The organism is Kitasatospora sp. GAS1066B (assembly GCF_041262605.1).
In the GTDB taxonomy this organism is placed as follows: Bacteria; Actinomycetota; Actinomycetes; order Streptomycetales; family Streptomycetaceae; genus Kitasatospora.
This window is the reverse complement of the sequence record NZ_JBGCCO010000029.1, coordinates 1-114849: the sequence shown is the minus strand read 5'-3', so window position 1 is coordinate 114849 and position 114849 is coordinate 1. Positions and strand designations below refer to the sequence as shown.

106 protein-coding genes and 1 riboswitch (1 of these 107 only partly in view) are annotated in these 114849 nt (G+C 71.5%); of the genes, 79 read left to right on the top strand and 27 right to left on the bottom strand.

Annotated elements, in window-relative coordinates:
• On the bottom strand, window positions 1-1402 hold the 5' portion of the coding sequence (locus ABH937_RS28705) for a hypothetical protein (RefSeq protein WP_370219977.1). 245 nt of this gene lie to the left of the window's left edge; only the first 1402 of its 1647 coding nucleotides appear in the window; the start codon lies at window positions 1400-1402; the stop codon falls past the left edge of the window.
• Between the two features lie 154 nt (window positions 1403-1556).
• On the opposite strand from ABH937_RS28705, the gene ABH937_RS28700 reads away from it, so the two are divergent.
• The 16 genes from ABH937_RS28700 to ABH937_RS28625 all read left to right on the top strand — a co-directional run bounded on the left by ABH937_RS28700 (window position 1557) and on the right by ABH937_RS28625 (window position 17657).
• On the top strand, window positions 1557-1976 hold the full coding sequence (locus tag ABH937_RS28700; RefSeq protein WP_370219976.1) for a thiol-disulfide oxidoreductase DCC family protein: 420 nt from the start codon (window positions 1557-1559) through the stop codon (window positions 1974-1976).
• 174 nt (window positions 1977-2150) lie between these two features.
• A complete protein-coding gene (gene pgsA, locus ABH937_RS28695) occupies window positions 2151-2819 on the top strand; it encodes a phosphatidylinositol phosphate synthase (protein WP_370219975.1) in 669 nt (222 codons plus the stop codon).
• 9 nt (window positions 2820-2828) lie between these two features.
• The gene (locus tag ABH937_RS28690; protein WP_370219974.1) at window positions 2829-3794 is read left to right on the top strand and encodes a phosphatidylinositol mannoside acyltransferase; all 966 of its coding nucleotides are present in this window, start codon (window positions 2829-2831) and stop codon (window positions 3792-3794) included.
• On the top strand, window positions 3791-4963 hold the full coding sequence (locus ABH937_RS28685) for a glycosyltransferase family 4 protein (protein ID WP_280694765.1): 1173 nt from the start codon (window positions 3791-3793) through the stop codon (window positions 4961-4963). Before ABH937_RS28690 ends, ABH937_RS28685 begins: the two co-directional genes overlap by 4 nt.
• 11 nt (window positions 4964-4974) lie before the next feature.
• A complete protein-coding gene (locus tag ABH937_RS28680; RefSeq protein ID WP_370219973.1) occupies window positions 4975-5520 on the top strand; it encodes a hypothetical protein in 546 nt (181 codons plus the stop codon).
• A 196-nt stretch (window positions 5521-5716) separates the two neighbouring features.
• Complete coding sequence (gene pdxS, locus ABH937_RS28675) at window positions 5717-6631, top strand: pyridoxal 5'-phosphate synthase lyase subunit PdxS (protein ID WP_280694767.1); 915 nt, start codon at window positions 5717-5719, stop codon at window positions 6629-6631.
• Between the two features lie 105 nt (window positions 6632-6736).
• Window positions 6737-7366 (top strand): pyridoxal 5'-phosphate synthase glutaminase subunit PdxT, encoded by a 630-nt coding sequence (gene pdxT / locus ABH937_RS28670; protein WP_280694768.1) that lies wholly within the window; start codon window positions 6737-6739, stop codon window positions 7364-7366.
• Window positions 7367-7445: 79 nt separating this feature from the next.
• A complete protein-coding gene (locus ABH937_RS28665) occupies window positions 7446-8210 on the top strand; it encodes a YebC/PmpR family DNA-binding transcriptional regulator (RefSeq protein ID WP_280694769.1) in 765 nt (254 codons plus the stop codon).
• A 140-nt stretch (window positions 8211-8350) separates the two neighbouring features.
• Complete coding sequence (gene ruvC / locus ABH937_RS28660; RefSeq protein ID WP_280694770.1) at window positions 8351-8893, top strand: crossover junction endodeoxyribonuclease RuvC; 543 nt, start codon at window positions 8351-8353, stop codon at window positions 8891-8893.
• A complete protein-coding gene (ruvA, locus tag ABH937_RS28655) occupies window positions 8890-9501 on the top strand; it encodes a Holliday junction branch migration protein RuvA (protein WP_280694771.1) in 612 nt (203 codons plus the stop codon). Before ruvC ends, ruvA begins: the two co-directional genes overlap by 4 nt.
• 87 nt (window positions 9502-9588) lie before the next feature.
• Complete coding sequence (ruvB, locus tag ABH937_RS28650) at window positions 9589-10797, top strand: Holliday junction branch migration DNA helicase RuvB (RefSeq protein ID WP_370219972.1); 1209 nt, start codon at window positions 9589-9591, stop codon at window positions 10795-10797.
• Window positions 10798-10955: 158 nt separating this feature from the next.
• Window positions 10956-11369, top strand: a complete 414-nt coding sequence (gene yajC / locus ABH937_RS28645) for a preprotein translocase subunit YajC (RefSeq protein ID WP_370219971.1) — start codon at window positions 10956-10958, stop codon at window positions 11367-11369.
• Between the two features lie 115 nt (window positions 11370-11484).
• Window positions 11485-13332, top strand: coding sequence for a protein translocase subunit SecD (gene secD, locus ABH937_RS28640; RefSeq protein WP_370219970.1), 1848 nt, complete (start codon window positions 11485-11487; stop codon window positions 13330-13332).
• Between the two features lie 4 nt (window positions 13333-13336).
• Complete coding sequence (secF, locus tag ABH937_RS28635; RefSeq protein ID WP_370219969.1) at window positions 13337-14467, top strand: protein translocase subunit SecF; 1131 nt, start codon at window positions 13337-13339, stop codon at window positions 14465-14467.
• Window positions 14464-15033, top strand: a complete 570-nt coding sequence (locus ABH937_RS28630) for an adenine phosphoribosyltransferase (RefSeq protein ID WP_370146902.1) — start codon at window positions 14464-14466, stop codon at window positions 15031-15033. Before secF ends, ABH937_RS28630 begins: the two co-directional genes overlap by 4 nt.
• 152 nt (window positions 15034-15185) lie before the next feature.
• Window positions 15186-17657, top strand: coding sequence for a bifunctional (p)ppGpp synthetase/guanosine-3',5'-bis(diphosphate) 3'-pyrophosphohydrolase (locus ABH937_RS28625; RefSeq protein ID WP_280694776.1), 2472 nt, complete (start codon window positions 15186-15188; stop codon window positions 17655-17657).
• A gap of 84 nt (window positions 17658-17741) precedes the next feature.
• On the opposite strand, the gene ABH937_RS28620 is transcribed toward ABH937_RS28625, so the two are convergent.
• Together ABH937_RS28620 and ABH937_RS28615 are read right to left on the bottom strand one after the other, a co-directional pair.
• On the bottom strand, window positions 17742-18971 hold the full coding sequence (locus tag ABH937_RS28620) for a DUF349 domain-containing protein (protein ID WP_280694777.1): 1230 nt from the start codon (window positions 18969-18971) through the stop codon (window positions 17742-17744).
• Between the two features lie 242 nt (window positions 18972-19213).
• A complete protein-coding gene (locus ABH937_RS28615) occupies window positions 19214-20017 on the bottom strand; it encodes a peptidylprolyl isomerase (RefSeq protein ID WP_280694778.1) in 804 nt (267 codons plus the stop codon).
• A 214-nt stretch (window positions 20018-20231) separates the two neighbouring features.
• Here ABH937_RS28615 and ABH937_RS28610 point away from each other — a divergent pair, with 214 nt between their 5' ends.
• The 13 genes from ABH937_RS28610 (at window position 20232) to ABH937_RS28550 (ending at window position 35923) form a co-directional block, all read left to right on the top strand.
• Entirely contained in the window at window positions 20232-20939 is a 708-nt protein-coding gene (locus ABH937_RS28610) for an MBL fold metallo-hydrolase (protein WP_280694779.1), read from the top strand.
• Between the two features lie 11 nt (window positions 20940-20950).
• Window positions 20951-22213, top strand: a complete 1263-nt coding sequence (hisS, locus tag ABH937_RS28605; RefSeq protein ID WP_280694780.1) for a histidine--tRNA ligase — start codon at window positions 20951-20953, stop codon at window positions 22211-22213.
• The gene (aspS, locus tag ABH937_RS28600; RefSeq protein WP_280694781.1) at window positions 22210-24000 is read left to right on the top strand and encodes an aspartate--tRNA ligase; all 1791 of its coding nucleotides are present in this window, start codon (window positions 22210-22212) and stop codon (window positions 23998-24000) included. The genes hisS and aspS overlap by 4 nt, the downstream gene beginning before the upstream one ends.
• Window positions 24001-24157: 157 nt before the next feature.
• Window positions 24158-25000 (top strand): polyphosphate kinase 2, encoded by an 843-nt coding sequence (gene ppk2, locus ABH937_RS28595; RefSeq protein ID WP_280694782.1) that lies wholly within the window; start codon window positions 24158-24160, stop codon window positions 24998-25000.
• Between the two features lie 67 nt (window positions 25001-25067).
• Window positions 25068-26417: a replication-associated recombination protein A gene (locus tag ABH937_RS28590; protein ID WP_280694783.1), complete on the top strand. Its 1350-nt coding sequence runs from the start codon at window positions 25068-25070 to the stop codon at window positions 26415-26417.
• A gap of 291 nt (window positions 26418-26708) precedes the next feature.
• Entirely contained in the window at window positions 26709-27323 is a 615-nt protein-coding gene (gene rpsD / locus ABH937_RS28585; protein WP_280694784.1) for a 30S ribosomal protein S4, read from the top strand.
• 180 nt (window positions 27324-27503) lie between these two features.
• Window positions 27504-27980 (top strand): DUF948 domain-containing protein, encoded by a 477-nt coding sequence (locus ABH937_RS28580; RefSeq protein ID WP_280694785.1) that lies wholly within the window; start codon window positions 27504-27506, stop codon window positions 27978-27980.
• Between the two features lie 6 nt (window positions 27981-27986).
• Window positions 27987-28388, top strand: coding sequence for a DUF6167 family protein (locus tag ABH937_RS28575; RefSeq protein ID WP_280694786.1), 402 nt, complete (start codon window positions 27987-27989; stop codon window positions 28386-28388).
• A gap of 15 nt (window positions 28389-28403) precedes the next feature.
• Window positions 28404-31073: an alanine--tRNA ligase gene (alaS, locus tag ABH937_RS28570; protein WP_370146900.1), complete on the top strand. Its 2670-nt coding sequence runs from the start codon at window positions 28404-28406 to the stop codon at window positions 31071-31073.
• On the top strand, window positions 31073-31579 hold the full coding sequence (gene ruvX / locus ABH937_RS28565; protein WP_280694563.1) for a Holliday junction resolvase RuvX: 507 nt from the start codon (window positions 31073-31075) through the stop codon (window positions 31577-31579). Before alaS ends, ruvX begins: the two co-directional genes overlap by 1 nt.
• A 93-nt stretch (window positions 31580-31672) precedes the next feature.
• A complete protein-coding gene (gene mltG, locus ABH937_RS28560) occupies window positions 31673-32938 on the top strand; it encodes an endolytic transglycosylase MltG (protein WP_280694564.1) in 1266 nt (421 codons plus the stop codon).
• Window positions 32939-33111: 173 nt separating this feature from the next.
• Entirely contained in the window at window positions 33112-35019 is a 1908-nt protein-coding gene (mltG, locus tag ABH937_RS28555; protein ID WP_370219968.1) for an endolytic transglycosylase MltG, read from the top strand.
• Window positions 35020-35083: 64 nt separating this feature from the next.
• On the top strand, window positions 35084-35923 hold the full coding sequence (locus ABH937_RS28550; protein WP_280694566.1) for a shikimate dehydrogenase: 840 nt from the start codon (window positions 35084-35086) through the stop codon (window positions 35921-35923).
• A 49-nt stretch (window positions 35924-35972) separates the two neighbouring features.
• Here ABH937_RS28550 and ABH937_RS28545 read toward each other — a convergent pair whose 3' ends face one another.
• Window positions 35973-36224, bottom strand: coding sequence for a hypothetical protein (locus ABH937_RS28545; RefSeq protein WP_280694567.1), 252 nt, complete (start codon window positions 36222-36224; stop codon window positions 35973-35975).
• A gap of 19 nt (window positions 36225-36243) precedes the next feature.
• Window positions 36244-36308, bottom strand: a riboswitch (guanidine-III (ykkC-III) riboswitch).
• 218 nt (window positions 36309-36526) lie between these two features.
• On the opposite strand from ABH937_RS28545, the gene aroC reads away from it, so the two are divergent.
• The 6 genes from aroC (at window position 36527) to ABH937_RS28515 (ending at window position 41505) form a co-directional block, all read left to right on the top strand.
• A complete protein-coding gene (gene aroC, locus ABH937_RS28540) occupies window positions 36527-37711 on the top strand; it encodes a chorismate synthase (RefSeq protein ID WP_280694568.1) in 1185 nt (394 codons plus the stop codon).
• Entirely contained in the window at window positions 37708-38241 is a 534-nt protein-coding gene (locus tag ABH937_RS28535) for a shikimate kinase (RefSeq protein WP_280694569.1), read from the top strand. Before aroC ends, ABH937_RS28535 begins: the two co-directional genes overlap by 4 nt.
• Window positions 38238-39329 (top strand): 3-dehydroquinate synthase, encoded by a 1092-nt coding sequence (gene aroB, locus ABH937_RS28530; protein WP_280694570.1) that lies wholly within the window; start codon window positions 38238-38240, stop codon window positions 39327-39329. Before ABH937_RS28535 ends, aroB begins: the two co-directional genes overlap by 4 nt.
• A complete protein-coding gene (gene aroQ, locus ABH937_RS28525; RefSeq protein WP_370219967.1) occupies window positions 39326-39766 on the top strand; it encodes a type II 3-dehydroquinate dehydratase in 441 nt (146 codons plus the stop codon). The genes aroB and aroQ overlap by 4 nt, the downstream gene beginning before the upstream one ends.
• Window positions 39767-39874: 108 nt before the next feature.
• Window positions 39875-40648 carry an AAA family ATPase gene (locus ABH937_RS28520; RefSeq protein ID WP_280694609.1) on the top strand — a complete coding sequence of 258 codons (774 nt, stop codon included), beginning with the start codon at window positions 39875-39877 and terminating at the stop codon, window positions 40646-40648.
• Between the two features lie 50 nt (window positions 40649-40698).
• Complete coding sequence (locus ABH937_RS28515) at window positions 40699-41505, top strand: Fpg/Nei family DNA glycosylase (protein ID WP_370219966.1); 807 nt, start codon at window positions 40699-40701, stop codon at window positions 41503-41505.
• 7 nt (window positions 41506-41512) lie between these two features.
• Here the strand turns inward: ABH937_RS28515 and ABH937_RS28510 are convergent, their stop codons facing one another.
• Window positions 41513-42802, bottom strand: coding sequence for an MFS transporter (locus tag ABH937_RS28510; RefSeq protein ID WP_370219965.1), 1290 nt, complete (start codon window positions 42800-42802; stop codon window positions 41513-41515).
• 132 nt (window positions 42803-42934) lie between these two features.
• Entirely contained in the window at window positions 42935-44338 is a 1404-nt protein-coding gene (locus tag ABH937_RS28505) for a lipase maturation factor family protein (RefSeq protein WP_280694573.1), read from the bottom strand.
• A 128-nt stretch (window positions 44339-44466) separates the two neighbouring features.
• Between ABH937_RS28505 and ABH937_RS28500 the strand changes: the two genes are divergently transcribed.
• The 4 genes from ABH937_RS28500 to ABH937_RS28485 all read left to right on the top strand — a co-directional run bounded on the left by ABH937_RS28500 (window position 44467) and on the right by ABH937_RS28485 (window position 47630).
• Entirely contained in the window at window positions 44467-45573 is a 1107-nt protein-coding gene (locus tag ABH937_RS28500) for an aminopeptidase P family protein (protein WP_280694574.1), read from the top strand.
• A 71-nt stretch (window positions 45574-45644) separates the two neighbouring features.
• Entirely contained in the window at window positions 45645-46211 is a 567-nt protein-coding gene (gene efp, locus ABH937_RS28495) for an elongation factor P (RefSeq protein WP_280694575.1), read from the top strand.
• Between the two features lie 2 nt (window positions 46212-46213).
• On the top strand, window positions 46214-46657 hold the full coding sequence (gene nusB, locus ABH937_RS28490) for a transcription antitermination factor NusB (RefSeq protein WP_280694576.1): 444 nt from the start codon (window positions 46214-46216) through the stop codon (window positions 46655-46657).
• Between the two features lie 103 nt (window positions 46658-46760).
• Window positions 46761-47630, top strand: coding sequence for a thioesterase family protein (locus tag ABH937_RS28485; protein ID WP_370219964.1), 870 nt, complete (start codon window positions 46761-46763; stop codon window positions 47628-47630).
• 104 nt (window positions 47631-47734) lie between these two features.
• Here the strand turns inward: ABH937_RS28485 and ABH937_RS28480 are convergent, their stop codons facing one another.
• Entirely contained in the window at window positions 47735-48238 is a 504-nt protein-coding gene (locus tag ABH937_RS28480) for a transcriptional regulator (protein WP_035840801.1), read from the bottom strand.
• Between the two features lie 328 nt (window positions 48239-48566).
• On the opposite strand from ABH937_RS28480, the gene pyrR reads away from it, so the two are divergent.
• The 16 genes from pyrR (at window position 48567) to ABH937_RS28400 (ending at window position 66944) form a co-directional block, all read left to right on the top strand.
• A complete protein-coding gene (gene pyrR, locus ABH937_RS28475) occupies window positions 48567-49175 on the top strand; it encodes a bifunctional pyr operon transcriptional regulator/uracil phosphoribosyltransferase PyrR (RefSeq protein WP_280694578.1) in 609 nt (202 codons plus the stop codon).
• 7 nt (window positions 49176-49182) lie between these two features.
• Window positions 49183-50184 carry an aspartate carbamoyltransferase catalytic subunit gene (locus ABH937_RS28470; protein ID WP_370219963.1) on the top strand — a complete coding sequence of 334 codons (1002 nt, stop codon included), beginning with the start codon at window positions 49183-49185 and terminating at the stop codon, window positions 50182-50184.
• Window positions 50181-51485 carry a dihydroorotase gene (locus ABH937_RS28465; RefSeq protein WP_280694580.1) on the top strand — a complete coding sequence of 435 codons (1305 nt, stop codon included), beginning with the start codon at window positions 50181-50183 and terminating at the stop codon, window positions 51483-51485. Before ABH937_RS28470 ends, ABH937_RS28465 begins: the two co-directional genes overlap by 4 nt.
• Before the next feature lie 20 nt (window positions 51486-51505).
• The gene (locus ABH937_RS28460) at window positions 51506-52045 is read left to right on the top strand and encodes a hypothetical protein (protein WP_280694611.1); all 540 of its coding nucleotides are present in this window, start codon (window positions 51506-51508) and stop codon (window positions 52043-52045) included.
• On the top strand, window positions 52042-53205 hold the full coding sequence (gene carA, locus ABH937_RS28455) for a glutamine-hydrolyzing carbamoyl-phosphate synthase small subunit (protein ID WP_280694581.1): 1164 nt from the start codon (window positions 52042-52044) through the stop codon (window positions 53203-53205). Before ABH937_RS28460 ends, carA begins: the two co-directional genes overlap by 4 nt.
• Before the next feature lie 3 nt (window positions 53206-53208).
• A complete protein-coding gene (carB, locus tag ABH937_RS28450) occupies window positions 53209-56517 on the top strand; it encodes a carbamoyl-phosphate synthase large subunit (RefSeq protein ID WP_280694582.1) in 3309 nt (1102 codons plus the stop codon).
• A gap of 68 nt (window positions 56518-56585) precedes the next feature.
• On the top strand, window positions 56586-57680 hold the full coding sequence (locus ABH937_RS28445) for a quinone-dependent dihydroorotate dehydrogenase (protein WP_280694583.1): 1095 nt from the start codon (window positions 56586-56588) through the stop codon (window positions 57678-57680).
• Window positions 57681-57811: 131 nt separating this feature from the next.
• Window positions 57812-58678, top strand: a complete 867-nt coding sequence (locus tag ABH937_RS28440) for a dihydroorotate dehydrogenase electron transfer subunit (protein ID WP_280694584.1) — start codon at window positions 57812-57814, stop codon at window positions 58676-58678.
• The gene (locus ABH937_RS28435; RefSeq protein WP_280694585.1) at window positions 58678-59637 is read left to right on the top strand and encodes a dihydroorotate dehydrogenase; all 960 of its coding nucleotides are present in this window, start codon (window positions 58678-58680) and stop codon (window positions 59635-59637) included. Before ABH937_RS28440 ends, ABH937_RS28435 begins: the two co-directional genes overlap by 1 nt.
• 9 nt (window positions 59638-59646) lie before the next feature.
• Complete coding sequence (pyrF, locus tag ABH937_RS28430) at window positions 59647-60483, top strand: orotidine-5'-phosphate decarboxylase (RefSeq protein WP_280694586.1); 837 nt, start codon at window positions 59647-59649, stop codon at window positions 60481-60483.
• Window positions 60484-60750: 267 nt separating this feature from the next.
• Window positions 60751-61077: an integration host factor, actinobacterial type gene (mihF, locus tag ABH937_RS28425; protein ID WP_280694587.1), complete on the top strand. Its 327-nt coding sequence runs from the start codon at window positions 60751-60753 to the stop codon at window positions 61075-61077.
• Window positions 61078-61161: 84 nt separating this feature from the next.
• A complete protein-coding gene (gene gmk / locus ABH937_RS28420) occupies window positions 61162-61719 on the top strand; it encodes a guanylate kinase (RefSeq protein ID WP_280694588.1) in 558 nt (185 codons plus the stop codon).
• Between the two features lie 33 nt (window positions 61720-61752).
• Window positions 61753-62019, top strand: a complete 267-nt coding sequence (gene rpoZ, locus ABH937_RS28415; RefSeq protein ID WP_035795751.1) for a DNA-directed RNA polymerase subunit omega — start codon at window positions 61753-61755, stop codon at window positions 62017-62019.
• Window positions 62020-62125: 106 nt separating this feature from the next.
• A complete protein-coding gene (coaBC, locus tag ABH937_RS28410) occupies window positions 62126-63358 on the top strand; it encodes a bifunctional phosphopantothenoylcysteine decarboxylase/phosphopantothenate--cysteine ligase CoaBC (RefSeq protein WP_370219962.1) in 1233 nt (410 codons plus the stop codon).
• Between the two features lie 138 nt (window positions 63359-63496).
• Window positions 63497-64690, top strand: coding sequence for a methionine adenosyltransferase (gene metK, locus ABH937_RS28405; RefSeq protein ID WP_280694590.1), 1194 nt, complete (start codon window positions 63497-63499; stop codon window positions 64688-64690).
• 169 nt (window positions 64691-64859) lie between these two features.
• Complete coding sequence (locus tag ABH937_RS28400) at window positions 64860-66944, top strand: primosomal protein N' (RefSeq protein ID WP_370219961.1); 2085 nt, start codon at window positions 64860-64862, stop codon at window positions 66942-66944.
• Window positions 66945-67073: 129 nt separating this feature from the next.
• On the opposite strand, the gene ABH937_RS28395 is transcribed toward ABH937_RS28400, so the two are convergent.
• Window positions 67074-67631, bottom strand: a complete 558-nt coding sequence (locus tag ABH937_RS28395; protein ID WP_280694592.1) for a hypothetical protein — start codon at window positions 67629-67631, stop codon at window positions 67074-67076.
• A gap of 290 nt (window positions 67632-67921) precedes the next feature.
• Between ABH937_RS28395 and def the strand changes: the two genes are divergently transcribed.
• The 4 genes from def to ABH937_RS28375 all read left to right on the top strand — a co-directional run bounded on the left by def (window position 67922) and on the right by ABH937_RS28375 (window position 71498).
• Window positions 67922-68467, top strand: a complete 546-nt coding sequence (gene def, locus ABH937_RS28390; protein ID WP_370219960.1) for a peptide deformylase — start codon at window positions 67922-67924, stop codon at window positions 68465-68467.
• 68 nt (window positions 68468-68535) lie between these two features.
• Window positions 68536-69474 carry a methionyl-tRNA formyltransferase gene (gene fmt, locus ABH937_RS28385; protein ID WP_370219959.1) on the top strand — a complete coding sequence of 313 codons (939 nt, stop codon included), beginning with the start codon at window positions 68536-68538 and terminating at the stop codon, window positions 69472-69474.
• An 80-nt stretch (window positions 69475-69554) separates the two neighbouring features.
• Complete coding sequence (locus tag ABH937_RS28380; protein WP_280694595.1) at window positions 69555-71003, top strand: RsmB/NOP family class I SAM-dependent RNA methyltransferase; 1449 nt, start codon at window positions 69555-69557, stop codon at window positions 71001-71003.
• 66 nt (window positions 71004-71069) lie between these two features.
• Window positions 71070-71498, top strand: a complete 429-nt coding sequence (locus tag ABH937_RS28375; protein ID WP_370219958.1) for a GNAT family N-acetyltransferase — start codon at window positions 71070-71072, stop codon at window positions 71496-71498.
• A 182-nt stretch (window positions 71499-71680) separates the two neighbouring features.
• On the opposite strand, the gene ABH937_RS28370 is transcribed toward ABH937_RS28375, so the two are convergent.
• Window positions 71681-71881, bottom strand: a complete 201-nt coding sequence (locus ABH937_RS28370; protein ID WP_370219957.1) for a DUF1272 domain-containing protein — start codon at window positions 71879-71881, stop codon at window positions 71681-71683.
• A 247-nt stretch (window positions 71882-72128) separates the two neighbouring features.
• Between ABH937_RS28370 and ABH937_RS28365 the strand changes: the two genes are divergently transcribed.
• Window positions 72129-73346 carry a cytochrome P450 gene (locus ABH937_RS28365; RefSeq protein ID WP_280694598.1) on the top strand — a complete coding sequence of 406 codons (1218 nt, stop codon included), beginning with the start codon at window positions 72129-72131 and terminating at the stop codon, window positions 73344-73346.
• A gap of 134 nt (window positions 73347-73480) precedes the next feature.
• Here the strand turns inward: ABH937_RS28365 and ABH937_RS28360 are convergent, their stop codons facing one another.
• A complete protein-coding gene (locus ABH937_RS28360; protein WP_280694599.1) occupies window positions 73481-74221 on the bottom strand; it encodes a TetR/AcrR family transcriptional regulator in 741 nt (246 codons plus the stop codon).
• Between the two features lie 158 nt (window positions 74222-74379).
• On the opposite strand from ABH937_RS28360, the gene ABH937_RS28355 reads away from it, so the two are divergent.
• The 3 genes from ABH937_RS28355 to ABH937_RS28345 all read left to right on the top strand — a co-directional run bounded on the left by ABH937_RS28355 (window position 74380) and on the right by ABH937_RS28345 (window position 77313).
• Window positions 74380-75405, top strand: a complete 1026-nt coding sequence (locus tag ABH937_RS28355; protein ID WP_370219956.1) for an ATP-binding cassette domain-containing protein — start codon at window positions 74380-74382, stop codon at window positions 75403-75405.
• Complete coding sequence (locus tag ABH937_RS28350) at window positions 75405-76244, top strand: ABC transporter permease (protein WP_370219955.1); 840 nt, start codon at window positions 75405-75407, stop codon at window positions 76242-76244. Before ABH937_RS28355 ends, ABH937_RS28350 begins: the two co-directional genes overlap by 1 nt.
• A 97-nt stretch (window positions 76245-76341) precedes the next feature.
• Window positions 76342-77313: an aldo/keto reductase gene (locus ABH937_RS28345; RefSeq protein ID WP_280694602.1), complete on the top strand. Its 972-nt coding sequence runs from the start codon at window positions 76342-76344 to the stop codon at window positions 77311-77313.
• A 21-nt stretch (window positions 77314-77334) separates the two neighbouring features.
• Here the strand turns inward: ABH937_RS28345 and ABH937_RS28340 are convergent, their stop codons facing one another.
• On the bottom strand, window positions 77335-78183 hold the full coding sequence (locus ABH937_RS28340; RefSeq protein WP_370219954.1) for an SDR family NAD(P)-dependent oxidoreductase: 849 nt from the start codon (window positions 78181-78183) through the stop codon (window positions 77335-77337).
• A gap of 150 nt (window positions 78184-78333) precedes the next feature.
• On the opposite strand from ABH937_RS28340, the gene ABH937_RS28335 reads away from it, so the two are divergent.
• From ABH937_RS28335 to ABH937_RS28320, 4 genes are all read left to right on the top strand, one after another.
• Entirely contained in the window at window positions 78334-79155 is an 822-nt protein-coding gene (locus ABH937_RS28335; protein ID WP_370219953.1) for a methyltransferase domain-containing protein, read from the top strand.
• 76 nt (window positions 79156-79231) lie between these two features.
• Window positions 79232-79915 carry a ribulose-phosphate 3-epimerase gene (rpe, locus tag ABH937_RS28330; protein ID WP_280694605.1) on the top strand — a complete coding sequence of 228 codons (684 nt, stop codon included), beginning with the start codon at window positions 79232-79234 and terminating at the stop codon, window positions 79913-79915.
• Window positions 79903-80679 carry an RDD family protein gene (locus ABH937_RS28325; RefSeq protein ID WP_370219952.1) on the top strand — a complete coding sequence of 259 codons (777 nt, stop codon included), beginning with the start codon at window positions 79903-79905 and terminating at the stop codon, window positions 80677-80679. Before rpe ends, ABH937_RS28325 begins: the two co-directional genes overlap by 13 nt.
• 76 nt (window positions 80680-80755) lie before the next feature.
• A complete protein-coding gene (locus ABH937_RS28320; RefSeq protein ID WP_370219951.1) occupies window positions 80756-81715 on the top strand; it encodes a pirin family protein in 960 nt (319 codons plus the stop codon).
• Window positions 81716-82135: 420 nt separating this feature from the next.
• On the opposite strand, the gene ABH937_RS28315 is transcribed toward ABH937_RS28320, so the two are convergent.
• A complete protein-coding gene (locus tag ABH937_RS28315; RefSeq protein WP_280694608.1) occupies window positions 82136-82507 on the bottom strand; it encodes a hypothetical protein in 372 nt (123 codons plus the stop codon).
• 748 nt (window positions 82508-83255) lie between these two features.
• Here ABH937_RS28315 and ABH937_RS28310 point away from each other — a divergent pair.
• Entirely contained in the window at window positions 83256-83531 is a 276-nt protein-coding gene (locus ABH937_RS28310) for a hypothetical protein (protein WP_370219950.1), read from the top strand.
• A gap of 44 nt (window positions 83532-83575) precedes the next feature.
• Here the strand turns inward: ABH937_RS28310 and ABH937_RS28305 are convergent, their stop codons facing one another.
• The 3 genes from ABH937_RS28305 to ABH937_RS28295 all read right to left on the bottom strand — a co-directional run bounded on the left by ABH937_RS28305 (window position 83576) and on the right by ABH937_RS28295 (window position 87097).
• Window positions 83576-84247 (bottom strand): response regulator, encoded by a 672-nt coding sequence (locus ABH937_RS28305; RefSeq protein WP_370219949.1) that lies wholly within the window; start codon window positions 84245-84247, stop codon window positions 83576-83578.
• Window positions 84248-84249: 2 nt separating this feature from the next.
• Window positions 84250-85467, bottom strand: coding sequence for a sensor histidine kinase (locus tag ABH937_RS28300; RefSeq protein ID WP_370219948.1), 1218 nt, complete (start codon window positions 85465-85467; stop codon window positions 84250-84252).
• Window positions 85468-85678: 211 nt separating this feature from the next.
• Entirely contained in the window at window positions 85679-87097 is a 1419-nt protein-coding gene (locus ABH937_RS28295; RefSeq protein ID WP_370219947.1) for an NAD(P)/FAD-dependent oxidoreductase, read from the bottom strand.
• 463 nt (window positions 87098-87560) lie between these two features.
• On the opposite strand from ABH937_RS28295, the gene ABH937_RS28290 reads away from it, so the two are divergent.
• On the top strand, window positions 87561-88208 hold the full coding sequence (locus tag ABH937_RS28290; RefSeq protein ID WP_280694552.1) for a hypothetical protein: 648 nt from the start codon (window positions 87561-87563) through the stop codon (window positions 88206-88208).
• 24 nt (window positions 88209-88232) lie between these two features.
• Here ABH937_RS28290 and uppS read toward each other — a convergent pair whose 3' ends face one another.
• The gene (gene uppS / locus ABH937_RS28285; protein ID WP_280694551.1) at window positions 88233-89849 is read right to left on the bottom strand and encodes a polyprenyl diphosphate synthase; all 1617 of its coding nucleotides are present in this window, start codon (window positions 89847-89849) and stop codon (window positions 88233-88235) included.
• Window positions 89850-90250: 401 nt separating this feature from the next.
• Here uppS and ABH937_RS28280 point away from each other — a divergent pair, with 401 nt between their 5' ends.
• The 3 genes from ABH937_RS28280 to ABH937_RS28270 are packed head-to-tail and all read left to right on the top strand — an operon-like array spanning window position 90251 to window position 92781.
• Complete coding sequence (locus tag ABH937_RS28280; RefSeq protein ID WP_370219946.1) at window positions 90251-90538, top strand: hypothetical protein; 288 nt, start codon at window positions 90251-90253, stop codon at window positions 90536-90538.
• Window positions 90531-91583, top strand: coding sequence for a polyprenyl synthetase family protein (locus ABH937_RS28275; protein WP_280694549.1), 1053 nt, complete (start codon window positions 90531-90533; stop codon window positions 91581-91583). Before ABH937_RS28280 ends, ABH937_RS28275 begins: the two co-directional genes overlap by 8 nt.
• A gap of 28 nt (window positions 91584-91611) precedes the next feature.
• Complete coding sequence (locus tag ABH937_RS28270) at window positions 91612-92781, top strand: oxygenase MpaB family protein (RefSeq protein WP_370219945.1); 1170 nt, start codon at window positions 91612-91614, stop codon at window positions 92779-92781.
• 78 nt (window positions 92782-92859) lie between these two features.
• Here the strand turns inward: ABH937_RS28270 and ABH937_RS28265 are convergent, their stop codons facing one another.
• From ABH937_RS28265 to ABH937_RS28255, 3 genes are all read right to left on the bottom strand, one after another.
• Window positions 92860-94254, bottom strand: a complete 1395-nt coding sequence (locus ABH937_RS28265; RefSeq protein ID WP_280694547.1) for a glycosyltransferase family 2 protein — start codon at window positions 94252-94254, stop codon at window positions 92860-92862.
• Window positions 94255-94475: 221 nt separating this feature from the next.
• Window positions 94476-95492 (bottom strand): glycoside hydrolase family 26 protein, encoded by a 1017-nt coding sequence (locus tag ABH937_RS28260; RefSeq protein WP_370219944.1) that lies wholly within the window; start codon window positions 95490-95492, stop codon window positions 94476-94478.
• A 62-nt stretch (window positions 95493-95554) separates the two neighbouring features.
• Window positions 95555-97237: an alpha-amylase family glycosyl hydrolase gene (locus tag ABH937_RS28255; protein ID WP_370219981.1), complete on the bottom strand. Its 1683-nt coding sequence runs from the start codon at window positions 97235-97237 to the stop codon at window positions 95555-95557.
• Window positions 97238-97759: 522 nt separating this feature from the next.
• Between ABH937_RS28255 and ABH937_RS28250 the strand changes: the two genes are divergently transcribed.
• Window positions 97760-99178: a glycosyl hydrolase family 28-related protein gene (locus ABH937_RS28250; RefSeq protein ID WP_370219943.1), complete on the top strand. Its 1419-nt coding sequence runs from the start codon at window positions 97760-97762 to the stop codon at window positions 99176-99178.
• Between the two features lie 39 nt (window positions 99179-99217).
• Here the strand turns inward: ABH937_RS28250 and ABH937_RS28245 are convergent, their stop codons facing one another.
• Entirely contained in the window at window positions 99218-101644 is a 2427-nt protein-coding gene (locus ABH937_RS28245) for a SpoIIE family protein phosphatase (protein WP_370219942.1), read from the bottom strand.
• Window positions 101645-102030: 386 nt separating this feature from the next.
• Between ABH937_RS28245 and ABH937_RS28240 the strand changes: the two genes are divergently transcribed.
• From ABH937_RS28240 to ABH937_RS28230, 3 genes are all read left to right on the top strand, one after another.
• Window positions 102031-102195 (top strand): hypothetical protein, encoded by a 165-nt coding sequence (locus tag ABH937_RS28240; protein WP_370219941.1) that lies wholly within the window; start codon window positions 102031-102033, stop codon window positions 102193-102195.
• A 91-nt stretch (window positions 102196-102286) separates the two neighbouring features.
• Complete coding sequence (locus tag ABH937_RS28235; protein WP_370219940.1) at window positions 102287-103498, top strand: JmjC domain-containing protein; 1212 nt, start codon at window positions 102287-102289, stop codon at window positions 103496-103498.
• On the top strand, window positions 103432-104364 hold the full coding sequence (locus ABH937_RS28230; RefSeq protein ID WP_370219939.1) for an aldo/keto reductase: 933 nt from the start codon (window positions 103432-103434) through the stop codon (window positions 104362-104364). Before ABH937_RS28235 ends, ABH937_RS28230 begins: the two co-directional genes overlap by 67 nt.
• Here ABH937_RS28230 and ABH937_RS28225 read toward each other — a convergent pair.
• Window positions 104276-105133: a hypothetical protein gene (locus ABH937_RS28225; RefSeq protein ID WP_370219938.1), complete on the bottom strand. Its 858-nt coding sequence runs from the start codon at window positions 105131-105133 to the stop codon at window positions 104276-104278. The genes ABH937_RS28230 and ABH937_RS28225 overlap by 89 nt on opposite strands.
• A 197-nt stretch (window positions 105134-105330) precedes the next feature.
• Here ABH937_RS28225 and ABH937_RS28220 point away from each other — a divergent pair, with 197 nt between their 5' ends.
• On the top strand, window positions 105331-105903 hold the full coding sequence (locus ABH937_RS28220; protein WP_370219937.1) for an HD domain-containing protein: 573 nt from the start codon (window positions 105331-105333) through the stop codon (window positions 105901-105903).
• Here ABH937_RS28220 and ABH937_RS28215 read toward each other — a convergent pair.
• Window positions 105891-106364 (bottom strand): NUDIX hydrolase, encoded by a 474-nt coding sequence (locus ABH937_RS28215; RefSeq protein WP_370219936.1) that lies wholly within the window; start codon window positions 106362-106364, stop codon window positions 105891-105893. The genes ABH937_RS28220 and ABH937_RS28215 overlap by 13 nt on opposite strands.
• Entirely contained in the window at window positions 106348-107121 is a 774-nt protein-coding gene (locus tag ABH937_RS28210; RefSeq protein ID WP_370219935.1) for an XRE family transcriptional regulator, read from the bottom strand. Before ABH937_RS28210 ends, ABH937_RS28215 begins: the two co-directional genes overlap by 17 nt.
• 95 nt (window positions 107122-107216) lie before the next feature.
• Here ABH937_RS28210 and ABH937_RS28205 point away from each other — a divergent pair, with 95 nt between their 5' ends.
• The gene (locus ABH937_RS28205; protein WP_370219934.1) at window positions 107217-107915 is read left to right on the top strand and encodes an HAD family hydrolase; all 699 of its coding nucleotides are present in this window, start codon (window positions 107217-107219) and stop codon (window positions 107913-107915) included.
• Between the two features lie 120 nt (window positions 107916-108035).
• On the opposite strand, the gene ABH937_RS28200 is transcribed toward ABH937_RS28205, so the two are convergent.
• From ABH937_RS28200 to ABH937_RS28185, 4 genes are all read right to left on the bottom strand, one after another.
• Window positions 108036-109211 carry a cytochrome P450 gene (locus tag ABH937_RS28200; RefSeq protein WP_370219980.1) on the bottom strand — a complete coding sequence of 392 codons (1176 nt, stop codon included), beginning with the start codon at window positions 109209-109211 and terminating at the stop codon, window positions 108036-108038.
• A 140-nt stretch (window positions 109212-109351) separates the two neighbouring features.
• The gene (locus ABH937_RS28195; protein WP_370219933.1) at window positions 109352-110863 is read right to left on the bottom strand and encodes a nickel transporter; all 1512 of its coding nucleotides are present in this window, start codon (window positions 110861-110863) and stop codon (window positions 109352-109354) included.
• A gap of 84 nt (window positions 110864-110947) precedes the next feature.
• Window positions 110948-112345, bottom strand: a complete 1398-nt coding sequence (locus ABH937_RS28190) for a tetratricopeptide repeat protein (protein WP_370219932.1) — start codon at window positions 112343-112345, stop codon at window positions 110948-110950.
• Window positions 112342-113805, bottom strand: a complete 1464-nt coding sequence (locus ABH937_RS28185; RefSeq protein ID WP_370219931.1) for a DUF4331 domain-containing protein — start codon at window positions 113803-113805, stop codon at window positions 112342-112344. The genes ABH937_RS28190 and ABH937_RS28185 overlap by 4 nt, the downstream gene beginning before the upstream one ends.
• Window positions 113806-114083: 278 nt before the next feature.
• On the opposite strand from ABH937_RS28185, the gene ABH937_RS28180 reads away from it, so the two are divergent.
• The gene (locus ABH937_RS28180) at window positions 114084-114758 is read left to right on the top strand and encodes a hypothetical protein (RefSeq protein ID WP_280694541.1); all 675 of its coding nucleotides are present in this window, start codon (window positions 114084-114086) and stop codon (window positions 114756-114758) included.
• The last annotated feature ends 91 nt before the right edge of the window (window positions 114759-114849 follow it).

Genomic DNA, 114849 nt, shown 5'->3' with positions numbered 1-114849 from the left:
TCGTGCCGCCGAGCCAGGCGAGCAGGCCGGGCGCCCGCCAGAACGGTGCCCGCAGGGCCTGGCGGACCACCTCGTCGTTGTCGATCAGCGGCAGGGTGACGGTCCGCTCCTCCCAGAACTTGCCGGTCTTGGCCTCGGTGCGCTCCTTGGCCTTGGGCTTGTCGTGGAAGAGGCCGGGGACCGGGCCGAGGGTGTGGCCGTTGACCGAGACCCGCAGGGTGTTGCTGAGCACGGTGACGGTGACCAGCACGCTGACGATCAGCCGGCCCTTGTTGAGGACGAACTGGGTGCCCAGGTAGTGGCGGGGGCCGTCGAGGCCGAAGCCCTGGCGGTTGGCGACGCTGACCACGGCGTGGTCGCGCATCCGCGGGCCGTCCATGTCGGGCCCGCCGGGGCGGCCGATCTCGTCCGCGCCGGCGCCGACCTCCATGATCACCCACTGCTCGACCGAGGAGTGCGGCACTGCGCCGTTGCCGACGCCGCTGCGCCCGAGGCCGTTGAGCCGGTCGGTGATCTTCTTGACCAGGTCCCAGGTGTGGAAGGAGCGGAACTCCTCATGGCCCTCGGCGGGCTTGAGGTCCTCGACCATCTCCCAGGAGCCCCAGCGCTTGCCGAGGCCGAGTATCCCGTTGGCGCCGGCGTAGTGCAGGACGTTGGTGTCCTGCTCCAGCGAGAGCTGGGTGAGCTGGGTCTTGAGCTGGGCGGCGCGCTCGTCCTGGTCGTTGCGCGGGACGGCCTGCGGGACGACGGCGACGGCACCGCCGTCGATGACGTCGGTCCAGCGCTCCCGCATGTCCCGCACGAAGACCAGGCAGATCCGCTTGGCGATGAACCAGCCGAGCACGGGCATCAGCATGACCACCCGGCAGTAGACGCCGAGCGGGCCGCCGACCGGGGGGCGCAGCGCGAGCAGCGCGGCCAGGCCGAGCAGCAGGACCAGCACCAGCGGTCCGTACAGGCCCTCCCGCCGCGAGCTCGCCGAGCTCAGCCACAAGCGCAGCCGGAAGGCGGCGAGCCAGAGCAGCGTGCCGGGCAGGAAGAGGACGCCGGTGAGCACGGTGACCAGCATCAGCCGGCGGTCGCGGGTGTCCCGCAGCGCCTCGGCGGCCAGGCAGTGCTCGACCACCATCCGGGGCTCGGTGCCGAACGAGGGCACGATGGGTTTGCGTCCGGCGCCCAGGGTCCGGGCGATCACGGCCTTGCTGAAGGCCTCGCCGACGTTGGGGGCCATCAGCTTGAAGCGGCCCTTCTTGCCGGTGACGCCCTCCTGCACGGCGGCGACGAAGTCGTCCAGATTGCCGTCCCGGTAGGCGAGCGACGAGAGTGCCTGGGTGACCGCGGTCTGCGGCCCGGCGTCGGTCCGGGGTATCTGCGCCCCGGGGGTCATGTCGAGCTTGCTCATGGCTGCGGCCTCCCCTCCTCCCCTGTCAGCGGCAGGGTATCGCGCCACCGGCCGGTCAGGTTGATGATCGCCTGAATCACCGTCATCAGGACGGTGTGGGGCGAGTCTTCCCCCGATACCGCCGGTTCGATCCGGATGGTGCAGGATCGATGCCATGGTGACTGAGGAAGCCCTCGTCCAGGCCCCTGATCCGGTGCTGGTCTTCGACGGTGACTGCGCGTTCTGCTCCTCGTGCGTGCGGATCGCCGAGCGGTATCTGCGGCAGACGCTGGCCTCGGGGGGTTGGACGGCCGAGCCGCTGCAGTTCGCCGATCTCGCGGCGTTGGGTGTCACCCGGGAGCGGGCGGAGCGTGAGGTGCTCTGGGTCACGCCGACGGGGGAGGTGTACGGCGGTGCGCAGGCGGTGGCGAAGCTGCTGCTGCGGTCGGGGAACGTCTGGGCGTACCTCGGTGCGGTGCTGCGGTTGGCGCCGGTGCGGCCGGTGGCGGCGGCGGTGTACCGGCTGGTGGCCCGCTACCGGCACCGGATGCCGGGCGGCACGGCGGCCTGCGCACTGCCGGGCCGACCGTCGTAGCGCGGGTAGCACGGCCCGCCCACGCCGATCGGGTGTGGGGCGGCCGAGCGGGCCTGGCGGCCTGGATACCATGGGTCACGCCGGGTGGGCTGATCCGTCCGGCCGCCCGGTGCTGCCGCAGCTGATGGCCGCCGGTGTACTCCCTGCAGTGAGATCGGAGCGGTCGGGAAGGCCATGCTCAACAAATACGCGCGTGCCTTCTTCACACGTGTCCTGACGCCGTTCGCCGCGCTGCTGCTGCGCTGGGGGGTCAGCCCGGACGCGGTGACCCTGGTCGGCACGGCCGGCTCGGTGGCCGGTGCGCTGGTCTTCTTCCCGCGCGGGCAGTTCTTCTGGGGAACGATCACGATCACCCTGTTCATCTTCTCGGACCTGGTGGACGGGAACATGGCCCGGCAGGCGGGCACCTCCAACAAGTGGGGGGCGTTCCTGGACTCCACGCTGGACCGGGTGGCGGACGCGGCGATCTTCGGCGGTCTGGCGCTCTGGTACGCGGGCAAGGGTGACAACGACCTGCTCTGCGCGGTGTCGGTGCTCTGCCTGGCGAGCGGCCAGGTGGTGTCGTACACCAAGGCCCGGGCGGAGAGCCTGGGGCTGCCCTGTGACGTGTCGGGGCTGGTGGAGCGGGCCGAGCGGCTGGTGATCACGCTGGTGGCGGCCGGGCTGTCGGGTCTGCACACCTTCGGGGTGCCGTACATCGAGTGGCTGCTGCCGGTGGCGCTCTGGCTGGTCGGTGCGGGCAGCGTGGTCACGGTGCTGCAGCGGATGCTGACGGTGCGCCGGGAGGCCTTCGAGGCGGCGGCGCTCGCCGCACAGGGAACCACAACCGCACGGGAGAGTTGAGGCAGCCGGATGCGCGAGAAGCTGGTCGAGTCCGGGTACGCCGCGGGCTGGGCGGTTCTGAAGCTGCTGCCGGAGCCGGTGGTGGGGGTGCTCGGTGACCGGATCGCGGATGCGGTCTGGCGGCGGCAGGGGCGCGGGGTGCACCAGCTGGAGAAGAACCTGGCCCGGGTGCGGCCGCAGGCCTCGCCGGCCGAGCTGCGCGAGCTGTCGCGCGCCGGGATGCGCTCCTACCTGCGCTACTGGATGGAGTCGTTCCGGCTGCCGGTGTGGAACGACCGCAAGATCGCCGACCGGATGCAGGTGGACGGCATCGAGCACCTGGTGGCGGCGATGGAGTCCGGGCGGGGCGCGATCATAACGCTGCCGCACATGGGGAACTGGGACCTGGCCGGTGCCTGGGTGGTGCGGCACCTGGGCTTCAACTTCACCACGGTCGCCGAGCGGCTGAAGCCGGAGTCGCTCTTCGACCGCTTCGTGGCCTACCGCGAGGGCCTGGGGATGGAGGTGCTGGCTCTGACCGGCAGCGACATCTCGGTGATCGGCACACTGGCCCGGCGGCTTCGCGAGGGCAAGCTGATCTGCCTGGTCGGGGACCGGGACCTGTCGGCGGCCGGGCTGCCGGTGGACTTCTTCGGCGAGACCACCCGGATGCCGGCCGGCCCGGCGGCGCTGGCCCAGCGGACCGGGGCGGCGCTGCTGCCCGTGACGCTCTGGTACGACGGACCGGTGCAGCGGGCTCGGATCCACCCGCCGGTCGAGGCGCCGGCCGAGCTGGGCCGGCAGGCGGCCAAGTCGGCGATGACGCAGGCGATGGCGGACATCTGGGCGGCGGGGATCGCGCGGCATCCGCAGGACTGGCACATGCTGCAGCGCTTCTGGCTGGCCGACCTGCCGTCAACTCCTCAGCCACAGGCTGCTGCTGACGAGACGTCAGCCGAACCGTCGCCCCGTGCCCAGCAGGGGGAGCCGCGATGAAGATCGGCATCGTCTGCCCGTACGACTGGGACGTCCCCGGGGGCGTGCAGTTCCACATCCGGGACCTGGCCGAGCACCTGATCGGTCTTGGGCACAAGGTCTCGGTGCTGGCGCCGGCCGACGACGAGTCGGCACTGCCCGGGTACGTGGTCTCGGCGGGCCGGGCGGTGGCCGTCCCCTACAACGGGTCGGTGGCCCGGCTGAGTTTCGGGATCATCTCGGCGACCCGGGTGCGGCGCTGGCTGCGGGACGGCGAGTTCGACATCCTGCACGTGCACGAGCCGGCCTCGCCGAGCCTGTCGATGCTGGCGGCCTGGGCGGCGACCGGGCCGATGGTGGCCACCTTCCACACCTCCAACCCGCGTTCGCGGGCGATGATCGCGGCCTCGCCGATCCTGCAGCCGGCGCTGGAGAAGATCAGCGCCCGGATCGCGGTGAGCGAGTACGCGCGGCGCACCCTGGTGGAGCACCTGGGCGGGGACGCCGTGGTGATCCCGAACGGGGTGGACGTCTCGTTCTTCGCCCGGGCCGAGCCCGACCCGCGCTGGACCGGCGGCACGATCGGCTTCATCGGCCGGATCAACGAGCCGCGCAAGGGCCTGCCGTCGCTGCTGGCCGCGCTGCCGGCGATCATCGCGGCGCGCCCCGAGGTGCGGCTGCTGGTGGCCGGCAAGGGTGACGAGGAGGAGGCCGTCGCGGGGCTGGCGCCCGAGGTGCGGGCCCACGTGGAGTTCCTCGGCATGGTCAGCGACGAGGAGAAGGCGCGGCTGCTGCGCAGCGTCGACCTGTACGTGGCGCCCAACACCGGGGGCGAGAGCTTCGGGATCATCCTGGTGGAGGCGATGTCGGCGGCGGCTCCGGTACTGGCCAGCGACCTGGACGCGTTCGCCCAGGTGCTGGACGGCGGGCAGGCGGGGGAGCTGTTCGCGGTGGCGGACCCGGCGGCGCTGGCCGAGGCGGCGGTGCGGCTGCTGGGCGACCCGGTGCGGTTGGCCGAGCTGCGCACGGCGGCGGCCGCGCATGTCCGGCGGTTCGACTGGGAGACGGTCGGCGCGGACATCCTGGCGGTCTACGAGACGGTCGCCGACGGGACGGGCGGCGCGCCCAAGGTGCGCGAGGACGACCGGACCAGCTGGCGCGAGCGGCTCGGGCTGTCGCAGGGCCGGTAGCGTAGCGCCTCGTGACTACCTGGATCTGGGCCGCGATCGCCGTGGTGCTCGTCGCGGTCTACCTGAGCTGGACCGCGGGCCGACTCGACCGGCTGCACGCGCGGATCGACGCCGCGCGGGCGGCGTTGGACGCGCAGTTGCTTCGACGCGCCTCGGTGGCGCAGGAGTTGGCCACCTCCTCGCTGCTCGACCCGGCCACCTCGCTCGTGCTGTACGAGGCTTCGCACGCCGCGCGGCAGGCCGACGAGGAGCACCGGGAGGTGGCGGAGAGCGACTTGAGCCAGGCGCTGCGGGCGGTCTTCGCCGAGCCCGAGCAGGTGGCGGAGTTGCGCGCGGCGCCCGGTGGCGAGGAGGCGCTGCGCGACCTGACCTCGGCGGTGCGCCGGGTGCCGATGGCCCGTCGGTTCCACAACGACGCGGTGCGGGCGGCGCGCGCGGTGCGGACGCATCGACTGGTGCGCTACTTCCGGCTGGCCGGGCGGGCGCCGTTCCCGCTGGCCTTCGAGATGGACGACGAGCCGCCGGCGGCGCTGCTCCCGCAGGGCTCGCCGGCCTAGCTGCTGCCCTGGATAGGCTCGGGAGGGGCTCGGGACGGGCTCGGGGCGGTACCGTACCTGGTCGCGCAGGGTGGGACCTACGGCCTGTTTGGCGTATGGATCGGGCACGTCTGGACCGGGTGGCGCATCGATCACTTACCCGAACGGCCTACCATGGGGCGATAGCACACCGATTCGTCTTCGAGTGAGGTCTCACGTGTCCACCAGCACTCCCGCTTCCGCCGACCAGCCGCAGATCGGTACCGCCCGGGTCAAGCGCGGCATGGCCGAGCAGCTCAAGGGCGGTGTGATCATGGACGTGGTCAACGCCGAGCAGGCCAAGATCGCCGAGGACGCGGGTGCCGTCGCGGTCATGGCGCTCGAGCGGGTCCCCGCCGACATCCGCAAGGACGGCGGCGTGGCTCGGATGTCCGACCCGGACATGATCGACGGCATCATCAACGCCGTCTCCATCCCGGTCATGGCGAAGTCCCGGATCGGCCACTTCGTCGAGGCCCAGGTGCTGCAGGCGCTCGGCGTCGACTACATCGACGAGTCCGAGGTGCTCACCCCGGCCGACGAGGTCAACCACTCGGACAAGTGGGCCTTCACCACCCCCTTCGTCTGCGGTGCCACCAACCTCGGTGAGGCGCTGCGCCGGATCGCCGAGGGTGCGGCGATGATCCGCTCCAAGGGCGAGGCCGGCACCGGCAACGTGGTCGAGGCCGTGCGCCACATGCGCCAGATCAACTCCGACATCCGCCGCCTGACCACCCTCGACGAGAACGAGCTGTACGTCGCGGCCAAGAACCTCCAGGCCCCGTACGAGCTGGTCAAGGAGGTCGCGCAGCTGGGCAAGCTCCCGGTCGTGCTGTTCTCCGCCGGTGGCGTGGCCACCCCGGCCGACGCCGCGCTGATGATGCAGCTGGGCGCCGAGGGCGTCTTCGTCGGCTCGGGCATCTTCAAGTCCGGCGACCCGGCCAAGCGCGCCGCCGCCGTGGTCAAGGCCACCACCTTCTTCGACGACCCGAAGGTGATCGCGGACGTCTCGCGCGGCCTGGGCGAGGCCATGGTCGGCATCAACTGCGACACCCTGCCGGAGAGCGAGCGCTACGCGAACCGCGGCTGGTAGCCACTCCCGTCCGTCCGGTCCGCCGCGCCGAAGCTGGTGCGGCGGACCGTCGCACATCCCCCCGCGAACCCTGCGAAGAACGAAGCGCGAAGAAGGTAGTCCACCGTGTCCAGCAGCACCCCCGTGATCGGCGTCCTGGCCCTGCAGGGCGATGTCCGCGAGCACCTGATCGCGCTCGCCGAGGCGGACGCCCTGGCCCGCCCGGTCCGTCGGCCCGAGGAGCTGGCCGCCGTCGACGCCCTGGTCATACCGGGCGGCGAGTCCACCACCATGTCCAACCTGGCGCTGGCCTTCGGCCTGATGGAGCCGCTGCGCGCCCGGGTGGCCGCCGGGATGCCGGTCTACGGCTCGTGCGCGGGCATGATCATGCTGGCCGAGAAGATCCTGGACGGCCGGGACGACCAGCAGAGCGTCGGCGGCATCGACATGACGGTGCGGCGCAACGCCTTCGGCCGGCAGAACGAGTCCTTCGAGTCCGCGATCGACTTCACGGGCTTCGAGGGCGAGCCGGTGCATGGTGTCTTCATCCGCGCGCCGTGGGTCGAGTCGGTGGGCGCCCAGGTCGAGGTGCTGGCCGAGCTGCCGGCCGCCGACGGTGCCGACAGCCGGATCGTGGCGGTGCGCCAGGGTAATCTGCTGGCCACCTCCTTCCACCCGGAGCTGACGGGTGATCACCGGGTGCACGCGCTCTTCGTGCGGATGGTCGAGCAGGCCCGGGAAACGGCGGGCGCCTGACCGGTGCCAGGTGCGCCGTCCCGACACCGGTAGGATCTCCCCTGTTTCATTTCCCTTTGGCGACGTAAAGGAGCTGGTGATGTCCGGCCACTCTAAGTGGGCTACCACCAAGCACAAGAAGGCCGTGATCGACGCCAAGCGCGGCAAGCTCTTCGCCAAGATGATCAAGAACATCGAGGTGGCGGCGAAGACCGGCGGTCCCGACCCGGCCGGCAACCCGACGCTCTACGACGCCATCCAGAAGGCCAAGAAGAGCTCGGTCCCGATCGACAACATCAACCGCGCGGTCAAGCGCGGTGGCGGCCTGGAGGCCGGCGGGGCCGACTACTCGACGATCATGTACGAGGGCTACGGCCCCAACGGTGTCGCGGTGCTGATCGAGTGCCTCACCGACAACCGCAACCGCGCCGCCTCCGACGTGCGGGTGGCGATGACCCGCAACGGCGGCTCGATGGCCGACCCGGGCTCGGTGTCGTACCTGTTCAACCGCAAGGGCGTGGTGATCGTCCCGAAGAGCGACGGCGTGGACGAGGACAAGGTCCTCGAGGTCGTGCTCGAGGCCGGCGTCGACGTCGAGGAGGTCAACGACCTCGGCGACACCCTCGAGGTGGTCTCCGAGGCGACCGACATGGTCGCGGTGCGCACCGCGCTGGTGGACGGCGGGCTCGACTACGACTCGGCCGACGCCAACTTCGTGCCCAGCATGCAGGTCGAGCTGGACGTGGACGGCGCCCGCAAGATCCTCAAGCTGATCGACGCGCTGGAGGACAGCGACGACGTGCAGAACGTCTTCGCCAACTTCGACATCTCCGACGAGGTGGGTGCGCAGCTCGACGCCGAGTGAGGTGACGTGCTCTCCGGCCCGGTGGTCCGCCTGGACCGCCGGGCCGGTGTCGTCTGAGGGGTTGTCGGGGGGTTGTCGCAGGTGCCCGCTAGGGTCTGTCTCTGGGGTCTGAGCAGGCGGGACTGACGGAGGGTGGGAGCGTGCGGGTACTGGGCGTGGACCCGGGGCTGACCAGGTGCGGCGTCGGCGTGGTCGACGGTGCGCCGGGCCGGCCGCTGCGGATGATCGGCGTCGGGGTGGTGCGCACCCCCGCCGAGGAGGAGGTCCCGCGCCGGCTGCTGGCCATCGAGGACGGCCTGGAGCAGTGGCTGGACGCCCACCGCCCCGACATCGTCGCCATCGAGCGGGTCTTCGCGCAGCACAACGTGCGCACCGTGATGGGGACGGCGCAGGCCAGCGCGGTCGCCATGCTCTGCGCCAGCCGGCGCGGCCTGCCGGTGGTGCTGCACACGCCCAGTGAGGTCAAGGCCGCCGTCACGGGCTCGGGCCGGGCCGACAAGGCGCAGGTCACGGCGATGGTGACCCGGCTGCTGCGGCTGGACGCACCCCCGAAGCCGGCCGATGCCGCGGACGCGTTGGCGCTGGCGATCTGCCACATCTGGCGCGGCACGGCCACCGACAAGATCGCGGCCGCGCTGGCCCGCACCACCACGACCACCCGACCCAAGGAGTACCGCCCGTGATCGCCTTCGTCCAGGGTCCCGTGGCGGCCCTCGCTCCCGGCACCGCCGTGGTCGAGGTCGGCGGGGTCGGTATGGCGGTGCAGTGCACGCCCAACACGCTGGCCGCGCTGCGCCTCGGCGAGCCGGCCAGGCTGGCCACCTCGCTGGTGGTGCGGGAGGACTCGCTCACCCTGTACGGCTTCGCGGACGACGACGAGCGGGCCACCTTCGAGGTGCTGCAGGCCGCCCCCGGGGTGGGCCCGCGGGTGGCGCAGGCGATGCTCGCCGTGCACAGCCCCGACGCGCTGCGCCTCGCGGTGGCCAACGGGGACGAGCGGGCGCTGATCCAGGTGCCCGGGATCGGCAAGGCCAAGGCGGCCAAGTTGCTGCTGGAGTACAAGAACAAGCTGGGCGCCCCGAGCGGTGCCGTGCCCGCCCAGAAGCCGCTCGCCGCCGGTCCTGCGCCGTGGAGCGAGCAGCTGCACGCCGCGCTGGTCGGCCTGGGCTACGCTCCGCGCGAGGCCGAGGAGGCGGTGGTCGCGGTGACACCGGAGGCCGAGGCGCAGCGGAGCACCGACGTCGGCGCGCTGCTGAAGGCGGCGCTGCGCACCCTGAGCCGCGCGCGGTAGTTCACGCCGCAGCCATGTGACACGTAGTCAATCAAGCACCGCGTCAATGAAGCACTGCATCAACTTGTCGACTTGGAGCCAGCCCTGATGAGCCCGTACGACTCCGACCCCGCCGACCGCCTGGTGGCGGCGGCCGCCGACGAGGCGGACCAGGCGGTCGAGGCGGCGCTGCGCCCCAAGCTGCTGGACGAGTTCATCGGCCAGGAGCGGGTGCGCGAACAGCTCTCGCTGGTGCTGCGCGCGGCCCGCAAGCGCGGTGCCGCCCCCGACCACGTGCTGCTGAGCGGACCGCCCGGGCTCGGCAAGACCACGCTGTCGATGATCATCGCGGCCGAGCTGAACGCCCCGCTCCGGATCACCTCGGGCCCGGCCATCCAGCACGCCGGCGACCTGGCGGCGATCCTCTCCTCGCTGACCGAGGGCGAGGTGCTCTTCCTCGACGAGATCCACCGGATGTCCCGGCCCGCCGAGGAGATGCTCTACATGGCGATGGAGGACTTCCGGGTCGACGTGATCGTCGGCAAGGGCCCGGGCGCCACCGCGATCCCGCTGGAGCTGCCGCCGTTCACCCTGGTCGGCGCCACCACCCGGGCCGGCCTGCTGCCGCCGCCGCTGCGCGACCGGTTCGGTTTCACCGGCCACATGGAGTTCTACGCCGCCGCCGAGCTGCAGCGGGTGGTGCACCGCTCGGCCGCGCTGCTCGACGTGGAGATCGACCCGGTCGGTGCCGCCGAGATCGCCGGCCGCTCCCGGGGCACCCCGCGGATCGCCAACCGGCTGCTGCGCCGGGTGCGGGACTACGCCCAGGTCGAGCACGACGGCCGGATCACCCAGGCGATCGCCGCCAAGGCGCTGGCGGTCTACGAGGTGGACGCGCGTGGTCTGGACCGGTTGGACCGGGCGGTGCTGGACGCGCTGCTGCGGCTCTTCGGCGGCGGGCCGGTGGGCCTGTCCACGCTGGCCGTCGCGGTGGGGGAGGAGGCCGAGACGGTGGAGGAGGTGGCCGAGCCCTTCCTGGTCCGCGAGGGGCTGCTGGCCCGCACCCCGCGCGGCCGGATCGCCACCGCCGCGGCCTGGCAGCACCTCGGACTGACCCCGCCGCCCCAGGTCGGCGGGCGCGGCGGGCTGCCCGGGCAGCAGCAGTTCTTCGCGGCCGGATCAGCAGCCGGATCGGCGGCCGAGTCAGCGCCCGGATCAGCGCTCGAGTCAGCGGCCGGATCGGCACCCGAATCAGCGACCGGATCGACGGCCGCGTTGACGCCCGCATTGACGCCGGAAGAACCCGTCCAGGACTGACCGTGTCAGAGACTCGCCACCTTTGGCGGCGGGATGCGATGCTTGGCGTTGTCCGATCAGAGCGGGTCTCCTAGACTTCGCCGGACCGCCCCGTCTCGCCTGGCGGGCCGACCATCGCCTGTGGCTGTCCATCGGGTAGCCCGTAAGGACCTTTTGCTGTGAATCTCCTCATTCTTCTCCTCCCGATCGCTGCGATCTTCCTCATGTTCCGATCGCAGAAGAAGCGGCAGCAGCAGGCGCAGACCATGCAGTCGGCGCTGGAGCCGGGCGCTGCGGTGCGCACCATCGGGGGCATGTACGCCCAGGTGATCGCGATCAACGAGAGCTCCGTGGAGCTGGAGATCGCCCCTGGTGTGGTGACCCACTTCTCGAAGAGTGCGATCGCCGCGGTCATCGAGCCGCAGGAGTACGACGAGATCATCAACGGCCGTCCCGAGGAGGACGAGTCCGTGGAGCTCACCGACGAGCACGTCGAGGACGAGCTCCTCGCCGACGAGCACGTCGAGGACGAGGCCGTGCGGGAGGACGTCAGCCTGGAGAAGGCCGACAGCGACACGCCCGCGGCCAAGTAGCACGACGACGGTCCGCACCACCACTTCACGGTTGTCCGCAGCTCAGCGCCGCCTCCTGCCCCCACGCGGGTCGGCGCGCTGAGCCGGCGGCATGGGACAGGGAGAAACGAGCAAGGTGGCAACACCCAAGTCGCGTCCGCGCGACGGTTATCCGGGGCGGGCTCTGGCCCTCATCCTGGTGGTCACCGTCGGACTGGTCGCCCTCATGTTCGGGACAGGCCACAAGACGCCTCGCCTCGGTATCGATCTCGCGGGTGGGACCAGCATCACGCTGACGGCCACCTCGAAGGACAAGGCCGCGGTCAACTCGTCGAACATGAACATCGCGGTCGGGATCATCCAGAAGCGCGTCAACGCCTTCGGTGTCTCCGAGGCCGAGGTTCAGACCCAGGGCAACGACAACATCATCGTTGACATCCCGAAGGGGACGAACAGCCAGCAGGCGGCGCAGCAGGTCGGTACCACGGCCCAGCTGTACTTCCGGCCGGTGCTGGCGACCGCGCCCAGTGGTGTGACCCTGCCGCCCGCCACCAGCAGCCCGAGCGCCGCCGCCAGCGGCAGCGCCAGTGGCAGCCCGAGCGCGAGTGCCAGTGCCAGTGCCGGCGGCTCGGCCAGTGCCGCCGCCGGTTCGCCGAGCGCCGGCGCCAGCTCGTCCAAGGCCGGCCGCGCGCTCTCCGAGGGCCTGCTGGCCGACGCGAGCGGTTCGCCGAGCGCCGGTTCCAGCGCCGCCCCCTCGGGCTCCGCGTCGGCCCCGGCCGGCGGCAGCGCCGCCCCAAGCTCCGCCGCCTCCGCGCTCCCGCCGGTTCCGACCGCCCCGGCGGACGCCTCCAGCCAGCTCACCCAGGGCACCGTCCCGGCTGACCTGACCGCCAAGTTCGCCGCGCTGGACTGCTCCAACTCCACCCAGCGGATCGACTACCAGACCACGCCGGCCGCCGACACGGTCGCCTGCTCCTACAACAAGGAGCAGAACGCCTGGTACAAGTTCGCGCTCGGCCCGGTCGCGGTCAACGGCGCGGACGTCTCCAAGGCCCAGGCCGGCTACGACGCGCAGAACGCGGCCGGCTGGGAGGTCCAGCTGGGCTTCAACGACCGCGGTTCCAAGGCCTTCGCCACCACCACCGGCCAGCTGGCCACGCTGCCCGCCCCGACCAACCAGTTCGCCATCGTGCTGGACGGCCAGGTGGTCTCCCACCCGTACGTGCAGCAGTCGATCACCGGCGGTACCGCGGTGATCTCCGGCAGCTTCACCCAGAGCGACGCCAGCAACCTGTCCAACGTGCTGAGCTTCGGCGCGCTGCCGCTGAGCTTCACCCAGAGCGACATCACCACCGTCACCCCGCAGCTGGGCGGTGACCAGCTGCACGCCGGTCTGCTGGCCGGCGCGATCGGCCTGGCGCTGGTCGTCTTCTACTCGCTGCTGTACTACCGGGGCCTGGGTCTGGTCTCGATCGCCGGCCTGGTGGTCTCCGCGATCCTGACCTACACGATCATGTGCCTGCTGGGCGCCGGGATCGGCTTCGCGCTGAACCTGCCGGCTGTCTGCGGTGCGATCGTGGCGATCGGTATCACCGCGGACTCCTTCATCGTGTACTTCGAACGCATCCGCGACGAGGTGCGCGAGGGCGCCCCGCTGCGCTCGGCCGTCCAGCGTGCCTGGCCGCGAGCCCGCCGCACCATCCTGGTCTCCGACTTCGTGTCGTTCCTCTGTGCCGTGGTGCTGTACGTCTGCTCGGTCGGCAAGGTCCAGGGCTTCGCGTTCACGCTGGGTCTGACCACGCTGCTCGACATCGTGGTGATCTTCCTCTTCACCAAGCCGATGATCACCCTGCTGGCCCGGCGGAAGTTCTTCGCCAACGGCCACCCGTGGTCCGGTCTCGACCCGAAGCGTCTGGGCGCCCGCCCGCCGATCCGGAGCACCCGGCGTCGTCCCGCCACCTCCGCCGCCGTGAAGGAGGCCTGACGCCATGTCACGCTTCAGCAACCTGGGACACCGTCTCTACCAGGGCGAGATCAGCTTCGACTTCGTCGGTCGGCGCAAGATCTGGTACAGCATCTCGGCGGCGATCGCCGCGGCGGCGCTGATCGGCCTGACCGTGATCGGTCTGCACCTGAGCATCGACTTCAAGGGCGGCTCGGTCTACACGGTCAAGAAGCCCGGGCTGACCATCAGCCAGGCGCAGACCTCGATCGACAAGATCGTCGGGGACTCGACCCCGCAGGTGCAGGCCACCGGTGACGGCCAGATCCGGGTCCAGGTCAGCTCCAACGACAAGATCCAGTCCACCGAGGTGGTCCAGAAGCTCTCCACCGACCTCGGCATCGACCAGAGCGCGATCAACGCGCAGGTGGTCGGCCCGAGTTGGGGGCAGCAGATCTCGCAGAAGGCCCTGACCGGTCTGATCGTCTTCATGATCCTGGTCACCGCCTACCTGGCGATCGCCTTCGAGTGGCGGATGGCGGTGGCGGCCCTGGTCGCCCTGATCCACGACCTGCTGATCACCATCGGGGTCTACGCCCTGGTCGGCTTCGAGGTCTCGCCGGGTACCGTGATCGGCTTCCTGACCATCCTCGGTTACTCGCTCTACGACACGGTCGTCGTCTTCGACACCGTGAAGGAGAACACCAAGGGGATCGAGAAGCAGAACAAGCTCACCTACAGCGAGGCGGCCAACGCGGGCCTCAACCAGACCCTGGTCCGCTCGGTCAACACCACCGTGGTGGCCCTGCTGCCGGTGGCGGCGCTGCTCTTCATCGGCGGCGGCCTGCTCGGCGCCGGCACCCTGAACGACATCTCGCTCGCGCTCTTCGTCGGCCTGTCGGCCGGTGCGTACTCCTCGATCTGCGTCGCCACCCCGCTGCTCGCGCAGCTCAAGGAGCAGAGCCCGGAGATGCGGGCGCTGGCCAAGCGGGTCGCCCAGCGCAAGGCCGCGGACGCCAAGGCGGCGGCGGCCAAGGCGGCGGCCGGTGTGACCGACGAGGTGGACGACGAGATGTCGGGCACGGTCGAGGACAGCATCGCGGCCGGTATGGTCGGTCAGCGTAATCAGCCGGTCGGCCGGGCCCGTGGCAAGGGCCGCCCGTCCGGCAAGCGATGATCGAAGGACGCCCTGTGACCCCCGCCGACACCGCCCTGACCGAGCTGCTCACCAGCCGGATCAAGGACGTTCCCGACTACCCGAAGCCCGGGGTGCTGTTCAAGGACATCGCCCCGCTGCTGGCCGACGCCGAGGCGTTCGGCGCGCTCACCAAGGCGCTGGCCGAGCGGGCGAAGGAGCTGGGCGCGACCAAGGTGGTGGGGCTGGAGGCCCGCGGCTTCGTGCTGGCGGCCCCGGCGGCCTTCGCCGCCGGGCTCGGCTTCGTGCCGATCCGCAAGAAGGGCAAGCTGCCCGGCGAGGTCTTCCAGCAGTCCTACGACCTGGAGTACGGCTCCGCCACCCTGGAGGTGCAGTGCGACGCCTTCGCCCCTGGTGAGCGGGTGCTGGTGGTCGACGACGTGCTGGCCACCGGCGGCACCATCGCCGCCTCGCTGGACCTGGTCAGGCGCACCGGGGCCGAGCTGGTCGGCGTGGTCGTGCTGATGGAGCTGAGCAGCCTGCCCGGGCGGGCGCGGCTCGCCGAGCACCTCGGCGCGGCGCCGCTGGAGACCCTGGTCCTGGTCTGACCCAGCCGGCACCTGGGAGAGCAGGTCCGAAACGAGAGCGGTGACCGCGGTCGCGGTCACCGCTCTCGGCATGTCAGCCACCGGGCGGCGGAACACCGGCGCGTCACGCTCGGTACCATGAAGATTCATCCGGTGCGTACCGAGGAGTGTCTTTGCCAGACGAGGTAGTCCCTACGGCCGCCGCATCCAGCAGCCAGTCGGGCGGCGACGAGCCGGCCGGCCATCAAGCCGTGCCCGCGGGGGCCACCCCGGCGCGTCCCGTGCCGCCCGCCTCCGGGCTGGCCCGCGCGGTGGCGCCCGCGCTGCGCCAGGCCTCCTCCTCCGGCGGCATGCGCGCCCGCCTCGCCCGGTTCGGCGGCCAGCGGTCCACGGTGCTCAACCCCGTGCTGGAGCCGCTCTTCCGCACCATCAGGGCCGGCGACCCCAAGGCCGACCCGGCGCTGCTGCGCGACATCGAGCGCGCCTACGCGGTGGCCGAGCGCTGGCACCGCGGCCAGAAGCGCAAGAGCGGTGACCCGTACATCACCCACCCGCTGGCGGTCGCCACCATCCTCGCCGAGCTCGGCATGGACGCCCCGACCCTGATGGCCGGGCTGCTGCACGACACCGTGGAGGACACCGACTACGGCCTGGAGACGCTGCGCCAGGACTTCGGCGACTCGGTCGCGCTGCTGGTCGACGGCGTCACCAAGCTGGACAAGGTCAAGTTCGGCGAGGCCGCGCAAGCCGAAACGGTTCGCAAGATGGTCGTCGCGATGGCCAAGGACCCCCGGGTCCTGGTGATCAAGCTCGCCGACCGCCTGCACAACATGCGCACCATGCGGTACCTCAAGCGGGAGAAGCAGGAGAAGAAGGCCCGCGAGACGCTGGAGATCTACGCCCCGCTGGCGCACCGGCTGGGCATGAACACCATCAAGTGGGAGCTGGAGGACCTGGCCTTCGCCATCCTCTACCCCAAGATGTACGACGAGATCGTCCGGCTGGTCGCCGAGCGCGCGCCCAAGCGGGACGAGTACCTGGCCACCGTGATCGACCAGGTCCAGGGCGACCTGCGCGGGGCCCGGATCTCGGCCTCGGTGACCGGACGGCCGAAGCACTACTACTCGGTCTACCAGAAGATGATCGTCCGAGGCCGCGACTTCGCGGAGATCTACGACCTGGTGGGCATCCGGGTCCTGGTCGACACCGTCCGCGACTGCTACGCGGCGCTCGGCACCATCCACGCGCGGTGGAACCCGGTCCCCGGCCGGTTCAAGGACTACATCGCGATGCCCAAGTTCAACATGTACCAGTCGCTGCACACCACGGTGATCGGTCCCGGCGGCAAGCCGGTCGAGCTGCAGATCCGCACCTTCGACATGCACCGGCGCGCCGAGTACGGCATCGCCGCGCACTGGAAGTACAAGCAGCGCGCGGTGGCCGGCGCCTCCAAGGTGCGCACCGACACGCCGTCCCAGGCCCGCAAGGAGGACAAGGCCGGCGCGGTCAACGAGATGGCCTGGCTGCGCCAGCTGCTCGACTGGCAGAAGGAGACCGAGGACCCGAGCGAGTTCCTCGAGTCGCTGCGCTTCGACCTCTCCAACAACGAGGTCTTCGTCTTCACGCCCAAGGGCGACGTGATAGCGCTGCCCGCGGGCGCCACCCCGGTGGACTTCGCCTTCGCCGTGCACACCGAGGTCGGCTTCCGCTGCATCGGGGCCCGGGTCAACGGGCGCCTGGTGCCGCTGGAGTCGACCCTGGAGAACGGCGACACGGTCGAGGTCTTCACCTCCAAGGCCGAGGGCGCCGGACCGTCCCGGGACTGGCTCGGCTTCGTCAAGTCGCCCCGCGCGCGCAACAAGATCAAGGCCTGGTTCTCCAAGGAGCGCCGTGAGGAGGCGATCGAGCAGGGCAAGGAGGCCATCGCCCGCGCGATGCGCAAGCAGGGCCTGCCGATCCAGCGGATCCTCACCGGCGACTCGCTGGTGACGCTGGCGCACGAGATGCGCTACCCGGACATCTCCTCGCTCTACGCCGCGATCGGCGAGGGCCACGTCTCGGCGCAGTCCATCGTGCAGAAGCTGGTCCAGGCGCTCGGCGGCGAGGAGGGCGCCACCGAGGAGTTCGCCGAGACCGCCACGGTGCCGACCCACGACAACCGGGCCGCGCGCCGCCGCCGGGCCAAGGGCGACCCCGGGGTGATCGTCAAGGGCGTGGACGACGTCTGGGTCAAGCTCTCGCGCTGCTGCACCCCGGTGCCGGGCGACCCGATCGTCGGCTTCATCACCCGTGGCAACGGCGTCTCGGTGCACCGGGCGGACTGCGTCAACGTCGACTCGTTGACCCAGCAGCCCGAGCGGATGATCGAGGTCGAGTGGGCGCCGACCCAGTCCTCGGTCTTCCTGGTGGCCATCCAGGTCGAGGCGTTGGACCGCTCGCGGCTGCTCTCGGACGTCACCCGGGTGCTCTCCGACCAGCACGTCAACATCCTGTCGGCGGCCGTGCAGACCTCGCGCGACCGGGTGGCGATGAGCCGCTTCACCTTCGAGATGGGCGACCCGAAGCACCTGGGTCACGTGCTCAAGGCGGTGCGCGGGGTGGAGGGCGTCTACGACGTCTACCGGGTCACCTCGGCCCGCAAGTAACGCCCAGGGTCAGTCCGGCAATCCCGCGGGCACATGCGAGGGGGCCCACCGCCGAGCGGTGGGCCCCCTTGACGCCGTGCGGCGTCAGCCGCTGAACTCCTCCAGGCTCTTGAGCGCCTGGTCCAGCAGCGCCTGACGGCCCGCCAGTTCGGCCTCCAGCTTCCTGGTCTTGGACTCGTTGCCGGCCGCGCGGGCCTTCTCCAGGTCGGCCTTCAGCTTGTCGACCGCGCCCTGCAGCAGGCCGGTCATGCCGGCCGCGCGGGCCTTGGCCTCCGGGTTGGAGCGCTGCCACTCGGCCTCCTCGGCCTCGCGGACGGCCCGCTCCACGGTGTTCAGCCGACCGTCCAGCTTCGGCTTGGCGTCGCGCGGCACGTGGCCGATCGCCTCCCAGCGCTCGCTGACGTCGCGCAGCGCGGCCTTGGCGGTCTTGAGGTCGCCGATCGGCAGGATCGCCTCGGCCTCGAGCAGCAGCGCCTCCTTGAGCTTCTGGTTCTCGCTCTGCTCGGCGTCCCGCTCGGTGAAGACCGCCGAACGGGCCTGGAAGAACACGTCCTGGGCGCCGCGGAACCGCGCCCACAGCTCGTCCTCGGCGTCCCGCTGCGCCCGGCCCGCGGCCTTCCACTGCGCCATCAGGTCGCGGTAACGGGCCGCGGTGTCGCCCCACTCGGTGGAGCTGGAGAGCGCCTCGGCCTCGGCGACCAGCCGCTCCTTGACCGCCCGGGCGTGGTCGCGCTCGGCGTCCAGCTGGGCGAAGTGCGCCTTGCGGTGCTTGGAGAAGACCGACCGGGCGTGCGAGAACCGGTGCCACAGCTCGTCGTCGCTCTTGCGGTCCAGCCGGGGCAGGCCCTTCCAGGTGTCCACCAGCGCGCGCAGCCGGTCCCCGGCCTCCCGCCACTGGGTGGACTCGGCGAGCTGCTCGGCCTCGGCGACCAGCGCCTCCTTGGCGGTGCGGGTCTCGTCGGCCGCCTTGGCCCGGGCGGCCTTGCGCTCCACCTGGCGCGACTCGATGTCACCGGCCAGGGAGTCCAACCGCTGGGCGAGCGCGGCGAGGTCGCCGACCGCGTGCGCCTCGGTCACCTGGGCGCGCAGGTGGTCCAGCGCGGTCTGGGCCTCCTTGGCGGCCAGGTCCGTCTTGCGCACCCGGTGCTCCAGCAGGCCGATCTCGGCGGCCAGGCCCTGGTACTTGCGCTCGAAGTAGGCGAGAGCCTCCTCGGGGGAGCCCGCCTGCCAGGAGCCGACGACGCGTTCGCCCTCGGCGGTCCTGACGTAGACGGTCCCCTGCTCGTCGACACGGCCCCACGGGTCGCTGCTCACAGCGCCTCCTCCACATGACGGTTCGCCCACGCCTCGGTGGTACGGATCCGTCGTCCACAGTTGAATGTGCGGCGGACCGATGGTCCGCCGTCCCCGCCCGCCCGATCGGTTCGGCTGCCGAGGGTGACGGCGAGCGGGTCAGGGCACCCTATACAACAGCAACATAGGCGACCAGGCCCGGTGCTGTCCGCATCCGGGCCGGGCCAATTCGCGCGGCGGGGCCGGGGCACCCGCCGGATGCCTCAGCCCTTGGTAGCGGTCACCGAGTTGAGCACCACGTCGGCGTTCGGCGCACCGTCCCCGGTACCGCCCTGGACCCCGCCGGCGGCGATGTTGTTCAGCACGTCCAGGCCGCCGGTGATCTTGCCGAACGGGGTGTAGCTGGGCGGCAGCTGGGTGTCCTTGTAGACCAGGAAGAACTGGCTGCCGTTGGTGTTCGCGCCGGAGTTGGCCATCGCCACGGTGCCGGCGGGGTAGGTCGCGCCGGTCAGGTTCTCGTCGGTGAACGAGTAGCCGGGGGTGCCGCTGCCGGTGCCGGTCGGGTCGCCGCACTGCAGCACGTAGATGCTGGAGGTGGTCAGCCGGTGGCACTTGGTGTGGTCGAAGTAGTTCTGACCCGCCAGGAAGACGAAGGAGTTGACCGTGTGCGGGGCCTTCGACGGGTCCAGCTGGAGGGTCACCGCGCCGCAGCTGGTGTTCATCGTGACGTTGTACTTGGCGGTGGCGTCGACGGCCATGGCCGGCTCGGTCTTCCACTGCTTGCCGTTCGGCTGGCCGGGCGACGGCGCGGTGCAGCCCTTGACGGCCACCGGGTTGGGCGTCGCGGCCTGGTTCGGCGCGGCGTTCGCCGTGTCGGTCTTCTTGCTGTCGGACTTGAAGGCGCCACCGGCCCAGGCACCGCCGCCCGCCAGGACCACCACCGCCAGCGCGGCGCCGAGCACGGCGTTGCGGCGCTTGGCCTTGGACGCGGCCTCGGCGCGGGCCGTCTGCTGCCGCTCGTACTTCTCGCGGGCGAGCTGCCGCCGCCGCTGTTCGCTGCTGACCACCGGCCGGGTCTCCTCAATCGCACTGTCGTGGACATGTGTCCGGCGGATCATCGCATCCACCGGCCGCCAAGTGTAGGGACCTCGTCGGTAAGTACGCGGTGAACCGGCCCGCCACCGCGGTATCGGGTTCGCTACGGCGGGCGTACCGCCGGTAGGCTGCACCCCAGACTTTCCGTGTTCAAGAGCGCTCGCCGACCAGCTGAGAAGGACTGCCGTGTTCATCGCCGGATTTCCCGCCGGAGCCTGGGGCACCAACTGCTACCTGGTCGCCCCGGCCGCCGGTGAGGAGTGCGTGATCGTCGACCCGGGGATGGACGCCACCGAGGGGGTCGAGGCGATGATCCGCGAGCACCGGCTGAAGCCGGTCGCGGTGGTGCTCACCCACGGCCACATCGACCACGTGGCCTCGGTGATGCCGATCTGCGGCGCCAAGGGCGTGCCGGCCTGGATCCACCCCGACGACCGGTTCATGCTGACCGACCCGGAGAAGGCGCTCGGCCGCTCGCTCGGCCAGCAGATCATGGGCGAGCTGACCATCGGCGAGCCGGACGACCTGCGCGAGTTGACCGACGGCTCGGTGCTGGAGCTGGCCGGGCTGAAGCTCACCGTCGACCACGCGCCCGGCCATACCAAGGGGTCGGTGACGTTCCGGACGCCCGCCGATGAAGAGATCCCGCCGGTGCTCTTCTCGGGCGACCTGCTCTTCGCCGGCTCCATCGGGCGCACGGACCTGCCCGGCGGCGACCACGGCGCGATCATGCGCTCGCTGGCCCGGGTCTGCCTGCCCCTCGACGACGCCACCGTGGTCCTGTCCGGCCACGGCACCCAGACCACCATCGGCCGCGAGCGCGCCACCAACCCCTACCTCAGGCAAGCGGGCGGGGCGGCTGACGCTCCCGCAGCCGTGCGACGAGGAATGTGACGGAAGACCAGTTGAGCACCTTCACCGCCCCCAAGGGCACCTACGACCTGCTGCCGCCCAGCTCCGCGACCTTCCTGGCGGTCCGTCAGGCACTGGCCGCCCCGCTGCGCCGGGCCGGCTACGGCTACATCGAGACGCCCGTCTTCGAGGACGTCAAGCTCTTCTCCCGCGGTGTCGGCGAGTCCACCGACATCGTCACCAAGGAGATGTTCACCCTCACCCAGCGCGGTAAGGAAGAGCTCGCACTGCGCCCCGAGGGCACCGCCTCGGTGGTCCGCGCGGTGCTGGAGGCCAACCTGCACAAGGCCGGCAACCTGCCGGTCAAGGTCTGGTACTCGGGCAACTTCTACCGCTACGAGCGTCCGCAGAAGGGCCGGTACCGCCAGTTCTCGCAGGTCGGCGCCGAGGCGCTGGGCGCCGAGGACCCGGCGCTGGACGCCGAGCTGATCATCCTGGCCGACGACGCCTTCCGCTCGCTGGGTCTCACCGACTACCGGCTGCTGCTCAACAGCCTGGGCGACAAGCAGTGCCGCCCGGTCTACCGGGCCGCGCTGCAGGAGTTCCTGGCCGGCCTGGAGCTGGACGAGGACACCCGCCGCCGGGCCGAGATCAACCCGCTGCGGGTGCTGGACGACAAGCGTGAGGCCGTGCAGGCCCAGCTGGTCGGCGCACCGCTGCTGCGCGACTACCTGTGCGAGGACTGCAAGGCCTACGACGAGCAGGTCCGCGCACTGCTGACCGCCGCCGGGGTGGCCTTCGTCGACGACCCCAAGCTGGTCCGCGGCCTGGACTACTACACCCGCACCACCTTCGAGTTCGTGCACGACGGCCTGGGCGCGCAGTCCGCGATCGGCGGCGGCGGCCGCTACGACGGGCTCTCCGAGATGCTCGGCGGCCCGGCGCTGCCCTCGGTCGGCTGGGGCCTGGGCGTGGACCGGATCTACCTCGCGCTGCAGGCCGAGGGCGTCGTCCTCGACCTGCCCGCGACCACCTCGGTCTACGCGGTCGCGCTCGGCGAGGAGGCCAAGAACGTGCTGTTCGCCAAGGTCACCGAGCTTCGCCGGGCCGGCGTCGCCACCGATCTCGCCTTCGGCGTCAAGGGCATCAAGAACGCGATGAAGTCCGCCGACCGCTCCGGGGCCCGCTTCGCCCTGGTCGCCGGTGACCGTGATCTCGCCGAGGGAGTGGTCCAGTTGAAGGACCTGACCACCGGCGAGCAGAACCCGGTCGCACTCGAAGCACTCGTCACCACCCTGAAGGAGAAGCAGCTGTGATCCGCACGCACGACGCGGGCACGCTCCGCGCGGAGCACGCCGGAGCGACCGTCACCCTGGCCGGCTGGGTTGCCCGCCGCCGCGACCACGGCGGGGTGGCGTTCATCGACCTGCGCGATGCCTCCGGCACCGTGCAGGTCGTGGTCCGCGATCTGGACTCCGTGCACGGCCTGCGCGCCGAGTACTGCGTCAAGGTGGTCGGCGAGGTCCGGGTCCGCCCCGAGGGCAACGAGAACGCGGAGATCCCGACCGGCGCGGTCGAGGTCGTGGTCAGCGCGATCGAGGTGCTCTCCGAGGCCGCGCCGCTGCCGTTCCAGGTCGCCGAGTACGAGCCGGGCACGGTCAACGAGGAGGTCCGGCTGCGTTACCGCTACCTGGACCTGCGCCGTGAGGGCCCGGCCCGCGCGCTGCGGCTGCGTTCCAAGGTCAGCAACATCATCCGCCGGGTGATGGAGGAGAACGACTTCCTCGACATCGAGACGCCGTACCTGACCCGCTCCACCCCCGAGGGCGCCCGCGACTTCCTGGTCCCGGTCCGCCTGCAGCCCGGTCACTGGTACGCGCTGCCGCAGTCGCCCCAGCTCTTCAAGCAGCTGCTGATGGTGGCCGGCATGGAGCGCTACTACCAGATCGCCCGCTGCTTCCGCGACGAGGACTTCCGCGCCGACCGGCAGCCGGAGTTCACCCAGCTGGACGTCGAGGCCTCGTTCGTCGACCAGGAGGACGTCCTGGCCCTCGGCGAGAAGATCATCGCTGCGGTCTGGCGCGAGGTGCACGGCTACCAGATCCCGAACCCGCTGCCGCGGATGACCTACGCGGACGCGATGGGCCGCTACGGCTCGGACAAGCCGGACGTCCGCTTCGGCCAGGAACTGACCGACCTGACCGAGTACTTCAAGGGCACCGAGTTCCGGGTCTTCCAGGCCCCGTACGTCGGCGCGGTGGTCATGCCCGGCGGCGCCTCGCAGCCGCGCAAGGCGCTGGACGCCTGGCAGGACTGGGCCAAGGCGCGCGGCGCCCGGGGCCTGGCCTACGTGGTCATCGACGCCGAGACCGGCGAGCTGCGCGGCCCGGTGGCCAAGAACCTCTCCGCCGAGCACCTGGCGGGCCTGGCGGCCGCGGCGGGCGCCAAGAACGGTGACGCGATCTTCTTCGCGGCCGGCAAGCGGACCCCCTCGCAGGAGCTGCTGGGCGCCGCCCGCCTGGAGATCGGCCGTCGCTGCGAGCTGATCGACGAGTCCCAGTGGGCCTTCCTCTGGGTCGTGGACTTCCCGATGTTCGAGCCGATCGAGGACGACAAGGGCGAGTTCCAGGGCTGGCACGCGGTGCACCACCCGTTCACCGCGCCCACCGCCGAGTCGCTGGCCACCTTCGACACCGACCCGGGCAGCGCCCTGTCCAACGCCTACGACCTGGTGCTCAACGGCTCGGAGCTGGGCGGCGGTTCGATCCGTATCCACCAGCGCGAGGTGCAGCAGCGGGCGTTCGACGCGATCGGGCTCTCCGAGGAGGAGGCCACCTCGCAGTTCGGCTTCCTGCTCGACGCCTTCAACTACGGCCCGCCGCCGCACGGTGGCATCGCGCTGGGCCTGGACCGGGTGGTCAGCCTGCTCGGCGGCTACGACACCATCCGCGACGTCATCGCCTTCCCGAAGACGTCCAACGGCGGCGACCCGCTGACCGGCGCGCCGACCCCGATCACCCCGGCGCAGCGCCGCGAGGCGGGCGTCGACGCGCAGCCCAAGCTGAAGGACGAGACCAAGTCGGAGGCTCCGCAGGAGTCCTGACGTCCCATCAGCGGTAACCTCCGGCCGGTGCGCACTCGCGTACCGGCCGGAGTGCGTCCGGATACGTCCCAGCGCCGCGCGTTCATCCGACAAGATCGACCGGACAGGACCTACCGTGAGGGGTCATCAGCAGCGAACCACTCCGGGAGGCGCCACCGTGACCGACGAGCCCGTCAAGCAGCCCCGTCTTGCCAAGGCGGTCTACGAGAAGGAACTGCTGCGCCTCCAGGAGGAGCTGGTGAAGCTCCAGGAGTGGGTGAGGCTCGAAGGCGTGCGGCTGGTGGTGGTGTTCGAGGGGCGCGACGCGGCGGGCAAGGGCGGCGCCATCAAGCGGGTGACCGAGTTCCTCAATCCGCGCGTCGCCCGGATCGCCGCGCTGCCCGCGCCGACCGAGCGGCAGCGCGGGCAGTGGTACTTCCAGCGCTACGTGGAGCAGCTGCCGGCAGCCGGGGAGATCGTGCTGTTCGACCGCAGCTGGTACAACCGGGCCGGGGTCGAGAAGGTGATGGGGTTCTGCACGGACGAGGAGTACTGGCAGTTCCTGCACCAGTGCCCGACCTTCGAGCGGATGCTGATCGAGGCGGGCATCGAGCTGCGCAAGTACTGGTTCTCGGTCAGCGACGCCGAGCAGGAGCGCCGCTTCCGGGCCCGGCTGGCCGATCCGATGCGCCGCTGGAAGCTCTCCGCGATGGACACCGAGTCGATCAGCCGCTGGGAGGACTACTCACGGGCCAAGGACGAGATGTTCGTCTACACGGACATCCCGGAGTCGCCGTGGAACGTGGTGGAGAGCGAGGACAAGCGCCGCTCGCGGATCAACATGATCTCCCACCTGCTCTCCACCATCGCCTACCGCGACGTGACCAAGCCGCCCGTCTCGCTGCCGCCCCGCCCGGCGTCCAAGGGCTACCAGCGCCCGCCCCGCGATCTGCAGAAGTACGTGCCGGACCACGCGGCGGAGCTGGAGCGCAAGCACCCGAAGAAGAAGCACCAGAAGTAGCTCGGGGGGCCGGCGGCCGGACCGGCGCCGCGGCCGGGCTGTCGGCGCGCTCGCATAGGGTGGCGGAGTGGACGAACCGGACCTCTTCACCGCCGCCGCCGAGCAGCGCCAGGCCACCGAGCCCGGGCGGGCGCCGCTGGCCGTGCGGATGCGCCCGCGCACGCTGGACGAGGTGGCGGGTCAGCGCCATCTGCTGGCCGAGGGCTCGCCGCTGCGCCGCCTGGTGTCCGCCGCCAAGGGTCCGGCCGCGACCAGTTCGGTGATCCTCTGGGGCCCGCCGGGCACCGGCAAGACGACGCTGGCGCACGTGATCAGCCAGGGCGTCGAGGGGCGGTTCGTCGAGCTCTCGGCGATCACCGCCGGGGTCAAGGAGGTGCGCGCGGTGATCGAGGGGGCCCGCCGCGCGGTGGGCCTCAGCGGCCGGGAGACGGTGCTCTTCCTCGACGAGATCCACCGCTTCTCCAAGGCCCAGCAGGACTCCCTGCTGCCGGCCGTCGAGAACCGCTGGGTCACCCTGATCGCCGCCACCACCGAGAACCCGTACTTCTCGGTGATCTCCCCGCTGCTCTCCCGCTCGCTGCTGCTCACCCTGCAGTCGCTCACCGACGAGGACATCCGCGCCCTGCTGCGCCGCGCGACGGCCGACGAGCGCGGTCTGGCGGGCCGGGTGACGCTCGGTCAGGAGGCCGAGGACCACCTGGTGCGGCTGGCCGGCGGTGATGCCCGGCGGGCGCTGACCACGCTGGAGGCGGCCGCCGGAGCCGCGCTGGAGCAGGGCGCCGAGGAGATCACCCTGGCCACCACGGAGACCGCCGTGAACCAGGCCGCCGTGCGCTACGACAAGGACGGCGACCAGCACTACGACGTGGCCAGCGCGCTGATCAAGTCGATCCGCGGCAGCGATGTGGACGCCACCCTGCACTACCTGGCCCGGATGATCGAGGCGGGGGAGGACCCGCGGTTCATCGCCCGCCGCCTGATGATCTCGGCCAGCGAGGACATCGGCCTGGCCGACCCGACCGCGCTGCCCACCGCCGTCGCGGCCGCCCAGGCGGTGGCGCTGATCGGCTTCCCGGAGGCCCGGATCATCCTCTCCCAGGCCGCCATCGCGCTGGCCCTGGCGCCCAAGTCGAACGCCGCCTACCTGGCCATCGACGCCGCCCTGGCCGATGTCCGCCAGGGCCTGGCCGGCCCGGTCCCGCCGCACCTGCGGGACGGCCACTACGGCGGCGCCGCCAAGCTCGGCCACGGCCAGGGCTACCAGTACCCGCACGACCTGCCCGGCGGCATCGCCGCCCAGCAGTACGCGCCGGACGCGGTGCACGGCAAGGCGTACTACCAGCCGACCCGGCACGGCGGCGAGGCCAGGTACGCGGACACCGTGGAGTGGACCAGGGCCCGGCTCAAGGGCGACTGAGCGGCGCGTATACTCGGTCGAAGTGCCTTGTCCCGGGTCCGGCAGCCTTGCGGCTGACCGGCCGCACCAGCGGGACACCGGCCCGCAGCACCCCTTGTGGGGGCTGCCAGGAGCGTCGCGCACCGTTATCGGTGTCACGTACCCCCAGCGGGTGCGTGTGCATGCACGTCAGTGCCCGGCCTCGGAGAGCGGCTGATCACCCCTGTGGTGGTTTTTCTCCGGACCGCGAGAGGCGACCTCCGTCAACACCTGGTGAAGCCGTATTCGCACACTGAAAGAGGTAATGGTTCCATGGCGAACCAGAAGCGTCCCAAGGTCAAGATCGCGCGTGCCCTTGGCGTGCCGCTGACCCCGAAGTCCGTCAAGTACTTCGAGGCCCGCCCGTACCCGCCCGGCCAGCACGGCCGTGGCCGCAAGCAGAACTCGGACTACAAGGTCCGTCTGCTCGAGAAGCAGCGTCTGCGCGCCCAGTACGACCTGAGCGAGAAGCAGATGGCGCGCGCGTTCGACCGCGCGAAGAAGGTCTCCGGCAAGACCGGTGAGGCCCTCATCGCGCAGCTCGAGACCCGTCTCGACGCCCTGGTGCTGCGTTCGGGCATTGCCCGCACCATCTACCAGGCCCGTCAGATGGTCGTGCACGGCCACATCGAGGTCAACGGCGGCAAGGTCAACAAGCCGTCGTTCCAGATGAAGCCGGGCTACGTCGTCACGGTCAAGACGAAGTCCAAGGAGAAGGTTCCGTTCCAGGTCGCCCGTGAGGGTGGCTACGCGGGCGAGGGCCAGACCCCGAAGTACCTCGAGGTCAACCTCAAGGCGCTGGCCTTCCGCCTGGACCGCGAGCCGCAGCGTCGTGAGGTCCCCGTGATCTGCGACGAGCAGCTGGTCGTCGAGTACTACTCGCGCTGACCCGCGAGTCCGGTACCCCGGTATCGGATCTGTGGAGCCCCCACGGCCTTCGGGCCGTGGGGGCTCCACGCGTTCCCGTCCGTTTTCTCCCGGCCGGCCGCGCGGCCAGGCGTTATCCGGTCGGAATCAGGCCGCGTGGCGCGATAGGGTTTCCACTCCGAGGAGTGAAGGGAGCACGCGGTGTCCGTGGGAGAGCTGGCCGGCCTGCTGGTTGCCGTGGGCTGGACCGTGCTGGTCACCCTGCTCGCCGTCGTCCTGGTGCGCCTGTCCAAGGTGCTGCGCGAGGCCACGGTGCTGGTCTCGGCCGTCACCGAGCAGGCCGTTCCGCTGCTCTCCGACGCCAGTGCCGCCGTGCGCAGCGCGCACGAGCAGCTGGAGCGGGTCGACGACATCACCGCCAACGTGCAGGACGCCGCCGCCAACGCGAACGCGCTCTCCTCCACCGTGGCGGCCACCCTGGGCGGGCCGCTGGTCAAGCTGGCGGCGTTCAGCTACGGCGTGCGCAAGGCCGTCAACCGCCAGCAGAACACCGTGACGCTCCCTCAGCAGGGCAGCGAGCGCGAGGCGCTGGCGCAGCTGATCCGCGCCGAGGTGCGGGCCGCCACCGCCCCCAGGGGCGGCCTGCTGTCCCGGGTCCGGCGAGCCGTGAAGGGCTGATGCACCGTGGTACGACGCATCTTCTGGATGACGGTCGGCGCCGGCGCCGCCGTCTGGGCCATGAACAAGGCGAACGAGGCGACCCGCCGACTCACCCCTGACAGCCTGTCAGGCGCCGCCGCGCGCGGTGCGCTGCACCTGGGCGACACGGCCAAGCGGTTCGCGCTGGACGTGCGGGCCGGCATGGCCGAGCGCGAGGAGCAGCTGCGGGCCGACCTCGGGCTGGACGGCACCGCGGTGGTCGAGCCGCCCGCCCGGCGCGCGCGCGCCGGTGGCGCGGGCCGAGCTATCAAGGCGGCGCCTGGACAACCCCCGGTCGCCGCCCTGCCCCCGTCGCGCGTCATCACCCCCCACGTCATCGCCTCAACACCCCGCCAGCTCGATCAGCGCCGGGGTCAGCACCCTTAACCGGAAGGACCACTCATGGAGTCGGCAGAGATCCGCCGCCGCTGGCTGCGCTTCTACGAGGAGCGCGGACACACCGTCGTCCCGTCGGCGTCCCTGGTCGCCGACGACCCCACCCTGCTGCTGGTCAACGCGGGCATGGTGCCGTTCAAGCCGTACTTCCTGGGCGAGGTCAAGCCTCCGTTCAGCCGCGCCACCAGCGTGCAGAAGTGCGTGCGCACGCTGGACATCGAGGAGGTCGGCAAGACCACCCGGCACGGCTCCTTCTTCCAGATGTGCGGCAACTTCTCCTTCGGCGACTACTTCAAGGAAGGCGCCATCAAGTTCGCCTGGGAGCTGCTCACCAGCTCCGTGGCGGACGGCGGCTACGGGCTCGACCCGGAGAAGGTCTGGATCACCGTCTACCTGGACGACGACGAGGCCGAGCAGATCTGGCGCGAGGTGGTCGGCGTGCCGGCCGAGCGGATCCAGCGGCTGGGCATGAAGGACAACTTCTGGTCGATGGGCGTGCCGGGTCCGTGCGGTCCGTGCTCGGAGATCAACTACGACCGCGGCCCCGCCTACGGCGAGGAGGGCGGTCCGGCCGTCAACGGCGAGCGGTACATGGAGATCTGGAACCTGGTCTTCATGCAGTACGAGCGCGGCCACGGCGACGGCAAGGACGGTTTCGAGATCCTCGGCGACCTGCCGAGCAAGAACATCGACACGGGCCTGGGCCTGGAGCGGCTCGCCGCGATCCTGCAGGACGTCGACAACCTCTTCGAGATCGACACCAGCCGGCTGATCCTGGACCGGGCCGCCGAGCTGACCGGCCACCGCTACGGCGCCGACCACAAGGCCGACATCTCGCTGCGCGTGGTCACCGACCACATCCGCACCGCCGTGATGCTGATCGGCGACGGCGTGACCCCGGGCAACGAGGGCCGCGGCTACGTGCTGCGCCGGATCCTGCGCCGCGCGATCCGCAACATGCGCCTGCTGGGCGCCACCGAGCCGGTGGCCAAGGAGCTGGTGGACATCACCATCAAGGCGATGGCCCCGCAGTACCCGGAGCTGGCGACCGAGCAGAAGCGGATCGACACGGTCGCCGTCGCCGAGGAGGTCTCCTTCCTGCAGACCCTGCGCACCGGCACCCAACTGCTGGACACCGCCGTCGCGGAGACCAAGCAGGCCGGGCACGCCGCGCTCAGCGGCGAGCAGGCGTTCAAGCTGCACGACACCTACGGCTTCCCGATCGACCTCACCCTGGAGATGGCTGAGGAGCAGGGCCTCGCGGTGGACGAGGCGGGCTTCCGCCGCCTGATGCAGGAGCAGCGGGACAAGGCCAAGGCCGACGCCAAGGCCAAGAAGATGGGCCACGCGGACGTCAAGGCCTACCGCGAGGTGGCGGACAAGGCCGGCGCCTCCGTCTTCACCGGCTACAGCGCCACCGAGGGCGAGGCCACCGTGGTGGGCCTGCTGGTGGACGGCGTGCCGGCGCCGGCCGCCACCGAGGGCGACGAGGTCGAACTGGTCCTGGACCGCACCCCGTTCTACGCCGAGGGCGGTGGCCAGCTCGCCGACCACGGCCGGATCCGGCTGGACTCCGGTGCCGTGGTGGAGATCCGCGACGTGCAGCAGCCGGTGCCCGGGGTGATCGTGCACTCCGGCGGCGTGCTCTTCGGCGAGGTGGTGCTGGGCGCCTCGGCGTACGCCACCATCGACATCGACCGCCGTCGGGCTGTCTCCCGTGCGCACAGCGCCACCCACCTGACCCACCAGGCGCTGCGTGACGCGCTGGGTCCCACGGCCGCGCAGGCCGGCTCGGAGAACGCGCCGGGCCGGTTCCGGTTCGACTTCGGCTCGCCCGCCGCGGTGCCCGGCAGCGTGCTGGTGGATGTCGAGCAGCGGATCAACGAGGTGCTGACGCGTGAACTCGACGTCACCGCCGAGGTGATGACGATGGATCAGGCCCGCAAGCAGGGTGCGATCGCGATGTTCGGCGAGAAGTACGGCGACTCGGTGCGGGTGGTGACCATCGGCGACTTCTCCAAGGAGCTGTGCGGTGGCACGCATGTCGGCAACACCGCCCAGCTGGGTCTGGTGAAGCTGCTCGGCGAGTCCTCGATCGGCTCGGGGGTGCGCCGGGTGGAGGCGCTGGTCGGCGTGGACGCCTACAAGTTCCTGGCGCGCGAGCACACGGTGGTGGCGCAGCTGACCGAGCTGGTCAAGGGTCGTCCGGAGGAGCTGCCGGAGAAGATCTCCGTGATGCTCGGCAAGCTGAAGGACGCCGAGAAGGAGATCGAGCGGTTCCGCGCGGAGAAGGTGCTGGCCGCTGCGGCGGGTCTGGCCGACGCGGCCGAGGACGTGCGGGGCGTGGCACTGGTCGCGGCCCGGGTCGCCGACGGTGTCGGCGCGGACGAGCTGCGCAAGCTGGTCCTGGATGTGCGCAACCGGTTGGGCTCGCGTCCGGCCGTGGTCGCGGCCTTCACGGTGGTGAACGACCGTCCGTTGACCGTGATCGCCACCAACGAGGAGGCCCGCGCGCGCGGCGTCAAGGCCGGTGAGCTGGTCCGCACCGCCGCCAAGACGCTCGGCGGTGGCGGTGGCGGCAAGGACGACGTGGCCCAGGGCGGCGGCAGCAACCCGGCCGCCGTCGGCGAGGCCATCGAGGCCGTCCGCGCCCTGGTCGCGGAGCGCACCGCCTGATGGAGCCTCAGCTGCCGCACTCCTCGCAGGCCGAGGAGCCGAAGCCCTGGCGCCGGGGTCGGCGGATCGCCGTCGACGTCGGTGACGCGCGGATCGGGGTCGCCTCCTGCGACCCCGACGGGCTGATCGCCACGCCCGTGGAGACGGTCCCCGCCGGGGGCCGCTCCCAGGCGCGGCTCAAGGCGATCGTCGAGGAGTACGAGGCGATCGAGGTGGTGGTCGGCCTGCCGCGCTCGCTCAGCGGCAAGGAGGGCCCGGCGGCCGAGAAGGTCCGCGGCTACGCGGGCCGGCTCGCCGCGCTGCTCGCCCCGGTGCCGGTCCGGCTGGTGGACGAGCGGATGACCACGGTCACCGCGGCCCAGGGCATGCGTGCCTCCGGCGTGAAGGCCAAGAAGGGCCGGGCGGCGATCGACCAGGCCGCCGCCGTGGTGATCCTGCAGAGCGCCCTGGAGGCCGAACGAGTGAGCGGTCGGGCGCCAGGCGAGAGTGTCGTGCCGGTCGGCTGATCAGCCGGTCCTACCGTGTGATCAGGGGCTCGTCCGGACGCGTCCGGACGAGCCCCCATCGCATGTGGGTAGGCCGACACCAGGGGCGACGCGATGGACCAGGACGCGCTGCCCGGCCTGACGCCGGGCCATCTCGGAGCTCCGGCACAGGAGCCGCCGCCGCAACCGCTGCCGCCGCAGGCCGTGAGCCCGGCGGACCACCACGAGGGTGAGCCGGTCACCGGCGCGTTCGGCTGGACCTTCGACACCGCGGACCAGCCGCCGCCCACCGGGCCCGACCGCACCGGCCTGGCCCTCGGGCTGAGCCTGCTGCTGCTCGGGCTGCTGGCCGGGGGTGCGCTGCTGGTCGCCGGCGCGCTCCTCGATCGGACCGCCCCCACCAGGCCGGCCGACTACGCGGGCGGCGGCACCGGCACCGTGCTGGAGGTCTCCGTCCCGCAGGGCGCCAGCCTCACCCAGATCGGCAGGCTGCTGCAGCAGAACGGCGTGGTGGCCAGCGTGCAGGCGTTCATCTCGACCGCCGGTGACAACGCCGGCCGGATCCAGCCCGGCACCTACGCGCTGCGCCACCGGATGTCCTCCTACGCCGCGTTCGGGGTGCTCGACGACCCGGCCAACGCCAATGCGCTGACCATCCCGGAGGGCTTCCGGGCCGGCCAGGTCTACGCCGCGATCGATCAGCGGCTCAGCTTGCCGGCCGGCACGGCGCAGCAGACCGCCGCGCAGCACCTGAGCGAGCTGAACCTGCCCGACTACGCGGGCGGCAACATCGAGGGCCTGCTCTTCCCCTCCACCTACAGCGTGACCAAGGACACCACCGCGCTCGGCCTGCTCCAGGAGATGATCAAGCGCGGCACCGGCGAGTACATGGCCGAGGGCCTGGACCACCCGGTGGTCGGCGGGCTGACGCCCTATCAGGCGCTGGTGCTGGCCAGCCTGGTGCAGGGGGAGTCGGACAACCCGGACGACATGGCGAAGGTGGCCCGGGTGATCTACAACCGGCTGGCCCGTTCGATGCCACTGCAACTGGACTCCACCATCAACTACGCGCTGGGCCGCAGCACGCTGCACACCTCGGTCACCGACACCCAGCTGGACTCGCCGTTCAACACCTACCGGGCGCCCGGTCTGCCGCCCACCCCGATCGACAACCCCGGGCACGACGCGCTGCACGCGGCCCTGCAGCCCTCGCCCGGGGACTGGATCTACTTCGTCACAGTCCGCCCGGGGGACACCAGGTTCACTGACAGTGAGCAGCAGCACCGCAAGAACGTCGACGAGTTCAACGCCTACCAGGCCAAGCACGGTGGCTCACCCAGTGGTTCTCCCGGCGACTCACTCGGCGTGAGCGGTCGCTGACCACGCCGATCGGGCACGCAGCGCGAGGATGAGGGGCGGGGGGAGTACCGTGCGGTACGGTAACGTCTCCCCCCAGGCGCTGCGCTTAGCACGCCGGTTCGAGATACTGCCGGGACGCCGTCCCGGACGGTCGGTCCGATCAACCGTCCGTCTCCGTCGGCCTAAGGGAATCGATGACTGAACTGGGTCGGGGCTACGGCTCCCAGCCGTGGCACCCCGCCGAGCCCGGCTACGGTGAGCAGCCGCAGCGGGCCGCCTCCCCGGGCGACCAGGAGTACCTCCCGCAGGATCCGTACGGGCAGGGGCACCAGTACCCGGTGCAGGGCCAGGAGCAGTACGGCCAGCAGCAGACGTACGTGCCGATGGATCCGTACGCGCAGCAGCAGTGGCAGCAGCAACAGCCGCAGTTGCCGCAGCAGCAGGGCTACCAGCAGTACCCGCAGCAGGGCGGCTATCCGCAGCAGAACGGGTACGCCCAGCCGCAGGGGTATCCGCAGCAGGGCGGCGGCTACCAGCAGCAGGTCCCGCAGCAGCAGGTTCCCCAGCAGCAGGCTCCGCAGCAGCAGTTCCCGCAGCAACAGGGCGCTCAGCAACAGCAGTTCCCGCAGCAACAGGGCGCTCAGCAACAGCAGGCCGCTCAGCAGCAGTTCGGGCAGCCGCGATTCGTCCAGCAGCAGGCTCCGCAGCAGCAGGCTGGCCAGCAGCAGTTCCCGCAGCAGCAGGTCCGGCAGCAGCAGCCGGCCGGTCCCGGTCCCGACGGTATCGACTGGGAGGCCGCGGCCGCCGCCCTGGACGCGCCCGCCGAGCCGGGCGCCGAGGAGCACTACGCCGAGGACGGCGAGTACGACGAGGCCGAGTACGCCGAAGGCGAGTTCGCCGAGGACGGCGAGTACCCGGAGCACGCCGAGGACGACTACGCCGACGGCGAGGAGCAGCACGACTCCTTCCTCGGCGCGGAGGACACCAGCGACGAGGCCCTGGCCAAGCGCAAGGCGAAGGGCAAGAAGACCGGCCGCCGCAACGGCGGCGCCTGCCTGCTGGTGGCCCTGGTACTGCTCGGCGGCATGGGCGGTGCCGGCTGGTGGGGCTACGGCTTCTACCAGCGCACCTTCGGGCCGCCGGCGGACTTCAAGGGCGCCGGCACCGGCAAGGTGCAGATCCAGATCCCGGACGGAGCCTCGGCCAGCCAGATGGCGCAGGTGCTGAAGGACGCGGACGTGGTGAAGAGCACCGGCGCCTTCAACAACGCCTACACCAAGGCGAACAAGCCGATCCAGCCGGGCTACTACGACATGCAGAAGGAGATGTCCGGCGACTCGGCCGTGGCGCTGATGATCAGCGAGGCCGGTGGCGATTCGCTGATCATCCCCGAGGGCAAGAAGGCCTCGGACATCTACGCGATGATCGACACCAAGCTGAAGCTCGCCCCGGGCAGCACCGCCGCCGCGGAGAAGGCGAACGCGGCCAACCTGGGTCTGCCCGCCTACACGGGCAACAACCCTGAGGGCTTCCTGTGGCCGACCAAGTACTCGGTCGCCCCGGGCATGAAGCCGGAGGACCTGCTGAAGCAGATGGTCAGCAACGCGCTCAGCCAGTACTCCCAGCTCAACCTGGACAGCGCGGCCGCGTCGATCGGCCTGAAGAACGCGTACGACGTGATCACCGAGGCGAGCATCCTGCAGGCCGAGGGCAACAACGTCGCCGACTTCGGCAAGATGGCCCGGGTGATCCAGAACCGCCTGGCCAACCAGCCCGACGTGCACCACACGCTGGGCATGGACACCACGCTGCAGTACGCGGTCGGTTCCAAGACGCTGACCGAGGCGCAGATCAACGACGGCTCGAACAAGTACAACACCTACATCAACCCGGGCCTGCCGCCGACCCCGATCTCCAACCCGGGCGCGGACGCGATCCAGGCGGTGCTCAACCCGACTCCGGGCAACTGGCTGTTCTTCCTCGCGGTCAGCCCGACCGAGACGATCTTCTCCGCCTCGGGGGACGACTTCAAGAAGAACGTCAAGGACTACTGCACCCAGCACGGTCAGACCTACAACGCGTCGCGTCAGACCTGTAATTGACCGGTCGCGCCCGATCGGCCGTGCCTGATCACCGAAACTGCACCTGCCCTGAAGAGGCCCCGTGATGACCAACCGGCCACGCCGTGCCGCCGTGCTCGGCTCGCCGATCGCCCACTCGCTCTCGCCGGTGCTGCACAACGCGGCCTACCGGGCGCTGGGCCTGGACGGCTGGGAGTACGGCCGCTTCGAGGTGGACGAGGCCGGCCTGCCCGGCTTCCTCGCCGACCTGGAACCGGGCGGCTGGGCGGGGTTCTCGCTGACCATGCCGCTGAAGCGGGCGGTGATCCCGCTGCTGGACGAGGTGAGCGCGACGGCGCTGGCGGTGGACGCGGTGAACACCCTGGTGTTCGAGGCGGACGGGCGGCGCACCGGGGACAACACCGATGTGCCGGGCCTGGTCGCGGCGTTGCGCGAGCGCGGCATCGAGCGGGTGCCGGCGGCGGCCGTGCTGGGGGCGGGCGCCACCGCCGCGTCCGCGCTGGCCGCGCTCGGCCGGCTGGGGGCGGGCGAGGTGACCGTGTACGTCCGCGGTCCGCAGCGCGCGCGGGAGATGAGCGAACTCGGCGAGCGGCTCGGGGTGGCGGTGCGCACCGCCGACTGGGAGTACGGCGCCGAGGCGCTGGCTGGCCCGCTGACCATCGCCACCACGCCGGTCGGCGCCACCGATGCCTTCGCGGCGCGGCTGACCGCCACCCCCGGTGCCCTGTTCGACGTGCTCTACCACCCCTGGCCGACGCCGCTGGCGGCCGCCTGCGCCGAGCGCGGGGCGACCGTGCTCGGCGGTCTCGACCTGCTGGTCCACCAGGCGGTGCTGCAGTGCGAGCGGTTCACCGGCGTCACCCCGGGCCCGCTGGCCGCGATGCGGGCGGCGGGCGAGGCGGCGCTGGCGCAGACCCGGGCCTGACCGTCCCGGCCGGTCGACGGTCCGTCAGGACAGCGGGGTTGACGGACCGTCAGTGCGCCGAGCGCGGCGCGCGGCCGCGCAGTACGGCTATCAGCCCGGTCAGTGAGACCACCGCCCAGACGCCTTCGAGCAGCAGGAACCCCCACTGGGCGGTGAGCGCGGCCTGGGTGGCCAGGATCGCCGAGCCGCAGAGGTTGAGCAGCAGGTAGCTGCGGGCCCGGGCGTCCAGCCGGCCCCACTGGGCCAGCGCGAACGGGATCAGGATGAGAATCGAACCGAGGACCTGGACGAGCTGCTCCATGGCGGCACCCTCCTACCGGGTTGCGTCGTCTTGTCGGTCCGGGTACGGCGCGTCTCGTCCGGTGGCCGCGGTGCCGCGGTCGCCTTCCATTGTGCCCCAGCCGGTCAAGGGTTCGAAAGCCTGGGTGGAACAGGCCAGGTCAGCGATGGGACGCGACTGTCCGCTCCCCGGACCGCGGCCCGTTCGCGTTCGCGAACGTGAAAGGATCGGAGCAGGGCTCGACAGGTGCGGGCCCGCAGACCGAACCCTGGCCGGGAGCGCGGTGCGAGTGCCGCGACCGGACCGCTGACGAAGGAGCACCGTTGGGTACGTTGCGCTGGCTCACGGCGGGGGAGTCGCACGGCCCCGCCCTGGTCGCCACCCTGGAGGGCCTGCCCGCCGGCGTGCCCGTGACCACCGCCGCCGTCGCGCAGGCGCTGGCCCGCCGCCGGCTCGGCTACGGGCGCGGCGCCCGGATGAAGTTCGAGCAGGACGAGGTCACCTTCCTCGGCGGGGTGCGGCACGGCGAGACCATGGGCAGCCCGGTGGCGATCATGGTCGGCAACACCGAGTGGCCCAAGTGGGAGCAGGTGATGTCGGCCGACCCGGTCGACCCCGAGATCCTCGCCGGCCTGGCCCGCAACGAGGCGCTCACCCGCCCCCGGCCCGGCCACGCCGACCTGGCCGGCATGCAGAAGTACTCGATCGACGAGGCCCGCCCGATCCTGGAGCGCGCCAGCGCCCGGGAGACCGCCGCCCGGGTCGCGCTCGGCGTGGTGGCCCGCTCCTTCCTGAAGGAGACCTGCGGCATCGAGATCGTCTCGCACGTGGTGGAGCTGGGCGCCGCCAAGGCTCCGGGCGGCGTCCTGCCGCTGCCCGCCGACGAGGCCCGGCTCGACGAGGACCCGGTGCGCTGCCTGGACGCGGACGCCGCCAAGCGGATGGTCGCCGAGATCGACCAGGCCCACAAGGACGGCGACACGCTCGGCGGTGTGGTCGAGGTGCTCGCCTACGGCGTGCCGGTGGGCCTGGGCTCGCACGTGCACTGGGACCGTCGCCTCGACGCGCGACTGGCCGCCGCGCTGATGGGCATCCAGGCGATCAAGGGCGTCGAGGTCGGCGACGGCTTCGAGCTGGCCCGGATCCCCGGCTCGCAGGCGCACGACGAGATCGTGCCGACCCCGGACGGTGTCAGGCGCGCCTCGGGCCGCTCCGGCGGCACCGAGGGCGGGCTGTCCACCGGTGAACTGCTGCGGGTGCGGGCCGCGATGAAGCCGATCGCCACCGTGCCGCGCGCGCTGCGCACCATCGACGTGCGCACCGGCGAGGAGGCCAAGGCGCACCACCAGCGCTCCGACGTCTGCGCGGTGCCGGCCGCCGGCATCGTCGCCGAGGCGATGGTCGCGCTGGTGCTGGCCGACGCGGTGAGCGAGAAGTTCGGCGGCGACCACGTGAGCGAGACCCGGCGCAACGTCCAGGGCTACCTCGACCACCTGATCGTCCGATGAGCGGTCCCAAGGTCGTCCTGGTCGGCCCGCCCGGTGCGGGCAAGAGCACGGTGGGCCGGCTGCTCGCCGAGCGGCTCGGCTGCGCCTTCCGGGACACCGACGCCGACATCGAGCAGCGTGCGGGCAAGCCGATCCCGGAGATCTTCATCGAGGACGGCGAGCCGCACTTCCGCGCGCTGGAGGCCGCGGCGGTCGCCACCGCGCTGGCCGACCACGACGGCGTGCTCGCGCTCGGCGGCGGTGCGGTCATGGCCGACGCCACCCGGGCGCTGCTGGCCGGACGCCCGGTGGTCTACCTGGAGGTGGCGTTGCACGACGCCGTCAAGCGGGTCGGCCTGGACGCCCCGCGCCCGCTGCTCGCGGTCAACCCGCGCCAGCAGTGGCGCGAGCTGATGGAGCGTCGCCGCCCGCTCTACCTGGAGGTGGCCGCCGCCGCGGTCGCCACCGAGGGGCTCACCCCCGAGCAGGTCGCGGACGCGGTACTGACCTCCCTGAATCCGACATCCGGTCTGGAAACGAAGGACGCATGAGCACCGACACCGTCACCATCCACGTCGGCGGCGCGGCCGGCCACGCCCCGTACGACGTGCTGATCGGGCATCAACTGCTGGGCGAGCTCAGCGGGTTGATCGGCAATCAGGCCAAGCGGGTGGCGATCATCCACCCCGAGGCGCTGGAGGCCACCGGCGAGGCGATCCGCGAGGACCTGGCCGGCGAGGGCTACGAGGCGATCGCGCTCCAGGTGCCGAACGCCGAGGACGCCAAGAGCGCCGAGGTGGCCGCCTACTGCTGGTCGGTGCTCGGGCAGACCGGCTTCACCCGCTCCGATGTGATCATCGGTCTGGGCGGTGGCGCGACCACCGACCTGGCCGGTTTCGTCGCCGCGAGCTGGCTGCGCGGCGTGCGCTGGATCGCGATGCCCACCACGCTGCTCGGCATGGTCGACGCGGCGGTCGGCGGCAAGACCGGCATCAACATCGCCGAGGGCAAGAACCTGGTCGGCGCCTTCCACCCGCCGGCCGGCGTGCTGGCCGACCTGGCGACCCTGGAGACCGTGCCCAAGCACGACTACGTCTCCGGCCTGGCCGAGGTGATCAAGTGCGGTTTCATCGCCGATCCGGTCATCCTCGACCTGGTGGAGGCCGACCCGGAGGGCGCCAGGACCCCGGCGGGCCCGCACACCGTGGAGCTGATCCGGCGGGCCATCCAGGTCAAGGCCGACGTGGTCTCCGGCGACCTCAAGGAGTCGGGCCTGCGAGAGATCCTCAACTACGGCCACACCCTGGCCCACGCGATCGAGCGCAACGAGCGGTACAAGTGGCGGCACGGCGCGGCGGTCTCGGTCGGCATGGTCTTCGCCGCCGAACTCGGCCGGCTCGCGGGCCGGTTGGACGACGAGACGGCCGACCGGCACCGCGCCGTGCTGGCCTCGGTCGGCCTGCCGCTGAGCTACCGGGCGGACGCCTGGCCGAAGTTGCTCGACGCCATGAAGGTCGACAAGAAGTCGCGTGGTGACCTGCTGCGCTTCATCGTGCTCGACGGCCTGGCCAAGACCTCGGTGCTGGAGGGCCCGGACCCGTCGTTGCTGGTCGCGGCCTACGCGGAGGTCTCCTCGTGAGCCGCGTCCTGGTGCTGAACGGCCCCAACCTCGGCCGGCTCGGCAGCCGCGAGCCGGACGTCTACGGTGCCACCTCGTACGCGGGCCTGGTCGAGCGCTGCACCACGCTCGGCAAGGAGCTCGGCTTCGAGGTCGAGGTCAAGGAGACCAACTCCGAGCAGCAGATGATCGAGTGGCTGCACTGGGCGGCCGACGAGCAGACGCCCGTGGTGATCAACCCGGGCGCGTTCACCCACTACTCGTACGCGCTGCGCGACGCGGCCGCCCAGCGCACCGCGCCGCTGATCGAGGTGCACATCTCGAACCCGTACGCGCGCGAGGAGTTCCGGCACAACTCGGTGATCGCCGCGATCGCCTCCGGCACCATCGCGGGCTTCGGCCTGGGCTCCTACGAGCTGGCCCTGCGCGCCCTGGCCGATCAGCTCACCACCCGCTGACCTGGCCGGTGAGAAGGCGCGCAGTAAAACTGAGCTGGGCTCTCGGCCGGGCCGCCGTGTAATCTCCCCGGCGGGAGGTGTGTCGTGACGCAGCAGTACGCCGGGGGGATGCCCCCGCGCCCGGCAGTGCCGCCACCGGTGCCGGGCGCGGCGCCGGCTCCCGCCCACCCCCTGACGGCAAGTCAGCCACCGCCGCCCGGCACGGTCCCGCTCAGGGCGCCGGTCGGCGCCCCGAGCGCGGCGGTCCCGCCCAGCGCGACCGGGCACTTCGTGATGCCCACCGGCGCCCCGGTCCAGCGGCCGACCGTCGCCGCCCAGCAGCAGACCGGTCCGCTCGCGGTGCTGCTGATCGGACCGGCCGGAGCCGGGAAGACCACGGTCGCCCGGCACTGGGCCGAGCGCCGCCCCACCCCCACCGCGCACATCAGCCTGGACGACGTGCGCGAGTGGGTGCAGTCCGGCTTCGCCAGCCCGCAGTCCGGCTGGAACAACGACTCCGAGGCCCAGTACCGGCTGGCCCGCCGCACCTGCGGCTTCGCCTGCCGCAACTACCTGGCCAACGGGATCTCCTGCATCATCGACGACGCGGTCTTCCCCGACCGTCCGGCGATCGGCCTGGGCGGCTGGAAGCGGCACATCGGCCCCGGGATGATCCCCGTGGTGCTGCTGCCCGGCCTGGACACCGTGCTGGCCCGCAACGCCCGGCGCAGCGGCCGACGGCGGCTCAGCGACGAGGAGGTGGCACTGATCCACGGCCGGATGGCGGGCTGGTACAACTCCGGGCTGCCGATCATCGACAACTCCCAACTCGACGTCACCGCCACCGCCGAGACGCTGGACCGGGTGATCGCCGCCCGGCTGGCCGGCCAGCCCGTCCGCTGAGGTGTCCGGCCCCTGAGAACGCACAGCCCTTGAGAACTGAGAGCCCCCGCATGCCCGAAGGCCACATCCTGCACCGGCTCGCCGCCCAGCACCGGGCTGCCTTCGGCGGCCGCCCGGTCGCCGTCGCCAGCCCGCAGGGCCGGTTCGCCGACGGCGCCGGGCTGGTCGACGGGCAGTTGTTGCGCGGCGCCGAGGCCGACGGCAAGCACCTCTTCCTGGAGTTCGACGAGGCCTGGCTGCACATCCACCTCGGCCTCTACGGCGTGTTCACCTTCGGCCCGGCCCCGGCTCCCGCCCCGGTCGGCCTGATCCGGCTGCGGCTGGCGAACGAGGCGCACTACGCCGACCTGCGCGGCCCGACCACCTGCGAACTGCTCACGCCCGCCGAGAAGGACGCCGTGCACGCGCGGCTGGGCCCCGACCCGCTGCGCGCCGACGCCGACCCGGACCGGGCCTGGCAGCGGATCGCGCGCAGTCGCAGCACCATAGCCGCGCTGCTGATGGACCAGAAGGTGCTGGCCGGGGTGGGCAACGTCTACCGCGCGGAGGTGCTCTTCCGGCACGGTATCGATCCGCACCGGGCAGGGCGCGACCTCACCTCGGCCCAGTGGCGGCTGATCTGGCACGACCTGGTGGAGCTGATGCGGGCCGGCGCCGAGATCGGCCGGATCGACACCGTCCGCCCCGAGCACACGCCCGAGGCGATGGGCCGCCCGCCCCGGGTGGACGACCACGGCGGCGAGGTCTACGTCTACCGCCGGGCCGGGCAGCCCTGCCTGGTCTGCGGCAGCGAGGTGCGCACCGAGGAGCACGCGGCCCGCAACCTCTTCTGGTGCCCGCGCTGCCAGCGTTCCTGACGGATCGTCAGGCAGGCGCCGTGACCGGCACGGCCGCCTTGCCGCCCAGCGCCGCCAGCCGCCGCAGGCAGGCCCGCCGCTGCACCAGGGAGAGTCCGGCGACCGCCGTGCCGAGGGCCAGCCAGCCGACCGGTCCGGCCGCCAGCACCACGCCGGTCAGCAGCGGCGGCCCGACCGACTTCTGGATGGACTGCGCCATGCCCGCCACCCCCAGGTAGGAGGCCCGGGCCCGGGCGGGCGCCAGCGACACGGCCAGCTCCCAGGAGCTGACCGAGCGCATCAGCTCGGCCATGGTGACCAGCGTCGCCGCGGCCAGCAGTGCCACCGAACCGGTCCAGGCCCCGCTCCCGGTGCCGGCCGCCAGGACCACGCAGCAGGTGAGCATCAGCAGACCCAGCAGCGTCACCGCCCGGGCCGCCCGCTGGGCGCCCTCGGCCCGGGCCGACACCCGCAGCTGCAGGACCACCACCAGGACGGTGTTGAGCACCAGGCAGAGCGGGACGAAGGCGTGCGGCGCCGAGGTGTGGTTCACCAGCCAGAGCGGCAGGCCCACGTTGAGCAGCGAGTCGTCCAGGCTCATCGGGATGTCGAGCAGCACGAAGAGCAGGTAGCCGCGGTCGCGCCAGGGGCTCGGCGCGGGCCCGGGCGGCTCCGCCGGCACCTCGGCACCGGGTGGGGCCACCGCGCGCTCGCCGGCGCTCGGCTCCCGGGTGAGCCGGACCAGCGCCGCGGCGACCGCGTACGACAGTGCGTCGGCCAGGATCAGCGCCCGATAGGCGTCCCGGCTGCCCACGGCCAGACCGATCGCCGCGATCCCCGCGCCCAGCGCGATGCCGGCGTTCCCCGCGCTGCGGGACAGCGCCTGGTAGGTGGCCCGCCGTTCGCCCCCCACCCGGGTGGCGAAGAGCATCTCCAGCGTCTTGGCCGCCCGCTCGCCCAGGCAGGTGACGGCGACCACGGGCAGCAGCGCGTCGAAGCCGGTGCACGCCAGCAGCAGGCCCATGGCCCCCAGCCGCACCAGGTGACAGGCGATCAGCAGGCCGCGCACCGGCAGCCGCTCGGCCAGCCGGCCCGCCAGTGGCGACCCGGCGATGCCCGCCACCGCGGCGGCGCCGAGCAGCACCCCCACCTGCTGGGCGGTCAGCCGGCAGACGAAGGTGAAGTACAGCACCGAGGCCGCGCCCCACACCCCGGTCCCGGTCCGGTCCAGGAACTGCGCGAGCAGCATGATCCGGGCGTCCCGCCCACCCGGCGGCCGGCGCAGCTGCGCCACCAGTCCGTTCTCACCCCGCCGCATGGCCAAGCCCCCGCTCCGATCCGCGCCCGGTCACCCCCGAGGCGAGCACGCAGCAGCTTGGCCGACACATATCTTGATGTCAAGATATTTAAGTTCGACAGACCGGTCAGGCGCGGCCCTCGATCGCCCGGGTCACAGCCGCTTCACCGGTGCCAGGTAGACCCGCAGCCGGGTGCGGTGCCACCAGGCCCCGGTGGCCCGCCGCTCCGGCCAGGTGGTGAACCGGTAGCGGTAGAGCACCGCTCGCACCTGGGCGGGTGGCGCGTGCGGGAACGGGTTGTGCCGCAGCAGCCGCAGCGTCGCCCGGTCACCCGCCAGCAGCCGCTCGGCGAACGGCCGCAGCCACGGGCGCGCGTACGCCGGGGAGATCCCGGCGAACCACATCAGCCAGTCCAGCCGCAGGTGGTAGGGCGCGAACTGGCGCGGCCGCCGCCGCACGTCCCCGGGCTTGCCGCGGAACTCGTACTCCCGCCACACCGTGGTCGGCGTCAGCCGCTCCTCGTCGGTGCCCTCGACGACCACCTCGAAGCGGATCCGGTTGATGCTGCCGAACGCGCCGTAGGTGTTCACCAGGTGCAGCTGGTTGAACGAGTAGTTCATCAGCTGACCGCGCGACAGCAGGTTGCGGGCCGGCCGGTAGCTCAGCCAGAGCACCAGCGCGGTCGCGCCCAGCACCAGCACCTCGTACCAGAGCGGCGCCCGCGCGGTGGCCAGGTGTCCGGCACCGGGCAGCCGCAGCGCGCCGAAGGCCAGCGTGATGGTCAGCCAGTTGAGCCAGGCGAAGTTGCCGGAGGCGACCAGCCAGAGCTGGGTGACCACCATCGCGCCCGCCGCCCAGGAGGCGATCGGCTGCGGGGTGAAGAGGAGCACCGGCAGGCCCAGCTGGGCGAGGTGGTTGGCAGCCGCCTCGACCCGGTGCAGCGGCATCGGCAGGTGGTGGAAGTACCAGCTCAGCGGCCCGGGCATGGGCTGGGTCTCGTGGTGGTACCGCAGGCAGGTCAGGTCCCGCCAGCAGCGGTCGCCGCGCAGCTTGATCAGCCCGGCCCCGAACTCGACCCGGAAGAGCAGCCAGCGGAACAGGAAGAGCACCAGGACCGGGGGAGCGACCTTCGCGTTGCCCAGGAACACGGCCAGGAACCCGGCCTCCAGCAGCAGCGACTCCCAGCCGAAGGAGTACCAGGTCTGCCCGACGTTGACGATCGACAGGTAGAGCAGCCAGAGCAGCGCCCAGAGCAGCATCGAGGCCCAGAGCGGCACCAGGTCCGCCAGCCCCGCCGCCACGGCGGCCGCGAGCGAAGCCCCGCCCCAGGCGACGACAGCGAAGCCGCGGTCCGAGTAGCCGAACTGGAAGAGGCTCGGCGCCTCCCAGAAGGTGCGGTGGCGCAGATGGCGCGGCACCGGCAGCATGCCCCGCGAGCCGATCAACGCCCGGAACTGCCGGGCCGCCGCCAGGAAGCCGACCAGGTAGACAACGGCCAGCAGCCGCAGCAGCACCAGCCGGCTGAGCGCGTACCCGGGCGCCGTGAACCACTCCACCCGCCCATCTGACCACCGCCGCGCCCGGCTCGCGGCCCACCGCGCCGCAGCGGTGCGCCAAGCCACCGCCACGCCGCCCGGCCCAGCAGAACGGGCGCCCGGGGCCCCGGCTGCCTAGGCTTCCTGACATGTCTGATGCGCACGCGGCCCGCCGGGAACGGCTGAGCCAGTACTGCAGCGCGGGCGGCGCGGACGCGGCGCTGATCACCAAGGCCGCCAACGTCCGCTACCTCACCGGCTGTGCCCCGTGCGGCGCGACCCTGCTGCTCACCCGCGAGCGCGCACTGCTGGTGCTGCCCGCCGAGCTGCCGCCCGACGACACCGGCGAGCACCCCTACGCCGCCGAGCTGCCGCACCTGGTGGCCGGGCCGGACCAGGACACCGCAGAGGCCGCCGCCGAGGCCGCCGCCCGCCTCGGAGTGGCGGACCTCGCGGTGGAGGAGCACGACCTGACGGTCAGCCGGCACCGGGCGATCGCCGAGCGGGTCGGCGGCGCCCGGCTGGCCGACCTGCAGCGCGCGGTGGAGCGGCTGCGGGTGGTCAAGGACGAGCGGGAGATCGCCGAGCTGCGGATCGCCGCCGAGATCGGCGACCAGGCGCTCGGCGAGCTGCTGGAGTCGATCCTGGTCGGCCGCACCGAGCGGCACCTGGCGATGGAGCTGGAGCGCCGGATGATCGACCACGGCGCGGACCGGGCGGGCTACCCGGTCTCGGTCGGCACCGGCAGCCACTCGGGCCGCGGCGCCCACCAGCCGACCGACCGCCGGGTTGAGGAGGGCGACTTCCTGACCGTCTCGCTCGGCGCCCAGTACCGCGGCTACTCGGTCTGCACCACCCGCACCTTCGTGATCGGCGCCGCTCCGGCGGCCTGGCAGGTCGAGCTGCACCGGTTGGTCTTCGAGGCCCAGCGGGCCGGCCGCGAGGCGCTGCTCCCGGGCGTGCCGGGCAGCGCGCCGGACCGGGCGGCCCGCGAGGTGCTGCTGGCCGGTGGCCATCAGGAAGACCTGCCCAGACCGTTCGGGCACGGTGTGGGCCTGGAGGTGCGGGAGGCGCCGCAGCTGGGACCCGCCGAGATGGGTAAACTGGACAATCGCGTGCCGGTCACCGTCGGCCCAGGGGTACACCTCCCGGGCCGTGGCGGGGTCCGGATCGAGGACACGCTCGTGGTGCGCCCCCTCGAAGAGGGCGGTCCCGAGCTGCTCACCATCACCACCAAGGAGCTCCTCGCCCTGTGACCACCGGTCCCGGTGGGGGCAGGCGCGCACCCTTGGTTCCTTGACAGCTATATCCAGGAGTAAGTGCGCCCGTGGCTTCCACGAACGATCTCAAGAACGGCATGGTCCTCAAGCTCGACAACGACCAGCTCTGGTCCGTCGTCGAGTTCCAGCACGTCAAGCCGGGCAAGGGCCCCGCCTTCGTGCGCACCAAGCTCAAGCACGTGCTGAGCGGCAAGGTTGTCGACAAGACGTTCAACGCGGGCACCAAGGTCGAGACCGCCAATGTCGACAAGCGCGGCATGCAGTTCTCGTACAAGGACGGCGAGCAGTTCGTGTTCATGGACATGGACACCTACGACCAGCTGATGATCGGCCCCGAGGTCGTCGGCGACGCCGCCAAGTACCTGCTGGAGGGCTTCGAGGCCCTGGTCGCCGTGCACGAGGGCGCTCCGCTCTACATCGAGCTGCCGGCCGCCGTCGAGCTGGTCATCGAGTTCACCGAGCCCGGCCTGCAGGGCGACCGCTCCACCGGCGGCAGCAAGCCCGCCCGCCTGGAGACCGGTGCCGAGATCCAGGTCCCGCTCTTCATCAACCAGGGCGAGAAGATCAAGGTCGACACCCGTGATGGCAGCTACCTCGGCCGGGTGAACAAGTAACCGTGGCGTCCGCACGCACCAAGGCGCGCACGCACGCCTTCCAGATCCTCTTCGAGGCCGACGGCCGGGGCGTCGACCCGCTGTCGGTACTCGCCGGCTGGGTCGCCCGGGCCCGGGAGCCCAAGCCGGACGAGGGTGTGCCGCAGGTCGGCGAGTACACCATGCAGCTGGTCGAGGGCTACGTGAAGCACGCCCGCCGGATCGACGAGCTGATCTCGACCTACGCGGTCGGCTGGACGCTCGACCGGATGCCGGCCGCGGACCGCAACGTCCTGCGGCTCGGCGCCTACGAGCTGATCTGGGAGGACGGCGTCCCGGACGCGGTCGTCCTGGACGAGGCGGTGGAGATCGCCAAGGAGTTCTCCACGGACGACTCGCCGGCCTTCGTGAACGGGCTGCTGGCCCGCTTCATGGAGCTCAAGCCGTCGATCCGCCGGGATCTCTGAACAGCGCGCTCATGCCCTTCGATGGCCGTCGGACCTTCCGGTCCGGCGGCCATTACGCATATCTTGTTACTGATCAGTAGCTAACCCGAAGGGCGCCGCTCCCATGACCAGAGTGACCACTGCGACCACCGCGACCGTGCTCGACAGCGAGTTCGACCGGGCCGTCGCCCTCGAACCGGACCCCGACCGCGCCGGGCACCACCTCGGTGAGCTGGGCGCCGGCTGGCAGATCGGCGGCGGGATCAACGGCGGACTACTGCTGGCCGTGGCCGCCAACGCGCTGCGCCGGGAACTGCCCGGGCACCCCGATCCGCTCTCGATCAGCTGCTACTACCTCTCCGCCTCGGTCCCCGGCCCGCTCTCGGTGCGCACCGAGACCGTCCGGCGGGGCCGCACGCTCTCCAACGCGACCGCCTCGCTCCACCAGCGGGACGCGGACGGCACCGAGGTCGAGCGGCTGAGAGTGCTGGCCGCTTACGGCGATCTGGCCGCGCTGGACGGCGAGGTGCGCACCTCGGCCGTCGCGCCCGAGCTGCCGCCGGTCGAGCGGTGCATCGGCATCGAGCACGCCCCGCCCGGGCTGCTCGACCAGGCCGCCCTGCTGGAGCGCTTCGACCTGCGGCTGGACCCCGGCACGGTCGGCTGGGCGGTCGGGCAGCCGGCTCAGCTGGGCCGGATCCAGGGCTGGTTCAAGCTGGCCGACGGGCGCGAGCCGGACCCGCTCTCGCTGCTGCTGGTCGCCGACGCGCTGCCGCCGGTCACCTTCGACCTCGGGATGCCCGGCTGGGCCCCGACCATCGAGCTGACCGTGCACCTGCGCGCCCGGCCGGCCCCGGGCTGGCTGCGGGTCAGCCACGCCACCCGGAACCTGGCCGGCGGCCACTTCGAGGAGGACTGCGAGATCTGGGACTCGACCGGCCGCCTGGTTGCCCAGTCGCGCCAGCTGGCCCGCGCGCCCCGCGCACAGGCCTGACGCCGCGCACGCCCGGGCGCACGCCGGGAGTGCGCAGACGCCGACGGCGCGGTCCCCCGGGACCGCGCCGTGACGTTTCTTCAGTTGCCGAAGGGGCGAGCGGGTCAGCTCGCGTCCTCCTCGCGCACCGCGCGGCGGGCGTCAGAGTTCAGCACGCCCCAGCTGATCAGCTGCTCGGTGAGGATGGACGGCGACTGGTCGTAGATCACGGCCAGCGTGCGCAGGTCGTCCTGGCGGATCGAGAGCACCTTGCCGTTGTAGTCACCGCGCTGCGACTGGATGGTCGCGGCGTAGCGCTGCAGCGGGCCGGCCTTCTCGGAGGGGACCTGGGTCAGTCTCTCCAGGTCCAGCACCAGGCGCGGCGGCGGCTCGGCCGCGCCGCCAGGGGTGCCGCCGGGCAGCAGCTCCTGAACCGGGACGCCGTAGAACTCGGCCAGTTCGGCCAGCCGCTGCACCGTCACAGCACGGTCGCCACGCTCGTAGGAGCCGACGACGACCGCCTTCCAGCGCCCCTGGGACTTCTCCTCGACGCCGTGCAGGGAGAGACCCTGCTGAGTGCGGATAGCTCGGAGTTTGCCTCCGAGCTGCTTCGCGTAGTCGCTGGACATTGTTCTCCCCGGACGAGAAATTCTTGATCATGTCGGTCACGGGGGGAGCGAGGGATGGCCCGGCTTCCCAAGGCGTCCTACCGGTGGGTTCGACGTCTATTCCGTAACTCACTGTGAGGTTACGTAGAGTAAGGTAGCTCCGTCAAGCCGAATGGGGCAGCCGTGCGAATGGTCTGCTACCTGTACGTGAACACGACACAAAGGGTGTCGGGCGGCCCATGATCGCCCTGGTAGCATGGACGCGGCTCGCGCCACGTTCGGGCGGCCAACACTTTCAGACATCCTTTAAGGCCCGTCCAGTGAGGCGGGGAAGGAGGTCCGCTTCGGCATGACCACACAGACTGACGCTCCCCGTCCGCCCCACCAGGTGCTGGACGGCGCGGACATCGCCCGGGTGATCACCCGGATCGCGCACGAGATCGTCGAACGCGCCAAGGGCGCCGACGATGTGGTGCTGCTCGGCATCCACACCCGCGGTGTCCACCTCGCCCGCCGGCTGCACGCCAGGCTGACGCAGATCACCGGCCGCGAGATCCCGCTCGGCACGCTCGACATCACCATGTACCGGGACGACCTGCGGCTCAAGCCCGCCCGCGCCCTGGAGCACACCGAGATCCCGGCCGGCGGGATCGACGGCAAGCTGGTGATCCTGATCGACGACGTGCTCTTCTCCGGCCGCACCATCCGCGCCGCACTCGACGCGCTCGGCGACATCGGCCGGCCCCGCGCGGTGCAACTCGCCGTCCTGGTCGACCGGGGCCACCGCGAGCTGCCGATCCGCGCCGACTACGTGGGCAAGAACCTGCCCACCTCGCTGCGCGAGGCCGTGCAGGTCCGGCTCTCCGACGCCGACGGCATGGACGCCGTGCTGGTCGGCGACCGCGACTACGCCGCCCGCAGCTCGCAGGCTCTGGCCGCCCCCACCCTCCCGGAGTAGAAGCACCGTGATGCGCCACCTCGTCTCCGCCGCCGACCTCAGCCGCGACGACGCGCTGCTGATCCTGGATACCGCCGAGGAGCTGGCCCAGCTCTCCGGACGGGCCGTCAAGAAGCTCCCCACGCTGCGCGGCCGCACCGTCGTGAACCTCTTCTTCGAGGACTCCACCCGCACCAAGACCTCCTTCGAGGTCGCCGAGAAGCGCCTGAGCGCCGACGTGATCAACTTCGCCGCCAAGGGCTCCTCGGTGGCCAAGGGCGAGAGCCTCAAGGACACCGCGCTGACCCTGCAGGCGATGGGCGCCGACGCGGTCGTGATCCGGCACCACGCCTCCGGCGCCCCGGCCCGGCTGGCCCAGTCCGACTGGCTGCACGGCAGCGTGATCAACGCCGGCGACGGCACCCACGAGCACCCGACCCAGGCCCTGCTGGACGCCTTCACCATGCGCCGGCACCTCAACCCGGGGCTGGGCAACGATCTCGCCGGGCGCCGGATCACCATCGTCGGCGACGTGCTGCACAGCCGGGTGGCCCGCTCCAACGTGCTGCTGCTGCAGACCCTGGGCGCCCACGTGACCTTCGTGGCCCCGCCCACGCTGCTGCCGATCGGCATCAAGAACTGGCCCTGCGAGGTCTCCTACGACCTGGACGCCGCGCTCGCCAAGACCGACGCGCTGATGATGCTGCGGGTCCAGCGCGAGCGGATGAACGCCGCGTTCTTCCCCACCGAGCGCGAGTACTCGCGCCGCTACGGCCTGCACGCGGGCCGCCTGGCCAAACTGCCCGAGCACGCCATCGTGATGCACCCGGGTCCGATGGTGCGCGGCATGGAGATCACCGCAGAGGTGGCCGACTCGCCGCGCTGCACCGTGGTCGAGCAGGTCGCCAACGGCGTGTCGATCCGGATGGCCGTGCTGTACCTCCTGCTCGGCGGCGCCGTCTTCACCGACAGCCCCGCCGAGGCAGCCCGCACCGAAACACGTACCGAGATGAACGAGGCCGCCCAGTGACCAGCTACCTGATCCGCAACGCCCAGCTCCTCGGCGGCCCCGCGCAGGACATCCACATCGCCGACGGCGTGATCCGCGAGATCGGCACCGGCCTGGCGATCGAGGCCGACGTCGACATCGACGCGCACGGCCTGATCGCGCTGCCCGGCCTGGTCGACCTGCACACCCACCTGCGCGAGCCGGGCCGGGAGGACGCCGAGACGGTGCTGACCGGCACCCAGGCCGCCGCCAAGGGCGGCTACACCGCCGTGCACGCGATGGCCAACACCTTCCCGGTCGCCGACACCGCGGGCGTGGTCGAGCAGGTCTGGCGGCTCGGCCAGGCCTCCGGCTACTGCGACGTGCAGCCGGTCGGCGCCGTCACGGTGGGCCTGGAGGGCAAGAAGCTCGCCGAGCTGGGCGCCATGCACGACTCCGCCGCCGGAGTGCGGGTCTTCTCCGACGATGGCAAGTGCGTGGACGACGCGGTGATCATGCGCCGCGCGCTGGAGTACGTGAAGGCCTTCGACGGCGTCGTCGCCCAGCACGCGCAGGAGCCCCGGCTCACCGAGGGCGCCCAGATGAACGAGGGCCAGGTCTCCGGCGAGCTCGGTCTCGGCGGCTGGCCGGCCGTCGCCGAGGAGGCGATCATCGCCCGTGACGTGCTGCTCGCCGCGCACGTCGGCTCCCGGCTGCACGTCTGCCACGTCTCCACGGCCGGCTCGGTGGAGCTGATCCGCTGGGCCAAGGCCAAGGGCTGGGACGTCACCGCCGAGGTGACCCCGCACCACCTGCTGCTCACCGACGAGCTGGTCCGCAGCTACGACCCGGTCTACAAGGTGAACCCGCCGCTGCGCACCGCCGAGGACGTGCACGCGCTGCGCGAGGCGCTGGCCGACGGCACCATCGACGCGGTGGCCACCGACCACGCCCCGCACCCGGCGGAGGACAAGGACTGCGAGTGGGCGGCCGCCGCGATGGGCATGGTCGGCCTGGAGACCGCGCTCTCGGTGGTCCAGCAGGCGATGGTCGAGACCGGCCTGCTGAACTGGGAGGGCGTGGCGGACCGGATGTCGCACCGCCCCGCGCGGATCGGCCGGCTCAGCGGGCACGGACGCCCCGTCTCGGTCGGTGAGCCGGCCAACCTGGTGCTCTTCGATCCCGCGTACCGTGGCACCGTGAATCCGGACAGCTTCGCCACCCGCAGTCGCAACACTCCCTACCGCGGGCTGGACCTGCCCGGTCGGGTGCACGCCACGTTCCTGCGCGGGGCGGCCACCGTGCTGGCCGGCGAGCTGGTCGAGCCGGGCGAGCTGGCGTGAACGGCACCGAGCTGGCCGTCATGCACAAGGCGCAGGTGCACAACTGGCCCGACTACATCGGCTGGTCGGTCGGCCTGCTGATCGTGGTCGCGGTCGTCTACTGGCTGATGCGCCAGGGCTGGAACTGGCGCCGCACCCTGCAGTCCGATCTTCCGGAGCTGCCCGCCGTGCCGAGCGAGATCGGCACACCCATCCTGGAGAGCAGCGGCCGCTACCACGGCAGCACGACCGCCGGGAACTGGCTCGACCGGGTGGTGGCCCACGGCCTGGGCAGCCGGAGCCTGGCGGAGCTGACGCTGACCGAGCGCGGGCTGCTGGCCCGCCGCCCGGGGGCCGAGGACCTCTGGCTGCCCGTCGAGGACCTGACGGGTGCTCGGACCGACTCCGGCATCGCCGGCAAGGTCGTGCCGTCCGGGCTGCTGGTGGTCGGCTGGCAGCTCGCCGGCACCGCGCTGGACTCCGGATTCCGGCTGGACCGCCCGGACGAGCACGCGGCCTGGGTCACGGCCGTGGCTCAACTCGCAACACGTACGACGAAGACGGAAGGCGTAACACCATGACCGCACCTGCCCCCACCACGCCGCGCCCCTGGCGGGAGCGTGTGCCTGCCGTGCTGGTCCTGGAGGACGGTCGAACCTTCCGCGGCCAGGCCTACGGCGCGACCGGCGAGACCTTCGGCGAGGCGGTCTTCAACACCGGCATGTCCGGCTACCAGGAGACCCTGACCGACCCGTCCTACCACCGCCAGGTGGTGGTCATGACGGCTCCGCAGATCGGCAACACCGGCTGGAACGACGAGGACGACGAGTCCAAGCAGATCTGGGTGGCCGGCTACGTGGTCCGCGACCCCGCCCGGGTGCCCTCCAACTGGCGTTCGCGCCGCTCGCTGGACGCCGAGCTGGCGACCCAGGGCGTGGTCGGGATCAGCGGCATCGACACCCGCGCGCTCACCCGCCACCTGCGCGAGCGCGGGGCGATGCGGGTCGGCATCTTCTCCGGCGAGCGGTTGGCCGAGCCGGCCGAGCTGCTGGCCCGGGTGCTTCAGGCCCCGGAGATGAAGGGCGCCGACCTGTGCGCCGAGGTCGCCACCACCGAGCCCTACGTGGTGCCGGCGATCGGTGCGAAGCGTTTCACCGTCGCGGCCCTGGACCTCGGGATCAAGGCGATGACCCCGCAGCGGATGGCCGAGCGCGGCATCGAGGTGCACGTGCTGCCGGCCAACTCGACCGTCGAGGACCTCTACGCGGTCGACCCGGACGGCGTCTTCTTCTCCAACGGCCCGGGCGACCCGGCCACCGCCGACCACCAGGTGGCGGTGCTGCGCGAGGTGCTGAGCCGCAAGACCCCGTTCTTCGGGATCTGCTTCGGCAACCAGATCCTCGGCCGGGCGCTGGGCTTCGGCACCTACAAGCTCAAGTACGGCCACCGCGGCATCAACCAGCCGGTGCAGGACCGCACCACCGGCAAGGTCGAGGTCACCGCGCACAACCACGGCTTCGCCGTGGAGGCACCGCTGGACCAGGTGAGCCAGACCCCGTTCGGGCGCGCCGAGGTCTCCCACGTCTGCCTGAACGACGACGTGGTCGAGGGCCTGCAGTGCCTGGACACGCCCGCCTTCAGCGTGCAGTACCACCCCGAGGCGGCGGCCGGTCCGCACGACGCCGCCTACCTGTTCGATCGGTTCGTAGAGCTGATGACCCGCACCACCGCAGGGAGCTGACCCGTGCCCAAGCGCACTGACATCAAGTCCGTTCTGGTCATCGGTTCCGGCCCGATCGTGATCGGCCAGGCGGCCGAGTTCGACTACTCCGGCACCCAGGCCTGCCGCGTGCTGCGGGCCGAGGGCCTGCGGGTCGTGCTGGTGAACTCCAACCCGGCGACGATCATGACCGACCCGGAGATCGCCGACGCCACCTACGTCGAGCCGATCACCCCCGAGTTCGTCGAGAAGATCATCGCCAAGGAGCGCCCCGACGTGCTCCTGCCCACCCTGGGCGGCCAGACCGCGCTGAACACCGCGATCTCGCTGCACCAGGCGGGCACCCTGGAGAAGTACGGCGTGGAGCTGATCGGCGCCAACGTCGAGGCGATCAACAAGGGCGAGGACCGCCAGCTGTTCAAGGAGGTCGTCGAGGCCGTCAACGCCAAGATCGGCCACGGCGAGTCGGCCCGCTCGGTGATCTGCCACTCGATGGACGACGTGATCGCGGGCGTCGAGACGCTCGGCGGCTACCCGGTCGTGGTCCGCCCCTCCTTCACCATGGGCGGCGCCGGCTCCGGCTTCGCGCACGACGAGGAGGACCTGCGCCGGATCGCCGGCCAGGGCCTGACCCTGTCGCCGACCACCGAGGTGCTCCTGGAGGAGTCCATCCTCGGCTGGAAGGAGTACGAGCTCGAGCTGATGCGCGACAAGAACGACAACGTCGTGGTCGTCTGCTCGATCGAGAACTTCGACCCGATGGGCGTGCACACCGGCGACTCGATCACCGTCGCGCCGGCCATGACGCTGACCGACCGCGAGTACCAGATCCTGCGCGACATCGGCATCGCGGTGATCCGCGAGGTCGGCGTCGACACCGGTGGCTGCAACATCCAGTTCGCGGTCAACCCGGAGGACGGCCGGGTCATCGTGATCGAGATGAACCCCCGGGTCTCCCGCTCCTCGGCGCTCGCCTCCAAGGCCACCGGCTTCCCGATCGCCAAGATCGCCGCCAAGCTGGCCGTCGGCTACACCCTGGACGAGATCCCCAACGACATCACCGAGCAGACGCCGGCTTCCTTCGAGCCGACCCTGGACTACGTGGTGGTCAAGGTCCCGCGGTTCGCCTTCGAGAAGTTCCCGTCGGCCGACGCCACGCTGACCACCACCATGAAGTCGGTCGGCGAGGCCATGGCGATGGGCCGCAACTTCCCCGAGGCGCTGAACAAGGCGCTGCGCTCGCTGGAGAAGAAGGGCTCCCAGTTCAGCTGGATCGGCGAACCGGGCGAGAAGGACGAGCTGCTGACGAAGGCTCAGGTCCCGACCGACGGTCGGATCAACACCGTGATGCAGGCGATCCGGGCCGGCGCCACCCAGGAGGAGGTGTTCGAGGCCACCAAGATCGACCCGTGGTTCGTCGACCAGCTCTTCCTGCTGAACGAGATCGCCGCGGAGCTGGCCCAGACCGCCGAGCTCGACCCCGAGCTGCTGCGCCACGCCAAGCGGCACGGCTTCTCCGACCAGCAGATCGGCGAGATCCGCGGCCTCAAGCCGGACGTGGTCCGCGAGGTGCGGCACGCGCTCGGCATCCGCCCGGTCTTCAAGACGGTCGACACCTGCGCCGCCGAATTCGCCGCCAGGACCCCGTACTTCTACTCCTCCTATGACGAGGAGAACGAGGTCGCCCCGCGCACCAAGCCCGCGGTGATCATCCTCGGCTCGGGTCCGAACCGGATCGGCCAGGGCATCGAGTTCGACTACTCCTGCGTGCACGCCTCCTTCGCGCTCGCCGAGGCCGGCTACGAGACCGTCATGGTCAACTGCAACCCGGAGACCGTCTCCACCGACTACGACACCTCCGACCGGCTCTACTTCGAGCCGCTCACCCTGGAGGACGTGCTGGAGATCGTGCACGCCGAGTCGCAGGCGGGGCCGCTGGCCGGCGTGATCGTGCAGCTCGGCGGCCAGACCCCGCTCGGCCTGGCGCAGGCGCTCAAGGACAACGGCGTGCCGATCGTCGGCACCCAGCCCGAGGCGATCGACCTCGCCGAGGAGCGCGGCGCGTTCGGCCGGGTGCTGCGGGACGCCGGCCTGCCGGCCCCCAAGCACGGCACCGCCTTCTCCTTCGAGGAGGCCAAGGCGATCGCCGACGAGATCGGCTACCCGGTGCTGGCCCGCCCGTCCTACGTGCTCGGCGGGCGCGGCATGGAGATCGTCTACGACGAGCCCAGCCTCGCCTCCTACCTGGAGCGGCACGCCGGGCTGATCTCCGAGCACCCGGTGCTGATCGACCGCTTCCTGGACGACGCGGTGGAGATCGACGTCGACGCGCTCTACGACGGCACCGAGCTCTACCTCGGCGGCGTGATGGAGCACATCGAGGAGGCCGGCATCCACTCGGGCGACTCGGCCTGCGCGCTGCCGCCGATCACCCTGGGCGGCTACGACATCAAGCGGCTGCGGACCTCCACCGAGGCGATCGCCCGCGGCGTCGGGGTGCGCGGTCTGATCAACATCCAGTTCGCGCTGGCCGGGGACATCCTCTACGTCCTGGAGGCCAACCCGCGCGCCTCCCGGACCGTCCCGTTCACCTCCAAGGCGACCGCCGTGCCGCTGGCCAAGGCGGCGGCCCGGATCTCGCTCGGCGCCACCATCGCCGAGCTGCGCGCCGAGGGCATGCTGCCGGCCGAGGGCGACGGCGGCACGCTGCCGGCCGACTGCCCGATCTCGGTCAAGGAGGCCGTGATGCCGTGGAGCCGCTTCCGCGACATCCACGGGCGCGGCGTGGACACCGTGCTCGGCCCGGAGATGCGCTCGACCGGTGAGGTCATGGGCATCGACACGGTCTTCGGCACCTCCTACGCCAAGGCCCAGGCCGGCGCCTACGGCGCGCTGCCGACCAAGGGCAAGGTCTTCGTCTCGGTGGCCAACCGGGACAAGCGCAACCTGGTCTTCCCGGCCCGGGCGCTGGTCGAGCTGGGCTTCGAGGTGCTCGCCACGGCCGGCACCGCCGAGGTGCTGCAGCGCGGCGGCATCCCGTCCACGCTGGTGCGCAAGCACAGCGAGGGCCAGGGCCCGAACGGCGAGCGGACCATCGTGCAGCTGATCCACGACGGCGAGGTCGACCTGATCATCAACACGCCGTACGGCACCGGCGGCCGCCTGGACGGCTACGAGATCCGCACCGCCGCGGTCTCCCGGGGCGTGCCCTGCCTGACCACCGTGCAGGCGATGGGCGCGGCCGTGCAGGGCATCGACGCGATGACCCGGGGCGACGTCGGGGTGATGTCGCTGCAGGAGCACGCGGCGCTGATCAACTCCAGCCGCAAGTAGCAGGATCCTGTGTGGGAGGCACCCGGTCCGGGTGCCTCCCACACCCATGTGAGGAAGGCGCCGCGCGCGTGTACAAGCAGCTTTTCAACCTGGTCTTCCGCAAGATGGACCCCGAGAAGGCCCACCACCTGGCCTTCTTCTGGATCCGGCTGGCCGCCTCGGTGCCGGGCCTGCGCCAGCTGGTCGCCCTGGTGCTCGCGCCGCGCGACGCGGCGCTGCGCACCACCGCGCTCGGCCTGGACCTGCCGGGTCCGTTCGGGCTCGGCGCCGGCTTCGACAAGAACGCGATCGGGATCGACGGCCTGGCGATGCTCGGCTTCGACTACGTGGAGATCGGCACGGTCACCGGTGAGCCGCAGCCCGGCAACCCGGCGCCGCGGCTCTTCCGGCTGGTCGAGGACCGCGCGCTGATCAACCGGATGGGCTTCAACAACCAGGGCTCGGCCCGGATCGCGGCCCGCCTCGCGCAGCGCCAGCGCGGCTCGATGTCGCCGGTGGTCGGGGTGAACATCGGCAAGACCAAGGTGGTGGAGGAGGCCGACGCGGTCGCCGACTACGTCAAGAGCACCGAGCGGCTGGCCAAGCACGCGGACTACCTGGTGGTCAACGTCTCCTCGCCGAACACCCCGGGGCTGCGCAACCTCCAGGCCGTCTCGCACCTGGGCCCGCTGCTGAGCGCCGTGCGCGCGGCCGCCGACCAGGCCACCGCGCACCACGTGCCGCTGCTGGTGAAGATCGCGCCCGACCTGGCCGACGAGGACGTGGACGCGGTCGCCGATCTGGCGCTGGAGCTCGGCCTGGACGGCATCATCGCCACCAACACCACGATCGGCCGCGAGGGCCTGCTGGCGCCGGCCGCCCGGATCGAGCAGATCGGCATGGGCGGGCTCTCCGGGGCGCCGCTGAAGGACCGCTCGCTGGAGGTGCTCAAGCGGCTGCGCAAGCGGACCGAGGGGCGCCTGGTGCTGGTCTCGGTCGGCGGGATCGAGACCGCCGAGGACGCCTGGCAGCGGATCGTGGCCGGCGCCGACCTGGTCCAGGGGTACACCGGGTTCATCTACGAGGGCCCGTTCTGGATGCGCCGGGTGCACCAGGGGCTGGGCCGGCGGCTGCGGCAGGCGGGCTTCAAGAGCATTGCCGAGGCGGTGGGTTCGGGCGCCTGAGGGCCGTACCCGAATTGACATGATCATCTGATGATCTGTCATAAATCGGGGCAATGTGACATTCGCCGGACGGGTTTGGGAGAGTTCCGGGAGCCAGCGAACCGACAGGACCGGTCGAAAGGGGCCCAAGGATGGCCAACCCCCTGCAGCTGCGGGCCGAGGTGCTCGCCAACCACCCCGAAGGGGCCTGCCACCGCTTGGTGCTGCACGCCCCCGGTGTGCCGCAGCGGGTGCGGCCCGGGCACTTCGCCACCCTGGCGGTGGGCGACGAGAGCTCGGCGCTGCCACTGCGCCGGGCCTTCTCGATCCACCGGGCCGACCCGGCGGCCGGCACCGTCGAGCTGGTGATCGCCGCTCGCGGGGCCGGCAGCCGGCAGCTGGCCGCTGCCCGGGTGGGCGAGCGGCTCGACCTGATCGCCCCGCTCGGCACCCCCTTCCCGCTGCCGGACGGCCCGGTCAGCGCGCTGCTGGTGGCCGGTGGCCACCGCGGCGCGCCGCTCTTCGCGCTCGGCGCCGAGATCCAGCGGCGCGGCGGGCAGGTCGGCTTCCTGCTGGCCGCTGCCACCGCCGAGCGGCTGTACGGGGTCGAGCAGGCCCGGGCGCTCACCCAGGACGTGCTGGTGCTCACCGAGGACGGCTCGCTCGGCCTGACCGGCCGGGCGACCGACCCGCTGGCCGAGGCGATCCGGGCGATCGGGGCCGGCGTGGTCTACGCCTGCGGGCCGATGGGGATGCTGCGGCAGGTCACCGAGATCGCCGCCGAGCAAGGGGTGCGCACCCACGTCGCGGTCGAGGCGGCGATGGCCTGCGGCACCGGGATCTGCATGACCTGCGTGCTGCCGGTGGTCGGCGAGGACGGCCGCAGCCGTTTCGTGCGGGCCTGCACCGACGGGCCGGTGTTCGAGGGCGCCAGGGTGCGCTGGGCGGACATCGGGACGGTGCCCGCCGACCTGGAAGGCGCCGCGGCGATGCGCGGTGCGACGGGGGGAGAGGCCTGATGGACCCGCAGGACGTCGACCTCAGCGCCCCGCTCGGCGCGCTCACCCTGCCCAACCCGCTCAGCACCGCCTCCGGCTGCGCGGGCTACGGGCGCGAGCTGGCCAGATTCGTCCCGCTGGACGAGTTGGGCACCGTCACGACCAAGACGATCATGCCCTACCCCCGGTCCGGCGAGGCCACCCCGCGGATGGCCGAGACGCCCGCCGGGATGCTCAACTCGATCGGGCTGCAGGGCTCGGGCATCGAGCACTTCGTCCGGCACGAGCTGCCCTGGCTGGCCGAGCGCGGCGCCCGGGTGCTGGTCTCGATCGCCGGTCAGCGCCTGGAGGAGTTCACCGAGACGGCCGAGCGGCTGAACGGACAGCCGGGCCTGGTCGGCCTGGAACTCAACATCTCCTGCCCCAACCTGGCCGACCGCGGCCTGGTCTTCGGCCGCAATCCCGCCACCTCGTACGACGTGGTGCGCGCGGTGCGCAAGGTCGCCGACCCCGAACTGCCCATCTACGCCAAGCTCTCGCCCGACGTCACCTCGATCACCGAGATCGCCGCCGCCTGCGGGCACGCCGGGGCCGACGGCCTGTCGATGATCAACACCGCCCTGGGCCTGGCCGTCGACCTGGACACCATGCGCCCCGCGCTGGCGGCCGGCGCCGGCGGGCTCTCCGGGCCCGCGCTGCGCCCGATCGCGGTGCGCTGCGTCTACGAGGTGCACGCCGCGATGCTCGCCGGGCGGATCCCGCAGGTGCCGATCCTCGGCATGGGTGGCATCCGCAGCGGCCGGGACGCGCTGGAGTTCACCCTGGCCGGGGCCAGCGGGGTGGCGGTGGGGACCGCCCTCTTCCAGGACCCGGCCGCGCCGCGGCGGATCCTCGCCGAGCTGCGCACCGAGCTGGCCGCCCGCGGCTTCGCCAAGTACACCGACGCGGTGGGGTTCGCCCACCGCCCCGACCCGTCCTGAAAGGACGTCATGACTCTCGCCCCCTTCGGCGCCCGGCTGCGCCAGGCCATGGACGACCGCGGCCAGCTCTGCGTCGGCATCGACCCGCACGCCGCCCTGCTCTCCGCCTGGGGTCTGGGCGACGACCTGGCCGGCCTGGAGGCCTTCAGCCGCACCGTGGTCGAGGCGCTCGCCGACCGGGTCGCCGTGCTCAAGCCGCAGGCCGCCTTCTTCGAGCGGTTCGGCAGCAAGGGCGTCGCCGTGCTGGAGCGCACCGTCGCCGAGGCCCGGGCGGCCGGCGCGCTGGTGCTGATGGACGCCAAGCGCGGCGACATCGGCTCGACCATGGCCGCCTACGCCGAGGCCTTCCTGCGGCCCGACAGCCCGCTCTTCTCCGACGCCCTCACGGTCAGCCCCTACCTCGGCTTCGGTTCGCTGCGCCCGGCGCTCGACCTGGCCCGCGAGCAGGGCTGCGGCATCTTCGCGCTCGCCCTCACCTCCAACCCCGAGGGCTTCGAGGTGCAGCGCGCCGTGGCCGCGGACGGGGTGAGCGTGGCGCAGCGGGTGCTGCGCCACCTGGCGGCCGAGAACGCCGACGCCCGGCCGCTCGGCTCGTTCGGCGCGGTGGTCGGCGCGACGCTGGCCGACGCGGGCGTGGACCTGGCGATCAACGGCCCGCTGCTGGCCCCCGGAATCGGCGCCCAGGGCGCGACCATGGCCGACCTGCCGCGGGTCTTCGGGGCGGCCGTACCCGACGTGGTACCGAGCGTCAGCCGCGATGTGCTCAAGCACGGACCCTCGGTCACGGCGCTGCGGGAGGCCGCACAGCGCTTCGTCGACGATGTGAGGGCTGTCACACTCGCTTGACGAACAGGGCCCAAACCGGGCCGATTTCTCCCGAAAAGTCCTGGCCTACCTGTGCTGACCAGGACTTTTCGGCTTCTTTTCCTGACGTGGGCGCGCAATCCGGGTAGTGTCCGGCGGTAGGTACCCACGGCGGTGAGTTTCTCGTTGCTCTCGCAGGTCAGAGCGGCTAGGTTCCACTGCGGTCGCAGCCTCAACAGGCTGTGGCAGGCGCCTGGTTCGACCAATGTCCTAGCACTTCAATTCCTTCCAGACCCTGAGGTGAACGGCGTGGCTCTTCCGCCCCTTACCCCTGAACAGCGCGCGGCCGCGCTGGCCAAGGCCGCCGAGGCTCGCCGGGAGCGCGCCGAGGTGAAGAACCGGCTCAAGCACTCGGGCGCCTCCCTGCACGAGGTGATCAAGGCCGGCAAGGCCGACAACGAGGTCATCGGCAAGATGAAGGTCTCCGCGCTGCTGGAGAGCCTCCCGGGCGTCGGCAAGGTCCGCGCCAAGCAGATCATGGAGCGGCTCGGCATCAGCGAGAGCCGTCGGGTTCGCGGCCTCGGCACGAACCAGATCGCCTCCCTGGAGCGGGAGTTCGGCGGCACGCCGTCCTGATCGGGGGCCGACCGGTTCGCCGGTCGTTCGGCCGACCGCCTCCCGGTGGTCTCCGGTTCGTCCAGAATCCGGGATAATCGGGGCATGAGTGAACGTCCGCGGCTGACCGTGCTCTCCGGCCCTTCGGGGGTCGGCAAGAGCACGGTCGTCGCTCATCTGAGGCAGCAGCATCCCGAGGTCTGGCTCTCGGTGTCGGCGACCACCCGGCACCCGCGGCCCGGCGAGAAGGACGGGGTCCACTACCACTTCGTCGACAGCGACGAGTTCGACAAGCTGGTCGCCAACGGCGAACTGCTGGAGTGGGCCGTCTTCGCCGGCAACAAGTACGGCACCCCGCGCGCGGCGGTCGAGGAGAAGCTGGAGCGCGGCGTACCCGTGGTGCTGGAGATCGACCTGCAGGGTGCGCGCCAGGTGCGGGAGTCGATGCCGCAGGCGCAGCTGGTCTTCCTGGCCCCGCCGAGCTGGGAGGAGCTGGTGCGCCGGCTCACCGGGCGCGGCACCGAACCGCAGGAGGTCATCGACGAGCGGCTGGCCGCCGCGAAGGTCGAGCTGGCGGCGGAGCCGGAGTTCGACACCACGCTGGTGAACAACTCGGTCGAGCAGGTGACGGCCGAGCTGCTAGCCTTGCTCGGTGTAGCCTGACCTTTTCTTTTCCATCTTTCGGAAGGTTTTCGCGTGTCCTCTTCTATGACCGCGCCCGAGGGCATCATCAACCCGCCGATCGACGAGCTGCTTGAGGCCACGGACTCGAAGTACAGCCTGGTGATCTACGCGGCCAAGCGCGCGCGTCAGATCAACGCGTACTACTCGCAGCTGGGCGAGGGTCTGCTGGAATACGTCGGCCCGCTGGTCGACACCCACGTGCACGAGAAGCCGCTGTCGATCGCGCTGCGCGAGATCAACGCCGGCATGCTGACCGCCGAGGCCGTCGACGTCGCCTGACGGCAGCGTCTGATGCGCACAGGCTGATGTGCCTTCAAGGGGCCCACCGGATCCGTCCGGTGGGCCCCTTGGCATGTCCGGGGGCTGGTGGCTCTAAGGTGAGCTGGTGAGTGAGACGAGCCCCTCGCGGCAGCCCCAGGTGGTCCTCGGTGTCAGCGGCGGGATCGCCGCCTACAAGGCGTGCGAGCTGCTGCGCCGGTTCAGCGAGTCCGGGCACCAGGTCACCGTGGTCCCGACCGCGGCGGCGCTGCACTTCGTCGGCGAGGCCACCTGGGCCGCGCTCTCCGGCCGGCCGGCCGCCACCGAGACCTGGGACCGGGTGCACGAGGTCCCGCACGTGCGGATCGGGCAGCGGGCCGACCTGGTGGTGGTCGCGCCCGCCACCGCCGACCTCCTCGCCAAGGCCGCCCACGGCCTGGCCGACGACCTGCTCACCAACACCCTGCTGACCGCCCGCTGCCCGGTGGTCTTCGCGCCCGCGATGCACACCGAGATGTGGGAGCACGCCGCGACCCAGGAGAACGTCGCCACCCTGCGCCGGCGCGGCGCGATCGTGCTGGAACCGGCGGTCGGCAGGCTGACCGGGGTGGACACCGGCAAGGGCCGGCTGCCCGATCCGGACGCGATCTTCGCCGCCTGCCGCCGGGTGCTGTCCGGCCGTGCGGGGCAGGCCGACCTGGCCGGCCGTCACGTGGTCGTCTCGGCCGGTGGCACCCGTGAGCCGCTGGACCCGGTGCGCTACCTGGGCAACCGCTCCTCCGGCAAGCAGGGCTACGCACTCGCCGTGACCGCCGCCGCGCGCGGCGCCCGGGTCACCCTGCTGGCCGCCAACGTGGAGCTGCCGGACCCGGCCGGGGTGGCTGTGGTCAACATCACCACCGCCCTCGAGCTGCGCGAAGCCGCCGTGAAGGCGGCGGCCGAGGCGGACGTGGTGGTGATGGCCGCCGCGGTCGCCGACTTCCGGCCGGCCGAGTACGCCGCGGTGAAGATCAAGAAGAAGGACGGTGCGGAGCCCGCGCCGGTCGCCCTGGTGCGCAATCCGGACATCCTCGCCGAGCTGTCCGGCAGCCGGGCGCGCCCCGGACAGCTGGTGGTCGGCTTCGCCGCCGAGACCGACCAGGTGCTGGCCAACGGTCGGGCCAAGCTGGCCCGCAAGGGTTGCGACCTGCTGGTGGTGAACGAGGTGGGCGAGGGCCGGGCCTTCGGTACGGACACCAACGAGGCCGTGGTGCTGGGCGCCGACGGTTCCGAGACGCCGATCGCGCCGGGGCCCAAGGAGGACGTCGCGGACGCGATCTGGGATCTGGTGGCCGCGCGGCTCGGGGTGCCCAGCCACTGAGACAACGCGTCCATAAACGTGCCGGGGAGTGTTGATCGGCGATAGCCGACCGTTACACTCCAGGAATCAAGTCTTTCCGGATGCCCCGGCCCGGCCGGGAGCGTTCAGTCAGCAGCCGCTGCAACCCCAGGGAGCGCTGTGTCTCGCCGCCTGTTCACCTCGGAGTCCGTCACCGAGGGACACCCCGACAAGATCGCTGACCAGATCAGCGACACCATCCTCGACGCCCTCCTCAAGGACGACCCGACCTCCCGGGTCGCCGTGGAGACGCTGATCACCACTGGCCAGGTGCACGTCGCCGGTGAGGTCACCACCAAGGCGTACGCGCCGATCGCGCAGCTGGTCCGGGAGAAGATCCTGGAGATCGGGTACGACAGCTCGAAGAAGGGCTTCGACGGCGCCTCCTGCGGCGTCTCGGTCTCGATCGGGTCGCAGTCCCCGGACATCGCGCAGGGTGTGGACAGTGCTCACGAACACCGCGTCGAGGGCGACGAGGACGAGCTGGACCGTCAGGGCGCCGGCGACCAGGGTCTGATGTTCGGCTACGCGTGCGACGACACGCCCGAGCTGATGCCGCTGCCGATCACCCTGGCGCACCGCCTGTCGCGTCGGCTGACCGAGGTGCGCAAGAACGGGACCATCCCGTACCTGCGCCCGGACGGCAAGACCCAGGTCACCATCGAGTACGACGGCGACAAGGCCGTGCGCCTGGACACCGTGGTGGTCTCCACCCAGCACGCCAGCGACATCGACCTGGACTCGCTGCTGGCGCCCGACATCCGCGAGTTCGTGGTGGAGCCGGTGCTGGCCGGGCTGACCATCGACACCTCGGACTTCCGCCTGCTGGTGAACCCGACCGGCCGCTTCGAGATCGGCGGCCCGATGGGCGACGCCGGCCTGACCGGCCGCAAGATCATCATCGACACCTACGGCGGCATGGCCCGCCACGGTGGCGGCGCCTTCTCCGGCAAGGACCCGTCCAAGGTCGACCGCTCGGCCGCCTACGCGATGCGCTGGGTCGCCAAGAACATCGTCGCCGCGGGCCTGGCCACCCGCGCCGAGGTGCAGGTCGCGTACGCGATCGGCAAGGCGGAGCCGGTGGGCCTGTTCGTGGAGACCTTCGGCACCGAGACCGTCCCGGTGCTGAAGATCCAGGAGGCCGTCACCCAGGTCTTCGACCTGCGCCCGGCCGCGATCATCCGCGACCTGGACCTGCTGCGCCCGATCTACTCCCAGACCGCCGCCTACGGCCACTTCGGCCGTGAGCTGCCGGACTTCACCTGGGAGCGCACCGACCGCGCCGAGCAGCTGAAGGCGGCCGCTCAGGCCTGAGGCCGCGCCTGTTCGACAGACCGCAGCGGCGGTGACCTCCCGGCAGGGGGGCACCGCCGCTGCGGTCTGTCCGTGTCCGGACAGGACCTGGGTCTGGTGGTCCGGGCTGTCGGTGCGGCGTGGTACGACTGGAGCGATCAAGCTCGGCAGGAAGGGGGTGGAGAGGCAGATGAGCGGCGACGACACCCCGCCCGGCGGGCCGCCCGAGCAGCTGGCGCTGATCCGCGAGACGGTCCGCCGGGCCAAGCCGCGCACCTGGCGCGGGGCGCACCTGGCCGAGGAGCTGCCGGTGGCCCGCGTCGTGGTCGACAAGGGCCTGCTCCATCTCGACCAGTTCTTCGACTACGCCGTGCCCGTCGCGATGGCGGACCAGGCTCAGCCGGGCGTCCGGGTCCGAGTCCGGTTCGGGGCCCGGGTGGGCGCCGGCGGCCGCCGGGAGGGCGGCGAGCTGCACGACGGGTTCATCGTCGCCCGCCTCGCCGGCACCGACTACGCCGGGCCGCTGGCCCCGCTGGCCCAGGTGCTCTCGCCCGAGCGGGTGCTGACCCCGCACCTGCTGAAGCTCAGCCGGACCGTCGCCGACCGCTACGCCGGCACGCTGGCCGACGTGCTGCAGCTCGCCGTGCCGCCCCGGCACGCCAAGGCCGAGGCCGAGCCCTCGCCCGCCCCGCTGCCGCCGCCCGCCGCCCCGGCCGCCGGCGGCTGGCAGCGCTACCCGCAGGGCCCCGAGTACCTGACCGCGGTCACGGCCGGGCGCGCCCCGCGCGCGGTCTGGACGGCACTGCCGGGGCCCGACTGGCCGCGCGAGATCGCCACCGCCGTCGTCGCCGCGCTGGCCGGCGGTCGTGGCGCGCTGGTGGTGCTGCCCGACGGACGGGCCGTCGCCCGGGTCGACGCCGCCTTGACCGAGCTGCTCGGCGGCCCCGAGCGGCACGCCGTGCTGACCGCCGACCTCGGCCCGAAGGAGCGCTACCGCAACTGGCTGGCCGTCAGCCGGGGTTCGGTGCGCGCCGTGATCGGCACCCGCGCCACGGTCTTCGCACCGGTGCACGACCTCGGCCTGCTGATCGTCTGGTCGGACGGCGACAGCAGCCACAGCGACCCGCGCACCCCGCACCCGCACGTGCGCGAGGTCGCGCTGCTGCGTGCCGCGGAGGAGGGCGCCGCCGTGCTGCTCGGCGGGCTCGCGATGACGGTGGAGGGCGCGCAACTGCTGCGCACCGGCTGGGCGCGCCCGCTGGCCGCCGACCGGGCGACGGTCCGCGAGACCGCGCCCCGGGTGCGCACCGTCGAGGAGGGCGACCAGGCCAGGGACGCCGCGGCGCAGGCCGCCCGGCTGCCGACGGTGGCCTGGCAGGCGGCCCGGGAGGCGCTGCGCAGCGGTCCGGTGCTGGTCCAGGTGCCGCGCCGCGGCTACGTTCCCCGGCTGGCCTGCGGGCGTTGCCGCACCCCGGCCCGCTGCAGGCACTGCGCCGGGCCGCTGGAGGCGCTCGGCGCGGAGCAGGCGCTCCGGTGCGCCTGGTGCGGGATCGTCGCCGAGGACTGGCACTGCGAGGAGTGCGGCTCGTTCCGGCTGCGCGCGCAGGTGGTCGGCGCGAGGCGGACGGCCGAGGAGCTGGGCAAGGCGTTTCCCGGGATCCCGGTGCGCACCTCGGGCCGGGACGCGGTGCTGGCGAGCGTGCCGGGGGAGCCGGCTCTGGTGATCTCCACGCCCGGGGCCGAACCGGTGGCCGACGGCGGCGGGTACGCGGCCGCGCTGCTGCTGGACGGCTGGGCGCTGCTCGGCCGCCCCGACCTGCGCTCGGGTGAGGAGGCGCTGCGGCTCTGGCTGGCGGCCGCCGCGCTGGTCCGCCCGGCGGGGGAGGGCGGGCTGGTGGTGATCGTGGCCGAGCCCACCGCGCGGCCGGTGCAGGCACTGGTCCGCTGGGATCCGGCCGGGCACGCCGATCTGGAGCTGGCGGAGCGGGCCCAGCTCGGCTTCCCGCCGGTCTCCCGGATGGCGGCGGTCACCGGGACCCCGAGCGCGGTGGCCGATCTGCTGGCGGTGACCCGGCTGCCGGAGGGGGCGGATGTGCTCGGCCCGGTGCCGCTGCCGCCGCTGCGCGGCCAGGAGCAGGAGCGCGCGCTGTTGCGGGTGCGCCCCGGCCAGGGCGGTGCGCTGGCAGGGGCGTTGAAGGCGGCGCAGATCGCGCGGGTGGCGCTGCGCGGGGCGGAGCCGGTGAAGGTGCGGATCGATCCGCTGGACATCGGCTGAGGTGGTGTCGGCCGCCCCACCGGGCGGCCTCGGCGCCTGGCCGGGGCCCGCAGGGGGCCGGCCAGGCGCGCGCCGCGCGGGTGGTGCGTTCGGTGTGCGGGTGGTGCGTACGGGTCGTCGGCGGCGAGGTCAGCCGCGCAGCGGGACCCCGGAGCGGTCGAGGCCGCCTTGGCGGGCGGCCGGCACCGAGCGGGCCAGCGCCGCCGAGGCCGGTTCCGGAGCGGGCGCCGGCTCCTCGACGAGGCGATCGTCGCGCGAGGTGGTGGGGGCGGGCAGCGAGGTGCCGAGCGCCGGCCCGGCAGCGGCCGTGCCGCCCGCCGCCCCGAGCAACTCGGTGGCCGAGCGGCGCATCCCGTAACGGCGGTGCACCGCCTGCTTGGTCACTCCGAGGGCGGAGCCCACCGAGTCCCAGGAGAAGCCGAGCGCCCGGTCGAACTCCACCGCCGCCGCGACCAGCGTCTCCACGCTCTCGCGCAGCTCCTGGGCCAGGCGAACGGTCGGCGCGGGCGCCCGGCCGTACACCACGAAGCCGCCGGAGCTGCTGGGGCGGCGCGGTCGGTAGACGTTGCCCAGTTGGGCGGTCAGCGTCCGCAGGGCGTCGACCTGGCGGCGGACCCGTTCGATGTCCCGCACCAGCAGGTGCAGGCTCGCCCGTGCCCGGGTGTCGTGGTTGATCTGCTCGGCCATCGTGCTCAGGCCACCTTCCGTGCAAGTGATGGGGCCTCGCGCCGGCCCGGTGAAACTCACGGTCAATCTGCCTTGACCAACGCCGAAGCAGGGTCCGGGGTCACGCGTCCGACAGGTCCGGTTCCGGGCGTCAGTGCTGAGCGTGTGCTCGGGCCGCTGCTCGGCAGGTGCCCGGGCGGCGGGATCCGGCCTGCGGCGGGCGAGCCGGGCGGGGCCCGGGCGGTGGGACGCCACCGCATAGACTGACGTGCTGCCCGCGTGACCACCTGACCCGAGAAGGAGCCGCTGCCGTGGCGATCCAGCCGATCCGGATCTTCGGTGACCCGGTGCTGCGTGCCAAGGCGCAGCCCGTGACCACCTTCGACAAGGAACTGCGCACGCTGGTCAAGGACCTCACCGAGACCATGCTCGACGCGCCGGGCGCGGGCCTGGCCGCGCCCCAACTCGGCATCTCGCTGCGGGTCTTCACCTACCACGTGGACGGCGTGACGGGTCATCTGATCAACCCCGACCTGTCGCTGACCGAGGAGGAGCAGGAGGGCCCCGAGGGCTGCCTGTCGCTGCCCGGGCTGCGCTTCGACACCAAGCGCGCGTACGGCGTGGTGGCTCGCGGCTTCAACGAGTACGGCGACCCGGTCACCGTCGAGGGCACCGAGCTGCTGGCCCGCTGCATCCAGCACGAGACCGACCACCTGGACGGGATCATCTTCATCGACCGCCTCGATCGCGAGCTGCGCAAGGAGGCGATGCGGGCGATCCGCGAGGCCGACTGGGGCGGGGGGCCGGCGCCGCAGGTGCGGATATCGCCGCACAGCACCTTCGGCCCGGTTCGCTGATCGACCCTCAACTCACCCACAAACCAACTCACCCACAACCAACTCGCCCGCAACGAAAGGCACCTGCTTTGCGTCTCGTCTTCGCCGGAACCCCCGAGGTGGCCGTCCCCGCGCTGGAGGCGCTGCTCGCCTCCGAGCGGCACGAGGTGGTCGCGGTGGTCACCCGTCCCGACGCCCCCGCCGGGCGTGGGCGCAAGCTGGTCGCCAGCCCGGTCGGGCAACGGGCGGCGGAGGCCGGCATCGAGGTGCTCAAGCCCGCCAAGCCGAGCGAGCCGGAGTTCCTGGCGCGGCTGGCCGAGTTGGCCCCCGACTGCTGCCCCGTGGTCGCCTACGGCGCGCTGCTGCGCGAGCCGGCCCTGGAGATCCCCGCGCAGGGCTGGGTCAACCTGCACTTCTCGCTGCTGCCCGCCTGGCGCGGCGCGGCGCCCGTCCAGCACGCGGTGCTGGCCGGCGACGAGGTGACCGGCGCCTCGACCTTCCGGATCGAGCGCGGCCTGGACTCCGGACCGGTCTTCGGCGTGATCACCGAGGAGATCCGGCCCACCGACACCAGCGGCGAGCTGCTCGACCGGCTGGCCCGATCCGGTGCCGGCCTGCTGGCCGCGACCATGGACGGCATCGAGGACGGCAGCCTGCTCGCCGTTCCGCAGCCGGCCGACGGCATCACGCTGGCCCCGAAGATCAACGTCGAGGACGCCCGGATCGAGTGGAACCACCCCGCGCTGCGGATCGACCGCCTGGTGCGCGGCTGCGCGCCCGCGCCGGGCGCTTGGACGATGTTCCGGGGCGAGCGGCTGAAGCTCTCCGGGCCGGTGAAGCTGCTCACCGACAGCGCGGAGCTGGCTCCCGGCGAACTCGCGGTGAGCAAGAACGCGGTGCGGGCGGGCACCGGCAGCCACGACATCGAGCTCGGCGAGGTCCAGCCGCAGGGCAAGAAGCCGATGCGGGCGGCGGACTGGGCGCGCGGGGTGCGGATCGAGAGCGGCGAGCAGCTGGGCGCGGCCTGAGCCCCAGACCTGGGCTCGAGGTCTGAGCCTCAGCTCTAGCGTTACCGTTTCTGATAACTCCGCAGCACCTTGAGGTCCCCATGAGCACCCCCGCCACCCCGTCGAAGCCCGCCAAGCGCGGCGCGCCCCGCCCGCACCGCCGTCCGAAGAAGGACCCGGCGCGCAGCGTCGCCTTCCGTGCGCTGCGTGCCGTCGACGAGCGCGACGCCTACGCCAACCTGATCCTGCCCTCGCTGCTGCGCGAGGCCGAGCAGAAGGGCATGGACCGCCGCGACGCCGCGCTCGCCACCGAGCTGGTCTACGGCACGCTGCGCCTCCAGGGCACCTACGACGCGATCATCGCCGCCTGCATCGACCGCCCGCTGCGCGAGGTGGACCCGCCGGTGCTGGACGTCCTGTCGCTCGGCGCCCACCAGTTGCTCGCCACCCGGATCCCGACCCACGCCGCCGTCTCCGCGACCGTCGAGCTGGCCAGGGCCGAGGTCGGCGACGGCCGGGCCAAGTTCGTCAACGCGGTGCTGCGCCGGATCAGCGCCCAGGACCTGGAGGCCTGGATCGCCCAGGTCGCCCCGCCGTACGAGGCGGATGCCGAGGACCACCTCGCCGTGGTCCACTCGCACCCGCGCTGGGTGGTCGCCGCGCTCTGGGACTCGCTCGGCCGCTGGCAGCCGCAGGCTGCCGGCCGCTCGGCCGTCGAGGAACTGCTGCGGGCCGACAACGAGCGTCCCGAGGTCACCCTGGTGGCCCGCCCGGGCCGGATCGCGGCCGACGAGCTGGCCGCCGACCTGCCGGAGAGCACGCCCGGCCGCTGGTCCCCGTACGCGGTGCGGCTGGCCGAGGGCGGCGACCCCGGCTCGCTGCCGGCGATCCAGCAGAACCTGGCCGGCGTCCAGGACGAGGGCAGCCAGCTGGTCGCGCTCGCACTGGCCGCGGCGCCCGTCGAGGGCAGCGACCGGCTCTGGCTGGACGGCTGCGCCGGCCCCGGTGGCAAGGCCGCGCTGCTCGGCGCGCTGGCCGCCGAGCGGGGCGCCGCGCTGGTGGCCAGCGAGCGCCAGCCGCACCGAGCCCGACTGGTGGCCCGGGCGCTGGACGGCAACCCCGGTCCGTACACCGTGATCACCGCCGACGGCACCAGGCCAGCCTGGCGGCCGGGCAGCTTCGACCGGGTACTGGTCGACGTGCCGTGCTCGGGCCTCGGCGCGCTGCGCCGCCGTCCCGAGTCGCGCTGGCGCCGCCGCCCGGAGGACGTGGCCGGCTTCGGCCAGCTCCAGCGCGACCTGCTGCGCTCGGCGCTGACCTCGGTCCGGGTCGGCGGCGTGGTCGGCTACGCGACCTGCTCGCCGCACCTGGCCGAGACCCGCGCGGTGGTCGACGACGTGCTGCGCGGCCGCGCGGACGTCGAGTGGGTGGACGCCCGGCCGCTGCTGCCCGGCGTCCCGGCACTCGGCGAGGGCCCGGACGTCCAGCTCTGGCCCCACCTGCACGGGACGGACGCGATGTACCTGGCGCTGCTGCGGCGCACCGCGTGAGGGCTGTGACACGAGGGCTGTGACACGAGGGCTGTGACATGAGAGCTGTGACATGAGGGCTGTGACATGAGGATCGGGCCTGAGAGGGCTTTCGACCCGGACGAGGTGCTCCCGCTCTACCAGGCGGTGGGGTGGGAGGGGTACACCCGCGACGTCGACAGGCTCGTCCGGGGCCTGGCGAACTCGCACCTGGTGATCACCGCCCGGGACGCGGCGGGCACGCTGCTCGGGCTTACTCGGACGATCTCGGACGACGAGCACGTCTGCTACGTGCAGGACCTGCTGGTGGATCCGCGCTGCCGGCGGCAGGGGATCGGGCGGGCGCTGATGGCACATCTGACGGATCGTTACCGGCACTGCCGGTTCTTCCTGCTCTCGACGGACCACGAGTCGACCCCCGAGGGACCGCGCAACCACGCGTTCTACCGCGGGTTGGGGTTCCTGTCGTTCGAGGAGAAGCGGATGTCGGGCTTCGGGCTGCCGCGCGTGCGGTGACCGGCTGCTACCCCGCTCGGAGGGCGATGGCCAGGGCCGGGACGTCGGCGCCGGGGAGCCGGTTGACCAGGACGGTGATCATGCGGTCAGCCTGAATGATCGTTTCAGAATGCCGTTCGGAGCCGCCGGAGGCAGATCATCGAGCGCAAGACCCGCAGCTCAACTCATTCTGAACTGATCACTTAGGCGGGTTCGCCGACCGAGGCCGGAATACCGCGAGGGCGGGCGACGAGTTCACCATCGCGGTTGGGGCAAATGTCCCGCATCGCGTCACCTTGCGGCGCGCAGAATGTGCGCTTGTGCAAGCAGATATGGGCGATCGAGGCGTGCGAAAGGACTGCGGTCCGGTTTTCTTCGCGGCGATCGCGTATCTCCAGGGCCATGTCACTTCTGTCGATGTCGGAGTTCCGTTGGTCCGACGGCCATCGGGCAAAGTTGAATGCCCATTGTCAATGCGGCGCTCTTCGGCAGGAAGCATCGACCGGGACGAAATCGCCCAAGTCAGGCTGCTGCACGAAGTTCGTATCCGTACACGTGTCGATCCCCTTGACGGTACTGTCTTTCAACCGTGAATCTGTCAATCAGCCACGTGGACAAGTGAGTTCAGTCAGTCCTGAAAGGACCACAGTGATGAGCAGTCCAGAGGCGATCGAGCGCCTTGCCGCCGATTTCATTCACCGGCCCTACGAGCTCTACGCCAGGCTGCGCGCCGAGGGCCCGGTCAAGGAGATCGTGATGCCGCACGGCGTCAAGGTCTGGATCGTCACGCGCTACGACGACGTGCGGATGTTACTGGCCGACGATCGGGTCAGCAAGGACGGAAGACGGGTCAACCAGCTCTACGCGAGACACTCGGGGGCCGACGAGTCGTCGACCAGCTTCAACGACGACCTGACGGCCCACATGCTCAACTCGGACCCGCCCAAGCACACCAGGCTGCGCAAGCTGGTGGCCCGAGAGTTCACCACCCGCCGGGTGGAGCAGATCCGGTCGCGGATCGTCGCGATGGTGGACGAGCTGCTGGACCGGATGGAAGAGCGGGACGAGGTCGACCTGGTGGCCGACTACGCGGTCCCGATCCCCATCACCGTGATCGCGGAGCTGCTGGGGATCCCGGCTGACGACCGGGCGCTGTTCCTGGGCTGGGCCACCACGCTGGTCGGGGCCGACCACGCGCCCGAGGAGGTGGAGGCCGCCTCCACCGCGGTCATCGACTACGCAAAGCAACTGATGGAGCGCAAGCGCGCACAGCCCCAGGACGACCTGCTCAGCGGCCTGGTGCACGCCACCGATGACGGCGAGTCGATGTCCGAGGCGGAACTGGTCGCGATGTTCTTCCTGCTGGTGGTCGCCGGCCAGGAGGCGTCGACGCACATGATCGGCAACTCCATCCTGGCGCTGCTGCGCAACCCGGAGCAGCTGGCCAAGCTGACCGGCGCCCCGGAGCTGTACGGGTCGGCCTTTGACGAGTTGATGCGCTACGACAGCCCGGTCAGCATTGCCAGCTTCCGGTTCACCAAGGAGCCGATCCCGCTGAGCGACGGCGTGACCATCCCGGCCGAGGAGATCCTGGTCCTCTCGCTGGGTTCGGCCGGCCGGGACCCGCACAAGTTCGAGCAGCCCGAGGTCCTGGACGTCACCCGCAAGCACACCGGTGTGCTGAGCTTCGGCCACGGCGTGCACTACTGCGTCGGGGCGCCGCTGGCCCGGATGGAGGTCGAGATCGCGCTGCGCCGGCTCTTCGAGCGTTACCCGGAGCTGCGACTGGCTCGGCAGCCGCAGGAACTCCGCTACCGGAACAGCACGTTGATGCGCGGCCTGACGGCTCTCCCGGTCGCCACCAAGTAGCGACGCACACGACGGGGCGGCCCTGGACATCTCGTCCCGGGCCGCCCCGTCGTGTCAGCGGATCACGAACGCAGGTCGAGGGTGCGGCACTTGACGCTGGACTGGTGCCCCGCTTCCACGGCGGGCGGCGGCGGTCAGGGCTCCACCAGTACCGTCAGCAGCTTGTCCAGGAAGCGCTCGAAGGACGCCTGTGGGTCCAGTGGCGCGTTGCCGGAGGCCAGCGCGCCGGCGATGTTCGGGTAGTCGCCGGTCAGCACGACGCCGGTCAGGTAGGTCACCAGGTCGCGCTGCCACTGCTGGACGTCCTGCCCGGAGGCCACGGTGGCGCGTTCCCAGTCGACGAACTGGCAGGTGAACCCGGTCAGCATGGCCAGCGCCTCCATCTTCTGGCCGCCGCTCAACTCGGTGTCGGCCAGCGCGCCGAGGAAGAACTCGGTGTAGCGCAGGCTGTTCGGGCCGAACGAGGCCCGGGTGCGGATGATCGTGACGGCCCACGGGTGGCGGCGCAGGATCGCCAGTTGCTGACCGGCCAGCAGCCGCAGGTCGGCGCGCCAGTCGCCGGACGGCTGGTCGGGCAGCTCGTACTCGGCGCAGACCGCGTCGAGCATCAGGTCGAGCAACTGCTCCTTCTTCGGCACGTAGTTGTAGAGCGACATGGTCCCGGCGCCCAGCTCGCCGGCGATCCGGCGCATCGTCACCGCGTCCAGCCCGTCGGCGTCGGCGATCTCCATCGCGGCGCGGGCGATCGAGGCGCGGCTGTGCGCGGGGCGCGGCCCGCGTCCGGTGCGCTCGGGGCGCAGCCAGATGAGCTCCGGCGATTCGGCACCGGGCTCGGGGGTGGCGTCGGGGGTGGGGCTGGACTTGCGGGACGGCACGGACGGATCACCTCTCGGGTCCCCATCCTAGAGGGGCCGCCAGTAGGGGGTGGTTCGACTGCCGGCCGGGCAGCCTTCTGTTCCGTACAACGTACGTAGTACGCTGTTGCACAGCACGCTTCTACGTACAACGTACCTATATTCCGGAGGGAACCGTCATGTCCCGAGAACACCTCGCCGTCCGCGCCCAGGGTCTGACCAAGCGCTACGGCAAGACCCACGCGCTGGCCGGACTCGACCTGGCGGTTCCCGCCGGCACCGTCTACGGGCTGCTCGGCCCGAACGGCGCGGGCAAGACCACCGCCGTGCGGATCCTCGCCACGCTCGCCGTGCCCGACCAGGGCAGCGCCACGGTGGCCGGCTACGACGTGGTCACCGAGGCCGAGCAGGTGCGGCGCAGCATCGGCCTGGCCGGGCAGCACGCCGCCGTCGACGAGGGGATCACCGGTCGGGAGAACCTGCAGCTGGTCGGCCGCTTCCACCACCTCGGCGCCCGCGAGGCCCGCCGCCGCAGCGCCGAGCTGCTGGAGCGGTTCGGGCTCGCGCAGGTGGCCGACCGCCTGGTGCGCACCTACTCCGGCGGGCAGCGCCGTCGCCTCGACCTGATCGCCTGCCTGGTCACCAGCCCGCCGGTGCTCTTCCTCGACGAGCCGACCACCGGCCTCGACCCGCGCAGTCGCGGCGAGATCTGGGACGCGGTGCGGGAGTTGACCGGCACCGGTACCACGGTGCTGCTCACCACCCAGTACCTGGACGAGGCGGACCGGCTGGCCGACCAGGTCCTGGTGATCGGCCAGGGTCGGGCGATCGCCGACGGCCCACCCGACCGGCTCAAGGCCTCGATCGGCGCCCGGGTGGAGGTGGCGGTCGGCAACGTGGCTGAACTGCCCGCCGCCGCACGGGTGCTGGCCGCGCTGACCGGCGGAGAGCCGCAGACCGACGCCGACCGGCTGCTGGTCTCGGTGGTCTCGCTGCCCGGGTGCGAGGTCTCGCTGCCGCGCCTGGTACGGGCGTTGGACGAGGACGGGGTGGCCGCGCGGGACGTCGCGTTGCGGACTCCGACGTTGGACGACGTCTTCCTCGCGCTGACCGGCGACGCGGGTCCTGGTGCGGGTATCAGCGATGCGGGTGTCGGCGACGCGGCTGTCGGCGATGCGGGTGTCGCGGCGGAGGTGGCGGCCTGATGTCCGTCGCGACTCCTGGCACCGTACGCCGGCCGGCTCTCGGCAGCCCGCGCCGCAGCCGCACCGATCCGCTCGCCGACGCGCTCACCTCGACCCGCCGGGTCCTGCTGCACTACCGCCACTCGCCCGGCCTGATGGCCGCCTCGCTGGTGGTGCCGGTGGTGATGGTGGTGGTCTTCGGCTACGTCTTCGGCAGTGCGATGCGGGTGCCCGGCGGCAACTACCGCGAGTTCCTGATGCCGGGCCTGTTCGCGATGGTCAGCGTCAACGGGGTGATGCCGACCATGGTCGGCGCGGCCCGGGACCTGGACCGCGGCGCCGCCGACCGGATCCGCTCGATGCCGGTCTCGCGCTTCGGTGTGCTGCTCGGCACCGCGCTGGCCGACCTGCTGGTCAGCACCGTGGTGCTGGCGCTGCTCGCGGTGGTCGGCCTGCTGGTGGGCTGGCAGGCCCACCGCGGGCTCGGCGACGCGCTGGCCGGGTTCGGGCTGCTGCTGCTCTTCCGCTTCGTGATGACCTGGCTCGGCACCTGCCTGGGCCTGGCCGCGGGCCGGGAGGAGGTGGCCGGCCAACTGGCCATCCTGACCTTCCCGATCGGCATGGTGACCAACACCTTCGTCCCGACCGGCGGCCTGCCCGGCTGGCTGCGGGTGATCGCCGAGTGGAACCCGATCAGCTCAGTGGTGGCCGGGGCCCGGCAGCTGTTCGGCAACCCCGCCGGCAGCGGCCAGGGTTGGCCGCTGCACCACCCGGTGGCCGCGACGCTGCTCTGGTCGGTCCTGCTGATCGCGGTCTGCGGGCCGCTCGCGGTGCGCAGCTACCAGCGGCACGGTCGGTGACGCGCACGGCTCAGCGGACCTCTCAGTTGATGGTCCATCAGGTCGGTCTTCAGTGAAGTGCTGGACAGCGGGGAGCGGTGCGGCGGAGGGTGGGGTCATGGAGTACACCCACCTCGGCCGCACCGGCCTTCGCGTCTCACGTCTCTGCCTGGGCACGATGAACTTCGGCCCGCACACGGAGGAGCCCGACGCCCATCAGATCATGGACGTCGCGCACGAGCAGGGCATCAACTTCTTCGACACCGCCAACACCTACGGGCGGCAGGTGAGCCTCGGGCGCACCGAGGAGATCATCGGCAACTGGTTCGCCCAGGGCGGCGGGCGTCGGGAGAAGACGGTGCTCGCCACCAAGCTCTACGGGGACATGGGGGACTGGCCCAACGAGGGCAGGCTCTCCGCGCTCAACATCCGGCGGGCGGTGGAGGCCAGCCTGAAGCGCCTGGGCACCGACTACATCGATCTCTACCAGATGCACCACATCGACCGGGCCACGCCGTGGGAGGAGATCTGGCAGGCGATGGAGGTGCTGGTCGCCCAGGGAAAGATCATCTACGTCGGCTCCAGCAACTTCGCCGGCTGGCACATCGCCCGGGCCCAGGAGGCCGCCAGGGCCCGCAACTTCCTCGGCCTGACCAGCGAGCAGTCGTTCTACAACCTGCTGGAGCGCACCGTCGAGCTGGAGGTGCTGCCCGCGGCCGAGGCCTACGGCCTGGGCGTGATCCCCTGGTCGCCGTTGAACGGCGGCCTGCTCGGCGGCGTGCTGCGCAAGGAGCGGGAGGGGGTGCGACGCGTCAGTGGCCGGGCGGCGAGCGTGCTGGCCGACAAGCGCGAGCAGATCCAGGCGTTCGAGGACTTCGCCGCCGAACTCGGCCAGGAGCCGGGCGACATCGCGCTCGCCTGGCTGCTCACCAGGCCGGCCGTGACCGCTCCGATCGTCGGGCCGCGCACCCTGGAGCAGTTGCACGCGGCCGTGCGCGCGCTGGGTGTGACGCTCGATCAGAAGGCCCTGGCGCGGCTGGACGAGATCTTCCCCGGGTTCGGGCCCGCGCCGGAGGCGTACGCCTGGTGATCAGCGGCTCGTTCGGCTCGCTCAGCTCGCCCGGCCGAGTGCCTCGGTGACCAACTCCTCGGACAGGGTACGGAGTCGGGCGCGCGCCTCGGGGTCGTAGGCCTGGGCGTCGGCGCGGGCCTCCTGGGTGCCGTTGTAGTACCGGCCGCTGTTGGCGCCGGCGGCACCGGTGACCAGCCGCAGCGTCGCTTCCAGGCCCTGCTCCACCGTGCTCCAGGGGGTCACGCCGGCCTCCTGGACCATGGTGGTGGCCATCAGGCTGGCCGGGTGCAGGGCGTTCACGGTGACCGGCCGGTTGTCGGCGGCCAGCCGGTCGGCCAGGTCGTAGGTGGCGGTGATCTGGGCCAGCTTGCTGCGCCGATAGGCCACCGCCCCGTCGTACGCCTTGCTCAGCTGCGGGTCGGCGAAGTCGATCGGCTCCTGGCCGGCCGAGGCCACGTTGACGATCCGGGCCGCGCCGCCGGGCGACTCGGCGAGCCGGGGAAGCAGCCGCTCGGTCAGCCGGTAGCCGGCCAGGTAGTTGACGGCGAAGCGCAGTTCGATGCCGTCGGCGGACTCCTGGCGGCCCGTTCCCGGGGCGCCGAAGCCGATGCCGGCGTTGTTGACCAGGACGTCGAGCCGGTCGAAGCCGGCCAGGACGGTGTCCGCGAGCCGGTCCACCTGGTGCAGGTCGGCCAGGTCGGCGAGTCGGACCTCGGCCGCCCCGCCCGCAGCCCGCACCTGCCGCTGAACCTCGGCGGCCCGTTCGGCCGAACGCCCGTGCAGGATCAGCAGCGTGTCCGGTGCGGCCAGCCGCAGGGCGAGGGCCCGGCCCAGGCCGTCGGTCGCACCGGTGATCATGATGGTGGTCAGGGATGAAGTGGGTGACATAGTGTCAGCTCCGGAGTCCGTAACGGAAGTTTCGCGACGGTTCGGAGGTAAACCTAGCGACTCCGGCGGGAGTTCGTATCGGAACTCGTGTCGGAACTCGCGGTCGGCCGAGGGGATCGATGCGGGGACGACGAGGGGATGGCGGGGGTGATGGGGACGATGGACGGGACGGGCGCCGCGTACCAGGATCCGCGGCTCGCGTCGGTCTACGAGCGCGGCAACGAGATGCCGGCCGCCTCGCTGCGGGCCTGGGCGGAGCTGATCGCCGGGTACGCGCCGGGCGGCCGCGCCGTCCTGGAAGTCGGGGCCGGGACCGGGATGTTCTGCGCCGCGCTGGCCGAGGTCCTGCCGGCCGCCGAGGTGACCGGGGTGGAGCCGTCCGCGCCGATGCTGGCCGAGGCCGAGCGGCACAACGCCCACCCGCGGGTGCGTTACCTCGCGGGACCGGCCGAGGCGCTGCCGGCGCCGGACGCGGGCTTCGACCTGGCGCTGCTCTCCCGGGTGGTCCACCACCTGCCGGACCGGCCGGTCGCCGCCCGCGAGCTGGCCCGGGTGCTGCGCCCCGGCGCACGGCTGGTGATCCGCACCACCGTGCGGGAGCGGCTGGACGCGCCGGTGTACCGCTACTGGCCGCGGCTGCTGGAGACCGATGCCGAGCGTTTCCCGAGCGAGCGCCAGATCGTCGAGGACTTCACCCCGGCCGGGTTCGCCGTGCACCGGGTGCACTCCTTCAGCCGGCCGGTGGCGTCCGACCTGCGGGAGTGGCGGGAGCGGATCGGCGGGCGGGCGCAGTCGAAGTTCCTCGCGCTGAGCGAGGCGGAGTTCGCTGCGGGCCTGGCCCGGCTGGACGCGGAACTCGCGGGTGGCGGCGGTGCTGGGGCTACTGGGGCTACTGGGGACGGTGGGGCGACGGCGCCGGTGCTGGAGCGGTACGACGTGATCGTCCTGGAGCGGACCCCGGTCGGGGCCTGAGTCCGGCCTTCGGGAGATGATGGCCCCAGGCGGCCCCGGTGGTGGTCGGTTCGACGAGTGGTGAAGGTTTCCGGAAATGGCCCAGATCAACCCCAGCATCCTGTCCGCGGACTTCGCCCGCCTGGCCCAGGAGGCCGAGGCGGTGCGCGGCGCCGACTGGCTGCATGTCGATGTGATGGACAACCACTTCGTGCCCAACCTCACGCTCGGCGTCCCGGTGGTGGAGTCGCTCGCGCGGGCGACCAGCACGCCGCTGGACTGCCACCTGATGATCGAGCAGCCGGACCGCTGGGCGCCGCAGTACGTGGAGGCCGGTGCCGGCTCGGTCACCTTCCACGTCGAGGCCGCCGCCGCGCCGGTCCGGCTCGCGCGGGAGATCCGGGCCATGGGCGCCCGTGCCTCGATGGCGCTGAAGCCCGCCACCCCGATCGAGCCCTACGAGGACCTGCTGCCCGAGCTGGACATGCTGTTGATCATGACCGTCGAGCCCGGCTTCGGCGGCCAGGCCTTCCTGGACATCATGCTGCCCAAGATCCGCCGCACCCGGGAGCTGATCGCCAAGCACGGCCTGGAACTCTGGCTCCAGGTGGACGGCGGCGTCTCCGCCAGCACCATCGAGCGCTGTGCCGAGGCCGGCGCGGACGTGTTCGTCGCCGGTTCGGCGGTCTACGGGGCCGCGGACCCGGCCGAGGCGGTCCGCTCGCTGCGGGCCCAGGCCGAGGCGGCCACGGCGGGTGCGGGGTGGGCATGCGCACACTGAACTTCCCCGAGCAGGGCCCCACGGCCGGTTTTCCGCAGCCCGGCCCCGTCGCGGGCTTGGCGGCGGTCGCCCCGCGCACCGGGGTGTTCCGGCGAGGGTTCGCCTGGCTGGTCGACTTCGCCGTGGTCCTCGGACTGGCCATGCTGCTCGGCGTGCTGACCTTCCATCGGATCGGCGCGATGCTGATCAGCGTCCCCGGCCTGGCCGGGCAGAGCGTGTGGCAGTTGATCAAATCGCGCGGCAACTACGTCGGGGCCGGCGAGGGACTGGGGCTGTCGCTCTGGCACTCGGCGATCTCCGATGTGCAGCAGGGCTTCGTCGCCCTGGTGCTGCTCACCTTCCTCTACCAGTTCGCGACGCTGGCCCTGGCCGGCCGGACGCTGGGCAAGGCGCTGTTCGGCCTTCGGGTGCACGGCGCCGCGCCGCACGGGCTGCGGCGCGGCCTGCACCGTCGCCCCGCCGCGATCCGCGGCGCGGTGACGACGGTGGCGGACATCGGCTGCTTCGCGGCGGCCTGCTGCGCGCTGGCCGCCGGCGCGTTCGTGCTCGCGGCGGTGCTCTGGGCCGTCGCGCTGCTGGTCTTCTGGGTCAACGCGCTCCCCGCGCTGGCCGGGGAGCGCCGCTCGGTGGCCGACCGCCTGTCCGGCACCCGGGTCGGCGCCGTGGCCGTGCTGCAGCCCGCCGCGGCGTTCGCGCAGCAGGGCCTGCGGCAGCTGGCCGACTCGGACCTCGGGCGCAACCTGCGGAGTCGGACCGGCGACTGAGGATGCGTCAGCTCACGGGTGGGCCACCGGCTCGCGCGTCGGCCCACCACGGGGGAGCTGCCGCTACGGTGGGCTGATGAGCAACCTTGATCGCAAGCCCGTCGCCACCCTGTGCGGTGGCGACGCGAGCACCGGCCCGGTTCGCGACCTGCTGACCGGCCGCAACGTGCGGCTCGGCGAGAGCACCGAGGTCCGCCGGCTGCTGCCCAACCTCGGGCGGCGGATGGTCGGCGCCTGGTGCTTCGTCGACCACTACGGCCCCGACGACATCGCCGACGAGCCCGGCATGCAGGTCCCGCCGCACCCGCACCTGGGCCTGCAGACCGTCAGCTGGCTGCACGAGGGCGAGGTGCTGCACCGCGACAGCCTGGGCAGCCTGCAGACCGTGCGACCACGCGAACTGGGCCTGATGACCGCCGGCCGCGCCATCTCGCACTCCGAGGAATCCCCGCGCCCGCACGCCCGCCTCCTGCACGGCGCCCAACTCTGGGTCGCCCTCCCCGACACCCACCGCCACACCACCCCCACCTTCGAACACCACGCCCAACTCCCCGAGATCACCGCGCCCGGCCTGCACGGCACCGTGATCCTCGGCTCGCTCGACGGCACCACCTCCCCAGGCACCACGTACACTCCGCTGGCCGGCGTCGACCTGACGCTGCGTCAGGGAAGTTCCACCAAGCTGCCCTTGGAGCCCCACTTCGAGTACGCCGCGCTGGCGATGACCGGCAGCGTCGACGTGGACGGGGTCGCCCTGGAACCCGGCGCGATCCTCTACCTCGGCTGCGGCCGTCGCGAACTGCCCATGCTGGCCCGCACCGACAGCTCGTTGCTGCTGCTGGGCGGGGAGCCGTTCGAGGAGGAGATCCTGATGTGGTGGAACTTCATCGGTCGGACCGAAGAGGACATCAGGCAGGCGCGCGAGGACTGGATGAACGGTGCGCGATTCGGCGAGGTGCACGGCTACGACGGTGACCGCCTGGCCGCTCCCGAGCTGCCCCAACTGCCCCTGAAGCCACGGGGAAGGATGCGCTGACCTGGGACTGTGTACCGGAGAAAGGTTGCGCGGAGTCGCTGCGGCTCGCGGTCCGGGGCGTCTGCGATCCACCGCTCCAGGAGGACGCTCGAACCTGCGAGTGGCGGCTCCGGTGGTCGGCCACGAGCCTCAGGTGTGGCCATCTGTGGCCGGGTTCAGTCAGACAAGCGTTCCGAGGCATCGGCCAGCCGTAGTGGGTGCCGTTGGTGCCGCATGCCGTCCTTGACAACCGCTGCATCGTCGCGATCTTCCACGAGCACCGCCCGCGCCTCGGCTACGACCTGTGCGACATCTTCGGGAGCAGGCCTGCAGGTTCGACGCATCCGCGTGCGCGTTGTTCCTGTGTACGGACAGGGCTGCGCCCCGCCGCGAACAGGGTGTCTGTCGGGCGGGGCGCAGCGGAGCCGGTGCTGGTGTTGGTCAGTTCGGGTAGATCGGGTTGGTGCCGTAGGTCCAGTTGCCGGCGGAGCTGGCGAAGACCTGCACCGGGTCGTTGCCCACGTTCATGGCAATCAGGTCACAGCGGCCGGGGCTGAGCATCGGAGTGGTGACCCTCACCGTGTTGCCGTTGGCGTCGTCCGTGAGCCACAGGTAGAAGTCGTTCGCGGAGCTCTGGCCGTTGCAGATTTCGCCGAGGGCCGAGCCGCTGTAGTTGCTGCCGCTGATACAGGTGCCGTGCTGGCAGTACTGGTCGGTGGCGGCGTTGGCGGTGCCGGTGGCGGCGGCGATGCCGCCGATGGCGAGCGCGGTGGCCGCGAGGCTCTGAGCGGCGCGCTTGGCGATGGTACGCATGAGGTAGTCCCCCGTCTTAGGCATGCGGGGGCGGCCCTGCTGCCTTCCCCCGACGGCAGCTAGGAGCGTAGTCGTGGGACGACGGCGCCGGGGGACCCTTTCTGGTCAGATTCCGGTGTGGCCAAGGGGGCAGGGCATGCCCCGAGAGGTGCTGACTGGCTTTGTTCACGAGAGCGCGTTCTCGTGAACAAAGCCAGTGAGCGCTGTGCATCGTGAAGTTGGCTGGTCACGGGGGCTGGCGTGACTGAGTTCCGGGGCGCTCGGGCTGGTGGCGGACGTCAGTCTGCCGGGTGGATCGTCGAGCAGGGAGGTTTTCGCGGGTTCTGGCCCGTCCTGGTCCGCGCGGCTCCTACGCTCCGGCGCATGGTGGACCCGAGGTGCTGGAACGGATCATCGCGCGGCGCGCGGGAAGCTGGAGCCGTTGCGGGCGAAGCTGGTCAAGCTCGCGGACCACGGCTGGCTGCACAAACGCCCGGACGGGAAGTTCGCCGCACGCCCGTGGCCGGGGCGGCGGAATTATGCCGTCGCAGCGTAACTAGAGTTCCCCCGGCGGAAGCTGAGTTTGGTGTGAAGAAAAACAACCCTCACGCCGAGGGCCCCGAAGGTCTTGTCTACACCGCCCGCCTGCCGCTGTCGAGTACCACCCTGAACCACCGTCTCCCTGGTCAAGGCCACGTTCTCCGACCAGGCCAGCGTCCGCGCCGGCCTGGTCGCCGACGGCTCGGTCGCCCTCTACGACACCGTGGGCGTGAAGGCCACCATCGAGCCGTACCTGCGCGCCGCGGTGGAGGGCACCGTCAGCGTCGACAGCAGCGGCGCCAAGCCGACGGTCGACGGCAAACTCGGCCTCTACGGCGGTCTGGACGTGAACGGAGCCGTGATGGCCCGCATCGCCAGCCTCGGCACCCCGCTCCTCGAGGCGGAGCTGCCCTTCCCGATCTACAACCACGAGCGGCCGATCGTCACCCGCGAGATCGGAAACCAAAAGCCCCGATTTGATCACTGCCAGCCTTCCGAGCGGTGATCAGTCGGCATCTGCAACTCGGCCGAATCGGGCGACAGCGGAGGTCATGGGCCGTCGGGGCGGGCCAGTCCCGTCTGGTAGGCGATGACCACGAGTTGGGCCCGGTCGCGGGCGCCGAGTTTGGTCATCGCACGGTTCACGTGGGTTTTGGCGGTGAGTGGTGTGACGTGGAGCCGTTCGGCGATCTCGTCGTTGGACAGGCCGGCTGCGACCAGGGTGACGACCTCGTGCTCGCGCGGGGTGAGGGTGGCCAGGTGCGGCGGCGTGTTCCGGCTGGGTGCGGCGGGTTGCGCCAGGAAGCGGTTGATCAGGACTCGGGTCGCGGTGGGTGAGAGCAAGGAGTCGCCCGCGGCGACCACTCTGATGGCGTCCAGTAGTTCGTCGGGGTTGATGCCTTTGCCGAGGAAGCCGCTGGCTCCGGCGCGTAGTGCCTCGGCGACGTGTTCGTCGTTCTCGAAGGTCGTCAGTACCAGGATCTTGACGCCGGCCAGGTTCTCGTCCTCGGTGATGAGCCTGGTGGCGGCGAGGCCGTCGAGGTCGGGCATCCGGATGTCCATCAGGACCAGGTCGGCGCGGTGACTGCGGGCCAGTTCGACGGCCTGGCGTCCCGTTGCGGCTTCGGCGACCACTTCCATGTCGGTGGCGGAGTCGATGAGTATGCGGAAGGTGCCGCGCAGCAGGGCTTGGTCGTCGGCGAGTAGGACACGGATGGTCACGGTCAGCCCTTTCGGCCGGCGCGGAGCGGCAGTTCGGCGTTGATACGGAAGCCCCCGGTCGGGCGCGGTCCGGCGGTGAGGGTGCCGCCTGCGGCTCTGGCCCGTTCGTGCATCCCGATCATTCCGTGTCCGGTGCCGGTGCCGGTGCCGTGGGCTTCGTCGGTGGTCGTGGTGGCGGGTCCGCTGCTGCTTCCCCGGGTGCCGGGGCCGTCGTCTTCGACGGCGATCCGCAGGGCGTCGGTGCGGTAGTCCAACTGGACCCGCGCCGGTACGAGGCCGACGTGCTTGCGGGTGTTGGTCAGGGCTTCCTGGATGATCCGGTACGCCGTCAGGTCGGTGATCGGCAGCAGCTCGTCCGGTTGCCCGGTGCGTTCGAGTGTGATGTCCAGGCCGGAGTGGCGGAAGGAGTCCAGCAGAGGCTCAAGATCGGCGAGGCCGGGCGCTGGTTCGCGAGGTGCAGCCGGGGCGTCGCTGTACCGGAGCAGTCCTACCGTGGCGCGCAGCTCGTCCAGTGCCGCCCGGCTGGTGTCCCGGATGCGTTCGAGGGCTTGGTAGGCGTGGTCGGGGTCGGTGCGCATCAGGTGGTGGGCGACGCCTGCCTGGGCGTTGACCAGGGTGATGTGGTGGGCGACGATGTCGTGCAACTCCCGGGCGATGCGCAGGCGTTCTTCGGTGACGCGGCGGCGGGCCTCGTCCTCTCTGGTGCGCTCGGCCCGTTCGGCTCGCTCCAGGGCGGAGGTGAGCAGTTTGCGGTGGCTGCGGACGGCGTCGCCACTGGCCACGGCCAGGCTCAACCCGGCGATCTGGGCCAGGTATTGCCAGACGTCTTCCAGGCTGGGACGGGAAATCAGCGACGCGCCGACGAGTGCCACCGTGGCGCACGCGGCGATGCGCCAGGCCGTACGTCGGTCGGTGCGCATCGCCACCGTGTGGAGCGCGACCGCGATGGGGGCGGCCGTCGGTCCGGCGAACGCGAGGACGAGGATCTGGGCGATGTTCACGGCCAGAGTCGCCGCGACCACCTGGATCGGCCAGCGCCTGCGGGCGACCAGCGGTACGCAGGCGACCGCCAGGCCGCTGAGGTACCAGGCGACCGAGGCGCGGTGGACGTAGGCGACGGCTACCGCCACGGGGGTGGACAAGACGAAGCAGCCGACCGCGACGACCAAGTCGCCCCTCCACGGCTGGGCCCGCAGCCACTGCGTGAGCCGGTTGATCATCTGCACTCCTCCACCGTACGCAGTCCGGCCGGACCGGCTGACGACGCCGATCCGGCCCCGCAGTGTTCGCGGGGTCGTCGGACGAGCCTGTGGATCGCCGTCGACGGATTCGACGCGCACGCGATTCGACACGCACGCGATTCGACACGTGCCGCCGCCGCGGCACCGTCAGATCCCCGATTCCAGCGCACAGGCCGTCCGGCGACGGTCGTCAGTTCGCTACCACGGCCTGGTCTTCGTGCGCCAGCAGCTCCTGCAGCCGTGTCCTCTCGGCCTGCAGGCCCTGGAAGAGGCCGGTCCGCTGTTCGTCAGGGAGCGAGCCGATCTCGTGTTTCGTCAGACGCGACGCATCGCACCAGGCGAGGAGATCGGGGTCCGCGGACCAGCGCAGGAGCAGGTCATCGGCGTGCACCATGCCGCGCAGCCAGTCCAGGGTGGTGCTGGGGTGGGGCGAGGCGACGCACAGCTCGTTCTTCTCGGTGTCGTCGCCGTATGCCGCCTCGACGTGGGCGGCGAGCGCGGCGCTGAACACCTGCTGGCACGGGACGATCGCCTGAAGTGTGATGCGGGAACCACTGAACATCGGCACCGCCGGCCGCGCCTCGAGGCCATCCGCGGTGCAGTCGATGTAGAGGGTTCCGGGACGGGCGGAGACGGTCGCCCCGTCGAGTTCCACGGTGTCGGCGCCGATCCGCTTGACCCTGCCGTGGCGGACGATGCCGGGTATCCGCCGGAGCTGTTCGAGTTCGGAGCGGGTGACGGTCGCGCAGCGGAACGCCGTCGGCGTGACGTCCGAGGACAGCCGCAGCAGGAGGCCACCGGCGTCCAGCCGCTGAAAGAGCTCCTCGACCGTGTGGGACCCGAGGACCGCTCCAACGCGGGCCTTGAGCAACTCGGCGTTGATCGCGGCGAACTCCGGTCCGGGCTGGATCTGCGCACGGTCGAGCAGCCATGCGTCGCGCGGCATGATCCAGGTGATGCCGGACGGGTCGACGTCATGCTGCAGCAGCCAGAGGCACGCGTCGATGCCGGTCTTTCCCGCTCCCACCACGGTGTAGTGCGACGACGGCTGATCCTGCGCCGGCAGTTGGTTGGGAGTGATCAGCCGGACTCCGGAATCCACCTCGTACTTCGGCGGGCACATCGCGGGAACCGTGACGTTCATGTAGGTGGCGTCCACGGTTCGCCGGCGCACGTGGATGTCGAACTCGCGGCCGGTGACGACGGAGTGACACCGCTGGACATCCGGTCGCGCCGGATCCGCGCCATCGTGACTGGACATGGGGAAGTACGAGACGCGACCGGTGGGCAGGAGGGTTTTGCGCATCACCTGGTCGAAATAGGTCAGGATCTCATCGGCCGACGCCAGCTCGTGCAGCCCCGCGTTCCAGCCGTGCCGGTCCACTTCGCCTGTTCCCAGTTCACGAGAATTGACGCCGTAGAACGACGAAGGCTGATGCAGGCGCACGAACGGGTAGGCGACCGTCCAGTGGCCACCGGGTCGACCGTAGCGATCGACGATGGCCACGGTCGCGTCCGTCTCGGTCACCAGAGTGTCGGCGAAGGCCATGCCCATGGCTCCGGCCCCGATGATCAGGTAGTCGACCTCTATGGTTTCCCGCTCCGACAACGTATTTCCTCTCTCGTGGTGGTGTGGAATTCGGGCTCGTGCACGCGCGGCAGGACAGCGGCCCCGTCTCGTCAGGACTCGCGCCCGAGGGCGGCTCGCACGGCTTCGCGGTGCGCTGCGGGGTCCACGGCTGCTCCAGGCTTCGACAGATGGTGCTCGTTTCGCCGCTCGCGGCACTGTCCACCGTGCCGTCTCGCCCCGAGGCTGTCGTCGTGCGCCTGCAGACTCTCGACCTACCGCGCGCGCAGTACGAGGTGTGCAGCGCCTACCGCAGGGGCAGACGCCGTCCGAATGCCTGAAGGGTTGCTGAAGTCCCATGCACGCGCTGATCTGGGCGTGCAGGCGTGGCCTGTCCCCCTTTCGGGTAATTCCCAGCGCATTCCGCGGCCCGGGTATCTCGGCGGCCGGATGATCCTCCTGGGGGTCGTGTCCTGCGGCCCGAGGAAGGATGGTGCGCACACCGATGAGCACGACGCGACGAGTGGTGCTGAGCGCGGCTTTGGCTGCGCCGTTGCTGGCCCAGTTCACGGGGACGGCGTCCGGCGCCACCGCGGACGGCAAGTGGGGCACGGTCTCCGACGGCTGGGTCGAGGTCCGCTGGACCGCGCAGGCCCAGGCGCAGCTGGACCGATTCGAGGCCGTGGTCGAGGCGGTGGCTCCGGCCCAGCTGGTCAGGGACTCCGGTGGTTCGGCGGTGCGGTTCCCCGTGCGGTCGGGCACGGGCGATGCCTCGCTGACGAACCTCCCCAAGGCCCAGGGGGACGGTGTCCTCGACGGCGGGGTCGCGGTGCGCACGTCGAGCGGCACCTTCCAACTGGTCAACTTGGAGAGTGTTCTGCAGGACGGGGTGGCGTCTGGGAAGTGTGTGGTCAACGGCGTCGACGTCGGGCACCACGCGGTGGTCCGTTGCGGTCTGGCCGAGGGTCTGCTGACCGCCGACACCGTGCCGGTGGGCCTGCCGCTGAAGGTTCAGCTCAGCGAGGTGCCGCTGCGCGCCACCCCGGAACTGTTGGAGGTGTACACGGCCACCTTCGGCACGCCCGCGTTCACCGCTGACACGGTGTTGGCGTACGTGACCGCTCAGGGCGTGTACACCCCGCCGAAGCCGTGAGGTGACGTCCGGCCGGCCCCGGGCTCAGGAGATCGGGGCCGACCGCACCGGGCGGGCAGGGGCGGGAAGATCGCCGCCGAAGCGGCGCCGGCGGCCGGCGTACGCCGTGACAGCCTCCTGCAACTGTGCCAGGCCGAAGTCGGGCCAGGGCGTCGGATCGAAGACCAGTTCGGCGTAGGCGAGGTGCCAGGGCAGGAAGTTGCTGATCCGCTGCTCGCCGGAGGTGCGGATCAGCAGATCGACGTCGGGTAGACCGGGTACGTACAGGTTCCGGGCCAGGTCGGCGGGGCCGATGTCCTCGGGCCGGATCGTCCCCGCGACCGCCTCGGCGGCCAGCGCGCGGGCGGCGGCGGCCAGTTCGTCCCGTCCACCGTAGTCGACGCACAGGGTCAGCGACAGCACGTCGTTGTTCGACGTCAGGCTCTCCACCAGCGCCAGGGCGGAGGCGAGCGAGGGCTCGATGCGGTCGCGTCGCCCGCACCAGCGCACCTGCACGCCGAGTTCGTGCAGCCACGTCGCGCCTTGGGCGATCCCGTCGGCCAGGGTGTCGAACAGGGCGGCCAGTTCCTCCTGGGAACGGTCCCAGTTCTCGGTGGAGAACGCGTAGATGCTCAGGTGCCGCACCCCCAGCCGCAGGGCGGCGTTGACCAGGCGCATCGCGGCCCGCTCGCCCGCGTGATGGCCCTGGGCGGTCGGCAGGCCCCGCAGCGCGGCCCACCGCCGATTGCCGTCCATGATCACCGCGACATGGCCCGGCACCGCAGCCACGTCCGGCCGGGCCGGGCGGCGGCGCGCCGCACCGGCCGCCGTCAGCGGCTCGACACCGTCGACGAAGACCCGAGCCTGCTGGAGCGTGACCTCGTCGAACTGCAACTGCGCCCCCAGCAGCAGGCCGTACAGGAACGGCTGGTACTCGGGACCCACCGTCGCCGTCACCGGCACCGCCTGCTCCAGCAGGCCGCGCCAGCGGCCGAGCTGGACTCCCACCAACTCCTCCAGCGCCTCCCGCCGCACGCCACGTTGCAGGTCGTCGACCTCCAGTCCCAGCCCGCGCATATCCTCGCGCGGCAGGTAGCAGCGGCCTGCGGCGAGGTCGACCGGCAGATCCTCGAAGATGTCCACCAGCTGGCACACCTCGCCCAGCACCGAGAACAGCGACGACACCTCCGGTCCCCTCGCGCCCAGCAGCGGAGTCCACAGCTCGGCAACCGCCCCCGAGGCTCCCCGCAGATAGCGTCGCTGGTCCGCGAACGTCTCGAACATCGGCGGGCGGACACAGTCGGCCCAGATGGCATCGAGGAACTCCTCGACCATCCCGCGGTCCAGATCCCACTGCCACACCGTGTCCACGAACGCCCGCCGCAACGGGTGCTCGCTGTGCCCGGAGCGGAGCTCTTCCAGGGTGTCGCGGCGCCAACGGGTGGTCCGCTTCTCGCGGTCGGCCTGTGCTCCCTCGTCGGCGAGGCGGTCGGTCCGTGCCATGAAGGCGTGTACGGCGTGGAAGTGGGGGCGGATCGCGGTGGGCACCAGCTCGGTCGCCGTCCACATCGGTGCCAGGAACTGCCTGGTCTCGGCCGCGCACAGCTCGTAGGACCCACGCAGTTCGGGTGAACCGTTGAACGCCGCCTGGTTCCTCAACACTTCTGGACCTCACCTTCGAGCGCGCTGCCGGGACGAGACCCGCAGCCCCTGCAGCGCGGCGGGCGTCGACACCTCCTCGCCAACTCACGACGGGGGTCTCTGCCATCACTAACGACCGGCCGGCCGGCTGGTGCCGATCTCGGTGACGGATCGATGGCAGAAGTAACAGCTGTCGCGCGTAGGCATATTGGCCCGTCCCCTGAGCGGGCGACCGCAACGTGGAACTCCTAGCACAAGGTAGGACCCCATTGGCGTGCTTTGTCCGCGAAGTAGCTGGTTCGAATGACTCCGGGGTGATCCCGTTCCGTGCCGGGGCAGGATCGCCGACACTTGCGGTGCAGTGCACCGCCGTTCGGCGGACAGTCGCCGCGTCGGTACCTCTGGGGAGGGTGGGGACAGTCGTGTCAGTGCAGGGGAGTGCGGGAGCGCGCGCCGACCGGAGCGCCGAGGCGCTCCAGCTCATCGCCGGTGTCGTCGACTTGGGGCTGGAGCAGGCGGAGGGGCTGTTGCGCCGGATGCGCGGTGTGCTGGGCCGGTCCGACCTGCACGAGGTGGCGGCGGACGGGCAGGAGGAGTTACGGGCACGCGGCGAGTTGCTTCTGGGCCGCCTCGCGTCCGCTTCCGAGTCGCACTTGGAGGCTGTGGCCCGGCGCGCGGCAACGGCCCGCAAGCCGTCGCCCGATGCCTGAGCAGCTGCAGGCCCCGGCGTTCAAGTCCCGGGTCGACCAGGCACTGCTCGCCTTCGTCCGGGAGGAGACTGGGCTGCTGGTCGCCGTCGATCCCGAACTGAAGCCGGTGGCTGAGCAGTTGCGTGCTGCGGTGGCCGAGGGTAAACGGCTGCGGGCGGCGTTCGCGTACTGGGGCTGGCGCGCGGCCGGCCAGCCGGACAGTGCGGCGATGGTGCGCGCCGCTTCGGCGATGGAGTTGGTGCATGCGGCGGCCGTGGTCCACGACGACCTGATCGACGACAGTCCGATCCGCCGCGGCGCGCCCACCGCGCACCTGGCCCTGCGCCGGGCCGTCGCAGATGGGCCCGAACGCGAGACCCAGGGACGTGCGTTGGCGATGCTGGTGGGTGATCTGCTGATGTCCTGGGCGGGGCAGCTGTTCGCCGGTTGCGGCCTGCCTGCCGCCTACCTCGCGCGGGCCCGCCCGCTGTGGGCCACCCTCGCCCGCGAGCTGATCGCCGGGGAGTGCCTGGAGATCCTGCGCACCCGAGCAACACCCAGCGCGGAGAGCTCACTTGAGATCATCCGCTACAAGACCGCGAAGTACACCGTCGAGCATCCGCTGCACCTGGGCGCCCTGCTCGGCGGCGCTCCGCCCGCCCTGCTCGCCGCCTTCACCGCCTACGGTGTGCCGCTGGGCGAGGCGTTCCAGCTCCGGGACGACCTGCTCGGCGTCTTCGGCGACCCGCGGCGCACCGGCAAGTCCAACTTGGACGACCTCGCCGGCGCCAAGCCCACGGCGCTGCTCGCCCACGCCCTCACCAGTGCGACACCCGCCGACCGCGCGCGACTCCAGGCCCTGGTGGGCCGTGACGACCTCGGTACCGCCCAACTCGACGAGTTGCGGGAGATCCTGGTCCGTTCCGGAGCCCGCACCCGCGTCGAGGAGATGATCGACGAGCGGGCCACCGCCGCCCGCACCGCGCTCACCCGGGCCGCGCTCCCGCCACAGGCCGCCGGCGCACTCGCCGATCTGGTCGCCGCCGCGGCCGAACGCACCTCCTGACCCACAGCACCGAACGAGGGGGCACCCCATGACCGTGACACCCGAAGCGATGGACGCCCTGCGCCTGACGGGCGACCCGCTCGCCGACGCCGTGGTGGACGCGCTCTTCGAGCGCGGCGACATCGGCAAGTTCAACACCCTGATGCGCTGGTTCGCCCAGAGTGGCCAGCCCTTGCCCGACGACGTCCCCGACGAGGCCCGCGACTACCTGCACACCACCGCCACGCCACCCGACTGGATCGACTGGGACCAGCTGGAGCGGGCCCGGCTCTTCTTCATCCGCAACAACGTGCACATCTCCACCGCGCTGTCCTTCGCCGCGATGCCCGCCTGCTACGTCGTCCCGCACGTCGCCCGCCTGCTCAGCGCCACCCACTCGCTCGACTATCCCTCCAAGCGGATGGCCGAGACCGGCCAGTTCACCGTCTACCTGATGCGCCCCGACGCCTTCGAGGCCGGCGGCCGGTTCCTGCCGGCCGCTCAGAAGGTCCGCCTCCTGCACGCCTCCATCCGCCACCACCTGCGCCGCGAGAACCACTGGGACGAAGCCGCCCTCGGCGTGCCGATCTGTCAGGAGGACATGATCGGCGGGCAGATGATGTTCTCCATCCAGGTGCTGGACGCGCTGCACCGGATGGGCATCCACATCTCCAACGAGGGGGCCGAGGCCTACTTCTACGCCTGGCGGGTCGTCGGCGCCATCCTCGGTGTCGACACTGCGGCCGCACCCGCCGACCTGGCGGAGGCACGCGACTTCTCCGACCTCTACATGGCCCGCCACATGGGCCCCTCCGATGAAGGCGCCACGCTCACCCGCCAACTCATCGACCTGTACGAGCAGGTCGTGCCCGGCACCCTGCTCGACCCGGTGGTCCCCGCCCTGATCCGCTACCTGATCGGCGACACCTGCGCAGACTGGCTCCAAGTCCCGCGCTCCACCTGGGACAAGGCCATCACCCTCGCCCCCACCCTGCTCGGCATCCTGGAACGCATCGAGGACTCCTCCCCCCTCGGAGCCTGGGCCCTGGACCGCCTCGGCGACCTCACCACCCGCTTCGAGCTCAGCTCCCTCACCCGCGGCCGGGTCATGCAGTACGCCATCCCCGAACACCTCCACGACGAACACGGCGTCACCTCCACCAAACACCGCACCGACCCCTGGATCCCGCCCCCGCTCTCCAACAGACTCCCCGCCTGACCACCGCCTGTGAGCGCGGAGTTCACGGTTCGCAACATCGGCCGCGCCGGCTGGAAGCCGCTCTGACCTGACGGATCGTCATTGGCGCCAGGGTGGAATTTCACCGTGCATCTGCTCGCCGCTGGGCAGGGAGAGGAGGAGGCCGAGGGGGTGGAGGCGGCTGAGGCGGACGGCGGCCGCGGCAACGCCGCACAGGACGAAGAGCGCGATCAGGGTCCAGGCGATCCCGAGTGCGATGCAGGCGAATGCCAGGCCCACGACGGAGCCGAGCAGGAGGGTGAAGCCCACCGCCGTGGTGATCGCCTCGCGCAGGCGGCGGCCGCGGCTGTGCGTTCGTTCCCAGGTGGCGCCCGTACCGGTCAGTATGTCGATGAGTGCCTTGGCGTAGATCAGGTTGAGGAACTGGTCGAAGAGGACTTCCGGCACGAGCGCGGCGGCCAGGAGCAGGGCCTTCCATCCGCCGCGTTTGGCGGCCCAGACGCGTTCGAAGGCGGCGACGGAGGTGATCGCGAGCCAGAACCACGGCCACCCGGGGAAGCCCTTGCTGACGGTGTAGTACAGCAGGACGGTGAGGAAGAAGGGGACGAAGGCCACGCTGAGGTACGTGAGCAGTTGCCGGCAGACGTAGGGCAGCGTGACCCGGGTGACGCCGTAGGCCTTGAGGTTGTCCAGGGCGCCGCGTTGCCAGCGCAGCCGCTGGTAGTACAGCCGGGACCAGGTGGGCATGAGTTCGGTGCCCACGATGCAGGCGCACGGTGATACGCACCGGTAGCCCAGGTGTTTGAGGGCGAGGGTCAGTTCGTTGTCCTCGGTCAGCGACTCCACGTCGTACACGTCCCGCCCTCGGGGCAGGGAGCCGTGGGCGCGGGCCTCGTGGACCTGGCGCAGGGCGTTCACCGGGTAGAGGGAGGCGGTGCCGGTCAGGACGTCGGCGCGGCCGTGGCGGCGGTGGAGTTCACGCGCGTAGCGCACGTACTCGTTGTTCTGCAGGTGGCAGACCAGACCGCGCAGGGGGTAGCCGAAGAAGATGGCGCCCACGCCGCCGATGGGCGCTTGGTCCGTTTCCTGGTGGCGCAGGCGCCGGCCGGCCTCGGCGATGAACTGGGGTGAGAGGGAGGTGTCGGAGTCCATGACCATGACGGCGTCGTCGTCGGACAGCTGCGGCAGCAGCCGGGCCAGGACCTGGTTGAGGGCGCCCGCCTTGTCCTGCGTGTTGCCGACCGTCTCGACGGCCTCGGCGCCGTGGGCGGCGCTGATTTCAGCCGTGAGGTCGGTGCAGCGGTCGGCGACCACGATGATCTCGTCCGGGGGCCTGGTCTGGGCCGCGAGCGACTCCAGGGTCTCGCCGATGAGCGCCTCTTCGTTGTGCGCGGGCACCAGCACCACGATCCGGCCAGGTCCCGCATGCCGCAGGTCGGAGATGTGGCCGGGCTTGGTGCGGCCCTCCCGGGTCAGGTTCCTGGGCCTGCGCACGAACGCGGGCCCCCGCGCCTCTCTGCGCGCCTGTCTCCGCATCGGTCCGAACAGGCCCACCAGCGACTCCTCAGCATTCCGCGGCGCCCAGGCGGTCAGGCCGAAGCCAGGAGGCGCACCCAGTGGATTGTCATGCCGTGCCGCGTCGGTCGTAGGGGCTGTTGCCCCGAACGGAGCATCATGTTCACCGTTGGGGGCTGCCGCGGATCTGTACCCCTGCCTCACGCGGAGGTGTAGAGCGGGGCTGCGATGCCGCTGCGAAAGGCGCTCAAGGCTGCGCGAGAGGACCAGACGCGCCAGTCGGTCTCCTTGTCGGCGTTGAACCACACCAGAGCGCTGATCCGGTCGTCGCCGTCGATGGCGGCGAACATGGCCGTGATCCAGGCGGCCTTGTCGCCGCCCAGCTCCGTGCAACCGACCTCCGTGAGCCAGAGCGGCTTCGGGGTGAAGGTACGGATGGTGGCGATGGTGGGATCGAAGACCTCGGTGAAGGTCTGCCAGGTGCTGCCGCTGCGGGAGGTGCCCCAGTTGTAGCCGTCGACGCCCACCAGGTCCACGTACCCGTCGCCCGGGTAGAGCGTGGACAGCGGCGTCGAGCCGGCGTACTGGTTGATCGGCGTCCACAGCCACTTCACGTTGGTTGCGCCGACCGTGGTGAAGATGGCGCGGATGTGTTTCCACGTCGCCACGTACTGCGCGGTGGTGTTCCCGTTGACTCCCGGATCCCACGGGTTCCAGTTCCCGTTCATCTCCGCGCCCCACCGCAGGTAGACGGTGGTGCCGAAGGCCTTCGCGGCGGTCGCCCACCGCGTGATGTAGGTGTCGAAGCTCCCGGCGAGGATGTTGGAGAGTGCGTAGGCGGGCTGGTTCGCGTCGCCGGTCCAGTCCCAGGACTCCCACGTGATGAGCGGCGTCTGGTCGCGCGAGCGGACGTAGGCGGCGTCGGAGGTGGGGAACGGTTGCCGTCCCTCCCACTGGACGTACCACTGCACCACGCTGGGCCGCCGACCCACGGCAGCGTCGTAGCGGTCCAACTGGTCGTGCCATCCGGCAGGATCCCCGAAGGGGTCGGGGACATAGGCCCCGCTGGTGACTTTGCGGACCGTGAAAGAAGTCTCCCCACGCGAGGCAGGTCCGAGATCGGTGCCGGTGGAGACCAGTGCCAGCAGCATCACCCACCAGATGACTGCCCGGATCGGCCGCGCTGCGAACGGTGGACGATTCACCGATTCGGACATCTGCCGCCAACCTCGTTCTTCGCAAGTCGAGTTCCATGTTCCCCAGGCGCGATCCGGGGATGTCATCGGGCCAGCCAGACGGCCGCATCGCCGGGCAGCAGCCCGTCCTGCAGGCGAACGCTGCTCAGCAGCACCTCCCGGTGGTCCGCCAGGGGAACCGCCTGCGGGCCGAAGTTGACGATGCATTGGAAACCGGAGGGACGTGTGAACGACAGCAGGTCGGGTACGGCCGTACGGTCCCAGACCAACGCCCCGTCGCCCAGGGCCGGATGGATCCGGCGGATGTGCAGGGCCCTGCGGTACAGCTCGAGCATCGACCGCTCGTCGCCGCGCTGTGACCGGACGGTGAGCTGCTTCCAGCGCGGCGGTTGTGGCAGCCATGGAAGTGCGCCGGCGCGTTCGGGGCTGAAGCCGAACGGCGGGGCGTCGCCGGACCAGGGCATCGGCAGGCGGGAGCCGTCGCGGCCGCGGTCGGTGCGCCCCGACCGCTCCCAGGTGGGGTCCTGCAGGGTCTCGTCGGGCAGGTCCTCGACCTCCCACAGACCCAGTTCCTCGCCTTGGTACAGGTAGACGGAGCCCGGAAGTGCCAGCATGAGCAGGGCGGCCGCCCGCGCGCGCCGCGTGCCCAGGGCCAGGTCGACCGGGCCGGGCGGGGAGTGGTTGGCGAGGGTGTGGACCGGACCGTCGGGCTGCGGCCTCCCGAAGCGGGTGAGGTGCCGCACGACATCGTGGTTGGAGAGCGCCCAGGTCGCCGGGGCACCTACGGCGCCCATCGCGGTCAGGGAGCTGCCGATCGCGGTTCGCAGGTGTGCCGCCCGCCACGGGGCCGTCAGATAGTCGAAGTTGAAGGCGGTGTGCAGTTCATCGGCCCGGACGTAGCGGGCCAGGCGCTCGGAGTTTCGGGCGCACGCCTCGGCGACGAACACGCGAGGCTCGGGGTAGGAGTCGGCCACCGCGCGCCAGCCGCGGAAGATCTCGTGGACACCGTCGCGATCCCAGTGGGGATGATCGGCATGGGCCGCCGACGCGACGAGTTCCATGTCCAGGGGACCCAGGTCGGGTAGACCCGGGGCCTTGACCATGGCGTGCGCAACGTCGATGCGGATCCCGTCGACGCCCAGATCGAACCAGAACCGCAGGATCGACTCGAATTCACGGCGGACCAGGCGACTGTCCCAGTTGAGGTCGGGTTGCTCGGGCGCGAACAGATGGAGATACCACGGGCCGGCCCTGCCGTCGGGTTCAACGATGCGAGTCCACGCGGAACCACCGAAGACGCTGCGCCAGTTGTTGGGCGGGGCGTCACCCCCCGGGCCGGTGCCCGGCCTGAAGATGTAGCGGTCGCGCCCGACGCAGTCCGGGCCGCCCGCCAGCGCTTCGCGGAACCACGGGTGATGGGAGGAGGTGTGGTTCGGCACGATGTCGATCAGGATTCGCAGGCCCAGAGCGTGGATCTCCTCGATCAACGCCCGGGCATCGGTCAGGGTGCCGAAGACCGGATCGATGGCCCGGTAGTCGGCGACGTCGTAGCCTCCGTCGACCATCGGCGAGGGGAACCACGGGTTGACCCACAGAGCGTCCACCCCCAGATCGACCAGGTGGTGCAGGCGTTGGTGGAGCCCGGCGAGGTCCCCGACGCCGTCACCGTTTCCATCGGCGAAACTGCGCAGGTAGACCTGGTAGCAGACCGCGTCACGCCACCAGTCGAGGGCCTGGGCAGACGATCGGTTCCCGGAAACGCCCAGGACCCGCCCTGGCGAGCGCTCGCGTCGTCGATCTGCTCTCACCGGCCCAGGATGCCCCGCAGATGACGGCCCGTAGCGCTGGCACGCCGGGATGACGCGCGAGGGGATGTGCCCGAGGGGGAGACGCAAGGCATCCGGCACCCCGGGGAACGGCCGGGCACCTCGAGCACTCCTTATGCCTGTCGTGGCGTCATGAACGAGAAGTCGACAGTGCCACCACGAACCAACCGCGCGAGGGAATCCCGAATCCCTTTACGGGGAATGACTTATCCATTACGCTGAGTAGGCGCAGTGAAATCGCACCCCGGCGTGGCACGTCGACGAACGTGCCCTCGCCTGTTCCTGGCCAGCCCGTACCGGATTACATGACCGAGGTACTGCTCTGACGCGGCCGGGCTCCCATCGCGGATTCAGCTTGAATCACTCTGATCGACCGTTGGGGCTGGCCACCGGACCCTGGTGAAGTGCCAGTCCCAGCTGCAGCACCCTCCACCAACAGTGCGAGCTTGGACGGAGATCATCATGGCCACCAGTTACTGGTTCAACGTCCTGGACTACGGCGCGACCGCCAATGGCGTCACGGACGACACCACCGCGATTCAAACCGCGATCAACGCGGTGCCCTCCTCCGGCGGAACGGTCGTCTTCCCCGCGGGTACCTACAAGATCTCCTCGGTGCTGGTGGCCCGCTCCAACCTCGTGCTGGAGGGGGTCAGTGACGGCTCGTCAGTGATCGCACAGAGCAGCACCACCGCCAACGGGCTGACCGGCTCGGACATCACCCGGTTGACCGTCCAGGACCTCACCATCCAAGGGCCGGGCAGCGGCAGCGGTAAGGGGATCGTGCTCACCCGATCGGCCAACCCCGCGACCGTCTCGCTGGCGTTCGCGCGGATGACCGTGAAGTTCTTCGGCGACACCGGAATTGACCTCTCCAACCCGATCGTGTCCACGTTCGAGGGCGTGACCTCGGCCGACAACGGCAACCACGGCTGGAGCATCCACGGTGTCTCCGGAGGTGCCGCGGGGACGAGTTGCTCGTTCTCCTCCTGCTACGCCGACACCAACACCAACGCCGGCTTCCACATCGACACCATGGCCTACTGCTCCTTCGTCGGCTGCGCCGCCGACAACTGCGGCATCGGCTACGAGGTGACCGGCATCGGCAGTCAGGGCATCAGCTTCACCGGATGCGGCGCCGAATCCGCGGTCAACCGCGGCACCGGATACAACGGCTACAGCTGGAAGATCAACGCCGCCATCGGTGTGGGCCTGTACAACTCCTTCACCTACAACAGCCCGAACATCAGCATCTGGGTCACCGGCGCCGCGCGAGCGGTCAGCATCCTCGGATTCGCCGAGAACACGCCCGCCGTCTCGGCGGTCAACTCGGTCACGGTCGACGCCGGCTGTTCGGCCACCCTCGGCGACTGCAGCAACGTGAAGCCCCTGTCGCTGGCGGGCTACACCAACGTCATCAACGACACCGCCGGCGGCACGGTGGCCAGCGGCTTCGTCTACGGCTCGAACTCCGCCTACTACGAAGGCAACGTCTCCACCACCGCCGCACCGACGTCGGCCGAGCACCTGACGCGCAAGGACTACGTCGACGCGAAGGTCAGCCCGGCCCCCGTCACCCTCACCGACGCGGCCACCATCGCCACCAACGCCGCACTGGGAAACCTCTTCCGCGTCACCCTCAAAGGCAACAGAACGCTGGGCACCCCCAGCAACCCCACGGATGGCCAACGCCTCACCTGGGAGCTCATCCAGGACGGCACCGGAAGCCGTGCCCTCATCCTCAGTTCCGCGTTCGGTCTGGGTACCACCATCTCCTCGACCACGCTCACCACGACGCCGAACAAGCGGGACTTCCTCACCGCGGTCTACAACGCCACTGCCGCCAAGTGGTACGTGATCAACTTCGTCAAGGGGTACTGAACCGCTGCGAGCGAGTGCCTGGCGATGTCGGTGGCGGGCTCAGGCGAGGGCCTGGGCAGGTGGGCGTGGCAGGGGCTGCTCGGCCCAGATGGTCTTGCCGGTGCCGGTGTACCGGGTGCCCCAGCGTTCGGTGAGCTGGGCGACCATCATCAGGCCGCGTCCGCCTTCGTCGAAGATGCGGGCGCGGCGCAGGTGCGGTGCGGTGCTGCTGGCGTCGGAGACCTCGCAGATCAGCGTCCGGTCCTTGATGAGCCGCAGCTGGATGGGTGTGGTGGCGTAGCGGATCGCGTTGGTCACCAGCTCGCTGACCGCGAGTTCGGTGACGAAGGCCAGCTCGTCCAGCTCCCACGCGTGGAGCTGCGCGGTCGCCTTCGCGCGGATCTCGGCGACGATGGCCGGATCGGCGGGGACGTCCCAGCTGGCGACGTGCCCGACGTCCAGGACGCGGGTGCGGGCGATGAGCAGTGCGACATCGTCGGTGGGCCGCTGGTCGAGCATCTCGGCCAGGACGGTGTCGCAGGTGGTGTCGAGCGAGGGGACGGCAGCCGCGGCCAGGGCCGTTCGCAGGGCGCTCAGGCCGGTGTCGACGTCGCGGCCACTGGCTTCGATCAGGCCGTCGGTGTACAGCGCGAGCAGGCTGCCTTCGGGAAGTTCGCTCTCGACGCACTCGAAGGGCAGGCCGCCCAGGCCCAGTGGCGGGCCGGTGGGCAGTTCGATGAAGTCCACGCTGCCGTCGGGGGTCACCAGAGCGGGCCAGGGGTGGCCGGCGTCGGCGAGCGAGCACTTACGGGAGACCGGGTCGTAGACCGCGTACAGGCAGGTGGCTCCGAGCTCTCCCGGTGGTACGTCGGCACGCTCCTGCTCGGTGCCGAGCCGGATGACCAGGTCGTCCAGGTGCGCGAGCAGCTCGTCCGGGGCCAGATCGACGTCGGCGAGCGTGCGTACGGCCGTGTGAAGGCGCCCCATGGCGGCGGCGGCGTGGATGCCGTGGCCGACGACGTCACCCACCACGAGGGCGACCCTGGCTCCGGAGAGCGGGATCACGTCGAACCAGTCGCCGCCGACGCCGGCCTGCGAGCCCGCGGGCAGGTACCGGCCCGCGACGTCGACGGCGGTCTGCGCGGGCGTCCCGTCCAGCAGCAGGCTCTGCTGCAGAGCCAGGGCGGTGTTGTGCTCACGCGTGTAGCGGCGGGCGTTGTCGATGCAGACCGCGGCGTGCGCCGCCAGCTCCTCGGCGACCCGCAGGTCGTCCGGCCCGTACGGTGCGGCAGCGGGGTCCTGACGGGTGAGGAGGACGACGCCGAGATTCGTGCCGCGGGCACGCAGCGGCGCGGCGATCAGCGAGTGCGGGCGGTGCCGGCTCACCCAGGCGGCCCGGTCCGGATCCTCGGCCAGCCACTGGGCGATCTCCGGGTCGACCATCCGGTGGACGACGGCGCGGCCGGTGGCCAGGCAGCGGGCGGTGGGGGAGGCCGCCGGGTAGCGGGCCGGCTCGCCGACCGCGACGACGCCCCGCAGGTCCGAGCGGACGGCCGCGCGCCGCAGGACCAGCGGGCCGCCGGCCGGGATCGGCGCGGGCTCGTCCCCCTGCAGCACGGCGTCGAGCAGGTCGACCGAGACGAAGTCCGCGCAGGCCGGCACGGCCACATCGGCCAGCTCCTGGGCGGTGCGGACCACGTCCAGGCTGCTGCCGATCCGCCTGCTGGCCTCGTTGAGCAGCGCCATTCGCTCACGGGCCGCGTGCTGTTCGGAGAAGTCGAGCGCAACCTGCTGCACACCCCGGACCAGGCCGGCCGGGTCCTTGAGCGGGGTGAAATGGCTGGTCCAGGCGTGTGGGCGGGCCTCGCCCGGCACCCGCACGTAGTTCTCGAGCTGCTCCGGCTCACCGGTCGCCGCCACCCGTTCGACGCTGCGCTGCGGGTCCTCGAACAGCGGATCCGGCATGTGCTCGGTGATCCGAAGCCCGCGGAGCTCCTCAGGCGAGGCTCCGAGCTGCCGCGTCATGGCCTCGTTGACGTGCAGGAACCGCCCCTCGGTGTCGTAGATCGCCAGGGCGAACGGGGACTGGTCGAACGACCAGGGGAGCAGCATGGCCTCATCGAGGTCGCCCGCCTGCCGCTCGACCCCGGCCTGGAGCAGCCAGTCGACCCGCCCGTCATCGCCGGCCAGCGACCGCACGCGCAGGCGGCATTCCACCGGCCGTCCGTCGCGACCGCGCAGCACGACGCTGCCGGCCCAGCCCTTGGGTGAACCGAGCTCCTCGCGAGCGGCCCCGGGAAGCGGCGAGGCGAGCAGGCCCGCTGCCGGGCGACCCACCGCTTCGGAGGCGGAGTACCCGAGCAGCTGTTGGGCGCCGCGACTCCAGTGCGTCAGTACTCCGTCCGCGGATGCCACGGCCACGGCCAGGGTCGCACTCGTGGCGAAGGTCTCGCTCGGATGACTGTCGCCGGTCGCTGACGTGTCCATGGTTGACCATCCCGCTTCGGGGCTCCGTTGGTTCAAGGATTCCTCGGGTATGGCCCCATTTCACGTCGATCACTCGGCCTTCAGAAGGTGGAGACCTGCTGCAGCCGGTCGGGCTCGGCAGGTTCAAAGCCCGGGTCCCGACTTGGTTCACCGCGCTGAACAGACCGGCACGTCCTGGGACGTCTCCGGGATGTCCCGAGACGGGGTCGTGCCGTCCTGGCAGCGACCGCCAGCATCAACGGAGACCGGTACCACATAAAGGGCCGCAGCACGGCGCCAGCCAGAGCTGTTCTGACCTGAGCTGGCCTTGGCGGTAGCCGGACGCGGTCAGGCAAGACTCCCCGCTGGAACCCCGGTGGGAGTACCCGATGCGGAAGGAGCACAAAGTGCCCGAGTACCCGCCGTCCCCCACCCGGGGTGGCCTTCTGGTGGCCGTGGAAGTGCTGGCAAGCGTCCACGACCGGCACGACAGCGACCGCTCCGATCCAGGGACGGGCAGTTCCGGTGACGGCCCCTGGCCCGACGGCGATGGTCTGAACAACCCCGCCTGACAGGCCGGCGTCCTGGGGTGGAGGGCCCGTCGACCAACTCAGCGGGCCCCTCCGTCCCCTCGCGCTTCTGACTCGAAGGAGGAGAGAGACCGTGAAGCACCGTCTGGTACGTGCTGTTGAGGAAGCTCTGGGGTGGGAGGGCCCCAGGTTGCTCGGTAAGCAGTTCGCTCGGGGCAGCCTCGGCGACATCGAGCTGGTGAGCCGAATGCTCACGCCCCAGCGACTTCTCGACATGGTGATGCGCCGGAGCCTGGCGAACCCTCAGTTCCGCTGCTTCCGTGGTGGCGAGGAGCTGCACCCCAAGGCCTATCTGAGCTCGCAGATCTCGCTCAGGGGCCAGAGCATTCCGATGGCGGACATGCGCCGACTGGGCAATCTCCTGCGCGAGGGTGCGACGATCGTCCTGGATCAGGCGAACGTCTTCGACCCCACGATGGAGGTGGCGTGTCGGGCCATGCAGTGGTGGTCCCGGGAGAACGTCCAGGTCAATGTCTACCTGACCACCAACGACGCTGCCGGCTTCGACCTGCACTGGGATGACCACGATGTCCTGATCATTCAATTGGCCGGTGAGAAGGACTGGGAGGTGCGCGGGGCCTCGCGCCAAGTTCCGCTGTACCGCGATGCCGACCGGAACAACATGCCCAGCGACGAGATCGTCTGGACCGGTGCGATGAAGACCGGTGACGTCATGCACATTCCGCGCGGCTACTGGCACCGGGCGTCCCACGTCGGCCGCAGCCAGGGGCAGAGCATGCACATGACGCTCGGCTTCGCGAAGCGGACCGGAGTGAACTGGCTGTCCTGGCTGGCCGACTGGTCCCGCGAGACCGAGCTCTTCCGTCATGATCTCGACCGGTGGGGCACTCCCGGAGAGCGGGAGAACCAGCAGCGGGAACTGACCGCTGCTGCCGCGCGCATCGTCACCTTACGGAGTCCGGCAGACTTCCTCGCGGCCCGCGAACAGGAAGCCAGCGCACCCCGGCACGTACCGTTCCTGGAGATCTTCGGGCCGCTGGAAGCCGTGGTGTGCATCACCGACTTCCCGCCGCTGATCGAACAGAACGGCCGGGCAGTCGACGTTCGTGCGGCTGGGAAGAAGCTCACCTTCACCGCCCAGGCCTTGCCCGCTCTGCGCATGCTGTTGAGCGGCCAGCCCGTGAGGTTGGAAGAGGCAGCCCACACCCTGGGCAACGAAGTCGAGGATGTGGCGAAGATCCTGACAGAGGAAGACCTGTGCGCGAGCCTCACCCCCGAGTTGTTCTCGGGCTACACCGATCTCGTTACGAACGCCGGCTGCTGACGGACGCCCTGGAACTGGGCATCACGGCGATCGACACGAGCTTCAACTACCGTGATTTCGAAGCCCACCGGAGGCTGGCGGAGATCGGCAGTGACCTCCTTCCCCGCTTCGCGCTGTCCACCAAGGTCGGGTTCTTCCCAGGTGCGGACAGAGCGGAGCACTCACTCGACCCCGGCCGGCTGCGGCTGGCCCTGGAGCAGACGAATCGGGACCTTCGGCGAGCTCCGGACCTCGTCTTCCTGCACAACCCGGAGCGCTCGCTACGGGGAGCCTCCGACGCCCGCGACACACTGGCGCGGGAATGCGCCGCCCTCGACGATGCCACGGCGAAGGGGTTGTGCAGATCTTGGGGCATCTCGTCCTGGAATCCGTCCTCGCTGCCCGAGCTGGTCGACTCGACGGTGCCGAAGCCGTCCGTGCTCATGGTCCGCTCCGGCCTGCTGGTCGGGATCAACACGTTGGACGCTGCGGACGCCCTCGTTTCCTGGTGGGGCTTGCCCGCCCGTTCGATGTGGGGCATGAGCCCCTTCGGGGGCGACGCCAGTGACCCCGTGTGGGACAAGCTCGACCCCCGCATCTTCCTCGGGGGGCAGGGGAGTTCGCTCTCCCGTCCGCAGGCGGCGTTCCGGGCTGCCTACCACCTCCCCCGTGTCAGCGCTGTGGCCGTCGGTTCGGACAGCCCCGCTCACCTTCGCGAACTGCTCGCTGCCTTGGACAGCCCGGTGGACGAGCAGGTGATCCTCCAATACCGGGACCTCCTGCGCGACCGGCGAGCCGTCAGCCGGCTTGAAGTTCCTCCACGATCCGGGCGGCCGCGTGCCGGGCCGGCTTCACCCGAGGATCTTCCGGATGGGCGTCAGGTCTGATGATCTTGGAGCAGGCGAACAGCGTCATCAGCCTGCCGTCCCGGCTCTCCAACTCGTGCCGACGCTCTCGGCGCACTCGGTCGGCCAAAGCCGGGACAGCAAGCGAACTGGCCCACAGGGACGCCGAGTCCAGGCCCCGAGGTGCGTTCCCCCAGTCCTCCCAGTCGAACAAGCAGAACCGTGAGCCGGTCACGTTCGCCCAGTTCAGGTCTGCGTGGGCGGGTGCCCACTGCGTGACGGTCGTATCGAAGGTGCTGGGAAAGGCCGCGCGAACGGCCTCGGTGACCACAGGCTGGCTGATGGTCACGGTGTCCGGGGTGGCGATCCGCGTCGTGTGCTGACCGGCCAACGCCTCCAGAGAGGAGTTCAGCGCTCGCCACCAGTCATCAGGAAGTCCCGGATCGGCAGCAAGTACGCTGGTGCCGACCGGTTCTCCCGGCAGGAGGCTGGTCTCGTCGGCCCGCCACATCGCCGCGTGCGACGCATCCTGCCAAGCCAGTCCCGCGCACCAGGTGGGCTTGTCGATCGCCGTGAGAATCGCTGCGCACTCGGTGCCGTTCCAGCCCTGGCCGTCGATCCTGTCGAGCCGGCGCCGTTCGATCCGGACCCAGGTGTCACGCTCCGTCCGTGCCCCGACGGAGCGGCGCTTACGCAGCACCGTGTCCCGCTCCAGGCGAACCTGGAGAGCCTGCTCAACACGATCAAGAACCTCGTCAACCGGCTCAACCCGCAGGTCGACAGCGAGGGCAGAGGACATCGGGAGCGTCATGCGAGCGACCGTAGCAGCGGGGCAAGCTCGGCTCCAGCTCGTGAACGGATGCCTACTGGCCTGGGGTTGAGTCCTCACGCTCGCTCATACAGTTGGCACACGGCGCTGGAACCCGCCGTGTTCGGTACCCAAGCCCATAGCGCGCCTCAGGCTTGCCCACATCGACCATGCTGACCCTCAACTGAAGGGCCATGACTATGAGCACGCTGCCGCCCGACTGGGCGAAAGAGATCGCGGAGCAGGAACTCGCGGCGAGCCTGCCCCGGCGGTGGGCGCACTCTCAGGGGGTCGCGCGGCAGGCTGTACGCCTTGCCCCGACTCTCGGGTCGGACACCGCGCTGCTGTCGGCTGCCGCTGTGCTGCACGACGTCGGCTACGCGCCCCGGCTCGCCGGCACCGGCTTCCACCCGCTGGACGGCGCCCGGTTCCTGCGCGACTCGCACGGGGCGGACGAGCGCCTGACGCGGCTGGTCGCCAACCACTCCTCTGCCCTGCTGGAGGCCGAGGAGCGCGGGCTTCGGCACCTTCTGGAGCTGGAGTTCCCACTGATCGAGGACCAGGTGCTGGTGGACGCCCTGGTCTACTGCGACATGACGACGGCGCCTGATGGCGAGCCGACCAGCTCGGAGCAGCGGGTCGCGGAGATCGTCGGCCGCTACGGTGGCGACAGCATGGTGGGGCGATTCATCCGGCGAGCCGAGCCGCTGATCCATGCTGCCGTGGTCCGCACTGAGGAGCGCGCCGCCGTAGCGGGCGTTCAGCCGAGGTAGGGGTACTTGCCGCTGAGGTAGTCGCCGATCTGCTGGCGCATGCTCGGGTGGACGTCGTAGTCGTCCAAGTCGCGGGGCTGGACCCAGCGAACGCCGTCGGCCTCGTCGTTGATCGTGGGCGTGCCGCCGGTGGGCCGGCCGATGTAGGCGACCTCGAACTGCTGGCGGATCTCACCGTTGCTGCTGTAGGCGACGATGTGCGCGGGGTTGGAGTAGACCCCGAGGAGGCCGGTGATCTCGGCGACGATGCCGGTCTCCTCGAGACACTCGCGCACCGCGCAGTCGGCGGCCGACTCACCGATGTCCTGCTTCCCGCCCGGCAGCGCCCACTGGCCGGTGTCGCGACGGCGCTGAAGAAGGATCGCTCCGGCCTCGTCCTCGACCAGCAGGTTGCTCGCGGGTACCAGCGAGTTGGCCGCCGGGGCCGCCGGATCGCCGTAGTACTCAGTCCTCCCGGCCATACGACTGGGCTCCCTCTGCGTCGTCGGTCCACGGCCGGGCGGAATCCCAGACCGCGTCGAAGCTCGTAGCGTAGCTGTCGAACCATCCCAGCCCGGAGCCCTTCTGAAGGTGCAACAGGGGGTTGGCCGACGCCGGCTGACCCCAGACATGGGGATTGACCAGCAGGTCGTTGTCGTAGCGGAACAGCGAGTTGTAGAGCGTGGTGTCGTGCAGGCGAACCTCGCAGCCGGGCGTCCCCAGCAGTGGCCGGTAGTAGGTGAGCGAGGCGCGGACCTTCGCGGCGAGTGCGTCCCCGATGCCTTCCTCCCGCCCGCGGATCGCCACGGCGCGACCCTGCGGGTCACCGAAGCACAGCCGGACCTGGGTGCCGGCCGCCGCGCGTTGGGCAAGCATCGTGGCGATCCGCGGGTTCGACTGGGCGAAGAACGTCCCCGAGAACACCAGCACGTCGATCTGCGTCACGCTCTCCAGGAGAAGGGAGAGCCAAATCTCCCGTGGGACGCTGGCACGGTCGGGGTAGGTGGCAACGAGGCCGGCGCCATTCCCAGGCGCCTGCCCCACAACGGGCCGGGTCTCCGGCCAGATAAGGGACTCGTCCACCTTCAGGTGGTGCGCGACGCTCCACCGGTGACGCGCATGGGGTACTCGACCGCCTAACCAGCGGGTCACAGTCTTGGGGTCCACCTCGCAGACCGTCGCGAGTTCCTCAGGGGGGACACCGCGTTGGGCGAGTGCGGAGCGCAACCGCTCGTTCACAGCGGATATCCAACCGGACTCCGTCAGGACCCGCAAGGACGTCCTGGGACGGGCGGCAGCCGACGCGCCCCCGATGCGCTGCCTACGCTGGCCGGATGCCGCTCATCGTTCTGTGGGACATCGACCACACGCTCATCGACAACGCGGGGGTGAGCAAGGAGATATACGCCGCAGCGTTCGCGACTGTGGCTGGGCGCCAGCCCTCGGCGCCCGCCGTCACAGACGGCCGGACCGATCGACTGATCATGCGAGAGATGTTTGACCGGGACGGTTTGGCACAGCCGGACTGGGACGCTGTCCAAGCGGCTCTCGAAGTCGCCGGCCGCGAGCGGTTTGAGGAGCTACGTCAACGCGGCCACGCGTTGCCCGGTGCCCGGGACGCTTTGACCGCAGCCGCCAAGGAGCCCGGGATCATCTCCTCCGTGCTGACCGGCAACATCGCGGCGAATGCCCGGTTGAAGCTCGCCGCTTTCGGACTCGACGGTCTGGTGGCCCTGGAGGTCGGCGCGTACGGCGCTGACCGACTTGAGCGGGCAGCGCTCGTTGAGGTGGCCTGCGAGCGCATCCGCGCTGCGTACGCCGTTCCCGGGAGGACGGCCGTGACGCTGGTCGGTGACACCCCGCGAGATGTCGAGGCAGCGCTGACCAGCGGGGTTGCGATCGTCGCCGTCGCTACAGGGGCCAGCTCCGCCGCAGACCTGCGCCGAGCAGGTGCTGGTACGGTGCTGCCGGATCTGACCGATACCGCTGCGCTGTTGATCCACTTCAAGTGTCTTGCGGCCGAGGGTGACTGAGGCGCGATCTGCTTACTCCGTACGCTGGTGCAGTCTTCTCGCGCCACAGCGGTGTCGTCCGCGGCCTGGCGGGCTGGTACCACCGGATCCGCCCGGTCGCGCAGCAGCGCGGAGACGGACTCAGGGGAGAAGGGGCAGCGTCTCGAGGCCCCGCATGAGTCGTGTGTGTCGCCACTGCAACTCGGCGCTGGGTACGGCGAGCCGGAGCCGGGGGAAGCGAGTGGCGATGGCTCGGAAGGCGATCTCGCCCTCGGCGCGGGCCAGCGGGGCCCCGAGGCAGCGGTGGATGCCGTGCCCGAATGCGAGGTGCCCCTTGGTGTTCCGGTCAAGGTCGAGCCCGTCGGGTTCGGAGAACTGGGCGGGATCGCGGTTGGCGGCTCCGGGTGCGATGAGCACGGGTGAGCCGGCCGGAATCTCCACGCCGCCGAGGCTGATGGCCTCGGTGGCGAAGCGGAAGGTGGCCATGCTCACGGGGGAGTCGAACCGCAGCAGCTCGTCGACGGCTGCGTCGACCAGCTCAGGTTCCTTGCGCAGCCGATCAAGCGAGCCCGGAGCCTGGAGCACGGCCAGCAGCCCGTTGCCGATCAGGTTGGTGGTGGTCTCGTGTCCGGCTACCAGCAGGAGGACGGCGAGGGAGAGGAGTTCGTCTTCGCTGAGCCGGTCCGCGCCGTCGCGGGCCCGGATGAGGTCCGTGAGCAGGCTGCCGTCGGGCGTCCGACGCTTGGCTGCGATGAGGTCGGCCAGGTAGTCGGCGATGGTGTGGGACGCGGAGTCGATCCGCTCGGGCTGCCCGGCCGCGAACAGCTCGTTCGACCACACGCGTACGTCTGCACGGTCCGGCTCGGGTACGCCCAGCAGCTGGCAGATCACGGTGACGGGGAGCGGGACGGCGAAGCTCTCGATGGCGTCGGTCTGCTCGCCGGGCGTCCACTGGTCGAGCAGCTTGTCGACCACGCTCTCGATGTACGGGCGGAGCCGTGCAACAGCCCCTGGGGTGAACGCCTTTGTGACCAGGTGCCGCAGTCGGGTGTGCTGCGGAGGATCGGTGGCGAGCATGCTGTGGGACACCGCCGGGTGCAGGCGTCGCCCGGTGTCCTTGCCGGCGAAGAAGACGGCCGTGTCCTTCGACAGCCGAGAGTCGGCGAACGCCGCTCGGGCTTCGGCGTAGCCGGTCACCAGGAAGCTGGGCCGGCCTTGGCCGCCGGGCATCTTCATCACCGGCGCGGAGCTTCGAAGGGCTGCGAAGGTGGGGTAGGGGTCCTGGAAGAAGGCAGGGTCCTGGAGCGGATTGCTCATGCTCATCCCTTCGCTCGTGGCGTACGCCCGTGCCACCGAGCGTAGCCAGCGAGCCAAGGCCGCGTCACCGTCGAGGATGATCTCGGGCAGCGCAGCGGTGAAGTCCCGCCAGGGCGGGCCGAGATCGGCGGACGGGTCGGTCAAAGGCTGGGCAGGCCGCGCACGGTGAGGCTGAGGCCGACGGCGAGGACGACGCCGGCGGTCAGCAGGGAACTGTACGGAGCGAAGCGGCGCAGGGTGGGCAGTCGGCGGGCGGTGAGGCCGGCCAGCCGGGTGCTGCCGCCGGCCAGCAGGACACCGGCTGCGGCGAGGGCGAGGGCCATGCCCACGCCGTACCCGATCACCAGCAGGACGCCGAACAGGGTGCGGCCCAGGGCGACCGCGCCGAGCAGCACGACCAGTGCGGAGGGGCTGGGCACCAGACCGCCGGCCAGGCCGATGCCGAGCAGCGAGGGGAGGTTGGCCAGTCGGCGCCGGTGGGGGTGCTCGGCGTCGTGCGCCGGGTCGTGGTTGTGCGGGTGGCTGTGCCCGTGGGGGTGGGCGTGGTCGTGCCCGTGGTGATGGTCCTGTTCCGGTGCCTGCCGGCGCAGCGTGCGGATCGCGCGCAGCAGCAGGCTCGCGCCCACCACCGTGATCAGCGCCCCGCCCACGGCACCGAGCCAGCCCAGTACCCGCTCGCCCGCCAGGCCGACCGAGGCCGTCAACGCGAGGCCGACCAGCAGCACGCCGGCCGTGTGCGTCGCGGTCACCGTGGCGCCGACCGCCAGTGCCGCGCGCAGACCGCCGCGGCGCTGGGCCAGGCAGGCGGCCACGGCGAGCTTGGCGTGGCCCGGCAGGGCCGCGTGGCCGGCGCCGAGCAGCAGCGAGAGCGCCACCGCGAGCAGACCGACGGGGACGGTCAGGTCGCGGGAGCCGACCAGGGCGCCGAGCCGCCGTTCCAGTCCGGGGAAGAGCACCCAGCCACCGTTCGCGGTCGGCAGCGCGCCGGTGGCCGGTTCGTCGGCGGCCGGCGGGGCGCCGCCGTCGCCGGGCGCGCTGTGCAGCTCGGCGCTGAGCACGCCGAGCGGCTGATCGAGCAGGCCCTGCGGGTAGGCGGTGAGGCCGCCGCTGATGTTCTGGCCGGGGACGGAGGAGCCGGTCAGCCGGACCCGCTCGCCGGCCGTCGCGGTGATCTCCTTCCAGCCGATCCGTCCGCCGTCGGCGCCGGAGGCGAAGGTCACGGCCGCGGGCCGGGTGAGGTCGGCGTCGGCGGCGAGGGCGCAGGCGAGTTGGGCGGTGGGCAGGTCGGCCGCGCCGGGGCGGTAGGAGAGCGCGCTGCTGACGACTCGCCAGGCGATCTCGCGGCCGTCCACCGACGTCCGGATGCCCGAGGCCAGGTCGATGCACCGGGTGGCGGCCCGGGCGGCCGCCTCGGTGGGGCTGATCCGGCCGTCGTGGTCGGTGTCGGTGGCGTCCTGGTCCTGGGCGGTGGGGATCTCCGCGCTGTCCACCAGGGCGGTGTCCTCGATCCGGTCGGGGAAGAGCCGCAGTTGGTCGAGCCGGTTGATCGAGAAGTTGCCGAGCGGGTGGGCCTGCGCGGTGGTGACGCCGGTGGTGAGGGCGAGGAGGAGCGTGGCCAGGAGGCAGAGCGCGGCCTGCTGCGGGCGGTTCACGGGAGTTCCTGACGGTGACGGACGGGGTTCCTGACGGACGAGGTTCCTGACGGACGGCTGGCGGGCAAGAGGGCGGTTCAGGGGTCACGGCGCGGACGCCGTCGCCAGCCCGGCGAGCAACTGCCGGGCCAGCGGGGCGTGGTAGGGCGAGAAGTGCGGGTTGAGGGCGAGCGCCTCCCGCAGGTCGTCGGCCGCTCCCGGCCGGCCGAGGGCGGCCTCGACCGCGCCCCGGTGGTAGGCGAAGAGCGGGTTGTGCCAGCCCGTGGCGGCCGCCTGGTGCAGCAGGTCGAGCGCCTCGTCGTCCTGCCCGGCGCGGTGCAGCGCCCAGCCGAGGGCGTCCGCGACCAGGACGCTGCGGCGCCGGTCCCACTCCCCGCGCAGCAGCCGCACCGCCGCCGCCGGGTCGCCGTAGTCGGCCTGATAGAGCATCAGCGCCGGGTCGACGGGCGCGTTGCCATCGCCGGCAGCCAGCAGTCGCACCTGGGCCGCGAGTGCGGACAACTGCCCGGCAGCGGCGCCGTCCTGCCGCTGGGAGAGCTCCAACTCGGCCAGCTCCAGCAGGAACTGGGGCAGCGGAGCGCGCGCCACCAGCCGCTGGTAGTCCGTCACCGCCTCGGCCACCCGGCCGCCGGCCGCCAGCACCCGGGCGTGCCCCGCCTGGGCGTAGTAGTCGTCGGGGGCGAGCGCCAGGGCGCGCTGGTAGTGGCCGTCCGCCTCGTCCAACCGGCCGTGGTCCCAGGCGAGGTCGCCGAGCCGGTGCTCGCAGAACGCGGTGTCGCCGGGTGTGCTCGCGCTGTCCAGCGCACGTCCGAGGGCGATCCGCGCCTCCTCCGCCCGCCCGTGGGTCTCCAGGTCGTAGGCGGCACGGGTGTAACCGGGCACGGTCGGCGCCAGATCGAGCAGGCGCTGGGTGGCGGCGGTGGCGGCCGGGTAGTCGCCGAGCTGGATCTCGGCGTCGGCCAGCACCAGGTAGCCGGTCGCCCGGTCGGGGGCCATCGCGGTCGCGCGCTGCCCGGCGTCCCGGGCGGCGGCGAACTCGTGGCGGGCGTTGGCGAGCATGCCGGTGCCGGTCAGCGCGCCGTAGTTGGCCTCCGGCTTGAGCGCCAGCGAGCGTCGGAACGCCTGATCGGCGTCGGCGAGGCGGTCCGCGTCCAGGGTGAGCCGGGCCTGGTCGAGGTCGGCCATCCCCAACTGCTCCCAGGCGTACGGGTCCGCGGGTCGATCGCGGACGGCCGACCGGGCGCTCTGGAGCCGGTCGACCGTGGGCTGCGGCTGCGGCTGCGGCTGCGGCTGCGGCACGGCGCCCGGGCCGGCCGTCGGCGGTGCGAGCGGGCCGCTCGGTCCGAGGGCGAGCAGGCCGACCGCGCACCCGAGCACGACCGCGGCCGCGCCCGCCGCCCGGCCCGCCGTGCGCCACCGGGAGGGGTGGCGCACGGTGAACAGGCGGCGAACGGGCCGCTGTTGGGGATCGTCGGAGGTCACGGCAGGGCGTGCGGCAGGTTGAGGTACGGGAAGCTGTCGGTGGCCGGCTTCGGCTGGAGGTCGAAGAGCGGCGACGGCAGCAGCCCGGCGGCGGACGGGCCGCCGGGCTCGCCCTCCAGCATCCGCAGCAGCGAGTTGTCGATCATGTCGTTGGGTCGGCGGCCGTTCGGGTAGCCCTGGAGGTCGCCGTCCAGCACCCCGAACCGGTTGGGATTGGCGCTCACCGGCGTGCCGAGGTTGAGCCGCAGCTCGTCGGCCCAAGCCAGCGCGCCCGGGTCGGCGTCGGCGTTCATCGCCTGGGTGTTGAGGTCGAAGCCGAACTTGGCGCCGTTGTTCTTGCCGATCCCGCCGAGGAACAGGGCGCGGATGTCGGCGCGCGGGGTGGGCGGGGCGGGGAAGTTGCCGGCGGCCGCGATCTTGTGCGGCGGGGCGGGGTCGAGCGCGGAGTCGAGGAACGCCTGGTCGTGCTGGTCCTGGTCGGCCGGGCGGCCGTTGAAGCGGTCCTCGGGGCCGCCCGGGGTGGCGATGCCGCCGAAGGTGCCCCAGAGCGCGAACATGATGTGCGGGTTGCCGAGCCGGCCGACCTGACGGTACGAGGCGTCCTGGGCGCGCAGGTCCTTGGTGAGGTCGGCGCCGGGGCGGGACATGGTGGCCCACACGCCGACCACCGGGTTGCGGCTGACGTCGCCCTTCAACGCCAGTTCGCTCTTGGGCACTTGCAGGATCAGGCTGCTGACGTTGACCGCCGCGAGCGGGTTGGCGGCCGGCAGGTAGCCCGGCACCGGGCCGGCCGTCCCGAGGATGAAGTAGCCGAAGACCCGGGAGTCGGCCTGGAAGGACTCCGCGGTCTGGGCGGCCACCGAGCGGCCGCCGCCGGGGAGCGCGGTGGTGGCCTGGTCGCGCAGCGTCCGGTAGTCGGGCATCAGGCCGCTGCTCTGCTGGGTGGGGGCGACCGGGGCGTCCCTGACCAGGACCTCGGGCGCCTGGCCGGCCCGGATCCGCTCCAGCGTGTAGTACTGGCGGAACAGCAGCGTGCTGTCGTTCAGCGAGCGGACCGGGCCGACGGCGATCGGACCGGCGCCGAACAGTCGCCGGTCCTCGGTGCGGAAGGTCCACCGGTAGGTGATGTCGGAGCCGCCGGTGCCGCGCCCGTCGAGGTGGATCTCGTAGCGGGCGCCGCCGGTGGCGAACGGGTAGTTGACCGGCGCCGGGGTGCTGCCGGGCAGCTGGGTCGGCTGGACGTCGGCGATGATGGTCGCCATGTCCGGGTTGTCCGGGCTGCTGAAGGCGTAGATGTCGGTGAAGTTGGCCTGCGGGTCGGCGATCACACCGGGCGCGTCGAAGTGGCCGCCGGCCTGGCTGGTGCCGAGGTAGGGGCCGGCCATCGCGGCGGTGGTGAGCAGCGCGGTGGCGGCGGCGAACGCGAGCCGTCTGGCGCGGCGGGCAGGGTGGCGGGGCATCGGCAACTCCAGGGCTGGGAGGGGGCGGTGCGGACTCGCCGCGCAGCACGAGGGACGGACGGGGCCTCGCCGGGAACCACTGCGGCGGGCTGTCCGTGACCACACCCTAGGGCCGCTGTGGATCATGGATTGGCCAGGTCGCGGGGGCGCCAGTCGAACGAGTGATGATCTTCACTCGGCCGAGTGAGACCGATAGCCGCGGCCGCGTCAGGTGCGCTAGAGATGGGCCTGCTTCGCCGACGAAGCATCAACTTCGCATGAAAACTGGAGAACTGACCATGCGTCTGTTCCACACGGTCGCCGCCCTCGCCCTGGCCGGCGCCCTGGCCCTGTCGGCCGCGCCGGCCAACGCCGGCGCCGCCGCGCTGCCGGGCGGCCCGGCGGCCCCGGCGGCCACCGCCGCGGAAAGCCCGAACGGTCCGGCCGCACCTGGCATCTACATCTCCCCGTGGGGCAGCGCCCACGTCCGGGTCAGCGCCGAGACCGCGGCCTGGCTGACCCGCAACGGCGTCAAGCTCGGCGCGATCGCGCCGTTCGTGCTGGACCCCGACGGCCTCGGCTTCGACATGCCGATCGGTTCCACGGCCGGCGACCACCTCGACTCCCAGGGGCGGATCTTCTACCCCGGCGGGATGACCCTCGACCAGGCGAGCAGCGGCACCCACGTCGAACTCGAGCCCACCTGGATCCGGATCGTGCCCCAGCCCGGCTACTCGGCCGGTGTGCGGGTCAACGGGCAGAAGGTCAGCGACGAGACGCTGCTCGCCTACACCACCCCCGCCGAGGTGCTCGCCAACGGCCGTCCCACCCTCACCGGCTTCAAGCTCGACCGGGTGCCGTTCCACATCACCCAGGAGACCGCCGCCCTGACCACGCAGTACTTCGGTGAGGGCCTGAAGGCGGATTCCATGTTCGGCACGCTGACCCCGCGCTTCGACTACGTGCCCAGCTAGCTTGATCTTTAACCTGTGCGGCGGGGGCGAGGGGTGTTGGACTTCTTCGTCTTCTTCGCTGCTGGCTTCGTCGTGCCTGTCTTGCGGGCTG

Bases quoted from the DNA above. Each gene is read 5' to 3' on its own strand.
- ABH937_RS28700 (WP_370219976.1), top strand. From the start codon at position 1,557: ATGGTGACTGAGGAAGCCCTCGTCCAGGCCCCTGATCCGGTGCTGGTC.
- pgsA (WP_370219975.1), top strand. From the start codon at position 2,151: ATGCTCAACAAATACGCGCGTGCCTTCTTCACACGTGTCCTGACGCCG.
- ABH937_RS28690 (WP_370219974.1), top strand. From the start codon at position 2,829: ATGCGCGAGAAGCTGGTCGAGTCCGGGTACGCCGCGGGCTGGGCGGTT.
- ABH937_RS28685 (WP_280694765.1), top strand. From the start codon at position 3,791: ATGAAGATCGGCATCGTCTGCCCGTACGACTGGGACGTCCCCGGGGGC.
- ABH937_RS28665 (WP_280694769.1), top strand. From the start codon at position 7,446: ATGTCCGGCCACTCTAAGTGGGCTACCACCAAGCACAAGAAGGCCGTG.
- ruvB (WP_370219972.1), top strand. From the start codon at position 9,589: ATGAGCCCGTACGACTCCGACCCCGCCGACCGCCTGGTGGCGGCGGCC.
- secF (WP_370219969.1), top strand. From the start codon at position 13,337: ATGTCACGCTTCAGCAACCTGGGACACCGTCTCTACCAGGGCGAGATC.
- ABH937_RS28630 (WP_370146902.1), top strand. From the start codon at position 14,464: ATGATCGAAGGACGCCCTGTGACCCCCGCCGACACCGCCCTGACCGAG.
- rpsD (WP_280694784.1), top strand. From the start codon at position 26,709: ATGGCGAACCAGAAGCGTCCCAAGGTCAAGATCGCGCGTGCCCTTGGC.
- alaS (WP_370146900.1), top strand. From the start codon at position 28,404: ATGGAGTCGGCAGAGATCCGCCGCCGCTGGCTGCGCTTCTACGAGGAG.
- ruvX (WP_280694563.1), top strand. From the start codon at position 31,073: ATGGAGCCTCAGCTGCCGCACTCCTCGCAGGCCGAGGAGCCGAAGCCC.
- mltG (WP_280694564.1), top strand. From the start codon at position 31,673: ATGGACCAGGACGCGCTGCCCGGCCTGACGCCGGGCCATCTCGGAGCT.
- mltG (WP_370219968.1), top strand. From the start codon at position 33,112: ATGACTGAACTGGGTCGGGGCTACGGCTCCCAGCCGTGGCACCCCGCC.
- ABH937_RS28550 (WP_280694566.1), top strand. From the start codon at position 35,084: ATGACCAACCGGCCACGCCGTGCCGCCGTGCTCGGCTCGCCGATCGCC.
- ABH937_RS28545 (WP_280694567.1), bottom strand. From the start codon at position 36,224: ATGGAGCAGCTCGTCCAGGTCCTCGGTTCGATTCTCATCCTGATCCCG.
- ABH937_RS28535 (WP_280694569.1), top strand. From the start codon at position 37,708: ATGAGCGGTCCCAAGGTCGTCCTGGTCGGCCCGCCCGGTGCGGGCAAG.
- aroB (WP_280694570.1), top strand. From the start codon at position 38,238: ATGAGCACCGACACCGTCACCATCCACGTCGGCGGCGCGGCCGGCCAC.
- ABH937_RS28520 (WP_280694609.1), top strand. From the start codon at position 39,875: ATGCCCCCGCGCCCGGCAGTGCCGCCACCGGTGCCGGGCGCGGCGCCG.
- ABH937_RS28515 (WP_370219966.1), top strand. From the start codon at position 40,699: ATGCCCGAAGGCCACATCCTGCACCGGCTCGCCGCCCAGCACCGGGCT.
- ABH937_RS28510 (WP_370219965.1), bottom strand. From the start codon at position 42,802: ATGCGGCGGGGTGAGAACGGACTGGTGGCGCAGCTGCGCCGGCCGCCG.
- ABH937_RS28500 (WP_280694574.1), top strand. From the start codon at position 44,467: ATGTCTGATGCGCACGCGGCCCGCCGGGAACGGCTGAGCCAGTACTGC.
- ABH937_RS28485 (WP_370219964.1), top strand. From the start codon at position 46,761: ATGACCAGAGTGACCACTGCGACCACCGCGACCGTGCTCGACAGCGAG.
- ABH937_RS28480 (WP_035840801.1), bottom strand. From the start codon at position 48,238: ATGTCCAGCGACTACGCGAAGCAGCTCGGAGGCAAACTCCGAGCTATC.
- pyrR (WP_280694578.1), top strand. From the start codon at position 48,567: ATGACCACACAGACTGACGCTCCCCGTCCGCCCCACCAGGTGCTGGAC.
- ABH937_RS28460 (WP_280694611.1), top strand. From the start codon at position 51,506: ATGCACAAGGCGCAGGTGCACAACTGGCCCGACTACATCGGCTGGTCG.
- carA (WP_280694581.1), top strand. From the start codon at position 52,042: ATGACCGCACCTGCCCCCACCACGCCGCGCCCCTGGCGGGAGCGTGTG.
- ABH937_RS28440 (WP_280694584.1), top strand. From the start codon at position 57,812: ATGGCCAACCCCCTGCAGCTGCGGGCCGAGGTGCTCGCCAACCACCCC.
- ABH937_RS28435 (WP_280694585.1), top strand. From the start codon at position 58,678: ATGGACCCGCAGGACGTCGACCTCAGCGCCCCGCTCGGCGCGCTCACC.
- pyrF (WP_280694586.1), top strand. From the start codon at position 59,647: ATGACTCTCGCCCCCTTCGGCGCCCGGCTGCGCCAGGCCATGGACGAC.
- gmk (WP_280694588.1), top strand. From the start codon at position 61,162: ATGAGTGAACGTCCGCGGCTGACCGTGCTCTCCGGCCCTTCGGGGGTC.
- ABH937_RS28400 (WP_370219961.1), top strand. From the start codon at position 64,860: ATGAGCGGCGACGACACCCCGCCCGGCGGGCCGCCCGAGCAGCTGGCG.
- ABH937_RS28395 (WP_280694592.1), bottom strand. From the start codon at position 67,631: ATGGCCGAGCAGATCAACCACGACACCCGGGCACGGGCGAGCCTGCAC.
- ABH937_RS28380 (WP_280694595.1), top strand. From the start codon at position 69,555: ATGAGCACCCCCGCCACCCCGTCGAAGCCCGCCAAGCGCGGCGCGCCC.
- ABH937_RS28375 (WP_370219958.1), top strand. From the start codon at position 71,070: ATGAGGATCGGGCCTGAGAGGGCTTTCGACCCGGACGAGGTGCTCCCG.
- ABH937_RS28370 (WP_370219957.1), bottom strand. From the start codon at position 71,881: ATGGCCCTGGAGATACGCGATCGCCGCGAAGAAAACCGGACCGCAGTC.
- ABH937_RS28365 (WP_280694598.1), top strand. From the start codon at position 72,129: ATGAGCAGTCCAGAGGCGATCGAGCGCCTTGCCGCCGATTTCATTCAC.
- ABH937_RS28355 (WP_370219956.1), top strand. From the start codon at position 74,380: ATGTCCCGAGAACACCTCGCCGTCCGCGCCCAGGGTCTGACCAAGCGC.
- ABH937_RS28350 (WP_370219955.1), top strand. From the start codon at position 75,405: ATGTCCGTCGCGACTCCTGGCACCGTACGCCGGCCGGCTCTCGGCAGC.
- ABH937_RS28345 (WP_280694602.1), top strand. From the start codon at position 76,342: ATGGAGTACACCCACCTCGGCCGCACCGGCCTTCGCGTCTCACGTCTC.
- ABH937_RS28340 (WP_370219954.1), bottom strand. From the start codon at position 78,183: ATGTCACCCACTTCATCCCTGACCACCATCATGATCACCGGTGCGACC.
- ABH937_RS28335 (WP_370219953.1), top strand. From the start codon at position 78,334: ATGGGGACGATGGACGGGACGGGCGCCGCGTACCAGGATCCGCGGCTC.
- rpe (WP_280694605.1), top strand. From the start codon at position 79,232: ATGGCCCAGATCAACCCCAGCATCCTGTCCGCGGACTTCGCCCGCCTG.
- ABH937_RS28325 (WP_370219952.1), top strand. From the start codon at position 79,903: ATGCGCACACTGAACTTCCCCGAGCAGGGCCCCACGGCCGGTTTTCCG.
- ABH937_RS28320 (WP_370219951.1), top strand. From the start codon at position 80,756: ATGAGCAACCTTGATCGCAAGCCCGTCGCCACCCTGTGCGGTGGCGAC.
- ABH937_RS28315 (WP_280694608.1), bottom strand. From the start codon at position 82,507: ATGCGTACCATCGCCAAGCGCGCCGCTCAGAGCCTCGCGGCCACCGCG.
- ABH937_RS28300 (WP_370219948.1), bottom strand. From the start codon at position 85,467: ATGATCAACCGGCTCACGCAGTGGCTGCGGGCCCAGCCGTGGAGGGGC.
- ABH937_RS28290 (WP_280694552.1), top strand. From the start codon at position 87,561: ATGAGCACGACGCGACGAGTGGTGCTGAGCGCGGCTTTGGCTGCGCCG.
- ABH937_RS28275 (WP_280694549.1), top strand. From the start codon at position 90,531: ATGCCTGAGCAGCTGCAGGCCCCGGCGTTCAAGTCCCGGGTCGACCAG.
- ABH937_RS28270 (WP_370219945.1), top strand. From the start codon at position 91,612: ATGACCGTGACACCCGAAGCGATGGACGCCCTGCGCCTGACGGGCGAC.
- ABH937_RS28260 (WP_370219944.1), bottom strand. From the start codon at position 95,492: ATGTCCGAATCGGTGAATCGTCCACCGTTCGCAGCGCGGCCGATCCGG.
- ABH937_RS28250 (WP_370219943.1), top strand. From the start codon at position 97,760: ATGGCCACCAGTTACTGGTTCAACGTCCTGGACTACGGCGCGACCGCC.
- ABH937_RS28245 (WP_370219942.1), bottom strand. From the start codon at position 101,644: ATGGACACGTCAGCGACCGGCGACAGTCATCCGAGCGAGACCTTCGCC.
- ABH937_RS28225 (WP_370219938.1), bottom strand. From the start codon at position 105,133: ATGACGCTCCCGATGTCCTCTGCCCTCGCTGTCGACCTGCGGGTTGAG.
- ABH937_RS28220 (WP_370219937.1), top strand. From the start codon at position 105,331: ATGAGCACGCTGCCGCCCGACTGGGCGAAAGAGATCGCGGAGCAGGAA.
- ABH937_RS28215 (WP_370219936.1), bottom strand. From the start codon at position 106,364: ATGGCCGGGAGGACTGAGTACTACGGCGATCCGGCGGCCCCGGCGGCC.
- ABH937_RS28205 (WP_370219934.1), top strand. From the start codon at position 107,217: ATGCCGCTCATCGTTCTGTGGGACATCGACCACACGCTCATCGACAAC.
- ABH937_RS28200 (WP_370219980.1), bottom strand. From the start codon at position 109,211: ATGAGCAATCCGCTCCAGGACCCTGCCTTCTTCCAGGACCCCTACCCC.
- ABH937_RS28185 (WP_370219931.1), bottom strand. From the start codon at position 113,805: ATGCCCCGCCACCCTGCCCGCCGCGCCAGACGGCTCGCGTTCGCCGCC.
- ABH937_RS28180 (WP_280694541.1), top strand. From the start codon at position 114,084: ATGCGTCTGTTCCACACGGTCGCCGCCCTCGCCCTGGCCGGCGCCCTG.